General features: G+C 61.1%; 73 protein-coding genes and 2 pseudogenes. 19 read left to right on the top strand and 56 right to left on the bottom strand.

The features are described 5' to 3' along the window. Positions 1-279 precede the first annotated feature (279 nt). From nanR (AC5W54_RS16315) to AC5W54_RS16290, 6 genes are all read right to left on the bottom strand, one after another. Complete coding sequence (gene nanR / locus AC5W54_RS16315) at positions 280-1,002, bottom strand: transcriptional regulator NanR (RefSeq protein ID WP_495963147.1); 723 nt, start codon at positions 1,000-1,002, stop codon at positions 280-282. Between the two features lie 81 nt (positions 1,003-1,083). Continuing rightward, complete coding sequence (locus AC5W54_RS16310) at positions 1,084-2,175, bottom strand: Ldh family oxidoreductase (RefSeq protein WP_495963146.1); 1,092 nt, start codon at positions 2,173-2,175, stop codon at positions 1,084-1,086. 25 nt (positions 2,176-2,200) lie between these two features. Then, positions 2,201-3,580, bottom strand: coding sequence for a TRAP transporter large permease (locus AC5W54_RS16305; protein WP_495963145.1), 1,380 nt, complete (start codon positions 3,578-3,580; stop codon positions 2,201-2,203). A gap of 23 nt (positions 3,581-3,603) precedes the next feature. Then, positions 3,604-4,155, bottom strand: a complete 552-nt coding sequence (locus tag AC5W54_RS16300) for a TRAP transporter small permease (protein ID WP_495963144.1) — start codon at positions 4,153-4,155, stop codon at positions 3,604-3,606. A gap of 64 nt (positions 4,156-4,219) precedes the next feature. After that, a complete protein-coding gene (locus AC5W54_RS16295) occupies positions 4,220-5,221 on the bottom strand; it encodes a sialic acid TRAP transporter substrate-binding protein SiaP (protein ID WP_495963143.1) in 1,002 nt (333 codons plus the stop codon). Between the two features lie 259 nt (positions 5,222-5,480). Then, the gene (locus AC5W54_RS16290; protein ID WP_495963142.1) at positions 5,481-6,245 is read right to left on the bottom strand and encodes an SDR family NAD(P)-dependent oxidoreductase; all 765 of its coding nucleotides are present in this window, start codon (positions 6,243-6,245) and stop codon (positions 5,481-5,483) included. Positions 6,246-6,468: 223 nt separating this feature from the next. On the opposite strand from AC5W54_RS16290, the gene AC5W54_RS16285 reads away from it, so the two are divergent. Next, positions 6,469-7,776, top strand: coding sequence for an L-fuconate dehydratase (locus AC5W54_RS16285; RefSeq protein WP_495963141.1), 1,308 nt, complete (start codon positions 6,469-6,471; stop codon positions 7,774-7,776). Then, positions 7,773-9,200 carry an FAD-binding oxidoreductase gene (locus AC5W54_RS16280; RefSeq protein ID WP_495963140.1) on the top strand — a complete coding sequence of 476 codons (1,428 nt, stop codon included), beginning with the start codon at positions 7,773-7,775 and terminating at the stop codon, positions 9,198-9,200. The genes AC5W54_RS16285 and AC5W54_RS16280 overlap by 4 nt, the downstream gene beginning before the upstream one ends. A 60-nt stretch (positions 9,201-9,260) precedes the next feature. Here AC5W54_RS16280 and hpaI read toward each other — a convergent pair whose 3' ends face one another. From hpaI to AC5W54_RS16250, 6 genes are all read right to left on the bottom strand, one after another. Continuing rightward, on the bottom strand, positions 9,261-10,031 hold the full coding sequence (gene hpaI, locus AC5W54_RS16275; RefSeq protein WP_495963139.1) for a 4-hydroxy-2-oxoheptanedioate aldolase: 771 nt from the start codon (positions 10,029-10,031) through the stop codon (positions 9,261-9,263). A 42-nt stretch (positions 10,032-10,073) separates the two neighbouring features. Beyond that, positions 10,074-10,970: a DMT family transporter gene (locus AC5W54_RS16270; protein WP_495963151.1), complete on the bottom strand. Its 897-nt coding sequence runs from the start codon at positions 10,968-10,970 to the stop codon at positions 10,074-10,076. An 89-nt stretch (positions 10,971-11,059) separates the two neighbouring features. Next, entirely contained in the window at positions 11,060-11,821 is a 762-nt protein-coding gene (locus tag AC5W54_RS16265; RefSeq protein WP_495963138.1) for an SDR family NAD(P)-dependent oxidoreductase, read from the bottom strand. Between the two features lie 24 nt (positions 11,822-11,845). Then, positions 11,846-13,198 (bottom strand): TRAP transporter large permease, encoded by a 1,353-nt coding sequence (locus AC5W54_RS16260; protein WP_495963137.1) that lies wholly within the window; start codon positions 13,196-13,198, stop codon positions 11,846-11,848. Further along, entirely contained in the window at positions 13,191-13,682 is a 492-nt protein-coding gene (locus AC5W54_RS16255) for a TRAP transporter small permease (RefSeq protein WP_495963136.1), read from the bottom strand. Before AC5W54_RS16255 ends, AC5W54_RS16260 begins: the two co-directional genes overlap by 8 nt. 88 nt (positions 13,683-13,770) lie before the next feature. After that, complete coding sequence (locus AC5W54_RS16250) at positions 13,771-14,778, bottom strand: DctP family TRAP transporter solute-binding subunit (RefSeq protein WP_495963135.1); 1,008 nt, start codon at positions 14,776-14,778, stop codon at positions 13,771-13,773. A gap of 188 nt (positions 14,779-14,966) precedes the next feature. On the opposite strand from AC5W54_RS16250, the gene AC5W54_RS16245 reads away from it, so the two are divergent. From AC5W54_RS16245 to AC5W54_RS16230, 4 genes are all read left to right on the top strand, one after another. Continuing rightward, positions 14,967-15,797 carry an IclR family transcriptional regulator gene (locus tag AC5W54_RS16245; protein WP_495963134.1) on the top strand — a complete coding sequence of 277 codons (831 nt, stop codon included), beginning with the start codon at positions 14,967-14,969 and terminating at the stop codon, positions 15,795-15,797. A gap of 170 nt (positions 15,798-15,967) precedes the next feature. Then, complete coding sequence (locus AC5W54_RS16240) at positions 15,968-17,137, top strand: acetyl-CoA acetyltransferase (RefSeq protein ID WP_495963133.1); 1,170 nt, start codon at positions 15,968-15,970, stop codon at positions 17,135-17,137. Continuing rightward, positions 17,134-18,735, top strand: coding sequence for an acyl-CoA synthetase (locus AC5W54_RS16235; RefSeq protein ID WP_495963132.1), 1,602 nt, complete (start codon positions 17,134-17,136; stop codon positions 18,733-18,735). The genes AC5W54_RS16240 and AC5W54_RS16235 overlap by 4 nt, the downstream gene beginning before the upstream one ends. Beyond that, positions 18,732-19,592 (top strand): PPC domain-containing DNA-binding protein, encoded by an 861-nt coding sequence (locus tag AC5W54_RS16230; protein WP_495963131.1) that lies wholly within the window; start codon positions 18,732-18,734, stop codon positions 19,590-19,592. Before AC5W54_RS16235 ends, AC5W54_RS16230 begins: the two co-directional genes overlap by 4 nt. On the opposite strand, the gene AC5W54_RS16225 is transcribed toward AC5W54_RS16230, so the two are convergent. The 10 genes from AC5W54_RS16225 to ltnD form a co-directional block, all read right to left on the bottom strand. Beyond that, complete coding sequence (locus AC5W54_RS16225; RefSeq protein ID WP_495963130.1) at positions 19,589-20,470, bottom strand: NAD(P)-dependent oxidoreductase; 882 nt, start codon at positions 20,468-20,470, stop codon at positions 19,589-19,591. The genes AC5W54_RS16230 and AC5W54_RS16225 overlap by 4 nt on opposite strands. 114 nt (positions 20,471-20,584) lie before the next feature. After that, positions 20,585-22,051: an aldehyde dehydrogenase family protein gene (locus AC5W54_RS16220; protein ID WP_495963129.1), complete on the bottom strand. Its 1,467-nt coding sequence runs from the start codon at positions 22,049-22,051 to the stop codon at positions 20,585-20,587. 43 nt (positions 22,052-22,094) lie between these two features. Further along, positions 22,095-23,369, bottom strand: a complete 1,275-nt coding sequence (locus AC5W54_RS16215; RefSeq protein ID WP_495963128.1) for a TRAP transporter large permease — start codon at positions 23,367-23,369, stop codon at positions 22,095-22,097. Next, positions 23,366-24,040, bottom strand: coding sequence for a TRAP transporter small permease (locus AC5W54_RS16210; protein WP_495963127.1), 675 nt, complete (start codon positions 24,038-24,040; stop codon positions 23,366-23,368). The genes AC5W54_RS16215 and AC5W54_RS16210 overlap by 4 nt, the downstream gene beginning before the upstream one ends. A gap of 54 nt (positions 24,041-24,094) precedes the next feature. After that, positions 24,095-25,087 carry a TRAP transporter substrate-binding protein gene (locus AC5W54_RS16205; protein ID WP_495963126.1) on the bottom strand — a complete coding sequence of 331 codons (993 nt, stop codon included), beginning with the start codon at positions 25,085-25,087 and terminating at the stop codon, positions 24,095-24,097. A gap of 92 nt (positions 25,088-25,179) precedes the next feature. Continuing rightward, on the bottom strand, positions 25,180-26,142 hold the full coding sequence (gene denD / locus AC5W54_RS16200; protein ID WP_495963125.1) for a D-erythronate dehydrogenase: 963 nt from the start codon (positions 26,140-26,142) through the stop codon (positions 25,180-25,182). Between the two features lie 251 nt (positions 26,143-26,393). Beyond that, on the bottom strand, positions 26,394-27,203 hold the full coding sequence (gene otnI / locus AC5W54_RS16195; protein WP_495963124.1) for a 2-oxo-tetronate isomerase: 810 nt from the start codon (positions 27,201-27,203) through the stop codon (positions 26,394-26,396). A gap of 24 nt (positions 27,204-27,227) precedes the next feature. Further along, positions 27,228-27,875: a 3-oxo-tetronate 4-phosphate decarboxylase gene (otnC, locus tag AC5W54_RS16190; RefSeq protein ID WP_495963123.1), complete on the bottom strand. Its 648-nt coding sequence runs from the start codon at positions 27,873-27,875 to the stop codon at positions 27,228-27,230. Continuing rightward, entirely contained in the window at positions 27,872-29,191 is a 1,320-nt protein-coding gene (gene otnK, locus AC5W54_RS16185; protein WP_495963150.1) for a 3-oxo-tetronate kinase, read from the bottom strand. The genes otnC and otnK overlap by 4 nt, the downstream gene beginning before the upstream one ends. A 2-nt stretch (positions 29,192-29,193) precedes the next feature. Then, positions 29,194-30,129, bottom strand: coding sequence for an L-threonate dehydrogenase (gene ltnD, locus AC5W54_RS16180; protein WP_495963122.1), 936 nt, complete (start codon positions 30,127-30,129; stop codon positions 29,194-29,196). Positions 30,130-30,284: 155 nt separating this feature from the next. On the opposite strand from ltnD, the gene AC5W54_RS16175 reads away from it, so the two are divergent. Next, a complete protein-coding gene (locus AC5W54_RS16175) occupies positions 30,285-31,319 on the top strand; it encodes a LacI family DNA-binding transcriptional regulator (protein ID WP_495963121.1) in 1,035 nt (344 codons plus the stop codon). Positions 31,320-31,696: 377 nt separating this feature from the next. On the opposite strand, the gene AC5W54_RS16170 is transcribed toward AC5W54_RS16175, so the two are convergent. Together AC5W54_RS16170 and AC5W54_RS16165 are read right to left on the bottom strand one after the other, a co-directional pair. Further along, positions 31,697-33,139: a PQQ-dependent sugar dehydrogenase gene (locus AC5W54_RS16170; protein ID WP_495963120.1), complete on the bottom strand. Its 1,443-nt coding sequence runs from the start codon at positions 33,137-33,139 to the stop codon at positions 31,697-31,699. 464 nt (positions 33,140-33,603) lie between these two features. Continuing rightward, positions 33,604-34,776 (bottom strand): DegT/DnrJ/EryC1/StrS family aminotransferase, encoded by a 1,173-nt coding sequence (locus AC5W54_RS16165; protein ID WP_495963119.1) that lies wholly within the window; start codon positions 34,774-34,776, stop codon positions 33,604-33,606. 174 nt (positions 34,777-34,950) lie between these two features. On the opposite strand from AC5W54_RS16165, the pseudogene AC5W54_RS16160 reads away from it, so the two are divergent. After that, positions 34,951-35,052, top strand: a pseudogene (locus AC5W54_RS16160) (transposase); the annotation flags it as partial. A 623-nt stretch (positions 35,053-35,675) separates the two neighbouring features. On the opposite strand, the gene AC5W54_RS16155 reads toward AC5W54_RS16160, so the two are convergent. The 24 genes and pseudogenes from AC5W54_RS16155 to ilvD all read right to left on the bottom strand — a co-directional run bounded on the left by AC5W54_RS16155 (position 35,676) and on the right by ilvD (position 64,866). After that, positions 35,676-36,710 (bottom strand): sugar-transfer associated ATP-grasp domain-containing protein, encoded by a 1,035-nt coding sequence (locus tag AC5W54_RS16155; RefSeq protein WP_495963118.1) that lies wholly within the window; start codon positions 36,708-36,710, stop codon positions 35,676-35,678. A gap of 146 nt (positions 36,711-36,856) precedes the next feature. Next, positions 36,857-37,495, bottom strand: a complete 639-nt coding sequence (locus AC5W54_RS16150; RefSeq protein ID WP_495963117.1) for an acetyltransferase — start codon at positions 37,493-37,495, stop codon at positions 36,857-36,859. Next, on the bottom strand, positions 37,488-38,087 hold the full coding sequence (locus AC5W54_RS16145; protein WP_495963116.1) for a sugar transferase: 600 nt from the start codon (positions 38,085-38,087) through the stop codon (positions 37,488-37,490). The genes AC5W54_RS16150 and AC5W54_RS16145 overlap by 8 nt, the downstream gene beginning before the upstream one ends. Then, positions 38,084-38,527: a glycosyltransferase gene (locus AC5W54_RS16140; protein WP_495963115.1), complete on the bottom strand. Its 444-nt coding sequence runs from the start codon at positions 38,525-38,527 to the stop codon at positions 38,084-38,086. The genes AC5W54_RS16145 and AC5W54_RS16140 overlap by 4 nt, the downstream gene beginning before the upstream one ends. 199 nt (positions 38,528-38,726) lie before the next feature. Next, positions 38,727-39,893 (bottom strand): glycosyltransferase family 4 protein, encoded by a 1,167-nt coding sequence (locus AC5W54_RS16135; protein WP_495963114.1) that lies wholly within the window; start codon positions 39,891-39,893, stop codon positions 38,727-38,729. A 267-nt stretch (positions 39,894-40,160) separates the two neighbouring features. Next, a pseudogene (locus AC5W54_RS16130) lies at positions 40,161-40,535 on the bottom strand (transposase); the annotation flags it as partial. 155 nt (positions 40,536-40,690) lie between these two features. Continuing rightward, positions 40,691-41,809, bottom strand: a complete 1,119-nt coding sequence (locus AC5W54_RS16125; protein WP_495963149.1) for a glycosyltransferase — start codon at positions 41,807-41,809, stop codon at positions 40,691-40,693. Positions 41,810-41,832: 23 nt separating this feature from the next. Next, the gene (locus AC5W54_RS16120) at positions 41,833-42,825 is read right to left on the bottom strand and encodes a glycosyltransferase family 2 protein (RefSeq protein ID WP_495963113.1); all 993 of its coding nucleotides are present in this window, start codon (positions 42,823-42,825) and stop codon (positions 41,833-41,835) included. Positions 42,826-42,875: 50 nt separating this feature from the next. Next, positions 42,876-43,424, bottom strand: coding sequence for a dTDP-4-dehydrorhamnose 3,5-epimerase (rfbC, locus tag AC5W54_RS16115; RefSeq protein ID WP_495963112.1), 549 nt, complete (start codon positions 43,422-43,424; stop codon positions 42,876-42,878). Positions 43,425-43,468: 44 nt separating this feature from the next. After that, positions 43,469-44,779, bottom strand: a complete 1,311-nt coding sequence (locus tag AC5W54_RS16110) for an NAD(P)H-dependent oxidoreductase (protein ID WP_495963111.1) — start codon at positions 44,777-44,779, stop codon at positions 43,469-43,471. A 235-nt stretch (positions 44,780-45,014) separates the two neighbouring features. Continuing rightward, the gene (locus AC5W54_RS16105) at positions 45,015-45,956 is read right to left on the bottom strand and encodes a GNAT family N-acetyltransferase (protein ID WP_495963110.1); all 942 of its coding nucleotides are present in this window, start codon (positions 45,954-45,956) and stop codon (positions 45,015-45,017) included. Beyond that, positions 45,953-46,768 (bottom strand): methionyl-tRNA formyltransferase, encoded by an 816-nt coding sequence (locus AC5W54_RS16100; protein WP_495963109.1) that lies wholly within the window; start codon positions 46,766-46,768, stop codon positions 45,953-45,955. The genes AC5W54_RS16105 and AC5W54_RS16100 overlap by 4 nt, the downstream gene beginning before the upstream one ends. Positions 46,769-47,207: 439 nt before the next feature. Then, positions 47,208-47,984, bottom strand: coding sequence for a glucose-1-phosphate cytidylyltransferase (gene rfbF / locus AC5W54_RS16095; protein ID WP_495963108.1), 777 nt, complete (start codon positions 47,982-47,984; stop codon positions 47,208-47,210). 55 nt (positions 47,985-48,039) lie between these two features. Continuing rightward, on the bottom strand, positions 48,040-49,092 hold the full coding sequence (locus AC5W54_RS16090; protein WP_495963107.1) for an NAD-dependent epimerase/dehydratase family protein: 1,053 nt from the start codon (positions 49,090-49,092) through the stop codon (positions 48,040-48,042). A 105-nt stretch (positions 49,093-49,197) separates the two neighbouring features. Further along, entirely contained in the window at positions 49,198-51,252 is a 2,055-nt protein-coding gene (locus AC5W54_RS16085) for an acyltransferase family protein (protein ID WP_495963106.1), read from the bottom strand. 229 nt (positions 51,253-51,481) lie between these two features. Continuing rightward, positions 51,482-53,317: an ABC transporter ATP-binding protein gene (locus AC5W54_RS16080; RefSeq protein ID WP_495963105.1), complete on the bottom strand. Its 1,836-nt coding sequence runs from the start codon at positions 53,315-53,317 to the stop codon at positions 51,482-51,484. Positions 53,318-53,328: 11 nt separating this feature from the next. Continuing rightward, a complete protein-coding gene (locus tag AC5W54_RS16075; RefSeq protein ID WP_495963104.1) occupies positions 53,329-55,338 on the bottom strand; it encodes a polysaccharide biosynthesis protein in 2,010 nt (669 codons plus the stop codon). A 78-nt stretch (positions 55,339-55,416) separates the two neighbouring features. Beyond that, complete coding sequence (locus AC5W54_RS16070) at positions 55,417-56,565, bottom strand: O-antigen ligase family protein (protein ID WP_495963103.1); 1,149 nt, start codon at positions 56,563-56,565, stop codon at positions 55,417-55,419. Positions 56,566-56,652: 87 nt separating this feature from the next. After that, complete coding sequence (locus AC5W54_RS16065) at positions 56,653-58,857, bottom strand: polysaccharide biosynthesis tyrosine autokinase (RefSeq protein ID WP_495963102.1); 2,205 nt, start codon at positions 58,855-58,857, stop codon at positions 56,653-56,655. 99 nt (positions 58,858-58,956) lie between these two features. Beyond that, complete coding sequence (locus tag AC5W54_RS16060) at positions 58,957-60,051, bottom strand: polysaccharide export protein (protein WP_495963148.1); 1,095 nt, start codon at positions 60,049-60,051, stop codon at positions 58,957-58,959. Positions 60,052-60,593: 542 nt separating this feature from the next. After that, entirely contained in the window at positions 60,594-61,685 is a 1,092-nt protein-coding gene (locus tag AC5W54_RS16055; protein ID WP_495963101.1) for an NAD-dependent epimerase, read from the bottom strand. Between the two features lie 128 nt (positions 61,686-61,813). Continuing rightward, complete coding sequence (locus AC5W54_RS16050; protein WP_495963100.1) at positions 61,814-62,713, bottom strand: Rossmann-like and DUF2520 domain-containing protein; 900 nt, start codon at positions 62,711-62,713, stop codon at positions 61,814-61,816. A gap of 57 nt (positions 62,714-62,770) precedes the next feature. Then, positions 62,771-63,112 (bottom strand): EthD family reductase, encoded by a 342-nt coding sequence (locus AC5W54_RS16045; RefSeq protein WP_495963099.1) that lies wholly within the window; start codon positions 63,110-63,112, stop codon positions 62,771-62,773. Between the two features lie 5 nt (positions 63,113-63,117). Next, the gene (gene ilvD / locus AC5W54_RS16040) at positions 63,118-64,866 is read right to left on the bottom strand and encodes a dihydroxy-acid dehydratase (protein WP_495963098.1); all 1,749 of its coding nucleotides are present in this window, start codon (positions 64,864-64,866) and stop codon (positions 63,118-63,120) included. A gap of 252 nt (positions 64,867-65,118) precedes the next feature. Between ilvD and AC5W54_RS16035 the strand changes: the two genes are divergently transcribed. Both AC5W54_RS16035 and AC5W54_RS16030 read left to right on the top strand, forming a co-directional pair. After that, positions 65,119-65,997 (top strand): alpha/beta fold hydrolase, encoded by an 879-nt coding sequence (locus tag AC5W54_RS16035; protein WP_495963097.1) that lies wholly within the window; start codon positions 65,119-65,121, stop codon positions 65,995-65,997. 99 nt (positions 65,998-66,096) lie between these two features. Continuing rightward, positions 66,097-67,365 carry a ribulose-bisphosphate carboxylase large subunit family protein gene (locus AC5W54_RS16030; RefSeq protein WP_495963096.1) on the top strand — a complete coding sequence of 423 codons (1,269 nt, stop codon included), beginning with the start codon at positions 66,097-66,099 and terminating at the stop codon, positions 67,363-67,365. Positions 67,366-67,500: 135 nt separating this feature from the next. On the opposite strand, the gene AC5W54_RS16025 is transcribed toward AC5W54_RS16030, so the two are convergent. From AC5W54_RS16025 to AC5W54_RS16000, 6 genes are all read right to left on the bottom strand, one after another. Further along, positions 67,501-67,896 (bottom strand): hypothetical protein, encoded by a 396-nt coding sequence (locus AC5W54_RS16025; RefSeq protein ID WP_495963095.1) that lies wholly within the window; start codon positions 67,894-67,896, stop codon positions 67,501-67,503. 64 nt (positions 67,897-67,960) lie between these two features. Further along, positions 67,961-69,301: a four-carbon acid sugar kinase family protein gene (locus tag AC5W54_RS16020; protein ID WP_495963094.1), complete on the bottom strand. Its 1,341-nt coding sequence runs from the start codon at positions 69,299-69,301 to the stop codon at positions 67,961-67,963. Between the two features lie 124 nt (positions 69,302-69,425). Then, a complete protein-coding gene (locus AC5W54_RS16015) occupies positions 69,426-70,721 on the bottom strand; it encodes a TRAP transporter large permease (RefSeq protein ID WP_495963093.1) in 1,296 nt (431 codons plus the stop codon). A 6-nt stretch (positions 70,722-70,727) separates the two neighbouring features. Further along, positions 70,728-71,288 carry a TRAP transporter small permease subunit gene (locus AC5W54_RS16010; protein WP_495963092.1) on the bottom strand — a complete coding sequence of 187 codons (561 nt, stop codon included), beginning with the start codon at positions 71,286-71,288 and terminating at the stop codon, positions 70,728-70,730. Between the two features lie 111 nt (positions 71,289-71,399). Then, entirely contained in the window at positions 71,400-72,509 is a 1,110-nt protein-coding gene (gene dctP, locus AC5W54_RS16005) for a TRAP transporter substrate-binding protein DctP (protein ID WP_495963091.1), read from the bottom strand. Between the two features lie 135 nt (positions 72,510-72,644). After that, positions 72,645-73,496 (bottom strand): phosphogluconate dehydrogenase C-terminal domain-containing protein, encoded by an 852-nt coding sequence (locus tag AC5W54_RS16000; protein WP_495963090.1) that lies wholly within the window; start codon positions 73,494-73,496, stop codon positions 72,645-72,647. Between the two features lie 266 nt (positions 73,497-73,762). Between AC5W54_RS16000 and AC5W54_RS15995 the strand changes: the two genes are divergently transcribed. The 4 genes from AC5W54_RS15995 (at position 73,763) to AC5W54_RS15980 (ending at position 77,960) form a co-directional block, all read left to right on the top strand. Further along, positions 73,763-74,647: a beta-keto acid cleavage family enzyme gene (locus tag AC5W54_RS15995; protein WP_495963089.1), complete on the top strand. Its 885-nt coding sequence runs from the start codon at positions 73,763-73,765 to the stop codon at positions 74,645-74,647. Positions 74,648-74,666: 19 nt separating this feature from the next. Further along, entirely contained in the window at positions 74,667-75,662 is a 996-nt protein-coding gene (locus tag AC5W54_RS15990; protein ID WP_495963088.1) for an aldo/keto reductase, read from the top strand. A 223-nt stretch (positions 75,663-75,885) separates the two neighbouring features. Beyond that, positions 75,886-77,091, top strand: coding sequence for a CaiB/BaiF CoA transferase family protein (locus AC5W54_RS15985; protein WP_495963087.1), 1,206 nt, complete (start codon positions 75,886-75,888; stop codon positions 77,089-77,091). Positions 77,092-77,105: 14 nt separating this feature from the next. After that, the gene (locus tag AC5W54_RS15980) at positions 77,106-77,960 is read left to right on the top strand and encodes an HpcH/HpaI aldolase/citrate lyase family protein (RefSeq protein WP_495963086.1); all 855 of its coding nucleotides are present in this window, start codon (positions 77,106-77,108) and stop codon (positions 77,958-77,960) included. A 471-nt stretch (positions 77,961-78,431) separates the two neighbouring features. On the opposite strand, the gene nanR (AC5W54_RS15975) is transcribed toward AC5W54_RS15980, so the two are convergent. Continuing rightward, positions 78,432-79,133 (bottom strand): transcriptional regulator NanR, encoded by a 702-nt coding sequence (nanR, locus tag AC5W54_RS15975; protein ID WP_495963085.1) that lies wholly within the window; start codon positions 79,131-79,133, stop codon positions 78,432-78,434. A gap of 268 nt (positions 79,134-79,401) precedes the next feature. After that, positions 79,402-80,448, bottom strand: a complete 1,047-nt coding sequence (locus AC5W54_RS15970; RefSeq protein ID WP_495963084.1) for a LacI family DNA-binding transcriptional regulator — start codon at positions 80,446-80,448, stop codon at positions 79,402-79,404. Between the two features lie 139 nt (positions 80,449-80,587). Between AC5W54_RS15970 and AC5W54_RS15965 the strand changes: the two genes are divergently transcribed. The 5 genes from AC5W54_RS15965 (at position 80,588) to AC5W54_RS15945 (ending at position 84,669) form a co-directional block, all read left to right on the top strand. Further along, the gene (locus AC5W54_RS15965; protein ID WP_495963083.1) at positions 80,588-80,767 is read left to right on the top strand and encodes a hypothetical protein; all 180 of its coding nucleotides are present in this window, start codon (positions 80,588-80,590) and stop codon (positions 80,765-80,767) included. Between the two features lie 46 nt (positions 80,768-80,813). Further along, positions 80,814-81,788: a TRAP transporter substrate-binding protein gene (locus tag AC5W54_RS15960; RefSeq protein ID WP_495963082.1), complete on the top strand. Its 975-nt coding sequence runs from the start codon at positions 80,814-80,816 to the stop codon at positions 81,786-81,788. 77 nt (positions 81,789-81,865) lie between these two features. Beyond that, a complete protein-coding gene (locus AC5W54_RS15955; RefSeq protein ID WP_495963081.1) occupies positions 81,866-82,378 on the top strand; it encodes a TRAP transporter small permease in 513 nt (170 codons plus the stop codon). Positions 82,379-82,380: 2 nt separating this feature from the next. Then, the gene (locus AC5W54_RS15950; protein ID WP_495963080.1) at positions 82,381-83,673 is read left to right on the top strand and encodes a TRAP transporter large permease; all 1,293 of its coding nucleotides are present in this window, start codon (positions 82,381-82,383) and stop codon (positions 83,671-83,673) included. 42 nt (positions 83,674-83,715) lie between these two features. Further along, complete coding sequence (locus AC5W54_RS15945; protein WP_495963079.1) at positions 83,716-84,669, top strand: NAD-dependent epimerase/dehydratase family protein; 954 nt, start codon at positions 83,716-83,718, stop codon at positions 84,667-84,669. Positions 84,670-84,843 lie beyond the last annotated feature (174 nt).

The following is an 84,843-nucleotide window of genomic DNA, read 5'->3' as shown; positions in this document are numbered from 1 at the left end:
CCCGCCTCGCGGCGACGCAGTTACCTTCGGCTACGGGGTCATGGCTTACCCCGGTGCGGACTCTCACCGCACTGTGTGCACGCCTTCACGGGCGCACTGGGAGCCACGCTTTGCGGGGCGATGCGCCGCGAAGCGGCGCTGGGCGGTCGTCTGCGGCGTTGCCGGCCACCGCGGGGCGCCTGCGGCGCCAATCGCTCGGCGGAGCCAAGCTCCCACAAGCGGCGCTGGGCGGCCAACCGAAACGTCATCGGAATCCGAGGCTCCACACCTACCCGCGGCTCACTCGGCGTCGGTGAGGCGCTTCTTGAGCTGCATGTAGGTGCCGTAGTGGCGGTCGAGATGGCGGCGCATGGCGCCCTCGGCGGCGTCGGGGTCACGGGACTCGATGGCCTCGACGATCTCGGTGTGGGCCGCCAGGGCAGCCTTGTCCTCGTCCTTCTGCTGCAACACCTGGGCGCGGCGGTCGTCTAGCCACTCGGAGAGCGCGACATGGATGGCGTCGAAGATGGGGTTCTTGCCGATGCTCGCCAGCACCCCGTGGAAGTCGTTGTCGGAGCGCTTGAAGCGTGCCTCGTCGCCGATGGCGTCGCGGTTGTCCTGGAGGGCGGTGCGCAGGCGCGCCAGGTCGTCGTCGCTGGCATGGCGGGCGGCATAGCGCGCCAGCGAGATCTCGAACAGGGCACGGGCCTCCTGGAAGTACTGCTGCCCATCGGGCTTCGACAGGAGCTGCCGGGTCACCCCGGAGAGGCGCGCCATCACCGACTCGGCGGTGGGCCGAATCACCCGGGCCCGGGTCCCGCTGTTGATGGCGACGAGCCCCAGTTGCTGCAGGTGGAAGAGCGCTTCGCGTACCGCGGGCCGACCGACGCCGAACTGTTCCATCAACTCCCGCTCGGAGGGCAGCTGGTCGTTCTCGCGCAGCCGCCCCTCGAGGATCTCCGCCTCGAGCTGCTCGGACACCTGTTCGGAAAGCGTCTTGCGCTCCACCCGATATCTGGTCATGCACCCTTCTCCTGACTGGTCGAAACAGGCTCGTGTCCCCCTCATACCGCCATGTTACCGCATTTTCGCCTCCCGGCCGTGTCAGCCCAGCCAGCGCAGCGGTTCGAGATCGAACTCGGCCGACAGGTCGACATAGGCAGCCTGGTTGGCGCTGTCCAACGGAATACCCTCGACGTCGCGTCGCGCCAGGCAGCGCCACTCCCGGTCGCCGGGCGCCAGCACCTCGGCGCCGCCGCGCGCCGGCTGGGCGCGCAGGTCCGCCAGGTAATCGCCGAGACACGCCTCGAAGCTGTCCCGCTCGACGAAGGCCGCCGGATCGAGCGCCAGGCAGAAGTGGCCGACGCCCCGGGGCGTGGCCATGTCCGGCCCCCCCATGGGCAGCAGGCGGAAGCCGTTGAGCATGCCGGAAAGCGTCGAGCTCAGCACCTCGACCATGCCGCCAAGCCCCGCCCCCTTGAAGCCGAAGTCGCTGCCGCCCAGCGGCAGCAGGGCGGCGACCTCGGCCGGCGTCCGCGTCACCCGGCCGTCGGCATCGGCGGCGACCTGATCCGGCAGCTCGCGCCCGATGGCGCCGTATTGCTGCACCCGGTTCCACGGGATCGAGCTCGTCGCCATGTCCAGCAGGTAGGGCGACTGCCCGGCCACCGGCGCCGCGAAGGCGATGGGGTTGGTGCCGTGGAAGGGCTTTAGCCCCTCGTGCAGCAGCACGAAGGGGTCCGAATTGCACACCGCCAGCCCGATCAGGCCCCGCTCGGCGGCGGCCAGGGCGTAGCAACCCGCGGCGCCGAAGTGGGAGGAGTTGCCGACCGCCACCGCCCCCAGGCCCACCTCCCCGGCCATCTCGGCGGCGTGCGCCATGGCGGTGTAGCCGGCCAGATGGCCGAAGCCGTCGCCCGCGTCCAGGTAGCCGGTGGCCGGCAGGCGCCGGGTGAAGCGCAGCGTCGGCGCCCCCCGGATGCGCCCGCCCTGCAGCGCCCGGACATAGTGCGGCAGCAGCCGCAGGCCATGGCTGTCGGTACCCATCCGCGACGCCGTGACCAGCGCCCGGGTGACGGCGTCGGCCGACGCCTCGTCGGCGCCGGCCCGGTGCAGCACCTCGAGCATGAAGCGCTCGAGGTCGGCGACCGCCACGCGGACGTCCGGTGGGCGAGCGTCTCTCGGGGTCTCGTTCATCGAGTCGATATCCTCCTCGTCGGGTTCAGCGATAGACCAGGGTCGGCAGCCACATGGACAGCGCCGGAATGAAGGTCACGAGCAGCAGGGCAATGACCAGCGGGATCAGGAACGGGATGGTGCCGCGCATGCACTTCTCGAACGAGATGCCCGATACCCGCGAGAGCACATAGAGCACCATCCCCACCGGCGGCGTCAGCAGGCCGATCATCAGGTTGAGCACCATGATCACCCCGAAGTGCACCGGATCGACGCCGACGGCGACGGCCAGCGGCAGCAGCACCGGCACAAGGATGGTGATCGCGGCGATGGTCTCCATGAAGCAGCCGACGATGATCAGCACCAGGTTGACGAACAGCAGCACGGCGACCTGACTGTCCGAGAAGGGGCCCATCAGCGCCACCACATGCTGGGTGACCTGGTTGCTGGTCAGGATCCAGGCGAAGATCGAGGCCCCGGCCACGATGAACAGGATCACCGCCGTGGTCTCGATGGTCTCCATGCTGACCCGCAGCAGGCGCCGCCAGGTCAGGGTCCGGTACACGACCGTGCCCAGGAACAGGGCATAGATGACCGCGGCGATGGCGGCCTCGGTCGGCGTAAAGGCGCCGGTGATGATGCCGCCGACGATGATCACCGGGGTCAGCAGCGAGAGCAGCGCACGCTTGGTGGCCTTGCCCAGGAACCTGACCGAGAAGCGGGCATCGCGCGCATAGCCACGGCGTCGCGCCAGCAGGGTGATCATCAGCATCAGCACGGCGCCCATCAGCAACCCCGGGATCAGCCCGGCGGCGAACAGTTGCCCGACCGAGGCCGAGGCCATGACGCCATAGATCACCATCGGCAAGCTGGGGGGAATGATCGGCCCGATCGTGGATGACGCCGCGGTGATCCCTACCGCGAACTCCTGATCATAGCCGGCATCGCGCATGGCCTTGATCTCGATCGTGCCGAGGCCGCCGGCATCGGCCACCGCGGCCCCCGACATCCCCGAGAAGACGATGCTCGCCCCCACGTTGACGTGCCCCAGGCCGCCCCGCATCCACCCCATCAGCGCCTTGGCGAAGTCGAAGATCCGGGTCGTGATACCGCCATTGTTCATCAGGTTGCCGGCCAGGATGAAGAAGGGAATCGCCAGCAGGGGGAAGCTATCGACGCCGTTGATCATGCGGTGTGCGACCACCACATCCGGCACCTGACCACTCAGGTAGACATACATCAGGCACGAGCCCGCCAGGCTGATCGCAATCGGCACGCCGATCAGCAGCATGGTGAACAGGCTCGCGAAGAGGAAGGTGAGGTAGTGCCCCTGAACGGCCAGGAACAGGCAGAGCGCGACGGCGAGGCCGGCAATGACCGGCGGGACCAGGAGGCCTCGTCGCCCGGTGAGTGAGGTGACTGGCATGGGCGTTCTCCCGTGGCGTCTCGTTATGTGTCGTCTTCGTCGAAGATCAGCTCGCTGGTCCCCTCACGCCAATGACGGACGGCGACCTGGATGGCACGGATCAACATCATCAGGAAGCCGACGAACACCAGGTAGTAGAGATAGCTCTTGGGAATGTCGACCGAGACCATCATCGCATTGGTCCGGTCGGCCAATTGGAAGGTGATCCAGCATCCCCCCACGAGAAAGACGATCCTCACCGCGTCGACGATCGTCGACATGGCGAAGCCAATCCGGCCGGGCATGTAGCGATAGAAGAACTCCACGGCGATGTGCGAGTTTTTCCTCACGGCCATCGCACTCCCCAAAAAGCCCACCATGATCAGGAAATAGCGCGCCATCTCCTCGGTCCAGGCGATGGAGTCCCCCAGTACATAGCGGCTGAAGAACTGCAGGAACACGATGCCCAGCAGTATCCAGAACAGCACCAGGGTCACATAGTCTTCGACGGCATACGCCTTGAAATCGAACCGGTCCAGCTCTTCGGCTTCGATCGAGCCGAGCTCCTGCTCGGGGGGCAAACGGTCATCGGTCATGCCGAACTCCTTGTCACCGCGCCTCGCCCTTCACGACGAGGCGCGGCATGACACCAAGCCACGATTACTGACCGATCGCCTGCACCCGGTCATAGGTTTCCTGATCCCAGGTGGCCGCCTCACCATTGTGATGCGGCAACACGGCCTCGCGGAACGGCTCGGTATCCACCTCGTTGACCGTGGTGCCCTGTTCCTCGAACCAGTCCACGAGATCGGCTTCCTGCTGCAGGATGTCTTCGGTGATCCGCTCACCGGCTTCCATGTACACCTCACGGAAGATCTCGCGATCCTCCTCGGAGAGCTGATTCCATAGCGGCCCGCCGGCAATCGTGATCAACGAATCGGTGATATGCCCGGTGAGGTTGATGTAGTCCTGCACCTCGTGGAAGGCCTTGGCACGGATGGTCGGCAGCGGGTTCTCCTGGGCGTCCACCACCCCCTGCTGCAGGGCCAGGTAGACCTCGGCGAAGGCGATGGGTGTCGGATTGGCCCCCGTGGCTTCCGGGAACATCATGTACATCGGGGCGTTGGGCACCCGGATCTTGAGGCCCTGCATGTCCTCGGGAGTGTCGATCGGCCGGTTGGAGGTGGTGTGACGCCGGCCATAGTAGTTCATCGCCAGCGGCACGTTGCCCGTGGTGTCTTCATAGCCCTGGGCAATCTCCTGGAACAGCTCGCTGTCGGCATAGGCACGCCAATGGTCGAAGTCGCGGAACATGTAGGGCGCCCCGGCAATGCCGATGGGCCCATAGGAGCGGCCGGCGAACTGGTTGCCGGTATAGATCAGGTCCACGGTGCCCAGGCTCAGGCCTTCATTGATATCCGCCTCCTTGCCCAGCGAAGACGCCGGATGCACCTCGATCGTGTAACGCCCCTCGGTGCGTTCCTCGATCTCGTCGGCGGCCCACAGCGCCCACTCGTGATAGGGCTCGGAGGTTTCATAGACGTGGGCGAAGGTGAGGCTCTGTTGTGCCTGGGCGACGGCGGCGATACCGAACCCCGCCGCCAGCATCGCAGCCGTCATGCAGCGTACGAGTTGGCGTTGACGTTGGCTCTTCTGGCGCATAGCGGTTCTCCTCACAGCGTGCTGGATGTTGTTGTTGTGGGTCTGGGGGGATGGCGGGACGGCGTATCGTCTTGGCGTCCCTCGTGCTGGCGTCCCTCTTGTTGGCGTGTCCTGCTGTATACGTATCATACCAACACTGTGAAACCTAGCCGCTCTCGTGCCACCGCGCAACTCTCCCCACGCCCAGGCAGCAGACGATCGCGTGGCCGATGCCGGCCGGGTCGCCCATGGTGATGGCGATATCGAAGGGTCGTGGTACTCATGGCATCAGCTGCCCGCCGTTGACCTCGATCACCTGCCCGGTGACGTAGCCGCTCAGGGCATCGGTGGCCAGGAACAGATAGGCGCCGACGCACTCCTCCGCGCTGCCCAGCCGGCCCATGGGAATCGAGGCACGCGCCGCCGCCAGGTGATTCTCGTCGGAGTGGCGCTCGTGGAAGTCGGTGGCGATGGTACCGGGCGCCACGGCGTTGACGCGGACGTTCTCGCCGGCCAGCTCCTTGGCCATGCTGCGGGTCAGGTTGCTGACGAAGGCCTTGGCCGAGGCGTAGAGCCCCGCACCGTGACCGCCGCCGTTGCGCGCCGCGATCGACGTGGTATGGATGATGTTGCCACCGCCGGCGCGGCGGAAATACGGCAGCGCCGCGCGGCTCGCCGTCACCACCGAGCGGACGTTGAGGTCCATCACCCGGTCGTAGTGGGCATCGTCCATCTCATCCAGCGTCACCCGACCCAGCATGTCGCCGGCGTTGTTGATCAGCACGTCCAGCCCGCCCAGCTCGTCGGCCGCCTCGTCGACGACCCGGGCCACCTCGCGGGAGCGGCTGACATCGCCCTGGATCGTGACCCCCTCCCCTCCGGCCTCGCGAATCGCCGCCGCCACCGCTTCGGCAGGCGCCTCACTGGCGTGATAGTGCACCGCCACCCTGGCCCCCAGCGCGCCGAGCTGCCTGGCCACTGCCGCCCCGATACCCCGGCTGGCGCCGGTCACCAGCACCCGCTTGCCTTGCCATTCGTCGAACATGCCGCCCTCCCGATGCGTGTCATCCCATGCTGGCAGTGAGTCGCTGACGCGCCGGCCAGGCCGGCTATCGCCGGGTCGCGACCCATTGCTATAGTGTCTATGGCATACCTGTCATACATCACTACTATCCATAGCATGTTAGGCCAAGGCTGGCCAGGTGCCATCCGCCCGCCGGCGGGCCCTGGCCGGGTGGCACCGTCCACCACCATCACAGGAGACCTCCATGCCCACCATCACCCGCGTCGAGGTGCAGGACATCCGCTTCCCGACCTCGCGATCACTGGACGGCTCGGACGCCATGAATGCTGCGCCGGACTACTCCGCCGCCTACGTGATCCTGCATACCGACGAGGCCGACGGCCCCCACGGCCACGGCCTGACCTTCACCATCGGCCGCGGCAACGAGATCGTGGTCACCGCAGTGAAGTCCCTCGCGCCACTGGTCGAGGGGCGCGACCTCGCGGGCATCACCGACGACATGGGCGCCTTCTGGCGGGCCATCACCGGCGACAGCCAGCTGCGCTGGATCGGCCCCGACAAGGGAGCGATCCACCTGGCCACGGCAGCCATCGTCAATGCCCTCTGGGATCTCTGGGCCAAGCGCGAGGGCAAGCCGGTGTGGAAACTGCTGGTGGACATGACGCCCGAGCAGCTGATCCGGTGCCTCGACTTCCGCTTCGTCACCGATGCCCTGACACCGGAGGAGGCAATCGCCCTGCTCCGCAGGCGGGAGGCCGGCAAGGCCGAGCGCGAGGCCGAGATGAAGCGCGACGGCTTCCCCGGCTACACCACCTCCGCGGGCTGGCTCGGTTACCCCGACGACAAGGTGCGCCGGCTGGCCCGCGAGGCGCTGGCCGAGGGCTGGACCCACTTCAAGCAGAAGATCGGTGGCGATCTCGACGAGGACGCCCGGCGCGCCGCCCTGCTGCGCGGGGAGATCGGCTGGGACAGGGTCCTGATGATGGACGCCAACCAGGTCTGGGAGGTCGACGAGACGGTGGCCAAGATGCGCCGGCTGGCCGAGTTCGACCCGCTGTGGATCGAGGAACCCACCAGCCCCGATGACATCCTCGGCCATGCCGAGATCCGCCACCGCGTCGCGCCGATCGGGGTGGCCAGCGGCGAGCACTGCCACAACAAGGTGATGTTCAAGCAGTTCTTCCAGGCCGAGGCGCTGGACTACTGTCAGCTCGACGCGGCCCGCCTGGGTGGGCTCAACGAGGTGATCCTGGTGGTGCTGATGGCTGCCAAGTTCGGTGTCCCGGTCTGCCCCCATGCCGGCGGCGTGGGGCTGTGCGAGTATGTCCAGCATGTGTCGCTGTTCGACTATATCGCCGTGTCGGGCAGCCTGGAGGGACGCGTGCTGGAGTACGTGGACCACCTGCACGAGCACTTCGTCGATCCGGTGGTGATACGCCAGGGCCGCTACCAGGTGCCCACCGCACCCGGCTACAGTATCACCATGCACCCCGAGTCGCTGGCGCGACACCGCTATCCCGAGGGGGCCGCCTGGCAGGAGGATGACCAATGAGCGCTCGCCACGAGATCCTCGAGCACCTCGTCGAACGGCTCGGCCAGCACGCGTTGCTCGACGCCCCCGCAGAGATGGCCCGCTACGTCAGCGACTGGGCCGGTGACCGGCTGGGCATGCCGCTGGCCGTGGCGCGTCCCGCCTCCACCACGGAGGTCGCCGAGGTGGTGACGCTGTGCCGGCAGCACGGCGTGCGCATGGTGCCCCAGGGCGGCCATACCGGCCTGGTCGCCGGCGCCCTCCCCGACACCGACGGCGGCGAGCTGGTGATCAGCCTCGAGCGCATGAACCGCATCCGCGAGCTCGATCCGGTCAACTTCACCATGACCGTGGACGCCGGCTGCATCCTGGAAGCCGTCAAGCAGGCCGCCGCCGACCACGACTGCGACTTCCCCCTCTCGCTGGGCGCCCAGGGCAGCTGCCAGATCGGCGGCAACATCGCCACCAACGCCGGCGGCCTCAACGTGCTGCGGTACGGCATGATGCGCCAGCTGGTGCTGGGTCTCGAGGTGGTACTGCCCGACGGCCGCATCTGGGACGGCCTCGCTGCCCTGCACAAGGACAACCGCGGCTACGCCCTGGACCAGTTGCTGCTGGGCAGCGAGGGCACCCTGGGCATCGTCACTGGCGCAGTGCTCAGGCTCTGCCCCAGGCCCGACCAGTCGCGCACCGCCCTGCTCGGCCTGCCGTCGGTGGAGGCGGTGGTCGCGCTCTTCGGGCTCGCCCGGCGCGACTGCAGCGACCTGCTCACCGCCTTCGAACTGATTCCGCGACGCTGCATCGAGCTCGCCATGGAGGCCACTCCCTCGCTGCGCGACCCCATGGATGCCCCCTCCCCCTGGTACGTGCTGATGGAGGTGGCGGCCACCGGCCCCGTCGATCTCGGGGTCATGGTCGAGCAGCTGGTGGAGAGGGGCATGGAGCGCGACCTGATCCTCGACGGCGTGCTCGCCGGCAGCGAGGCCCAGGCACAGCAGCTGTGGCAGTTCCGCGAGAGCATGCTGGAGGGCCAGCGCCGGCGCGGCGAGCACCTGCGCACCGACATCTCGGTCCCGATCTCGGCGATCCCCGCCTTCGTCGCCCGGGCCAGCGACGCGGTGATGGCCGAATCTCCCGACTGCGAGATCATCGCCTACGGCCATGTGGGCGACGGCAACCTGCACTTCAACATCCTGCCACCCGCCACGCTGGCCGAGGCCGACAAGCGCGACCACCTGCACGCCCTGGAAGCGACCCTGTTCGCGGTGCTCGACGACTTCGGCGGCAGCCTGAGCGCCGAGCACGGCATCGGCCGTGCCAAGCGCGCCGCCTACCTGGCCCGGCTCTCGCCGGTGGAGCGCGAGCTCGCCGAAGGCATCAAGGCGCTGTTCGACCCCGAGGGCCTGATGAACCCGGGGCGCATCCTCCCGCCCCGCAACGCCTGAGCCGCTGGCCACCGGTCAACCCCCCCGTGGGGGCAGGCCCCCCCCGGGCGGGGGCCACGGTCAGCTCGTTCGAAACCGTTCGGCCAGCCCCTGCATGGCCTGCACCAGCAGCAGGGTATCGATGCCCACGCCGACGAAGGTGCAGCCCGCCTCGAGAAAGCGCCGCGCCTCGCCCTCGTCGGCGGTGACGATGCCGGCGGCCTTGCCCGCGGCACGAATGCGGGCGATGGCGTCGTCGATGGCGGTACGCACCTCGGCATGGCCGGGATCGCCCAGATGGCCCATGGCGGCCGAGAGGTCCGCCGGGCCGATGAAGATGCCATCGACTCCCTCGACGGCGGCGATCGCCTCAAGATTGCCGAGCCCGGCCAGGGTCTCCACCTGCACCAGCAGGCACATCTGCTCGTCGGCCCTGGCCAGGTAGTCGTCGACCTGGCCCCAGCACGCCGCACGCGCCAGCACATGGCCGACCCCGCGAATGCCCTGCGGCGGATAGCGCATCGCCGCCACCAGCCCGGCGGCCTCCTCGGCCGTCTCCACCATGGGCACCAGCAGCGTCTGCACGCCAATGTCGAGGTACTGCTTGATCAGCACCGGATCCCCCACCGGCGGCCGCACGATGGGCTGGCTCGCATAGGGTGCGATGGCCTGCAGCTGGCCCAGCAGGCTCGCCAGGTCATTGGGCGAATGCTCGCCATCCAGCAGCAGCCAGTCGAACCCCGCGGTGGCGGCCATCTCCGCCGCGCAGGGGGTGGCGAGCCCGAGCCACAGGCCGGTCTGGGGCTCGCCGGCCAGCAGCCGCCGGCGGAAGTGGTTCGTCGCTAGTTGCATCCCTTGCCTCTCCCTTCGGGTCACACAGGATCTGCCGGTACCTTACCGTCTGGAACGCTCCAGGGCGGTGCGCGAACGCCCCGCCACCGCCCCCTCCCGGGCCGCCACTTCGGGCGGGCGGAGACGCGTCTCCAGTCGCCGTTCGTAGAGCCCCTTGGCCACCAGGGTGCCCAGCACCAGGCCACCGCCGACGAAGGCCAGCGGCGACGGCCGCTCGGCCAACAGCCACCAGACCCAGAGCGTTCCCACCACCACCTCGAGCAGCAGCAGCAGGCCGACCTCGGCGGCCGGCAGGTAGAGCGGCCCGCGCTGGATGAGCGTCACCCCGGCCGGCACGATGAACAGGCAGAGCAGCACCACCAGCAGCAGGCGGTCGAGCGATGGCAGAGACAGGCCGGTCGTCGGGGCCACCACCGCCGCACCGCCCACCGCGACGATCAGCCCCGAGAAGGTCAGCATGGGGCTCATGTCGATGCCTGGCCGGGTGCGACACAGGGTGAAGTTGATCGCCAGGGTGACGGCCGCCATCAGCGCGAAGCCATTGCCCAGCGCAGAGCCGACCCCGGCGTCGTCGACCACGATCAGGGCGATGCCGACCATGCACGCCAGGATGGCCAGCCAGGTCCGGCGCGGCAGGCGCTCCTTGAGGAAGACCCGCGACAGAGCGGCGGCAATCAGGGGCGCACCGGCCAGGATCATCAGCACGTTCCCCCCCTTGGTGTACTGGTTGCCCAGCACGAAGCCGCAGGTGGTCAGGCTGAACAGCAGCGCCACGCCGATGCCGGTCCAGCCGCAGCGCCGGTAGGCGTGCCAGGTACGCTGGCCGTGCCGTGCCATGACGATCAACAGGAACCCCAGCGCCGACAGCAGGCCGCGCCACATCAGGATCTCGGCGTCGGGCAGTCCCACCACCTTGATCAGCAGGGCATCGGGCGACATGATCAGCGCCCCGCCGCCGGTCAGCAACAGCCCCTGCTGTCGATACGAGAGCGTACGCAATGGATTCCTCCAGAGCCGATGGGCGCCTGCTATCGCGCCCTCAGGGCCGGCAGGCCGACACCGGTCGACTGGAAGCCGCCATCCGCGGCGACCACCTGCCCGGTCACGTAACCCGCCTTGTCGGAACACAGGAAGACAATGACTTCCGCGATCTCGCGCTCGGCCCCGTAGCGGTTCAGCGGGATGGCGTCGTGGTAGGCGGCGCGGATCTCGGGAGTATGCACGGCCAGCGCCAGCTTGGTATCCACCGGGCCGGGCGCCACACAGTTGGCGCGGATGCCGTACTCGCCGAGCTCGGCGGCCTGCTGCTGGGTCAGGTGGATCACGGCGGCCTTGGAGGTACCATAGGCGACCCGCAGGGTGCTGGCCCGCAGGCCGGAAATGGAAGCGATGTTGACGATCGCCCCCCGGGCCGTCTTGAGCAACGGCAGCAGTGCCTGAGAGGTGAGGAAGACGCCGTCGAGGTTGGTGGCCATGACCTCTCGCCAAGTGGCAAAGTCGGTGTCCGCCAGCGGCCGGAAATCGGCCACCCCGGCGTTGTTGACCAGGGCATCGACCCGGCCATGGCGGCGGCTCAGCTCTGCCGCCAGGTCGGCGACCTGGTCGGGGTCGGAGACGTCGCACACCAGCGGCTCGGCGCCGGCCAGCTCGGCCGACGCCTTCTCCAGCTCGGGGGCGTCGCGGTCGACCATCACCACCTCGAAGCCCTGGTCGAGGAAGAGCTGGGTGGTCGCCAGGCCGATGCCGCGGGCTGCCCCCGTGACGACTGCAATACGCGATAAGGTTGTCATGGGATTCATCCTTTGTGTGTCGTGTCAGTTCATCGCATCCAGCAGCCACAGCGACAGGGCGGGGAAGGCCGCGATGATGGCCAGGCCCACCAGGCAGACCAGCATGAAGGGCAGGGTCCCCTTCGCCACCTTTTCGATGGAGAGCCGGGTCACGTTCGCCGCCACGTAGAGATTGATCCCCACCGGCGGAGTGATCAGCCCGATGGAGAGGTTCACCATGATCAGCACGCCGAACCAGACCGGGTCCCAGCCCATCTGGTGGACCACCGGCATGAAGATCGGCAGCGAGATGAACATGACCGTGACGGCGTCCATGAACATGCCGATCACCAGCAGGATCAGCATGATCACCAGCAGTATCACCCATTCGTTCCCGCTCATCCCCAGCAGCAGACCGGAGTAGGTCCCCACCAGGTCGTCCACGGTCACGACCCAGCCGAACAAGCTGGCATAGGCCACCACCAGCATCACCACGGACGAGGAGGCGGCGGCGTCGCTGAGCGCCCGGTAGAGCTTCGCCACGCTCAGGGTGCGGTAGGCCAACCCGCCGACGAAGAGCGCATAGACGGTGGCCACCAGCGCTGCCTCGGTCGGGGTGAAGACCCCGGAGTAAATCCCCCCGAGAATGACGACCGGCGTCATCAGGCCCCAGAAGGACTCGCGGAACGTCAGCCACAACCGCCGGCGGTAGGGAAGCTCCCGGTAGGGCATCAGGCCCATGGCCCGCAGGCTGGGAGAGTCCTCCAGACTCGCCGCCCCCACGGAGTGGCGGGACACCCGTCCCAGCGGCAGGGTCACCAGCATGATGATGCCCATCAGGATGCCGGGCAGGATGGCGGCCAGGAACAACCTGGAGATCGAGGTCTCGGCGATGACCCCATAGATCACCAGGCCGATCGAGGGCGGGATCACGATGGACAGCGCCGCCCCGGTACACACCAGGCCCGCCGCATAGGCGCGACGATAGCCGTCCTCCTCCATCCCCTTGATGATCATCGGGCCGATCGCCGCCACCGAGGCGGGGCCCGAGCCGCTGACCGCCCCCCAGAACAGGCAGACAACCGTGCCGACCACCCCCATGCCGCCCGGCAGGCCGCCGACCAGCACGCGGAAGAAGCGGATCATGCGCTCGGCGATGCCCAGCGACCCCATCAGGGTACCCGCCAGGATGAAGAAGGGGATCGCCAGCAGGGAGAACTTGGTGATGCCCGTGGCGATCAGGTCGCCGGCCATGTCCAGGCCGAACCCCATGTGCCACATGGCGTAGACGGACGAGAGCCCCAGCGAGAAGGCGACTGGCACGCGCAGCAGGAGCAGCAGGAAGAACACCAGGATCATCTGGGTGCCGGCGGTCAGCCCAGTCGCGAAGTCAAACATCGGGAATCCCCTGATCCGCTGTCCGGCCCCTCCTGGCTTCCTCTACCAGGCGCTCCAGGTAACGGACGATGATCAGCGCGAAGCCGAACGGCACGGCCACGTGGTAGTACCAGGCGGGCAGGCCAAGCCCGTAGGAGCGCATGCCGGAGTTCAACTGGTTCATCAGCACCTCCCAGGAGAAGTAGGCGGACAGGGCCAGCAGTGCGACGGAGAGCGCCGCGGAAATCACGAACACCACCTTGCGCAGGGGGCCGGGAAGCACCTCGTAAACGAGCGTGACCGCCAGGTGCTCGCCCCGGCGGGCAGCGATGGCGGCACCGAAGATGGTCAGCACCAGGAAACCGTTGGTCAACAGTTCCTCGGTGGCGGCCAGGGAGTAGTTGGTCCCGTAGCGGACCACTACATTGGCGAAGCCCAGCAGGGTCATGCCCAGGAACAGGACCGCACAGAGGATCTTTTCCGCTTCTCGCAGGAAGAATGTCATGGTGACGCCCACCCTTGGCGGTTACCGATGGAACGCAGCCCGCGGCAGGCCCGATGGCCTGCCGCGGTCCGGTACGCAGGAGCGGCAATCAGTTGGCGTTGGCCTCGATCGCCTCGATGAAGGCCGAGACGATCTCGGGCCCGACCTTCTCGGCCCACTCGTCGAAGGCGGGACGCGTTGCCTCGCGGAAGGCCGCAATCTCCTCCTCGGAGAGCTCCGTGATCTCCATGCCCTGCTCACGCAGGAAGTCGAGCCCCTCGGCGGTGCTCTCGCGGGTGATCTCCACCTGGTAGGCCAAGGCTTCCTCGGCGGCCTGGCGAATCGTCGCCTGAGTCTCGGCGTCGTAGCCGCTCCACTTCTTCCGGGAGATGCCCAGGAAGATGGGGTCATAGGAGTAGTGCCAGGCCGTCAGGTAGTCCTGCACCTCATAGATCTGCTGGGGGATGATCACCGCGCCGATGGGGTTCTCCTGGGCATCCACCACCCCCTGCTGCAGGGCCGTCATGGTCTCGGTCCACTGCATCTGCTGCGGGTTGGCGCCCAGGGAGTTCATCACGTCGACGTACATGGGGCCCGCCACGCGCACGTTCAGGCCCCGCATGTCCTCGGGGGTACGGATCGGGCGCTTGCTGTTGGTGAGCTCGCGGAAGCCGTTCTCACCCCAGGCCAGCACCACGATCCCCTTCTCCTCCAGGATCGCCTCCAGCAGCTCAACCGGCTTGCCCTGGGTCGTGGCGTCGACCTGGTCGTAAGTGGCATAGAGGTACGGCAGGGAGAAGACCGCCATCTCCGGTACCAGCGGAGTCACGTTGATGGCGGAGGTGACCAGCAGGTCCAGGGCGCCCCGCCCCACCATCTCGGCCTGGCGCATCTGGTCGCCGCCGGAAAGCTGGGCGTTGGGGAAGACACGCACGTCGATCTCGCCATCGGTGGCTTCCGACACCAGCTCGGCGAAGCGCTCCGCCCCCTGGTGCCAGGTGGTGGAATCGCCGGTGTTGTGGGACAGGCGCAGCGTCTCGGCGGAGGCGGCACCGGCCGCCATTGCCCCAGCCACGGTAACGGTCAGCGCAAGCTTGCGAAAATCGAGGCATTTCATTGTGTAGTACTCCTTCTGGCGCGCTCGTTCAATCGAGCCTGGTTCTTGTTGATCTACATCCGGCCCGCATCGCTCCACATAGTGGACCGTTTTTTATTCAGCCGACAAGGGGAACTTGCCAAACCCCCCTGTTAAAGTCAAAGTAAAGCGTAACGACTCATTATCAGCTCATGAAGCACCAGTGATTTATGGTCCATATTGTGGAACGCTCCAAGATCAGCGACAGCGCCAAGACATCTGGCGCCCAAAGCGTCGACCGGGCCCTGACCCTGCTGAGCCTCATCGGCCGCCACGCCGCGGAGGGGCTGTCGCTATCCGAGCTGACGGCGCTGAGCGGGCTCAACAAGCCGACCGTGAGGCGGCTGATGCTGGCCTTGATCAACAGTGGGATGGTTGATCAGTGCAACCCCACCCATCGCTACCAGTTGGGGCCCGAGGCCTACCTCCTCGGGCTGCGCGCCTCGGAACGCCCCGGGCTGGTCCAGACTGCCACCCGCAACGTCGCTCGCCTGGCCAAGGCCACCGAGGACGCCGCCTGCCTCTCCGTCCGGCGCGGGCTCTATTCGCTCTGCCTGCACCGGGAGGATGGCCCCTACCCGATCCGCACCCATGCCCTGATGCCGGGGGCCTATCACCCGCTCGGCGTGGGAGCCGGCTCGCTGGCCATGCTGGCGGCGCTGCCGGATGACGAGGTCGAGAACACCCTGGCGGCGAACCGCCAGACGCTGGCCGCGGAGTACCCCCTGCTGAGGCCCGAGCGGCTCCGCGAACTAATCGCCGAGACTCGTCGGCAGGGCCATGCCCTGAACCCGGGGCTGGTGTTCCGCGACTCCTGGGGGCTTGGCGTTGCCCTGCGCTGGCCCGATGGCAGCCTGGCCGGGGCGCTGTCGCTGGCGGCCATCGAGAGCCGCATGCAGGAACCGCGGCGCAGCCAGGAGCTACTGCCCCTGCTCGAGCGGGAGGCCCGGGAGATCGAGGCCCAGCTCGCCCGCGACTACGCGGCGCGCCATCCCGGCTAGCCAGTCGAGGGGCGCCGGGGGCAAGCCGGAGAGGAGGTCCTACGCCAGGGATGGCGTAGGTAGCGCCCGGAGAGGGGTTCACAGCGTCTCCTCGCAGGCTTGCCGCCGGAACAGCCCCGAGACGGGCACAAGAAACACACGGCAGGACAACCAGAGAAGGAGTGACGCACGTGACACAGGCACAGATCGTCGGCTGGGCGCACAGCCCCTTCGGCAAGCGCCCCGAACCCGACACCCAGGCCCTGATGCAGGGCGTGGTGGGCGACACCCTGCTCCACGCCGGCCTGGCCCCCGAGGACATCGACGGCATCTTCGTGGGCGTCTACAACAACGGCTTCTCGCGCCAGGACTTCCAGGCCGCCCTGGTGGCCATGGGCGACGAGCGCTTCGCCCACACCCCCGCCACCCGCTACGAGAACGCCTGCGCCACGGGCAGCGCCGCGCTGCACGGCGCACTGGACTTCATCGAGTCGGGACGCGGCCGCCTCGCCCTGGTGGTCGGCGCCGAGAAGATGAGCGCCACCCCCACCGCCGAGGTGGGCGACATCCTGCTCAGCGCCAGCTACCACCGCGAGGAGGCCGACATCCAGGGCGGCTTCGCCGGCCTGTTCGGCCGCATCGCCGAGCGCTACTTCCAGCGTTACGGCGACCGCTCCCGCGAGCTCGCCATGATCGCCGCCAAGAACCACGCCAACGGCGTCGCCAACCCCTGGGCACAGATACGCAAGGACCTGGGCGTCGACTTCTGCGCCAGCGTCTCCGAGCGCAACCCCAGCGTCGCCGGCCCGCTGCGGCGCACCGACTGCTCGCTGATCTCCGACGGCGCCGCCGCCCTGGTGGTCGCCGACGCCGAGACAGCGGCGCAGCTGAAACGTGCCATCGGCTTCCGCGCCCGCACCCAGGCCAACGACCTCATGGCACTGTCGCGCCGCGACGTGCTCGAGTTCCGCGGCGCCGCCCGTGCCTGGCGCCAGGCGCTCGAGGCCGCCGGCCTCGCCCTCGACGACCTCTCCCTGGTGGAGACCCACGACTGCTTCACCATCGCCGAGCTGCTCGAGTACGAGGCCATGGGACTGGCCGCCCCCGGCGAGGGCCATCGGGTGATTCGCGAGGGCATCACCCACAAGGACGGCCGGCTGCCGGTCAACCCCTCGGGCGGGCTCAAGTCCAAGGGCCATCCCATCGGCGCCACCGGGGTCTCCCTGCACGTCATGGCCGCCATGCAGCTCATGGAGGAGGCTGGCGACATGCAGATCCCCGAGGCCCGCCTCGCCGGCGTCTTCAACATGGGGGGCGCCGCCGTGACCAACTATGTGTCGATCCTGGAGCGAGTCAAATGAGCATGGACCTGGCCAACGGCATGACACCGGTCTCCACCCGGGTGATGAACCTCTCCCACCTGCTCACCGAGAGCGCCCGGCGTCACCCCGACGACATCGGCTTCGTGAGGGGCGACCGCAGCTGGCGCTGGGCCGAGATGGAGGCTCGTGCCGAGGCCTTCGCCCACGCCCTGGTGGAGGAGTTCGGCGTGCGCAAGGGCGACCGCCTGCTGGTGCAGTCGGCCAACTGCCACCAGATGTTCGAGGCGATGTTCGCCTGCTGGCGGGCCGGTGCCGTCTGGGTGCCCGCCAACTACCGCCAGTCGCCCGATGACATCGCCTGGCTGGCGGCGTCCTCCGGCGCCAAGGGGCTGCTGTGTGGCGCCGCCTTCGCCGAGCACGCCGCAGCCTGCCAGGCTCAGGTGGAATACACCGTGGCGATCGGCGAAAGCGATTTCGCCCCCGACTACGAGACCCTGGTCGCCCGCCATGCCGGCCGGCGCCTGCCGGCGGTGGCGGTGCAGCGCGACGATCCGGCCTGGTTCTTCTTCACCTCCGGCACCACCGGCCGGCCCAAGGCCGCGGTGCTGACCCACGGCCAGATGGCCTTCGTGGTCACCAACCACCTCTGCGACCTGATGCCCGGCACCGGCCCCGAGGACGCCTCCATCGTCGTCGCCCCCCTCTCCCACGGCGCCGGCATCCATCAGCTCGCCCAGGTGGCCCACGGCGTCAAGACGATCCTTCCGGCCGGCGAGAAGTTCGATCCCGCCGAGGTGTGGGCGCTGGTCGAGAAGTGGCGGGTCACCAACCTCTTCACCGTGCCGACCATCGTCAAGATGCTCGTCGAGCACGACAGCGTCGACGAGCACGACCACACCTCGCTGCGCTACGTCATCTACGCCGGCGCCCCCATGTACCGGGCCGACCAGGTGAAGGCACTGGAGACCCTGGGACCGGTACTGGTGCAGTACTTCGGCCTCGGCGAGGTCACCGGCAACATCACGGTGTTGCCGCCGGCCTTCCACCACGTCGACGATGCCCACATGAAGATCGGCAGCTGCGGCTTCGCGCGCACCGGCATGCAGGTGCAGATCCAGGACGCCGAGGGCAACGAGGTCGTCCCCGGCGAGACGGGCGAGATCGCGGTGATCGGCCCCGCCGTGTTCGCCGGCTACCACGACAACCCCGAGGCCAACCGCAAGAGCTTCCGCCACGGCTGGTTCCTGACCGGCGATCTGGGCCATATGGACGAGCAGGGCTTCGTCTACCTGACCGGCCGGGTGTCGGACATGTACATTTCCGGCGGCTCCAACATCTATCCCCGCGAGATCGAGGAGAAACTCCTGACCCACCCGGAGATCTCCGAGGTGGCGGTGCTCGGCGTGCCCGACCCTGTCTGGGGCGAGGTGGGCCTGGCCGTCTGCGTGCCCTACCCCGGCGCCGCGCTCGACACCGACGATCTGGCGGCCTGGCTCGATGGCAAGCTGGCCCGCTACAAGCTGCCCCGCCACTACGTGTTCTGGGACGAGATGCCCAAGTCGGCCTACGGCAAGATCACCAAGAAGCTCATCCGCGAGACCCTGGTGGAGCGCGGCGAGCTCGAGGAGGCGACATGACCCCGGACGACCCACACCCCCCCGGCCTGCGCCGGATCGAGCACCCCGGGGCGCCGGCCGACCGGCGCTACCAGGCGGTGTCATGCCGGGTGACGCCGCAGCGCCTCACCCTTGGCGGCGGCATGACCCTGCATGACGCGGCTGTCGCTACCCTGGCGGCGATCGGCGAACGGGCCGCCTACCTCACCCTGGAGAACGTGGCGATGGAGAAGCTGCGCTACGTCATCCCGGCGGATGATGAAAGCGGCGAGCACGCCGCCTGGTACAGCGACACCCACCGCCTCGCTGTGCCGGCGCGCATCCACCGGGCCGGCCTGCACGTGGGCCGGCGTGACGGCCAGCCCTTCCTGCACTGCCACGGCATCTGGGAAGGCGCCGACGGCACCCTGGCCATGGGCCACCTGCTGCCCACCGAATCGGTGCTGGCGGAAGACACCAAGGCGAGCTGCCTGGTGCTGGAAGACGCCCTCCTCGAGGTGACCCCCGACGAGGAGACCCGCTTTTCGCTGTTCGCCCCCCGCCGCAAGGGCGAGGCGGCGCCGGCACCCAACGCCCTGCTGTTCACCCTGCGGCCCAACCAGGACCTGAGCGAGGCAGTGGAGACCCTGGCGGCCCGCCACGGCATCGACAGGGCCCGCCTGTCCGGCCTGGGCAGCCTGGTCGGTACCGCCTTCGTGGACGGCAGCGGCCTGGACAGCCACGCCACCGAGGTGCTGATCCTCGACGGCCACCTCGAGGACGGGCGGGTCACCATCGAGCTCGCCGCGGTGGGCTTCGACGGCGACTATCGACGGGGCCCCCTGGCCCCCGGCCGCAACGCCGTCTGTGTGACCACCGAGCTACTGCTCCACCCCTAGGCCGGTGGCGCCCCTTCCAGCACACGGATGATCTCGGGCACCGCCAGCGCCTGGTCCTCGATGCCGGCGTAGAGGTCGCGCACGGCGCAGGCCACGCCGCGCGCCACGCCGAGCTCGTCGGTCATGGCATGATAGTAGCCAAGATCCTTGCTGGCATTGGCCACGCTGAAGCGGAAGCCGGAAGCGTCGCCGGCCGCGATGAAGGGGCGCAACCGCTCGAACACCACGCCGCCGCCGCCGCCCTGGCCGAGCACCTCCAGCAGGGCAGCGTCGTCGATGCCGGCACGCCGCGAGGCCGCCGTCGCCTCGGCCAGCACCGCCGAGAAGCCCAGCGACACATAGTTGTGCAGCAGCTTCAGGGTATGCCCCGCCCCCACCTCCCCGGCACGGGTGATGGTCTCGGCGAAGCTCTCGAGCAGAGGCCGCACCTCGGCGAACAGCGCCTCGGGCGCCCCCACGATCAGATTGAGCCGCCCCTCGGCGGCCTCCTTGGGGGTGCGGGTCATGGCCGCGTCCATGAAGCGGCCGCCGGCCTCCTCCACCCGCGCGGCGACCCTCGCCGTGGAGCTCGGCAGCGCCGTGGAGCAGTCGACCACCACGCCCCCCGGGGCCAGGCCCTCCACCACGCCGCCGGGGTCGAACAGCACCGCCTCGACCTGGGGCGAGCCGGTCACACAGAGGATGATCACCTCGGCGGCCTCGGCCACCTCGCGCCCCGAGGCCTTCGCCACCGCACCGGCGGCCAGCAGGTCGTCGACCGGCTGATTGCCCGGGTGTTCCAGAAAGGCGAGACGGTGGCCGGCACGCAGCAGGTTACCGGCGATGCCGTGGCCCATCAGGCCCACGCCCACCATGCCGACACGTCGGGATTGGCTCATTGTACGTCTCCTCTGTCAGGTCAAGGTGTTACGGGATGGTGCCACCGGTCTCGATGGCACCAAGATAACGGTATAACTTCCGGTACGGAAAGGTGTCGGAACTCCGCCGATGGATCAACCATGGCGGATCGCCACCGTCTTGATGCGACTGTAACTCCTAAGCCCCTCGAAGCCCTTCTCGCGACCATGGCCGGAACGCCCCACGCCACCGAAGGGCAGCTCGATGCCGCCGCCGGCACCGTAGTTGTTGACGAACACCTGGCCGCTGCGGATGCCCTTGGCCAGGCGCAGCTGGCGGCCACCATCGCGGGTCCAGATCCCGGCACACAGGCCGAAGTCGGTGGCATTGGCCAGCTCGAGGGCCTCGGCCTCGTCGGTGAAGACCTGCACCGCCAGCACCGGGCCGAACAGCTCCTCGCGCAGCACCTCGTGCCCGGCGGGGACCTCGGTGAGCAGACGCGGCACCACGAAATGCCCACCGGCGGGCGCCCCCGGGGCCAGCTCGCCTCGGGCCGCCACCCGAATGCCGTCGGCCTCGGCCGCCGCCAGCCGGGCCTCGAGCTTCGCCTTCTGGCGGGCGTTGATCAAGGGGCCGCAATCCGCATCGGCCTCGCCGGCATCGCAGCGCAGCGCCGCGAAGCCCTCCGCCAGGCGACCGGTGAAGGCCTCGGCCACATCGCGCTGCACCAGCAGGCGGCTACCCGCGGAGCAGGTCTGGCCGGCGTTCTGGACGATACCGCGCACCACCGCCTCGAGCGCCGCCTCCATGTCGGCGTCGGCGAAGACGAGCTGCGGCGACTTGCCGCCCAGCTCCAGGGTCACCGGCACATGGCGCTCTGCCGCCGCCCGGGCGACCCGGGCGCCGGTCTCGGGCGATCCGGTGAAGGAGAGATGGTGAATTCCCGGGTGCGCCGCCAGCGCCGCCCCCGCCTCACCGCCCAGCCCCGGCACCACGTTGAGCACGCCGGGCGGCAGGCCGTGCGCCACGGCCAGCTCGGCGAGGCGCAGCACGCTCAGGCAGGCGTCCTCGGCGGGCTTGAGCACCACCGTATTGCCCGCCGCCAGCGCCGCCGCCACGCAGCGGCCGAAGATCTGCGCGGGGTAGTTCCAGGGGATGATCTGGGCGCAGACCCCGAAGGGTTCGCGCAGGGTCATCACCGCGAAATCGTTGTCGAAGGGAATCGTCTCGCCGTGGAGCTTGTCCGCCGCGCCGCCATAGAAACGGAAGTAGCGGGCGCAGGCGGCGATGTCGCCACGCGCCTGGGTCATGGGCTTGCCGGTGTCCAGGCACTCCAGCGCCGCCAGGCGGTCGTGGTCGGCCTCGATGGCCGCGGCGAAGGCCAGCAGCCACTCGCTGCGCCGCCGCGCACTCCAGCTCGACCACTCCCCCAGCCGGCCGGAGAACGCCAGGCCGGCGGCCCCGACGGCGGCGTCGACCTCCTCGGGCCGGCAGCGGGCGATGCGGGTGATGGGCTCCCCGCGGGCCGGCGCCTCCACTTCCAGGGTGGCCTGGGTCGCGACCCAGTCGCCACCGATCAAGGCACCGGCGGGGGGAAAGTCGGGGAGTGTGTAATGGCTCATGATGCGCTTGTCCTCGTCTCTCGTGGGTCTCGCTCGGCGATCCTCAGTACAATAGATCGACCAGCCCCAGGGAGATCCACGGCAGGTAGGTGATCGCCATCAGGCAGGCCAGCACCACCAGCACGAAGCGCACCAGCCAGGGCAGCATCTGGTCGATCGAGATCTTGGCCACGGCGCAGGCGGCGAACAGGTTCACCCCCAGTGGCGGCGTGATCATGCCCAGCGCCAGGTTGACCACCATGATCAGCCCGAAATGCACCGGGTGGACGCCGAACTGCATGGCGATCGGCGCCAGGATCGGCGCCAGCACCAGGATGGCCGCCGAGGTCTCGATGAACATCCCCACCACCAGCAGCAGCGCGTTGACCGCCAGCAGAAAGGCCCAGGGGCTGTCGAAGACCTGGGTCACCCAGGCGGCGATCTGCGTCGGCAGGCCCGAGCGGCTGATCAGGAAACTGAACAGCGACGCCGCGGCGATGATCAGCATCACCGCCGCGGTGGAGATCACGCTCTGGCGCAGGATCGGCCCCAGCTCGGCGAGTCGCAGTTCGCGATAGAGCAGTCCCCCCACCGCCAGCGCATAGAACACCGCCACCGCCGAGGCCTCGGTGGGCGTGAAAACCCCACCGTAGATGCCGCCGATCACCACCACCGGCATCAGCATGGCGGCCCAGGCGCGGCGGAAGGCGACCGTGAAGTCGCTGCGCTCCTCGCGGTCCTGGAGCCCGTAGCCGCGCAGCTTGCAGAAGAGGTAGAGGAATACCAGCAGCGCCCCGCCGATCAGCAGGCCCGGGCCGATGCCGGCGATGAACAGCTGGCCGATGGAAGTATCGGTGCTCACCCCGTAGAGGATCAGCGGGATCGACGGCGGGATCAGCACCCCGAGCTCCGCCGAGGAGGCCTGGATCGAGGCCGCCAGCGGCTTGGGATAACCGTGCCGGACCATCGCCGGGATCAGGATGGCGCCGATGGCGAAGGTGGTGGCCACGCTGGAGCCCGACACCGCGGCGAACATCATGCAGGTCAGCACGCAGGTCATCGCCAGGCCGCCCTGGACGCCACCGACGATCGACTTGGCCAGGTCGACCAGCCGCGCCGAGATGCCGCCGGCGGCCATCAGGTTGCCGGCCAGGATGAAGAACGGGATCGCCATCAGCGGAAAGTGGTCGATGCCGACGAACATCTGCTGCGGCACCATCAGCAGCGGCAGGCGCGAGAAGAACTCGATGCCGATGATCGAGGCGAGCAGGATCGAGACGGCGATCGGCACGCCGAGGGCGAACAGGATGACCAGCGAGAGGCCGATGGCGAGGTTCATGAGCGATCGCCTCCCCGGGTGTCGTGGTGCCCATCGGCAGTCGATGCGGAAGCCGCCCTGGGGTCTGCCCCCCGGGATGTCGAGATCACCGTGGGGTCCACGGGTTGCCGACTCCTGTCGGGCACGGGGGCAGACCCCTGAGCGGGGACGGCCTCGGCCTCGGGCGCCACGTCGCTGTTCTCGGGCCCGAGTTTCTCGAGCCCCACCGTCTGCGCCAGCAGGCGCGCCACCACGGCCACCATGGCGAAGCCGCTGCCGGTGGGAATCGCCGCGTAGGCCCAGGCGATCGACAGCTCCAGGCCCGAGAGCATCTGGTTGCGCACCCGCAGCGTCATCAGGATGCCGTAATACATCAGCACCCCCAGCACCAGCAGGCAGCAAGCGCCGATGGCCAGTTCGAGCCCCAGCAGGGTGCGCCGTGGCAGCAGCTTGTAGATCACCTCCACGGCCATCATGAAGCCACCGCGAAAGGTGGCGGCCGTGCCCATGAACACGCACCAGATCATCGCCGTGCGCGACAGCACCTCGCTCCAGGTGGAGGGGGCGTTGAAGATGAAGCGGGTCAGCACCTGATAGAAGCCCAGCGAAACCGAGACGATCAGCATCGCGATCGCGACCGCCATCGCCAGCCGGGTCAGCAGGCTTTCCGCACGAAGAAGCCAGGACACCATCGAGATCACCTTGTCCGGGGAAGGCCTCCGGCGCTGGCCGGAGGCCGGGTGGGGTCAGCAGCTGCTGGCGCGGATACGGTCGAGCATCTCGCTGCCGTACTGATCGGTGTAGATCTGGTAGGCCGGCTCGACGGCCTGCTGAAAGGGCGCCGGGTCGACGTCGGTCTTGACGGTCATGCCCTTCTCGCGCAGCAGCTCGACGCCTTCGCGCTCCAGCCGCGACACCTCCTCGCGGGTCGCCGCGGCGGACGCCCGGGCCGCCTCGTGGAACCACTCGCGCTCCTCGTCGCTCAGGCCGTCGAGCAGCAGCGGCGACCCCAGGATGGCGGCCGGCGAATAGACGTGCCCGGTCAGCGACAGGTGATCCTGTACCTCCCAGAAGTTGGTCGCCACGATCACCGTGATCGGGTTCTCCTGGCCATCGACGGTGCCCTGCTGCAGCGCGGTGAACAACTCCGGGAACGCCATCGGCGTCGGGCTGGCGCCCATCTGGCGGAAGGCCTCCTGGTGGACCCGGTTCTCCATGGTGCGCACCTTCAGGCCCCGGGCCTCCTCGGGGCCATTGACCTCACGCAGACTGTTGGTCAGGTGGCGGAAGCCGTTCTCCGACCAGGCCAGGCCGACCAGCTCGTGGCCGTTCATCCGCTCGAGCAGCGCCTGGCCGATCTCGCCGTCGAGCACGCAGCGGGCCTGGTCGTAGTCCTCGAACAGGAACGGCAGGTCGAGCACATAGGTCTCGGGCACGAAGTTGCCGAGCGGGCCGGTGGAGGTGATCACCACGTCCACGGTCCCGATCTGCAGCCCCTCGATCATGGCGCGCTCGCCCCCCAGCGCACCCGAAGAGTGCTCGGTGACGGTGAAGGCACCGTCGGAGAGACGCTCCAGGGTCTCCTTGAACGCCTGGGCGCCGACCCCGTAGTGTGACGTCGGCGACAGCGTATGCCCCAGGCTCACCTCGGTGGCCGCCTGGGCCTGAAGGGTGAGCGCGGTGGCGGTGAGACCGCCGATGGCGGCGGTGAGCGCGCGGCGTGCGAAACGCTTGGTCATGATCATGCCCTCTTTCGTTGTTGTTGGGTCATGCCACCACACGGTGGCTGCAACCCCGTTCAAGCTCCTGCCGGGAGTGGCAGGGTGACGGCTCATGTGCGTTCGGCGAGGAACGCATCGATGATCTCTCCGAAGTCGGCGTCGCCGTGGAACCCCAGCCGCTCGGCCTTGGCCGTGTCGAAGCGCACCGGCCAGGCGGACACGATGGTGCGGATGCTCGCGTCCGGCACATGGCGCACCCGCGCCACCGCCTCGTCACCGGCGACCTCGCGCAGCACCCCGAGCATCTCGGCCACGCTGACCGTGATGCCGGGCAGCATGAAGGCCCGAAACGCCCCCAGCGCATCGCCCGGCACCTCGGCGCCATGCACCAGCGCCTCGACCACCCGGCCCGGCGACATCACGAACAGCTCCTGGTCGACCGGCACCGGGCAGATCGCCTCCTCGCCGTTAAGCGGCTCGCGCAGGATGCTCGAGGCGAAGCTCGACGCTGCGGCGTTGGGCCGCCCCGGGCGAATCACGATGGTCGGCAGGCGCAGCACGCGGCCGTCCACCAGGCCGCGGCGGCTGTAGTCGTTGATCAGCAGCTCGCACATCGCCTTCTGGGTGCCGTAGGAGTTCTGCGGCTGCAGGGCGGTCATGTCGTCGAGCACCACGGGCAGCTCGCCGCCGTAGGCCGCCACCGAGCTCGCCATCACCAGCCGTGTCCCGCCGAGCCCGTGGGCGCGACAGCCCTCGACCAGCGCCCGGGTGGCGTCGAAGTTGACGGCCATGCCGAGGTCGAGGTCCTCCTCGGCGGCCGAGCTGACCACCGCCGCCAGGTGATAGATGGCCTCCGGCCGCTCGGCGAGCACGCCGTCGAAGGCGCCCGGGGCGGTGATGTCCAGTGCCCGGGAGACGACCTCGATGGCGCCGGCGTCGGGTTCGGGTGGCGCGACTTGGTCGATCAGCGTCAGGCGCCGGATCGGCCGCCCGTCGAGTTCGCCGCGCGCCAGCAGCTGGCCGACGAGTCGCTGGCCGAGAAAACCGGCGGCGCCGGTGATGACGATATGCATGGTGGTCTCGCCTCCTGTTGTCCTTGTTGCCTTGGGGTCTGACCCCATTCCCGACCGAAGCCGGCGACACCGGCTAACTCGCCGATCTCGACATCCCCGGGGGTCTCCTTGGGGTCTGACCCCGATCCCGACCGAAGCCGTCGACACCGGCTCTCTCGCCGGCCTCGACAACCCGGGGGTCAGACCCCCGTGGGGGAACGACTCCACCCCGGCGGCGGCCGCCCTGGGTGACTCGACTCGCATCCCGGGGGTCAGATCCCCGTGGGGGAATGGCTCAGCCCGTACTCCTTTCCCCACCCCAGCCCCTCGCGGGTGCCGCCGGCCGGGCGGTACTCGCACCCCACCCAGCCGCCGTAGCCCAGCGACTCGAGCCGCTCGAACACCGCCGGGTAGTGCACCTCGCCGACATCCGGCTCGTGACGCCCCGGCACCCCGGCGATCTGCACATGGCCGATGCGGTCGAACTGCCGCTCCAGGTGGCGGATCAGGTCGCCCTCCATCACCTGGCAATGGTAGAGGTCGAACTGCAGCCGCAGGTTGTCGGCGCCCACCGCCTCCAGCGCCGCCAGGGCCTGAATCTGGCGGGAGAGGAAATAGCGCGGCATGTCGCGGGTGTTGATCGGTTCGATCAGCACCTCGCGCCCCGCCTTCGCCGCCTCGCCGGCGGCGAAGCGCAGGTTGTCCAGGTAGGTCGCCTGGTGCGCCGCCCGGGTCTCGGCATCGGCGTCCGCCGGCAGCAGTCCCGCCATGGCGTGGACCCGCGGGCAGTCGAGCGCCTCGGCATAGCGCAGCGCCTCCACCACCGAGTCGCGAAACTCCGCCTCACGGCCCGGCAGGCTGGCCAGCCCGCGCTCGCCCGCCGCCCAGTCCCCCGGGGGCAGGTTGAACAGCACCTGCTCGAGCCCGGCGTCGCGCAGGGCCGCGCCGATCGCCTCGGGCGAATGGGCATAGGGGAAGAGGTACTCGACGCCGCGGAAACCGGCATCGGCCGCGGCCGCGAAGCGGTCGAGGAAGTCGTGTTCGGTGAACAGCATGCTGAGATTGGCGGCCAGTCGGATCATGATCGTGTCCTGTTGGAGTCGGAGTCAGTCGCGCGGAAAGCGCGCCTCGAGCTCGGCGACCTGCTCGGGGGTCAGGGCCCGCGGATTCTGGCCGCGCAGCAGCAGGTAGAGCCGCGCGGTCTCCTCGAGCTCCTCGGTGGCATAGACCGCCGCCTCGAGCGACTTGCCGGCCACCACCGGGCCGTGGTTGGCCAGCAGCACGGCGCTGTGCCGGCCCGCCAGGCCGCGCACCGCATCGCCGAGGCTCGGGTCGCCGGGCATGTGATAGGGCACCAGCGGCAGCCGGCCCACCCGCATCACATAGTAGGCGGTCAACGGCGGGATGCAGTCGCAGGGGTCGACCTCGGGCAGGCAGGAGACGGCCACCGAATGGGTGGAGTGCAGGTGGACGATCGCCCCGGACTGTGGCCGCTCCCCGTACATCGCCATGTGCAGGAAGCTCTCCTTGGTCGGCTTGTCGCCGCCGAGCAGCCGCCCGTCGCAATCGAGGCGCGAGATCCGCGCCGGGTCGAGCCGCCCCAGGCAGGCGTTGGTCGGCGTCATCAGCCAGCCGCCGTCCTCCAGCCGCACGCTGATATTGCCGCTCGAGCCCAGGGTCAGCCCACGCTCGAACAGCGACTTGCCCAGGGTGGAAATCTGCTCGCGCAGGCCGTTCTCGTCGTGTGCGCTCATGGCGTCTCCTCCGTTGGCAGCACCGCGAAGGCCCGGGTGAAGAAGTCCTCGCCGCCGAAGTTGCCGGACTTGAGCGCCAGCGACAGCGGCGTCTCGCGCCCCGCCAGCGGCGCCTGGGTCCAGGGCACGCCGGGGTCGATCTGCTCGCCGATGCGCAGCTGGCGAATCCCCAGCGCCGAGACCACCGCCCCCGAGCTCTCGCCGCCGGCCACCACCAGCCGCCCCACCCCCTCGTCGACCAGGGTCGCGGCCAACCGCCCCAGGGCGTCCTCGACCAGTTGCCCAGCGCGCTCGACGCCCAGCGCCGCCTGGGCCGCCCTCACCCGCTCGGGGTCGGCGGAGGCGTAGACCAGCACCGGCCCGCCCCCCGCCAGGTGGCCACGGGCGAAGGCCAGCGCCGCCGCCAGGTGATCGTCACCCTCGGCCAGCGCAAGGGGATCCAGGGCGAACCCCGGATGACGCGCGAGGAAATGCGCCACCTGGCCGAGGGTGGCCCGGGAACAGCTGCCCGACAGCACCAGGGCGCCACCGGCGGCGGGCTCGAGCCGGCCGGGCTCGGTCACCTCGCCCAGCCAGCCATGACGCCGATACTGCCCGGGCAGCGCCTGCCCCAGCCCCGAGCCGCCGGTGACCAGCGGGAAGTCCACCACCGCCTCGGCCAGCACCTCGAGGTCGTGCTCGTCGAGGGTGTCGCAGACCACGTGCCGCACCCCCTGCCCCGCCAGGGCGTCGAGGTGCCGGCGCGTCGCCTCGCCGCCGCCGGCCAGCACCGCGTACGGCGCCAGCCCGACCGGGTGTGGCGTCTGGCGCGCCAGCACCCGCACCAGATCGGCATCGGTCATGGGGTTGAGCGGGTGGTCCTGCATGCCGCTGTCGTTGAGCAGCCGGTCGCCGACGAACAGGTGCCCCTGGTAGACGGTGCGGCCGTTGACCGGAAAGGCCGGCACCATCACCGTCTGGCTTGCCCCCAGCCGCTCCGTTTCTGTCGCCCGCAACCGCTCCAGCAGCGCATCGCTGACCGGGCCGATATTGCCGGCGTCGGTGGAATCGAAGGTCGAGCAGTACTTGAAGAAGATCTGGCGGGCGCCACGAGCCTGCAGCCAGTCGAGCGCCGCCAGCGAATCGGCCACCGCCTCGTCGGCCGGGCAGGAGCGGGACTTCAGCGCCACCACCACCGCATCGACATCGTCCAGCGCCAGCGGCTGCTCCGGCACGCCGATCGTCTGCACGCAGCGCATGCCGCCGCGCACCAGGTTGTTCGCCAGGTCGGTGGCGCCGGTGAAGTCATCGGCGATGGCGCCGAGCACGATGGCCATGGTCATGCCCCTCCGTCGTCGTTGGCCGCCCGCGGCAGGTCGATGCCGGAGAGCCGCTGGTAGACCTTGATCACCGCGGCGTCGTCCTCGCGCCCGAAGCCGGCGCCCCGAGCCGCGGTGAACTGCTGCAGGGCGCTGGCCGCCACCGGCGTCGGCATGGCCAGCTCGCGCCCCGTCTCGTGCACGATGTTGAGGTCCTTGACGAAGATGTCGACGGCGGAGAGCGGGGTATAGTCACCGGCGAGGATGTGCGGCACGCGGTTCTCGAACATCCAGGAGTTGCCGGCCGAGTGGGTGATCACCTCATAGACGGTCTCGGGGTCGAGCCCCATGCGGATCCCCAGCGCGATGGCCTCGGCGGCACTCGCGATATGCACGCCGGCGAGCAGCTGATTGACCAGCTTCATGCTCGAGCCGACGCCCGGCGCCTCGCCCAGGCGGTAGACGGTGCCGGCCATGGCGTCGAGCACCGGTGCCGCCCGCTCGAACGCCGCCTCGGCACCGGAGGCCATCACCGACAGCTCACCGGCCCGGGCCTTGGCCGCGCCGCCGCTGATCGGCGCATCGAGCATCAGCAGATCACTGGCGGCCAGGCGCTCACCCAGCCGCCGCGCGAAACTCGGCGCCACGGTGGCGCACTGCATCACCAGCCCGCCGGGAGGCATCCGCCCGGCCAGGCCCTGCTCGCCGAACAGCACCGCCTCGACCTGGTCGGCGCTCACCACCACCAGCAGGACCACCTCGCACCGCCCGGCCAATGCCTCGGGGGCCGCGACGCAACGGCCGCCACGCGCCTCGAAGGCCTGCCGGGCCTCGGCCGAGATGTCGCAGCCGACCACCTCCAGCCCCGCCTCCCGTAGTACGGTGGCCGTTCCCAGCCCCATGGCGCCCAGGCCGATCACCCCCACCCGGGGCTTGCCTGCCGTCGCATCGCTCATTCGCTCGCCTCCCGCTGGTTGCCGTCCGCCCGCGCTGCGCACCGGCTGGTAAACCTGACTGGTAGCGCTAACATGTTAGCGCTATCATCTGTCCTGGAACTGTTTGTAGATGATCCCCTCGCGGGCGGCAAGCATCAGACAGGGAGCTGCGACCAATGTCTAACCGGACACCGACGGAGCCACGACGGCGCCGCGGCTCGGCCCAGCCCACGCTCAAGGAGGTCGCCGAGGCGGCCGGCGTCTCGGCGATCACCGCCTCGCGTGCCCTCAACGCTCCGGAGCGGGTCAACGCGGCCACCCGCACCCGGGTGCTGCAGGCCGTGGAGCGGCTCGGCTATGTGCCCAACCTGGTGGCCGGCAGCCTCGCCTCCGCCCGCTCGCGGTTCATCGCGGTGATCGTGCCGTCGCTGGCCAACGCGGTCTTCATCGAGGTGATCCACGGGCTGCAGGAGACCTTCGAGGCCCAGGGCTACCAGATCCTGCTCGGCAACACCGACTACGACCTGCAGCGCGAGTACCAGCTGATTCGCACCTTCTTCGGCTGGTCGTGCTCGGCGCTGGTGACCGCCGGGCTGCGCCACAGCGACGCCTGCCGCACCATGCTCGAGGGCTGGGACCAGCCGATCATGGAGGTGATGGAACTGGGCGAGGCGCTCGATCTCAACGTCGGCCTCGACCACCGCGACGCCGGCCGCTGCATGGCCCGCCACCTGCACGCACGCGGCCACCGCGCCATCGCCTATGTCGGCGCCGGCATGGCCGCCGACTATCGCGCCGGGCTGCGCTACGAGGGCCACCGCGAGGTGCTCGCCAGCCATGACCTCGATGCCCCCTGCCTCGACATCGGCCGGCCCGGCGGACTCGACGCCGGCGCCCGGGGGCTGGATCTCGCCCTGGAACGCCACCCCGACCTCACCGCCATCCATTTCGCCAACGACGACCTCGCCGCCGGCGCCCTGCTCCACGCCCAGCGCCGGGGCCTGGGCGTGCCCGGCCAGATCGCCATCGCCGGCTTCAACGGCCTGCCGCTCGGGCGACACGTCACCCCGCGGCTGACCACCATCCTCTCCCCGCGCCACACCATCGGCCGCCTGGCCGCCGAGGAAGTGCTTCGGCGCCTGGCCGGCAAGGCGGTGCGACGGCGCCAGCACGACGTCGGCTTCACCCTGGTCGAGGGCGAGAGCACCTAGCCGTCGTCACCCCGGGCCATAAAACGCACGACGCCGCGGCAATGCCGCGGCGTCGTGTGCATCCGGGATCGTGAGGGCGCCGTCTCAGCTCGTCGGTAAACGAGCCACCCGCCCCATCTACCCAAGGCAGACTAACAGCGGTGACGCCTCTTTCCACCGCCAGGGAAGCAGGGCCTCGAGGTTGTCATCCTCACTGAGTGTCGGCAACGTCTCGAACACGAACTGCGAGTACGCGTAGGGCTCTATCTGTTAACGTAGTTATTCCCGCTCAACGCACACCCGGCTCTTTGAGAAGCAGGAACTCCCCAATACCCGAGTGTTCGTCCCGCTGGTCGAAAACCAGCAGGAAGTGTTGGAGAAAAGGAGCCAAGAGAAAATTAGTCGTTAGCCTCGGTCACTTCCTTCAGCAAGCCGACCAACTCAGTGGCCACAAAGGGATCATCAATCTTTACGCCTTGCATAGAGGTTCCTGGGGCCCAGGTCTGGGGGTCGGTCAGGAAGGCTTCAAGGTTATCAGCAGTCCATCTCCCGCGCTTGCCCTTTAATGCGGCCGAGTAGTCGCGATAATCACTCGAGGCAATGGACTGACCATATACGTTTCCTATACTTGGCGCATTGAGTTCGGCTCCAGCAATGTCCTGGGGCTCGAAGGAGTGACATTGCATGCACATGTCCAGGGCTTCTCGCACCTTACGAGACTGCACGGCATCATAGTCCTTCTTTTCGAAATAGTTGTCGACGATATCACTGAAGAAGGTATTATCCGAGACCGTCAGGAAAATCAGAAAATTGTCATCCGTCCACAGGACCAGGCGGCCATCACTGTGTTGATGCACATGCCGTAGTCGCTTACCAACCTCGATGGGCTCTACAAACTTGACGCGATTATCGCGTATGCGTATCCGATGTAGGCTCCGACCTTTCAAGCTCCCCATCAGCAAGTCACCATTCCAGCTATCATCGAATCCCTCGACGCGTGTCATGCCAGAGATCGCCACCGAAGGAAGCCAGGCAAAGGTGGGAGGGGCAAAGGTGTCGTGATGGCCGTATGAGATCGCCAGCGGCCACGGGGTACCGTCATAGGCAGTACCCAGAGTTTCCGATGGCCAACCATAGTCGTTACCCTCCACGATACGATTCAGCTCATCCCCGCCTCGCGGACCATGCTCGACAGCCCATAGCTGGCCCTCACGATCCAGAGTGATGCCCTGGATATTACGATGCCCCGATGAGATGTTGCGGGCAATCCCCGTTTCCAGATCGATGGCCACCATCTTGCCGTAATCCATGTCGGGCCGCTGGGCCACCGCCTCAGGTCCGTAAACGCCATCCCAGTGATAATCACCATTGGCGGTGTAGATCGTAGAAGGGGGCGAGAACACCATGCGTCCACCGGCTACCTGAGGCTCAATAGCCCGGCGCTGTCGCTTCAGGGGCAGGCATGGTTCTGAGCGGTACAGGATATCCCAGTCCTGGGGCCTTGCCTCGAGCTGATCGATATTTGAAACGCCTTCCTCAATGGCCAGTGTGGCAATGGTATTGCGATAGCAGACCGCCTCATCATCAAACTCAGTGTATGATACAGCCAGCCCTCTCCCCGCCGAGGTGTCGAAGAACAGGAGGTCATTGTAACGGTAGCGACCCAATCCAACAGCATGATCGTAATCCTCGTATTCCACCATCCTTGAAATCTTGGTGTATTTATCAAAGCCATTTCCCGGTGACTCAATGCGTGTTTCTCGCACATCATCGACCGAACTAGCGGCAAAAATCCTTCCCTTATGAGTAACTAACAGAACCACATCGCCGAATGAGGTCATCCCCCCTCCCGAACCATCACGGTCGACGGGGATGCGAACTCCATCTCCACGGATTCTCAAGAATATGGTCGGGAATTCGTTAGAATAATGGCTTACCAAGTGTGAATCCAGCTTAACTCTCACTGGCCGTACAAACTGGGCCAGCTCTCGGCTCCGCTCCTGCAGGAACTGATGGGTTGGCAGTCCATATGCAGTGATCACATGCCCGGTGAAGACTCCCCCTGCCAGCATGGTCCCCACCACAAGCGACAAGACGATGACGATTAGGCTCCTGCTCATCTCGTTACCCTCATACCCGCGGATTACATTATTAACAATAACCATACACATTGAAACACTTCACAGCCATCAGTCATTCTTCCTAAATGCTGGTCAGCCTACTCATCAGACCGCCATAGAACAGCGCCAGGGAAATGCTCAGGTGGCAAGCAGCAGTACCGGACGCTCGAAGCCACCGACGCATATCAGCGCCTGGAGAGCCAGCTCGTTGCCTCCTGAAGGGTCGCCTCCACGGCGTCGGCCACGCGATGCATCGTGTCGGACGACAGGGTGTGATCGACCAGGAACATCAGGCTGGTCTCGCCGAGCCGGCGCGCCACCGGCAGCCGCTCGGCGGGCCGGTAGCCGGTCCCGTCGAAGGCGCTCTCCCGGTAGATCTCGCTGCAGCCACCGTGGAGACAGATCGCCCCCCGGGCCTGGATCGCCGTCACGATGGCATCACGATCCCAGCCCGGCCCCAGCGCCTCGGGCTCGACAAAGGCGTAGAACTTGTAGCAGGCGGGCTCCGCCTCGGGCGGCGGCAGGGGTACCCGCAGCCCCGGCAGGCGGCCGAGCCGCTCGGCCAGCACGGTGGCGTTCGCGCGCCGCTGCACCAACCAGGCCGGCAGCTTGCGCAACTGCACCCGGCCGATGGCGGACTGCATCTCGGTGAGCCGCCAGTTGGTGCCGAAACTCTCGTGCAGCCAGCGGAAACCCGGCGGGTGCTCGGCATGCACCGCGTCCCAGCTCTTGCCATGGTCCTTGTAGCTCCAGGCCCGGCGCCAGTGTTCCTCATCGCGCAGCAGCAGCATGCCCCCCTCGCCGCCGGTAGAGAGGATCTTGTCGGTACAGAAGGAGAAGGCCGCGGCATCGCCGATGCTGCCCACCAGGCGACCGCGCCAGGTGGCGCCATGAGCCTGGGCACAGTCCTCGACCAACCACAGGCCATGTTCGTCGGCCAGCGCCCTCAGGCCAACCAGGTCGCAGGGCCAACCGGCCAGGTGCACCGCGATGATCGCCCGGGTGCGCGGGGTGAGCACCTCACGCACGCCCTCGGCGGTCAGGTTGCCGGAATCCGGGGCGACATCGGCGAACACCGGCCGCGCGCCCCGGGCCACCACGCAGGAGACCGAGGCCATGAAGCTGCGCGGCGTCACCACCACCTCGTCGCCGGGACCGACGCCCAGGGCGTGAAGCGCCAGCTCCAGGGCCACGGTGCCGTTGGCCAGGGCGATGGCATGGGGCACGTCATGGAAGGCGGCGAACTCCCGCTCGAAGGAGATCCCCTCCTCGCCGCTCCAGTAGTTGACCCACCCGGAACGCAGCACCCGGCTCACCGCCTCCAGTTCGTCCTCCTCGAAACGTGGCCAGCCTTCCATTCCCGCCTCCCGGCGCCTGGGGCGCCCTTCCAGTCGCGACGCCTCAGGCATCCGTCTTCTGGCGATACGGCGCCGGGAAAACCGTGCGCCACAAGTAGACCAGGTCCATGGTGAAGTGGTCCAATTGGAGCGAACACACCGATAAGCCTCATAATAGAGGCAATGGAGGTGTTCATGACCAAGAAGACTCGACGTCGGTTTTCCGATGAATTCAAGGCGGATGCGGTGAGCCTGGTGATCGATCAGGGGTATTCCGTATCCGAGGCCGCCCGGCGCTGGCGTTTCAGGGGCAGGCATGGTTCTGAGCGGTACAGGATATCCCAGTCCTGGGACCGTGCCACGAGCTGATCGATATCTGAAACGCCTTCCTCAATGACCAGTGTGGCAATGGCATTGCGATAGCAGACTGCGTGGCTATCAAACTCACTGTAGGAGACAGCCAACCCTCGCCCCGCCGGGCTAACGAAAAATAGGAGGTCATTGTAATGATAGCGGCCCAATTGAACAGCATGATCATAATCCTCGTATTCCACCATCACCGCAATACGATGACAATTAGGATCCTGCTCATCTCGTCACTCTCACACCAGATGTTTATATTATTAATAATAAACATACAAATAGAATCACTGCAGATTCATCAGCCATTCCTCCTAAATGCTGATCATCCTCCTCATCAGGACGCTACCCCTACCTGTCAGCGTAGTTGTCAACTAACCCAGCTTAGAGATGGCGATAGCAATGGGTCATGGCAACACGATACCTGATTGGTCAGGTGTTGCACTTGGTCATTGCGACCGCCCCCTTGGCTAGCATTTAAATACACCTCATGAGCTCATGAAATGATTACTTAACCCTTTGCTAGAAAAGGGCGAATTGCTAGCATCGGAGTGGCGACCTCAATGGGTATTTGCAACCATATTCATATATTTATCCAGCTCGGATCTCAATCCTTTTCTGACCGGGAGCTGCCACAACAATTTTCCCCAGTTGTGATTTCCTTCTACGAGATAGACCCCCGAATCCGTTACTGCAACATCCCAACCCACGATACTTGCCCTCGGCTCGACCAAGGCCGCACTCATCGCCAACTCAATCACCCTGTCCCAATGGGGTATTTCTATGCCGTCGAACCCGATCCCCGAGATGGGGTGTTTCTCGTAGTATTCGGCCACACCAGATCTTGTGCTGACTGCTGCTCCACTGACTTTACCTGTGACCGAATCAACTGCTGCTGCATAACCGCCTGAACCAAGATTATCGACATCCCCGCCATTACCAAATCTGACTCTAGAAAAAAGTACCTCGACGTCTCTACCATCGGTATAAGTAACGACTCGCACAGTATTCAGACAGGATGGATTTACAGCCCTCAGTGCCTCATGATTGACGAGAGTTCTCTCCACAATATATTTCTGACCATGCCTCAATTTCTTGCTTATCTTTTTATGAAGTTCATCGTCAGTTAGGCCACTTGCGTCAAGGATGAATCCTCCGGCACCGCACTGACCGTCTTCCGGTTTGAAAAACCAGCTACTGACGTCTTGGTCAATCAACCGTCTCACGATGGAGCCGTCAACATCCGGCCAAGAAAGAATGCCTACATGCTCCGCCATCAAATTATCGAATTTATTACGAAACTTTTCTTTTGATGAAAAGGTGGATATGACTTCTCTTGGCACAAATCTTCTTTGAGCCATCCACATCGCTGTCGTCCCTGCCCAGCCTGACCGCTCTTTCTTTCCCATCCCCGGGAAACGAAAATAGAAATATTCGGAAGGTGAAACCTTGTAATATAGAGTTGACATCATCAGATCGGCCAGCACGCTCACCCAGGAAGAGCCATTATTCCCTTTGACATCATGAGCCAACCTCCATATTTCACGCCAATCGGTCTTGAGCAAACAATATCCCCACCCAATTATAGCCTTCATCGCCGCACCTCAAGACACGAAATGACGAAGCACTCAAGTCAGTTACCTTGCTTTATGGAAAGCAGTACTAACCTTTGGCTGCCCGGGGTCACCTACGCTGCGACCCTGCCAGGTGAGGCCATGGCCTGGGTAAGATCAGTTGCCAATCAGCCCAAGCGCCGCATTGGCCGTGCCGGCACCCCCACCATGGTGGCACCATCCTCCACGTCGCGTACCACCGCGGCGCCCGCCCCTACCATCACGCCTTCGCCCAGACACACCCCCTGGCGAACGGCAGCGCCCACCCCCACCCAGGTGAAGCGCCCCACCGAGACGCCGCCAGCAAGGTTGGCGCCGGGTGCCACATGCACGCCGCACGCCAACCGGCAATCGTGCCCCACCGTGGCCGCGGTGTTGATGATGCCCCCCCTGGCCACCAGGGCGTAAGCGTTGATCACGGCACCGGCCACCACCACGCAGCCGGGCGCCACGGTGGCGAAGGGACTGACGATGGCCCGGGGGTGGATCAGGGTCGCCAGGTTCCCGCCATGCTCGAGCAGGCACACCAACCGCTCGTCGCGGACGCGGTTGTCGCCGATGGCGACCGCCACCTCGTCGAAGCAGGCCAGGTCACGCAACAACGCCTCGAAGGTTCCCGCTACCGGCCACTGCTCCACCATGTCACGATCCGGGAAGGCATCGTCATAGAAGCAGACCTCTTCCCAACCACTCTGCAAGGCGATGTCGGCCATCACCTTGCCGTGGCCACTCGCCCCCAGGATGGCCAGTCGTCCAGGATTACTCATGGGTGCCCCCCCGGAAACGCGGCATGGCGACGTCCCCAGCGTGGGCGATTCCCTCGCGCCGCAAGACCTTACGCAAGGTCAGCAGGAGGATGCGGAGGTCGACCCGCAACGAGCGGTGGTCCACGTACCACACGTCCAGCACGAACTTCTCCTCCCAGCTGATGGCATTGCGCCCATTGACCTGGGCCCAACCGGTCAGCCCCGGCTTGACCTCGTGGCGCCGGGCCTGGCAGGGGGTATAGAGCGACAGGTACTCCATCAGCAGTGGACGGGGGCCCACCAGGCTCATGTCTCCCTTGAGCACATTCCACAGCTCGGGTAATTCGTCCAGGCTGGAGGCCCGCAACCATCGGCCGAAGGAGGTCAGCCGTCGATGGTTGGGCAGGGGCTCCCCGTTCGCATCGCAGTCGTCGCGCATGCTGCGGAACTTCAACATCTCGAAGGGGCGCCCATGCAGACCGGGCCGGAGCTGGCGGAACAGCACCGGCGAGCCAAGTTGCCAGCGAACCAGCAGCGCCACCACCAGTAGCAATGGCGACAGCAGCAACAGGGCCACTCCCGCCACCAGGAGGTCTAGGCAACGTTTGCTCATGTTGGACATACCTTCTCCCGAGCCGGAACCTGTGCCGATTTGAGTCCGAGGAACGTCAGCAGTCGTTCGGTCACCTTGTCGGCGTCGAAGCGTTGCTCGGCAAGGAGCCGCGACATCCTGCCCATTTCGGCTGCTCTCGGCCTGTCGGCGATCAGCGTCCCTATGGCCTGAGCCAGGACCCCGGCATCGTGGGGCGGGATCAACAAGCCATTCACGCCAGGTACGACGGTATCGCGATAGCCAGTGCTGTCGTTGGTAATCACCGCACGCCCCACCGCCATGGCTTCCTGGGTACTCCATGGAACTCCCTCGCGATAGAAGGAAAGCAACACGAAGACGCTGGCCCGCCTTAGATGATCGGGCACGTTGCTGACCACACCGTGATAGTGGATGACCCCCAGAATCGATGAGCCTTGAGTACCGATCAATGCAATCTTCATGACGCCTCCTGATCCACGAGCATGGCGTGACGACTGGCAGCGTAGGCAGCAGCAGCCAGGAACATCCAGAACACCGGCTGATGGGTCAGGTGTTGCACTTGGTCATTGAGACCACCCATACTACCAATATCAGAATGAAAATTAATGCACTTCTTATGACACTCCATTTCACCTCACTCGCCAAACATCCACACAACATCTAAAGACCGATAATAGTCAAAACACTGTGATCTACACGCTCTGAATCATAGTATCGCTTAGCCAGTTCAAGACTCTCCTTTGCCATTTTCTGTATCTCGCCATCGTCCGACTGAAGCACATTCATCATTGCCTTCACCAACGAAGAAACACAACGGGGAGTCACAAGGTAGCCATTTACACCGTGTTTTACGGTCTCACGGCACCCAGGAGAGTCTGTCGTAATGATCGGCCGCCCTGTCGCCAATGCCTCCAGAACTGAACGTGGAGTTCCTTCTCTATAGTAGGAGGGAAGGACGTAGTATCTGCAAGCAGCCAAGGATTTTTGAACACTATCTAATTTTCCAAGGTATTCAATTACTCCTTCACTTTTCCAAGCATCCAACTCATCATATGTAATAGCACCTGGCCCCGACTGAAGAGCACCTGCCAGCTGAAATCTGGCATCATGAAAGCGTTTTTTTATTTGTCTAGCTGCTTGTACATACTCTCTTACTCCTTTGTCAGCAACCAATCTTGCCAACATAAGGAAAACGGGATCCGAAGGTAATTCATTGTACGGAAAGCTCCGAAGGTCTACTCCCGAACCATAAACACGAGCAGAAGCCCCGTTAACCAACCCCAACCTCTTAAAAAGAGATTGGTCATCTGGATTCTGAAATATAGTAACATCGGCATTGTGCAATGAGCGACGATAGAGATTTAACTGAGCGAAATGAGATAAAGTCCGTCGCCAACCACCACTTTCTGAAAACGCATAGCCAAGCCCGGTGATCATTGGAAAGAAACGGATACCCCCTACGGCCCGGACCGCCATGCCACCATATATAACTGGCTTCGCTGTATAAGCAATCAATACTTCTGGCCGATGTTGTCTCAGCAGAGCAACTATCTGACGCTCAAGTCTCCAGTCAGAGACTGGGTTTAGCCCCCCTCTTGAAAGAGAGAGAGGAACGAAAGAAATTCCTAATTTTTCTAATTTTCGGCGTACTTCATCTACCGCACTATCGGATGCAGCAGCAGTCAACACCTCATGTCCACGCTGACGTAGCCGTTTCAACAATGATCCACGAAAGTTGACCAGGGAGCGAGACGCTCCACCAATCATCATCACTTTCTTAGGCTGTACAGTTCTATCAATGTTATTTATCAATGCCGTATTAATCATCTAAAATCCTCTGCTTGCCGGATCCCTGAACCGTCCCGGGATTCCCGGAGGCTCCAAACCTTGAGAGGATGGAGCCCTCGCGCATGAACAGGCCCTGCTCGGCCAGACTGGCGTTGATCTCCTAGGCTATGTCTGAAAAGTCGACGAGCGATGGTCAGACAAGGCAAAAATCGGCGAAAAGACGGAGTTTACGGGGTGTAAATAAGGTCTTTGAGCTGATTTTTAACGCCGTATGGCCGAGCGCAGACACTTTTCGGACAAAGCCTAGAAGATGCGCTGGGTCAGCGCATGCTTCTCCAGCAGATGGCGGAAACGCAGCAGCGTGGTGGCGTCTGGCACGCTCTCGATGGCCAGATCGATTCCGATGAAGTCACGCATGGCCTGACTGTCGTAGATGGCGTCTTCAAGCGCCTCGTCGGCGAGCACATACCACTGCTGCAGGAAGTAGATCCGCAGCATGCGCTCCAGGCCGATCGGCGGGCGCCCCCGCATACCCGCCGCACTCGGGAAATACGATAGCGATAGTGCGTCTATCAGGCGTTGCCATGGCACCAGGGCATCCATTTGGGCCAGGAACCGCTCGCGGCAGGTGACCTTTTTCTTGTTCTGGTGCTCGGCTTGGGCGAACGAGATCTGCTTCATCGGGTGGCTCTGATCAGGCAGTGGCAGGAGGACTGAATTCTACCCCGCCGATAGCTGCCAGGCAGCTATCGGCGGTATTTATGCAGCGTTTCCCTAAAGCATCCTTCATTAACCACCTATTATAAATGGCTTCTAACCAGCGTGACAGGAAAAGGTCAACGGCAATTCCTAGGGTAAACCTCACCGTCAACCGCCGCCTCCATGGATCCCATGAATTCAAGATATTTCATCGCCACACTCGGCGTATAAAAGTCTTTCCATCGATCATTATAATTTTTTATATCATCTGCGAGAGCATAGTCGATCGACTCCGCCAGTTTCACGGTATCCCCGCATTCCACGACCCTTCCCCACTTGCCATGCTCCAGTATCTCTGCCGGGCCATGGGGGCAATCGAAACTCACAATCTTCACCTGCGCATACAACGCCTCTACCACGACATTGCCAAGGCCTTCCCAGCGTGAAGACAACACAAAGCAATCTGCCACCTTCAGCAACGACATCACGTTGGGCTGATAACCAAGAAATCTTATCCGTTGATCGACCCCCAGGTGAACGGAAAGCCTTTTCAGCGCTTCCATCTCCTCTCCATCACCTACGATAAGCAGAACGGCATCCGTCGTTACTTTGCTGAATGCCTTGATCAACAGGTCAAATCCCTTCTGCCGGTGCAATCGCCCGACGGCGATCACGATTTTCTCTTCCGGTCGGGCATACCGCCTTCTCTCCACCGGTTCCAAGGCCTTGCCCATGTCCTCATCGATCACCGGGTTGTAAAGAACCTGCACATCACCACAACCAGAAGGCAGAAACTTCTTCATCTGGGCAGCCAGTCCGATCGACACTCCGGCGAATCGCCTAGTCCTCATTGCCGACATACGAAGCTCGAGACGTGCCAAGGAAGCAACCAGCACCTGTTTCACCCCACCTGCATAATCTAGGGCAACATGCACAGTTCCGTAAAGTGGTGATGAATTTCTCGACATCAGCAGAGCAATGCTCGTCAGAAAAATATGAGGAGAGGTACTCGCGACCACAGCATCGAACTCCCCTTCCCTTCTGAAGAACCTCGTCAACGGCAAAGCACAGAAAAGTTTGTGATAGCGCAGCTTGTCGGGCCAGTTCCCCAGATATACCACACGGGCTTCACTCGAAAGACGCGCTATCACCTCCTTCGGAGGTACAGGACAGACAATGGTCACGTCATGTCCACACCGGAGCCACTCATTGGCAAGCGCCACTCGCCTCTCCTGTATACCACCTCCGGCATTCATGGAATGAACCGAGATGCATATTCTCATCTTTCTGCCCTCACCACATGGTACACTTGGCCAACGCCGGTGTCTTTCACCAAACTCACAGAAGTACTCAAGTTTTCGATGGAAGAGTCAACGTCTTCAATGCTCGGAAAGAATGTCATTCCCTCGACAATCCCGCGGACCACGATTCCCAACTTTCTGAACTGCCTCATTCTGGCGAGCTTGAAAAGAATTCTGGCATTGAACCTGACAAGAGCCAATATTCGTCTTGGTGAGCGATATCGCCGAGCGATGAAAATATTGTTACGGATCAAGTAACGGTGGAATCGTAATCGAACGGGATCACTTTCCGAGAGCACGCTCGGGCGCCCCCCCATCTGCCTGAGATGCAACACCTTACTGGCACCAACAACGAATCCTGGCGAGTCTCGGGTAATCCTCAAAGTAAACTCGGTATCTTCCCCCCAGATGAACATCGAGGCAATCGGCAACCCGTACTGCTCGAGAATATAACGAGGTACCAGGATCGAAACAAAAGTCGCCCTTTCGACAGGCATCATCCCATACTGCACCATCGCCGGCCACTCGCCGTAACCAATTGAATTCTTTCTCTTGCTGGACGTGGGAGTATTCGTAATCAGGCCACTTTCCGTATAGGCCGCAGAAAGGAGAAATGCCCGACCAATGCCCTTCTCGTCCAGCAATGCATTTGCCTCCAGCAATCGCTGCAGGGCATCCGGCTCCGGAATCACGTCATCATCCATCATCCAGACGTGGTCGGCCCCAGCCTGATAGGCAAGTCGAAATCCCGCGTTGAAACCACCTGCAGCACCAATGTTCCTGGACAGTGTATAGACCTTCAACCCCGAATAGTCAGCGTCCAGCAGCATCTCCTGGGTACCATCGTTACTCGCATTGTCGATGACGATTACACAGTCGCAGGCACGAGTCTGTGCATAAATGGCGTCAAGGCAGCGACTGAGAAGGTCCTGTCGATTATAGGTCAGTATTACGGCGACAACCTTGTCCATAGTACCCCCCGCTTATGGCTCAGGCGAACCAGGCATGGATTATTAAACGCTCAGAAGAGAGGCGTGCGACGTTCCAATAGCAAGGGCCAGCTCATGTCCTTTTCTGAAATCACAGCAATCGGGATTGGCCAACTGATGCCCAACTCTTTATCATCATACCTCAGGCCATCCTCGGCCTCAGGCGTATAAGGAGCCGTCACCAGATAACTTACCTCCACATTGTCGCAGAGTGTAAGAAAGGAATGGGCAAAGCCTGGCGGCACATAGAGTTGATTCTGGTTGGCAGCACTAAGTTCGAACGCCTGGTGTTTTAGATAAGTCGGAGAGTCTTCTCTCACATCCACGATGACATCGGATATTGCCCCTCTGACACAACGCACCAGCTTTGCTTCGGCATAAGGATTTCTTTGATAATGCAAGCCTCGAAGGGTTCCTTTTCTCGCCGAGAATGACGTATTCTGCTGAACGAAGTCACTGACCAACCCATGCTTTGAGAAATCATCTTTACACATCGTGCGTGCAAAGAAGCCTCGCTCATCCCCGTGCGGCTCCAGTGCGATCAGGCAAGCATCCTGAAGATGTGTTTTCTGAAATATCATGTCCCTTCCCCTTGAAATCAAGCCACGACAAGTTCTGCCTACCTTTATCTAGAGAACATCTTTTCTTGTTCCGCATAGAGTCGATCCACTAGACGCCCGGACGGAACAATGACATCATCGAAGGTAAGTGGGGTATCCTTTTTCACGACTCTCGCCATCGTACATCCCAGCGCCAAGCCGATAGGCAACAGGTTATCTTTCCGAATATCCTCGATGTTCTCGGCCACGCCATAGACCTCGAAGCCTCCGAAGTCATTGATCGTGTCTCCCGCATAGAGATCCTTCTTGGCCATCGCGATGACACCAACACGTGGCCCTTGAAGCGGTGCCAGCACCGGATCACTGAACAAGACGGCTCGTGCGACGGAAGTGGGGACTTCGAAATGACAGAGGTGATAGGGAGTGTAGAAGCAGTAGTAAGGCCCCTTACCCAGCTTGTATAGCTCTAGATAATGCTGTTTCCTGGGCTCGTCCATGTGGCCAATAACGAAGACGCCTGGCCCGGGACGTGCCCCGACCACATAATCCACCAGCCCGGGTTCATCCGGGTTCAGGTAGGGTTCGAATGACTTAGCCGCCTCCTCGATCGGCATGAGGGGGGCATTGGGGTCTCCCCCCGAAAAATCAGGGCCGATCATGCCCCGGCGTGCGATCCGCATGCCGGTGCCGTTGGCCACGATAGCCTGCTCGAAGGAAATCTTGGTGCCATCGGCAAAGGAGGCAACCATGGCGGGCTTCTGACCCCACCGCTGTGCAAAATCCCGCTGGGTGGCCGGATTCCGGTACGGGTCGTGCAGTCCCTTGATGTTTCCGCAGAGAACCGGGGTAATGCCCAACCCTGCCACAAAGCGATAGAGGTTCATCTGCACGCCAGGCTGGTCACCATCGGAGAAGGAATAGATGACACCTGCCGCATCGGCCTTCCGCTTCAAGATGGGCCCGATGGTGCCATCCAGCTCGGCATTCATCTGGATGACGTGCTTGCCACTTTCCAGTGCCGCCAGCACGGCGCCTGCCGCAAACTCCACGGAACCGGTCACCTCGATGATGGCGTCCAGCCCTTCGGCGCCGGCGAGAGCGATCGCATCCTCGGTCACGGCCGGCCGGCCGGCATCGATGGCCGCTTCCAGCTGCCCTCGGGTATCGCAACGGACCGGCTTGCCTCCGCATTGCTCGAAGATGGCACTGGCCGTGGCTACATTACGGTTGGCAATGGCGCACAGCTGCATTCCCGGTGTCGCGGTCATGATCTGGAACCCGAGTCCACTAGCTTGGAAACCGGCACCAATCATTCCCACCCTGATGGAATTGCCAGCGGCCTGGCGCTTGGCAAGAGCAGTATCGACAATGATCATAAGTGTTACGCGAGTCATCCCGAACTTGATTCGGGAAAGGAGAGTGTGTCGATGACAGCACCTGCCCTTGCCTCGCGCCCTCCTTAGCGTTGGTGTTTACGAATGAACCATCAGTGCGATGGGTGCATGCTAGTCCTCAGAACAGTGTAAGGAGACAATCACAAGTCGTTTACTAGCCTCTACTGTTAATGTCTAACCAGAAACTTGATTCGGTCATTGATAAAAATGCATTTAATCATTTTAACATTCTACTCTTTGACCTTATCCTGGAACGATATACTTCTTTAGCTAAGTTAAAAAAACTTCTCTCACGGATGGAATAATAACTAACCAGCTTCCCTCCCCACTCCTCTCTCATCTCGGCAACTGGCGGAGTATCATTTCCGACGTAGTCAAATATCTTGCATTCTTTGTCTGAGAAGAACTTGAAGGCAAAATCTCCCAGCAGGCTATTCACTCCATCCGCAAGCACATGCTCTTTTATCCCTGACAGCCAGGCCAAGGCTAGGCCTCCAGGCGTATATAATCGTATCCACGCTCCCACAGGATAACCTTGAGAATCTTTGCAAAGAAATACAGCAAAGCCTTCATCACCCAAATTATCACAAATCGATGCCAGCGCAGAATAACTTACGAAATCTTTTAAATCACCTTTCCCTGAAATCTCTTCGAAACATGACTCTATCGCACAAAAGTCTTTGCTGACTTCACATGTATAACCTAGTCTTGAGGCCTTTCTTGACTTATTCAATATATTTTTATCGAAATTTTTCGCATAGCAGCTCATGTCAATATGATACGTATATTTGGGGTTGGCTTGCATCCCCTGCCAAAGAAAGGGTCTGACATCTTGAACTACTGGAGAAAGATTGATCGCGCCTCTTACCCCATTATTTTTATAAATCTCAGCAAGTTTTTCGACAGCTACTCTCAGGCGGCGATTACACGCCCCTTCCCGTAAACTGGAAGAATAAAACTCAACTGGCAAATGTGGGTTATAAGGGGGATTAATCAACTCTCCTTTCTTGTTTCGGTATACTACCGTCCTGAGCTGCCATGCCGTTCCTTTTTTGGGACCCAGGTCCAACACTTCAGCGGTCCCACAACATTTCTGAAGATTGAATTCTATCCACCCTGGATGAAAAAGTGGATCGCCATCCCCCTTGACATAATTCATCCAATCCTCCAGAGCATTTTTAAATACGCCTTTAAGCTGAAATTAACACCCAAATATATCACCCCATCCTTACAGGCAACAATACTCACTCCTTGATCACACTTGTAAACTTTCCCCGGAATCATATAGGAACTATTACCTGTCTTATAGGAACCGATGTACCAGCGTTGTCCAGAGAGGATCCCCGATGGCGGATCTAATGCATCCAACCATGACTGAGTTCCTCGAAGAAAGTGCCAGACTCTCTCAACAGGCCATTTCTGCCATGGAATAATATCCTTGTACTCATCGCGACTGATGTTTCTCGCCCTGCCTGTAGGTGAAGCGATATTATTTTGAGGTATACGTTTTACACAGCTTTTCTCTATATCATCCAATGCAGAGAGAAGCATTTTCGAGCCTACTTTACCGATCAGTATCTCATTAACCTCCTTTTCTGTAGAACCAATACCAACCTGAACCTTCCTTCTTTCAATGATGTCACCGGTATCCTCTCCCTCGTCAATGAAGTGAAGCGAAATTCCAAAGTCAACCCTGCCATCATAGTATTGCCAAAATAAAGGATTAGGACCTCTATACTCCGGAAGATAGGATCGGTGCAGATTGATAACCCCATACCGAGGAATGCGTATAACATCGTCCTTCAGCAACATCGACATGCCCTGGACAACTATTATATCGGGCTCTCTTTCCGTAACCCACACCTCAAAATCTTTACTCCCGGGGAGAATTCGACAATAGGGTATCTCAGCTTTCCTGGAGACTTTTGACAAAACTTCTCTTCCGCAGAACAATCTGGCGAACTTCATCATAAGGCTCGCCCCTCTGCTTCTTCCCTTATAGCCACGAGGCACACACTCGGCTATACCGACCACTTCATGACGAGAAGCAAAGACGTGAGGAAGTATTTTAGAAACGCCCATCGTAATTATTAAAACACGCATTCAGGTTTACATCCCGATGAACAATACTTACCAACTCATTTGACAGAAGAGAACAGCCATTCCTGTTCGCAATTTAGGTTATCCACCAGACATCTCCCTGGCAGACACACATTGTCAAAGGTCAACGCATGGTCACGGCCATGATATCTTGTCGCTCTATCGGCGGTTAACAGATAGCGGCAAAGCACGATGGTGGCTTTGGGCACGGCGATGTAGAAGGTGAATCACATTAACATCGTCTATCGTGTAAAATTTCGGCGTAAAACCACCTGATGCTGCGTTTATGGCCGGTCTTCACAGAGGGTATCTACTCACTCCATAGCTTCCATGGCGCCCCCTGTGACCATGCAGCCTCGAGCACCATCTTGTCGCGCAACGAGTCCATGCTCTGCCAATAGCCCGTATGGTGGTAATAGCCGAGCTTTCCCATACCCACCATGCGTTCCATCGGCTCGTTCTCCCATGTTGTCTGGCTATCATCGATCAATTCGAACACCTCGGGCTCGCAAACGAAGAACCCACCGTTGATCAAACCACCATCCGTTGCCCCCTTCTCACGAAAGCCTTTCACATGATTCGTTCCCTGACTTACATTCAACGCGCCATAGCGTCCCGGTTGAGTAACGGCCGTCAACGTGCACCAGTTATTTGAGTTACGATGAGTATCGACGAGTTTCGTGATATCCACATCGCTGACTCCATCACCATAGGTGAGACAGAAAGGAGCATCAGACAAGATGTTCATGGCCTTCTTGAGTCGACCACCAGTCATCGAATCCAGACCAGTATCAAGAACCGTGACCCTCCAGTCCTCATTCACACTCTGCAACCAATCGACTTTTCCAGTATTCAGGTCAATCGTATAGTCAGTACGATTCCCTCTATAGTTGAGAAAGTAATCTCGAATATGGCCAACCTTGTAGCCACCAAGGATGACGAAATCCTTCAAGCCATGGTGCGCATACATCTTCATGATATGCCAAATGATGGGGCGCCCTCCGATCTCGACCATCGGTTTAGGGCAGATTGCCGTTTCTTCACTGAGACGAGTCCCGAAACCACCGGCGAAGATAGCTACTTTCATGGTAAACCTCCTGATAATTCAATCGGCAAAACCTTCGGCAACATCAATCGGCCTTCTAGTCCTGCTCGACTTTCCACTCCAACCGTTCGGTCAAACGGTCCTGTTCAATATGCCCTTGCAATACATGCAAGCGAATCAAGTTCGAGTTACGAAATTCCGGATCACTGAACCCCATGTCTTTCATTCCTTCTATCAGGCCTCCAATCGACTGGGTCAGTGTCATAACCGGCTGATGATCTGGGGCCAGATCGGAAAACAAGCCGAAATCCACTCGATAGGAGCGACTATCTGCAGGAGCATCCGTATTGATGCTCACGGTGGTTCCGGGAATCGCATCTGACACAGCCGAAGCGAGCTCGCTTACTTGGTAGTTCCTATCGTTAGAGCCAGTATTGACGCTCAATATGCGCCCTCCGTTCTCGGCATTACGCTGTACTGCCCAATCAACGGCTCTCGCCATATCGGTGACATCGATCAACGGGCGCCAGGGTGTCCCGTCGCTCAGCACCGTGATTTTTCCCTGGCTGAGGGCGCAAGCGACAAAGTCGTTGAGCACCAGATCCAACCGCAGACGGTCCGACATCCCGCATGCAGTGGCAAAGCGCAGGCTAGTGATGACCATGCCCCCCCCGACGTCTGCCAGCGCCTCCTCGGCGTGCACCTTTGATTTCGCGTAGTCAGTGATCGGCGCAACCGTATCGTCTTCTCGACGAGGCCCACCCAGTGCTACCCCATAGATACTGCAGCTCGAAGCGAATACGAAATTGCGCACACCGGCCCGGGACGCCGCATAAGCCATCTCTACGGTGGCCTGCTGGTTGATCTCGGCAGTCACCTCGGCAAAACGATGGCCCATGGGGTCATTGGAGACAGCGGCAAGCTGTACCACGGCCGTATACCCCTCAAGCATACCCGAGGGGATAGCGCGGATATCGCCAAAGAATTGCCTCTCCAGATACCGCTCGGGAAGACGCCGAGTCCCCGTCAGACAGTGGCCAAAGTACGCATTGTCATAACCATGGATGATGGCAGAAGGGTGCCGCAAAGCCAGCTCTCTGACGACCGCAGGCCCCACATAACCCATGTTCCCGACGATCAGTATTTTCATGGTCTTTATTCCTTATTTCTTTCATCTAATCCAGACTAATAAAACTTAACTTATTGCGTTACTTACAGCTCGACGGCACATGGATAGCCAAAACCAAATCCCATCTCAAGAATCACTTTCCTTCTTTTTAGCCAGTGAATAATTGGCTGTCACATCCAACCACCCGCTTTTGACAGCCTCACTTAACGCATAAGAGATGAGCATATTGGAACCGAAAGTGTTCAAGTGATTACTGTCGTAATAGAGAGGCTTTCCATCGATTTCGGCAATACAGCGTTCATACAACCGGGCATTACAGAAAATCAGTTCCGGCTTGATGCGCAAGAGATTCTCATGCGGTTCGATTAGTTCAAGCTGGCTGTAACTTGACTCTACCCTTTTAAGGAAAACGCCATAGCTTGTTGAAAGGGGCTCACTCCTCTCATAGCCATAGAGTACCTCCTTGGCCAAATAGTTGGGTACATCCCAACCTACCTCGGGAATCGGATAGACAAGAACAACCTTCTTTCCACTCTCGAGCAGCTGCCGGACGGTATCACGCATTGACGTGCCAACTTTATCCACCCGTTCCTTATCGCTATTGAAGTCATCCATCGGCAAGGCATACAAGTCAGAGCCAAGTTCGACCCCACCCTCTTCATTGTCAAACCTTTTTCCTTCAAACTGCAGTGGGTAACGCGCCACCATCATGATGATCTTTATGTCTTCTTCGGCAATCAGATACTCGATGACATCTTCATTATATCGGGTACAACCATCCTTACCATCGCTTCTTCGGTAACCCACGATAGGTAGGCAGTTGGTATGCACAAGCTGTTTGACACCATAGCCAAATGGCTCCAGTTGTCTTGCCATGGTTCCTACCAGAGGAGTCGCATGACTATCTCCCCAGATTGCAACCAGATCAGTGTATTGTTCGTTGAACTGACAGGAATCCTCGGGTTCTTTTTTCCCACCAGGAAAGACCTGACATTTACTGGCACGGGTATCCCAGTCACTCTTGAATGCCGCCAGCTCTACTACCCTCGGCTCCATTCTTGCTGGCATTCCTTGGGAAAGACTTCCAGACAAACCCAGGCTTATCAGCACAATTGAACCGCAAGCTGCACCGGAAAATATTCTTGAACGACTAATGAAGCTCTTGTTTCTGAACGGCTGTTCTACAAATCGCCAGGAGAAATATGATAGAATAAATGTGAGGGCAATAAAGGGAGCAAAATCAAGACCAGAAAGATCATTTAGACTTCTCTCCCTGGCAAATGCAAAAATGGGTTGATGCCAGAGATATACACTATAACTTATCAGCCCCACACCAACCATTGGTCTCCAGCTTAAAAGCCTTCCTACCAGCGTATCACCTTTGGCGAACATGATTACCATGCTTGCTCCAAGAACCGGGATGAGCGTCCATAAGCTTGGAAACGGAATTTCGTTATTAAAAGCGACAACTGAATAGATTATCAGCACCAAGCCCGCAGTCGACCCAGCTTGATTAACTAGTTTTTTACTACTCAACCCACGATCATAAAGAAATACCGCTATGATGGAACCGGCCATCAACTCCCATGCACGAGTAGGAAGAAGATAAAAATTTGCAGTCGGATAGTTTTCAGCGCCCCATTCGGCCAACGCCAAGCTGAAGGCAAATACAAACAGCATGGCTGAAATGAGATACTTTTTTTTGAGCCATCCAAAGAGCATGAGAAAAATCGGATAGAATAAGTAGAATTGTTCCTCGACCGCCAGGCTCCAGGTATGAAGCAGTGGCTTCAATTCGGCAGGCCCATCAAAGTAGTCCAATTGCTGCCAGAAATAAATATTGGATGAGAAAGTGTTGACAGCCACAACACTCTGACTGAACTCCTTAAAATCCTCGGGGAGCAGCCACAGCCAGGCGAAGGGAATACATGCAACAGTGATAAAAAAGAGAACAGGCAAGATCCTTCTCGCTCGCCTCTCGTAAAAATTAATAATGGAAAACGTTCCTCTCCGAATTTCGCCATATATTATTCCAGTTATCAAGTATCCACTCACAACGAAGAAAACATCTACGCCGACATATCCACCACTAAAACTCAAGAATCCAGCATGAAATAATATTACCGGAATCACGGCCACTGCCCTGAGTCCATCGACTTCAGGCCGATAGGTTATGCCCATGCTTACACTCCGCCTGCTTTGGTTTCATCACCGAAAATAATGTCTCTAGAATCATTTTTAATATCACGCAATTACGACATTTGAAACAAAAAAGGAGCATCCTATCATTAGAGCTATATAATTATCCAAGAGCTTCCGTTCGATACTATCCAGCCTTGACTTTACCGCTCTAGCAATATTCGCCATCATCATCAAGTCAATTTATTTTGGTGGCCATCAAAGCCTAATGCTAGGCATGATCGATCATGTTCTGGAAAACCAGACTGCTTTTGGCCAAGCTCTTGTAATTTCCGTAATCCACCACTTTCCCGCCCTCCATCAGGTAAATGCAATCGCACTTCTTTACTGTAGAAAGCCGGTGGGCGATCATGATTATCGTCTTTCTTCCCGAAAACGCATGGATGGCATCCATGACCCGCTTCTCGGTCAATCCATCAAGAGCACTGGTCGCCTCATCGAGCACCAGTACATTGGCATCGTGATAGATGGCGCGTGCGATGCCGATCCGCTGCCGTTGTCCTCCAGAAAGCTGGATACCACGCTCTCCGACAAGTGTGTCCACCCCCTCAGGCAGTTGCTCGACCAGATCACCGAGTTGCGCCACATGAAGCGCCTCCAGCACTCGAGGCCGGTCGATATGCCCGTGCTCGATGCCAAAGGCAACATTCTCGAGAATGCTGGCAGAGGTGAGAAAGATGTGTTGCGGGACATAGCTGATGCTCATCTGCCAGTTGCGTACATTCGCCTCGCTAATCGGCTCGCCATCGACCAGCACAGCCCCTTGACGCGGAGTGATCAACCCCATCAGCAAATCGACAGCCGTGCTTTTCCCGCTTCCGGAGGTTCCTACCAATCCGACCACCCGATCGGCCGGAATGGACAGTGTCAACCCGCGGAGGGCCGCATCGTGTTTATCTGGGTACTGGAAGACTACATCCTGCATGACGATCGATTGCTGCGGTATCAGAGGGGTAACGTCTTGCTTGTCACCCTGCTCGATTCGGCTATCGATGTCGCGGCTTGCCAGGAGATCTTCTCGAACGGCCTGGTAAGCAGCCAAATTACTGCGAATATGCGAAATGGATGAGTAGATACGCTGTAACGCGGGCAGCATCTTGAAGCCGGCCAGGGCATAGATCGACAATGCGGGGAGGATTCCCCCCAGATCCCCTTCATGAAGGTTCAGCAAGTACAGCACCAGCACGATGACCGAGCCGAATGCCACCAGTTCGATGGCATAGCGAGGGGCGTCCCCTAGGCCCTGGGTGACCCCCAGCCCGCGCGCCCATTTGCGACTGGCCTTGTCGAAGCGTTTGGTGAAATTTGGCTGACGGTGAAGCAGCAACAGGTCCTTGATGCCCCCGAAGCCTTCCGACATCAACTTCAAGCGATCGCCTTGGGCGCGAGAAATGCGCAGCCCGTTGGTGATCAGTATTTGCCTTACCGTCTTGTAGAGTAAAAAATAGGAAGTAATGAAAAGCAGCATCCCACTGAAGGCCACTACCGGATTATAAATAAAGATAGCCAAGGTCATCATGATGACCATTACCACGCGTGCATTGAGTTGCATGCATGGGTTGATGATCCTCTGGGTGATACGTTGCACCTCCTGTGCAGACTTGTTGATCAGTTGGCTGCTGTTCTCGCCAGCATGGAACAACCAAGGCTGATACAGGTAGTAACGGTAGAGCCGGCTCGAGAGATCGGCCCCTACACCCGCGCTATAAAGGGCCAGGCGCCAGGTCGTGTAGATCGAGAACAGCGCCGCCAGTATCAATACCAGCAACACCCCTCCTCCCAGCAAGGTCAGGAATGCCTCTTTGCTCTCCAGGCCACTGTATTGGTAGGCCTGCGCCAGCCACCCCTCACCTTCCAGCTTCCCCATGTCCCCCACGACAGCCATGAAGGGCCCGATCGATATCACGCCGGCTATCTCGGCGAAGGCCATGATGACAATCAGTAACTGAAGTTTCAATAATCTCTTGCGTTGCTGCCGTGTCAATTGTGAATAGAGCTCTTTCAGATCCGCGAACATGGCATCACCGGTGGTTTGGTAGGTAAGCAAGCCCCTCCTCTTTACGAAGACTTGGGGGGTGAGAGCTCAAACTCCATCGAAGCAGGTGAGGGAGACAGATCCAGCTTCGACATGGTGGTTTCATAACTTGCCACCGGCTGAGTGGTCACTCGAACGCGCTGAGCCAGCCATATCAGGTCCACCATATTACCGTCAGGAGCATACAAGAGCGGCGCCTCTCTCAAGAGCTGCTGGATTCTCGGGTAGCAGGACTTCTTGAGGGCCGTATACAGCTCACCGAGAAAGGCTTCGAGTTGGTCTCGCTCCCAGAAGGTTTCGCGAGACGTCCTGATACGTGGATGGCGAGTCGCATGGATCTCACCACCGATGAGTAACTCCTCGTAGAGCTTTTCGCCAGGACGCAAGCCGGTGTAGATGATCTCGATGTCCCCATCGGGATGATCATCATCCCTCACTTCCAGCCCCGAAAGTCGGATCATGCTCGCGGCCAGATCGGCGATACGTACCGGTTCCCCCATGTCGAGAACGAACACCTCACCGCCACTGCTCATGGCACCAGCCTGGATGACAAGTTGTGCTGCCTCGGGAATCGTCATGAAGTAGCGTGTGATGTCGGGATGGGTGACCTCGACGGGCCCCCCTTGCTTAATCTGGCTCTGGAACCGCGGCACCACCGACCCACTCGATCCCAATACATTCCCGAAACGCACCATGCAGAAACGTGTTTTTCCCTCTTCCGAGGTCCGGGCGGCAAACGCTTGGCAAATCAGCTCGGTCAACCGTTTTGTGGCGCCCATCACATTCGTCGGGCGCACCGCCTTGTCGGTGGACACCATGACGAAGGTCTCCACCTCAGTTTCCGCCGCCGCCTGTACCAGGCCAAGTGTGCCGAACACGTTGTTACGGATGCCTTCCACCAGGTTGGTTTCCACCATCGGCACATGCTTGTAGGCAGCCGCATGATAGAGCGTCTGTACGCCAAAGCTGAGCATGATCTCCCGCATCTGTTCGCTTCGCTGGATGGAGGCCAGCAGCGCTTGGATACTCAACTGACTTCCGTGCTGTTCCGTCCAACTCGTCAGCTCCTGTTCGATGGCGTAAAGAGCGAACTCACAGTTGTCGACCAGCAACAATGACTCGGGGCCTTGCACCAGAATCTGGCGGCAGAGTTCAGAACCGATGGAGCCACCGGCGCCGGTGACCATCACCACCTTGCCACGAATGTCGGCTGACATGAGCTCGGGAAAGGGAGGTACTGGCTCCCGACCAAGCAGGTCTTCCACCGCCACATTGCAGGTATCGCTGACACGGGCACGCCCCGAGACGAGATCATCCGCCCCGGGAATCGTCTGTACCGGGATCGATAATCGAGAGAGCTGCTCGAGGATCTCGCGCCTTCGGCAGCGCGGCGCACTGGGGATGGCGAGAAGCACGAGCTCGAGCTGCAGGCGCCCGATGAGTATGTCAAGCTCAGCGGGACTGTACACCGGTAGCCCCTCGACAAGGGATCCCTGCAAGCCACGCCAGTCATCGACAAAGGCCCTGGGCCGATACAGCCCACCATGCATAAGGGAATGCGCTAACTCACACCCTGCCGCCCCCGCACCATAAATGACAACCGACTGTCGCTGTGGACGTCGGCTCAATTGATAGAGCTCGCGCAGTGCCAGCCGTAACCCTCCCACCCATGTCAAGGCGAGCAAAGCAAATACCAGCAATATCGAAGGGCCGAGAGGCTGCCCGAATAGCAGTCCCATGCCATACAGAGTCAGGGTCAACAACACGACACCACCCACCATGGTCAGAATCATCCGCTGATTCATATACCGCAGCACGATGCGATAGACCCCCATGAACGCGAAGATAAGGGGTGTCATTAATGACACCAACGCAAGCAGCAGGACGGCTTCGGGCCACATCAAGGCCTCCCCGCTTCCGACAAGGCGCACGGCCATCAGAAGACTGATGATCACCAGCAGCACATCCGCAAGTCTAAGCAGTGTCCGCTTGTAACAGCGTGGCAGCATCACCAGGACATTGATCCAACTCATGAGCACTTCTCCGCAATCACTGGTCACGGTTGCCTGCTGCACACAGCACATGCAACCAACAGGACGGCTGTATTGTCATCACTCTTGCTGGTTGAGCGTAAAGAATGGCTCCGGAAGCGAAGTCATTACTTGTCGATAGCAGTACCAGCAGAGTACCAGCATCAACCAGAACAGGGTCGACCGAAGCCCGTTATGGGTCACCGAATAAAACAGGGGGCCCGCCATACCTGCCCATACATATAGTGGAGCTCGCTGCAGTGCTGTGAATATGACCAACAGGAATAGCACGAAGCCAGGGACACCATAGGCAAACAGCATATTGACGTACGAAGAGTGGATCTCATTGCGGTGGTAGGGCTTGAAGCGTTGCCGCTCCCCTTCTCCGGCCCCCAGGATGGCGTACTCGGGGAAGTTCATCAGCCGGTCGAACTTGCGTTCCTCGTAGAGCCCCTCCACCTTGGCGGATGCCCGATCCAGGCGCGACTGCACGTTCTTGTGCATCTTGCCATCGGAACCAAGGTTGACCACCACCACCACGGCAAGCAGCAGTGGCACTACCAGGGTCAGGCGGGCGAAATGCTTCAGGTTGCTTGCATTGGCCAGAGCCCATCCCACGATCACCAGCGCCAAGCCTCCCAGCGCGGCGAGCGACGATGCTGCCAGTATGCCCACCACCCCGGCGGCCAGCCCCCCCAGGGCAATGGGGCGCAGCTTCGGATGGAAATCGTCGAGCAGCATCAATATCACGATGCCACAGAGCGAGAAGTACGCGAGCTGATTGGGATTGTTGAAGCTACCGGTCGTACGAACACCTCCCCCCATGGCCAGTTGCGCCAGAACCTGGCTGGCCGCCACCATCAGTGCAATGGAGATACCAGTGCGGACCAGGATCTTGGCTCGCTCGCCATACACCCTGAGGAAGCGCAACAATGCCATCCCGACCAGGAAGTTGAACAGGAAGAACGCTGCATGCATGAAGAAGGGGGTGCTCTCCATCACCAAAGACCACCCCAGGCAGACAAGGATGATCCACAACACCATCAACGCCCACCTCAGGGCAAAGACATTGCTGGTCAGACTCTTTTCATCACGCAATGCCAGCAGCAACATGAGGATGCTGAAGCCGAGCAAGAAAAAATCGGCAGGCTGGGGCTGCCCGCTGGGAAAAATATAGAGACTAGAGAGCGAAAGCCCTAGAAGCAACAGGAGTGCACCAACCAGATTCATGAGCTATCTCGTCCCGCAATCGAGCATGAGAGCAGCACCATCTCCATGGAACCGATAGCCTTCACCGAAGGCTCCCTACGATATCTTTCAACGATAGGCATAGAGATAGGTGCCGTAATAGCCACGGGACGCACTCGACTTTTCGATACCATTCAGAATGGCCCCCTTCAGGCGAACTCCGGCATTCTCCAGTCGCCGCTTGGCAACTCGAATTTCCTTGACCGGGTTATGGCCGAAGCGTACTACCATCAGACTGGTACCCACCATCTTGCCCACTACTGCCGCATCGGTTACCGCGAGTATGGGGGGAGTATCCAGAATGACCAGATCATAGAGTTCGCTCACCGCCTCGAGTAACTCGCGGAAGCCTTGTTGCATCAGCAGCTCCGACGGATTCGGAGGAACCATGCCTCGGGAGATGTAATCGAGCCCCTCGACGGACGTCTTGCGAATCCCTTGTTCCAACTCGATGCGAGAGATCAGCAGGTCGGAGAGCCCCTCGCCACTTGACTCGCTGAAGGCATGGTGTAGATGGCCACGACGCATATCGGCATCGATCAACAGCACCTTCTGCCCTGACTGGGCGCATACTGCAGCCAGATTGGCACTGACAAAACTTTTCCCTACCTCAGGGCTGGCTCCGGCAATCATCAGTCGATTGTTACCGGACTCGAGCATCGCAAAATGCAGGCTGGTACGCAGTGAACGCAGCGCCTCTATGGAGAGTTCGCCGGGGTCACACTCCGCCAGAAGTCCGCGGAAGATGGTCTGGGTCTTGTCGCTCTTGCGGGCCCTGATACGCCTTGCCAGCTTGGTCTGCTCGCTGGATTCAGGGATCATGGCATAGACTGGCAGCCCCAGATCCTCGAGTTGATCGGCATTCTCGACGGCGCGGCTCAATACGAGCTTCATGATCACGGCCAGTATTGCAAGCAGCACTCCCATCAAGCCACTGAGCAGAGTCGTCAATGGAATACGGGGAGAAATCGTCGCCTGTTGAAGCACCGCCGGGTCGAGAATCCTCACGTTACCCACGGTGCCGGCTTTCACCAGCCTCATCTCCTGACGCTTGTTGAGCAGTTGAACGTATACCTGCTGATTTACCTCCGTGTCTCGCGTAAAGCGCAGCACTTCCTGTTGGGTTTCGGGAAGCTTCTCGATCTGATTTTCCAGCCTCACTTTCGCACTTTCCAGTTGACTCTTCTGGCGCAGCAGTGATTGATAATTAGGGTGGCTAGGGCGAAATTTTTCGGCCAGTTCCGCTTCCGACAAGGACAGCTCGGTCAACTTGTTTTCGACTGATACTAATCCGTTAAGCAAGTTTCTCGTCTCGAAGTTGAGATCGACAGAATCTCTCTGCGATCGATACTCATTGAGACGATTTTCCGCTTCAGTGAGATTGACATTGATCTGTGGAATTTGTTCATTGAGAAATTCGATCTGCTTCTCTGCTTCTTCGGATTGCCGCTGTACATTTTGAGTAAGGAATACACCAGTGAGCGTATCCAGTATCAAGTCTATCTGTTTCGGATCCTGCCCGCTGAGTGTCAGTTGGAAGACACCGGAGTCAACACCCCGCGGGATGATCGTCAAACGACGCTGCAGTTGGCTTATGGCATTCAAGCGGGAGATTCGGCGAACCTGGAACTCGGCTCCAGGATGCGCTTCTAGTCGACTGACAAACAGACGATAGCCAGAGGCTTCATCATTCACCGTCTCGCCCATGTGTCCATCGAGCACAAGCTGGCCTTCGAATAGCAGCTGGTAGGTTCCGTTTTCTCCAACCCGCAGAATATGATACTTACCCTGACTCTCAGCGGGGACCTCGAAACGCGCTATCTGAAGAGTCTCCGTCGCCCAGGTGTAGGGGCTGCCTAGCTCTTCCTCTCCCCCCCCTGACGAGGTCCAGCGCTGAAGAACCGATGGCATCAGGCGATCGAACCACTCGTGAGTCATGCCATGATGTACCAGGAAGTTACCCACCAATGGCAGACGACGCGGTTCAACCTGAATGGCCAGGTCCAGGCGATCCACTGTTTCCCCCATCACCATGCGTGACTGAAGTATCTCCAGGTCGGCCGAGGTCGGATTATTAATCTGATTTCCTACCGATAGTGTATCCAGCATATTCATCGTGGATCCGCGGCTCTCGATCTGTACCAATGAATCCGCCTGGTAGACTCTTGGTTGTGAACTCGAATAGAAATAGCCTCCCACCAGGAATAACAGCGCGGTCAGTAGGATGAACCACTTGTGATCGGCAAGCACCAACAAGAGTTTGGTGAGGCTCACATCATCACTTTCCACGGGCCCGCGCGGTGGAGGCGGTTGATTTGGAAAAATGGTCATTGTAATGAGCCTCTCAACTCACAGTGACGAAACAATATTATATTAGAGATCGCCGAGGTTATCGGCAGATCTCGCTACGTCACCCGGCAGGGTTACGGACGGGATCAACAGAGAGATCACGTTGTTCCAGCGTGCCAGCGGTGCTGAGGTGACATAGACGACGTCCTGGGGCTGGAGCGGGAATCGTGTACCCAGCATCAGGCGCGTCGCATCGCTGATATCGAGTTGGTAGACCGTGGCCAGTTTTTCGCTTTCCGGAGGATTTCCCCGCACGATGAAGATACCGGAAGGCTGGGCTCGACTCTCGTTGACGCCACCGGCGCGTGCCAAAGCATCAGTCAAGCTGAGTCGCTCATTGCCCAGCGGAATGGCACCCGGCTTCAAGACCTGCCCCAGCACCACCACGTTCTGATTCTCGGTGGTCGGTACGTGCAGAAGGTCGCCATCGCGCAGGAGGCGATTCTGGGTCATGTCTCCCTGACGCAGCATGGCATAGAGGGAGATTCTCTCCTCTCGGCCCTCGCGGGTGAGAATAATATTGTGCCAATTGGCCTTGTCCGTGGCACCGCCCGCCTGGCTTACGGCATCCAGTACCGTCATGGGTACGATGGTCAACGGATAGGTACCGGGAGACTTCACCGCCCCGCTGACATGAACTTTCTGGGAGTGGAAAGCCCCCATACCGATTTCCACTTGAGGGTCGGTGATCACATTCGACAGCCGACGAGTCAATAGACCACGCACCTCTTCAAGTGTCATGCCAGCGACTCGCACCCTGCCAACATAGGGATAGAAGATCGTGCCATCGGGACGCACCCTGTTGCCGGTCTCCGAAGCGGGTCGATCGCTTCCGGCAGGAATGGTCAATTCCGGATGGTCATAGACAATCACGCTGAGAATATCTCCCGGGCCGATGCGATATTCGTAATCCCGCAGTTGGCTGCGCAGTGGCTCCGGTGTCGGTCGTGCGAGCGACGCCTCTTCCATACGCATTCCCATCACCATCTCCGGCGTTATCTCCATGATATCGACCTGAGAGTCCAGGGATTCCTCGAGCTTTTTTTCATTGATATGCCCACCCGGTGCCATCGCACAACCGGCGGTGACCGACATCACCAATACCAGCGAGAGCAACATCACCAGGCGCAACGGCCTTGCGACACTGTCGACATGGCCATCAGTCCCAGTATCGGCTCTGTAGGCCTGAGTATCTGTTAGCGGCACCATCTCGTTTCTCCCACAGATTGTTCCCTTGACACGCTACCGCCCCGGATTTCACTGGCAGCTATCCGAGGCCCTTATCATCTTTCTCTGTACGACTCCATCGACCAATAGCGACGACTTCTCGTGAGGTGCAGAGCTCCCCCCCCTTTGCCTCCACGAGAAGATCAACATTTTTCAGGTCATAGGGATCTGGTCGATACATTCAGCTTACATAGTTACAGAAAATACACATTCCTATTTTGCTGGCCGTACCACGCTGAGATATAGAGTTAAAGAACAATGTTTTTTAATGGCCATTACCTGAATCTCCAAGCTGAGGAATCTCATCTCCTTGGCTGATACATGACCAAACGACAGCGCCGCGGCCTTGGCCTCGGCGCTGTCGTTTGATCATCGGATTCGGTAATCAACGGACGCTAATGGAAGAGCGGCATGCCCCAGGCAGGGAGAAATGCTCATTTCCCCAGCGCCTGGAACAGCATCCCGTTGGCCGGCACGAGGGGCTCTCCCCCGAGCGACGCCTCGACAGGAACGTCATAGAAGGCCCGGTACCACTCCACGAAGCGCCCCACCCCCACCTCGATGGAGGTCGAGGGGCGGTACCCCACCGCCTGCTGCAGGGCCGAGACATCGGCGTGGGTATCCAGGGCGTCGCCGGGCTGACGGGGCAGCATGCGCTTCTCGGCCTGGCGGCCCAGGCACTGCTCGAGCACTTCGATATAGCGGATCAGCGGCACCGGGGTCTGGTTGCCGATGTTGTAGAGCCGCCACGGCGCCGAGCTGCTGGCCGCCGGGGTGTCGCCCTCCGCCGCCCTCGCCTGCCATGCCGGGTCGCTCATCGGCGATTGATCATGCACCCGCAGCACGCCCTCGACGATATCGTCGATATAGGTGAAGTCACGCCGATGGTGGCCGTGGTTGAACACCTCGATGGGCTCGCCGGCGAGGATCTTGCGGGTAAAGGTGAACAGCGCCATGTCCGGTCGCCCCCAGGGCCCGTAGACAGTGAAGAAGCGCAGCCCGGTGGTCGGCAGCTCGTAGAGGTGGCTGTAGGCATGCGCCATCAGCTCGTTGGCCTTCTTGGTTGCCGCATAGAGGCTCAACGGATGGTCGACCCGGTCCTCCACCGCGAAGGGGGTGCGCACGTTACCGCCATATACCGAACTCGACGAGGCGTAGGTCAGGTGCGCCACCCCATGGGTACGACACCCCTCCAGCACATGCAGAAACCCCACCAGGTTGCTGTCGACATAGGCGTGGGGATTCTCCAGCGAATACCGCACACCGGCCTGGGCCGCCAGGTGGATGACCCGCTTCGGCCGCCAGGCAGCAAACAGCGCCTCCATGCCCGCGCGATCGGCCAGGTCCAGCCGCTCGAAATGGAAGCCCGGCTGGTCGGTCAGCACCGCCAGCCGCGCCTCCTTCAAGGCCGGGTCGTAGTAGTCGTTGAGATTATCGAGGCCCACCACCGTCTCGCCACGCCGGCAGAGCGCGCGCGACACATGGAAGCCGATGAAGCCGGCGGCACCGGTCACGAGAGTGATCATCGCATACACTCCATTTGCAATGGAATGTATTCGAAGGTAACGCTCGTGGCACCGGGACGTGGCACCAAAAGCCCTCAAGCCGGTAGGTGATTTGCATCATGCCCCGCGTGCAGAAAAGGCATCGAGTATCACGTCTTACGGCAAGCGCCTTCGAGCAGGCGCTCTAACCGCGCCGCGGTCTCGCTGTCGATGCCGCCTCGCTTCTCAGCCATGGGGATGGTGCGTCGACAGAGTTCACTGTATAGGCCGAGAATCTCCTCATCCAGCTCCCGCAGCCCAGCCACATGTTTTGCGACCGACTCGACATCCCCTCGAGAGACTGGGCCGGGCATTCCAGCAACCACACCCGAGCGCTCGATGGACATTAGCGTACCCTGGATCATGGGGATAAGCGCCTTCACCGCATCCTCCTCCTCACCTCCCCAAGACTGCCAGATCTTCGTGGCCTCACTCAGCAGCACATTGATGAACTGTGATCCATAGCCAGCCGCCGCATGATAACGGCCTCGGGCACCAACCGGGAGCCTGTTGACGCGACATTCGAGACACTCGGCAAGCGAAACAAGCAGCGCGTTCAGCGGTTCTTCCGCTTCTATCGTTATGGTGCACCCCGGCAGAGACGTTACCGCCGCCTCTGGATCACCGAAGGTCTGCATCGGGTGGAACCCTCCGATCATCGCTCCCTGTGTTGCCGCACTGCCCAGTGCCATGACTTCCGTCGCCCCGCTACAATGGACGACCGCCATGCCCGGTCGCCATCGCCCCTGCTCGACCGTGGACTCGATCGCCCCATCCGGCGTCGTGATAAAGACGAGATCACAGGTATCCGCCACCTCCTGGGCACAACGCACTGCCCGGCAGCCCGGAATCGGTTCTGCAAGCGTCTCGGCCGCTATGAATGAGCGGGACGCCACGGCGGTCACCCGACACCCTCGCCGTGCGAAGCTCCAGGCCAAAGCGGACCCGAGTCGCCCTGCGCCAATGAACCCAATACGACACGCTTCGAGTCGCGATGAAGTGTCACTCATTGTGCCCCTCACGCCCGTTGTCTGCGGGCATATGCTTCACAGCCTGAAATCGCATCATCACATCGTAACCTCTGGCCATAGCATTCGATGCTCTTCCGTAACCAGAGGATCAATACTCTCGACGAAGTTCGGAAGATCGGCCAATAGAGTCCGTCCCTCCGGACTTTCGAGAGCTGCTTGAAGGGCCTGCTCAGAGTCAAACCAAAGTTCCGAAAAGCCGTCATAGCCAAACCCGGGAAATCGTTCACGGTCGATCAAATTTACGGAATAGTTCCGTAGGCCGGGCAATCGCATGCACAGGTCCGCGTGAACGCTCAACCAGTGCTCGACGAATTGCTCATGGGTGAGGCTTTCCTTCCTGCGAACGAGACCAATGCGCTTGGTGTAGGTCTTCTGCATATTCTTCATTCCTGTTTACAAAGAGATGATAAGGAACTCGGTCCATCCATTTCCGTCACGGGCCCTGTCACGGCCCCCTGTGACGCATCGGCCACGAGTTGAATGTACTTTGCGAACACTCCAGTCCTGTAGAGTGGCTCCGAGGCCTTCCAGTTGGCGAGACGCTCACGCATTTCGCCGGGCTCCACATCGACATCGAGACGCCGGCTGTTCACGTCGATGGTCACGACATCGCCATCGACAATGGCGGCGAGCGGTCCCCCCTGTGCCGCCTCGGGCACGACATGACCGATCACGAAGCCATGGGTCGCGCCGGAGAAGCGTCCATCCGTGACCAGAGCGACGGTCTCACCCAGACCGGAGCCCTGCAGAGCTGCCGTGACGTGGAGCATCTCGGGCATGCCGGGTGCTCCCTTCGGCCCGGCATTACGGATGATGATCACATCATTGGGCTCGATCGCCCCGGCCTTTATGTCGAGGAAGGCACTCTCACCGTTCTCGAAGACACGTGCCGGCCCCTGGTGGAATCCCTTTTCCTGGCCCGACAGCTTGATCACACACCCACCAGGCGCCAGGTTGCCACGCAGGATCGCAATCCCACCCTCCTGCTTGAGTGGCCGAGCGAGCGGCTTGATGACATCCTGCTCCGCGGGCTCCACGGCTTCCTCGACCTGCTGGCCAATGGTAAGGCCGCTGACGGTCCGCTCCTCGGCATGCAGCAGTCCGGCCTCCTGCAGTCGCTTGCCGACCACCGCCATGCCCCCGGCCCGGTACATGTCCGGGGCGGTATAGGTCCCCCACGGCTTGAGATCTGCAACGACAGGGGTTCTGCGTGAGATCGCGTCGAAATCGTCCACCGTCAAGGGAACACCGAAATCCCGCGCCGTGGCCAACAGGTGCAGGACGGCGTTGGTCGACCCTCCAGTGGCCATCACCCCCGTAATGGCATTCTCGAAGCTCCGGCGCGTAACCAGAGAGCGTGGCGTCGTCCCCTGGCGAACCAGCTCCATGACCAGCTTTCCGCACTCCACGGCCACCGTCTCCTTGCGAGGGTCCATCGCAGGGATACCATTCCAGTTGACTGGCGACAGGCCCAACATCTCGTAGGCCCCCGCCATGGTGTTGGCAGTGAACTGTCCACCGCAGGCGCCGGCACCCGGACAGGCATGGTCCTCGACATCCTTGAGTTCCTCATGAGAAATCCTGCCGGCGTTGTAGGCGCCGACAGCTTCGAAGACGTCCTGAATGGTCAGGCGACGGTCACGAAACACTCCCGTCTTGCCGGTGCAATGGCCAGACAGGATCGAGCCGCTATAGAGTGTCAGGCCAGGAAGATTCAATCGTCCCAGCACCATGGCCATCGCCGGGATAGTCTTGTCACAGCCCGAAATGGTGACGAGGCCATCGAACATGTGTCCCCGTGCCACCAGCTCCACGGAATCCGCAATCACCTCGCGGCTGACGAGCGAGGCTCTCATGCCATCAGTACCCGTGGTGATGGCATCGTTGATCGCGATGGTATTTACCTCGATCGGCGTGCCGCCTGCGGCGCGTATGCCCGCCATCACCTTCTCGGCAAGCGCCCGGTGGTTCCCGTTGCAGGGCATGGTGCCGATCCAGCAGTGCGCAACACCGATCTGAGGCCGTGCCAAGTCCTCATCAGTGAACCCCGCTCCCTTCATCATCGCCCGTGCCGGCGCCCTGTCGGGTCCCTCGAGCAGCACACGGCTCTTGTGTCGCATGTCGAACGTCATGGTCACTCTCCGCCTGGTATCGCCACTCCCGTGACATCTAGCGGCGATCACGACCCATCACGCAGTCGCATCATCGAGTTCCACCTGGGGCAGTGAACGCCTGGTGGCATCGCCGCGGAAACATCGCTATAGTTAGTTCTGCAACAGGTATGATGAGCTGATGTATAATCATTATCTATCATGGCGAAGCTAACGCGTCAACACCCGTGAGGGCGATTCGTTGGCCGAGCGGCTGACAGGCAGGAGGAACGAATGTTCGATGGTTTTCACCTGAGCATGATTGATACCGGCGAGGCGACCATCAGGGTCCGCCATGGTGGCAGCGGCCCCCCCTTGCTGCTCTTGCACGGCAACCCCCAGACGCAGGCCATGTGGCACCGGATTGCACCACGGCTCGCCGAGGAGTTCAGTGTTGTCGTCACCGACCTCCGCGGCTACGGCGAGAGTTCGAAGCCCCCTTCCGATGCCGAGCACGCACCCTACTCCAAGCGCGCCATGGCTCGCGACCAGGTCGAGGTCATGCGTCAGCTCGGCTTCGAGTCATTCTTCGTCGCCGGGCACGATCGCGGCGGGCGATGCGGGTACCGCATGGCACTCGATTACCCGGAGCGCGTACTCAAGCTCGCCGTGCTGGACATCGTGCCGACTTCCGAGGCGTTCTGGCGTGCGGACATGCAATTCGGCCTCGGTTACTACCACTGGTTCTTCCTGGCACAACCCCATGACCTCCCGGAGCGGCTCATCGGTGGCGCCCCCGAGTATTACTGGCGGTGGCACACGGCGGGCGGTACCGGCTCGCCCGATCCCTTCGCGCCGGAAGCGGTAGAGGAATATTTACGCTGCTTCTGCGATCCACACACCCTGCATGCCATCTGCGAGGACTATCGCGCCGGCGCCTCCATCGATATCGAGCACGACGCCGAGGACCGCAGGCAGGGCCATCGCCTGAGCTGTCCTTTGCTGGTCCTCTGGGGCGCCAAAGGTGCTCTCGAAGGCTGGTACGACGTACTCGCTGTGTGGCGCGACTGGGCTACCGATGTGCAGGGTCGAGCACTGGATTGCGGTCACTACCTGCCGGAGGAATGCCCCGACGAGACCCTGGCTGAGCTGCGCACCTTCTTTAAGGCGTGACAGGCTAGAACCTCGCCCCGATGCGGTACACGACATCGGGTGACACACGCGCCTGACCACGTACCTCAGGCAATGCCAACATCATCGAGGAAGTATTCCGTGAGCGACCGAATTTACGCCGATTACTGGATAGAAACCGCCTTTCCCCTGGAAGACGCCGCAGCGGCCATGGCAGGCGAGCAGTCCTCGGGGACCTTCCTTCCCGTACCCGGTGAAAGCGAGGCGCTGAAGACCAGCACCGCGGCAGTCGTGGAGCAAGTGACCGAACTGGATAGCGTGACGCAACCGGCGCTGCCTGGCGCAGGTGTGCCCAAGGGCGACCCCACCCCCAGGTGGCGCAGGGCTGCCGTCAAGCTCTCCTGGCCGCTGGCCAACATGGGGCCGTCGCTACCCAACCTGCTGGCCACTGTTGCCGGCAACCTCTTCGAACTGCGGCAGTTCTCGGGCCTTCGCCTCCTCGACGTGTCGATGCCGGACGCCTTCGCCAGAGCCTATCCCGGTCCGGCCTTTGGTATCGAGGGCACGCGCGGGCTGACCAAGGTCCATGCCCGCCCCTTGATCGGCACCATCATCAAGCCCTCGGTCGGACTGTCACCCGCCCAGACTGCTGACACCGTCCGCGAACTCGTGGAGGCCGGGATCGACTTCATCAAGGACGACGAACTCCAGGCAGATGGCCCGCACTGCCCGTTTGCCGAACGCGCCCATGCCGTGATGCAGGTGATCAACGCTCACGCCGAAAGAACCGGCAAGAAAGTCATGTACGCGTTCAACGTCACCGGAGAAATCGATGAGATGCGCGCTCGGCACGACCTGGTCAGGGACCTGGGCGGCACCTGCATCATGGTGAGCCTGCATAGCATCGGGCTGGCCGGTCTGTGCGCCCTGCGTCGTACCTCGGAGCTGCCCATCCATGGCCATCGCAATGGCTGGGGGCTCTATTCGCGCTCTCCCGCCATCGGGGTGAGCTATATTGCCTGGCAAAAGTTCTGGCGACTGGCAGGTGCAGACCACATGCACGTGAATGGACTCGCCAATAAATTCTGCGAGCCCGATGACAGCGTGATCGCCTCGGCCAAAGAGTGCCTCACCCCGATGTTCGACATGGACGACAGGACCTGTGTCGTGATGCCGGTATTCTCGTCCGGTCAATCGGCACGCCAGGCCCCGGCAACCTACCAGGCACTCGGCAGTACCGACCTCATCTATACGTGCGGCGGGGGCATTCTCGCGCATCCCGATGGCATCGGTGCCGGCGTCAGGAGTGTCCGCGAAGGGTGGGAAGCCGCCGTGGCGGGTGAGTCACTCGAGCAGTATGCCAACACCCATCCGGCGCTTTCCCGGGCGCTGGAGACCTTCGGGCGCTGATCTGTTCGACATCATATCCTGGGTGTCAGCGAGGCCGTTGGGGCGGCCTCGACAAAGGTGACTGCGCTACGCCGCACAACCGGCAAGGATTCCGCCCGTGGGAATCTCACGGACGGAGTCACACAGGGACCGGTCTTAGCGCGAAATCAACTCGGTCAGGGCGGCCCGCAGCTTGAAGCCAGGCTCGAGACCCAGGGCACGAGCGGCCGCGTTGACATGGGAAATCTCGCCGTTCACCCACATGTCGTTGGCATCGCCAATACGACCGCTGGTGTGTGCAATGGTCCCCGCAGCCACGCCTTTCTCCTGGAGCATGTCGAGCGAGACGATACCGGCATTATCCTTACCAACTCCGGCATCATTGAAGAATACGACCTTCAGCGGAACTTCGAGCGCAAATTCTCCCGAACTCGCCCCGCCGTGTGACGCCGAGACAACGATGGCGCCTGCATCTTCGGGTGCCACCTTCGTGATCGAATCCATCAGGATAACGCGACCACCCTTACCCTCTTGAACCTGTGTCTTGAGCATATTTCACCTCATTACGTGCTGAACGGCTGGCATGCGATGCCAACAGAATGTGTGCGGCCTCGGTTTACCTGTACTCACTCTCGCTACCGGCTTTAGCTCTCAGAAAGAAATCATCTCCAGCCACCTGCCCACCCTTGAGTACGACTTCGAGACCGTTTAGTGACGGATCCGTCGAGATCAAGCGGCAGATGTGTCCGCTACGTTGCCCGTCGAACACGGCGATCTCCAGAGCATCGGCCTCGATCTGGCGCATGGAATAACTTGAAGTATCTCCGCCGGCGAACACGATGCGCTGCAGGCCCAGCTCAACCCGGACCGCCCGGGCAACGCGCGCGAAGACCGCCCCGATAGCACGAGCGAGCCCATCACCACTGAGACTCCCGGTGATCTCCTCGGCCCGCCGAGTGGTAGCGACGGCAACGTCCCGGCCTTCGGAGAGAGCCGATCGCACCTCGACGAGAATTTCCTCTGCCGCCAGCTCGGGATCGGCAACCGCCGCTTCGGGTACCAGTTGTATGATCGTGGCACCGGCCGCCTCCATGGCATTGAGCTGCCCCTGCGTCTGGGGCGCACAGCTTCCGGAGAGCACGAGCAACCGGTCGACCCCCTGAAAGCTCTCCTGCACGCTATCGGCGGCACGATCCTCGGGTGCCTCGGTCCAGAGACGGCCCAACCCATCGGCTAACCCCTGCGCCGCAATGGCCACCGTCGGATGGGTTTCCGACAGGTTTTCGACCAGGCGAGCAACATGCAGCACTTGAGCATCATCCACGGCATCCAAAATGGCAAAGCCGCCTCGATCGAGCTCATCCTGCAAGCGTTGTCGCCCTCCGTCCCCAGCCAGATAATCCGTCAGCATGACAGCACCTGCCTGCAGATCGGTCTGCTCGGCCAGATGACGACGCAAGTCGGACTCATGCATCGGTGTGGAGGGGTGGTTCGCCATGGCGGGGTTCCGATCCAGTCGGCAGATATCGCCGTTGACCCGAGTGAAATGAGTGGCAAAGGCCGTGTAACGACCGAAAGCGGGCGTCGCGGGGAAGACCGGCAGGGTACAGTCAGGCCACTGCCGTCGCGCAAGCGCCATGACCCGCCCCAGGCTACCTACCGTAGGCGAAGAATCGAATGTCGAGCAGATCTTGTATTGTAGCACAAGGGGATCGAGACGTTTCATGAGTGAAAACGCAGGTTCCACTTCCGCCGTCATGTCGTCGGGCGAAAGTGCCCGGGCGGTCCCGGCGATACCCACGACATCGAGCTCGTTGGCCACGCTATCGACGACATCCATCAGACCATCCACAGAGAAGTAGAGCCGGCAACGCAAACCATGCCTACGAAACTGTGCCAGATTTTCCGCAGAACCCGTAAAATCGTCCCCATAGAATGCCGCGAGCAGTCGAGTCATAACTCCAGTCTCCGTTTTTCCGCCGCGCCGCCAGCCTACCTGCCAACACGGGGCCAACTCAGGTATTAAATATTTTACATCCTCGAGGAAGAAAAGGATTAGACCTCGAGAAATCTGGTTTAAACTATGTTAATATTAATGTCAGCTGCGGAAAGTAAAGCACAAGGCCGAGCACCAACAATTGAATCGTAATAAAAGGCAAGAAGCTCCGAAAAATCTCTACGATCGTAATATCCGGCGGGGCTACGCTTTTCAAGTAAAATGCCGCTGGCCCGAAGGGAGGGGACAAATAAGATGTCTGCATCGTCAAGCAAAACAGGATACCGAACCAGATAGGATCATACCCCAATTGCGTTACCACTGGAACCAGCACTGGCATGGCCAGCAGCAATATCCCTATCCAGTCAATGAACATCCCAAGAACCAGAAAGAGAAGCAGCATCACCATGATAGTGACAATCGGAGAAACACCGAGATCAATGATAGAATGCGCAATAAATGACGGCCCACCTGCCAGGTTGTAAATCCCGGTCAACATTGTGGCACCGAAACTCACCCATACGATGACCCCCAACGAGAGAAAAGTCTGTTCAAGAGCCCCTTTCAACCGAACCCATTTCAGCTCACGCCGCAATGCCATGATCATGAGGATACCCAGCACCCCCATCGACGCTGCCTCGGTAATGGAGGTGACACCACCGTAGATCGAGCCCAGAATAATCGTAATAAGAATAACTGGTGCAACCAGCCCCTTTGAAGCCCTGATTTTATCATGAAAGCTGAGCCGGTGTTGAGTGTTGTCGGGTGCCAACTCCGGCCGAAAATGGCAACTGAGCGTTATGTAGAGAATATAGCAGGACGCCAAAATCAGGCCCGGAATGATGGCAGCAATGAAAAGTTTGCTGATCGATGTCCCGGCCACCAGACCATAAATGATGAGAACGATCGATGGCGGCAGCATGGTGCCCAGCGAACCGGCAGCGCAGGTCGTGCCCACGGCCAACCGCTTGTCATAGCCGAGCCTTAGCATCTGCGGTAGTGCTACTAGGCCCAGCAGTACAATCTCTCCGCCTATGATACCGCTCATCGCGGCCATCACCGTGCCCATCACCGCAGTGACAATGAGTACACCGCCACGAAAACCACCCAGCCACGCCTCAATGGCATCATATATCTCTCGCGCTATTCCGCTTTTTTCAACCAAGGCAGCCATAAACAAGAACAACGGAACAGATAACAGCAAATACTCAATACTGAACCCGTACATTCTCTGCATCATCAGGTTCAGCCCGGGTGCTCCAAACATATAGTACCCGAGCACCACCCCGACGATACCGGCAGAAAATACCAGCGGAACACCTACTGCCAGAAGAACGAGGATACTGAGAACAATAATAACGGAAAGAGTGCCTATATCCATAGAGAGTCAATCCACCTTGGTGATCTTTTCATCGGCCCGTCTCGACGGCCCATTTCTGATATCAGACACGGTATTAGCTATCGCCTGAACCGCAATCAGAGCAACCGTCAAAATTATCAAGGGCTTTATCGTTGCGGGAACTGGAGCTCCCCATGTCGTACCAGTAGTTTCCCAGCGCATGAGTGATGCCCAGGCAAAGGGTCCAGCCCCGACTATAATGCTGTATGCAAATACGAGAATAACAGCCAGCTTTACGAGATCGAGCACAAACTTCACTCTTGGCGGCATTATATCGTGCAGTAGTGTAATGGCGATATGCGCACGCTTTTGCATGGCATACAGCCCCGCAAGGACATAACTGATGGCACCCAGCCAAACGGAAATCTCTTTCGTCCATATCATGGTTGTCGAAAAAACATAACGCATGATGATTTCATAGCCAGTGATAGCAACGATCACGAGCACAAGGAACATCGCCACACGAGAGACGGCTATCGAAAATCGATCGATTGGATTGAGGGTAACTCCGTCATCATTATTTCCCTCATTTTCAACACTACCGTTCATGACGGTGCTCCTATGGTATACGAAACTCAATGTCACCACGCCAACATGACACGAATACATCACAAATCGTTTGCCTGACCATGCGGGTCAGGCAAACGACCTTCGGATTGGTCAGGCAATCAACCCAAGTTTCTTCATGAACGCCATATGACTATCGTAGACTTTCCGCGATGCGTTGGACCTATCCGCCCACGCCTCCCAAGCCGGGCGCGCCAAATCACGCAGCTTTATGACATCTTCCTGGGACCACTGATAGAACGTCACGCCCTCATTCGCTGTCAAGTCAGCAACGGCGATTTCATCAAGCGTTCGATCCTCGACGACACGCTCGTGAGCGGCCCGCCGAAGTGCAAGCTCAACGATACGCTTCAAATCTGCCGGCAACTCTTCCCAGCGCCTTCTGTTAACGGCGAGCTGAACGAACGGCATGGCATGCCAGCCAGGATAAGTGGCATGCTTCGCTACCTCATACAGTCCAATGCTCTGGTTGACTCGGAGTTCGGTTGCATCGGCAGCCGTCACTATCCCAGTGTCCAGTGCAGTGAATACCTCACCGAAGTCCATCACCACCGGCTCCATATCCCACGCCGTCATGACATCACTCTGCAGGCCAGGCGGACAGCGCAGCTTGATCCCTTTGAGTGAAGCGGGATCGGGGATGGGAACGGTTGAAACCAGGGACTCGGGCAAGGTCCCCCAGAAACCCACCAGGTGCATGTCATGAGCATGATATATCTCGTCTGCCAGCTCGCGACCCCCTCCGTAATCCAGCCAGTATTGCACGTGCTCCGGCTGATCATATCCTCCATTCACGTCACCGAACCATTGAAAGGCCGGGTCTATACCGGCCGCGTAACCGGCCCATGACATGTCGGCATCAATAATCCCGTCTCTCGCCGAACTTAACGTTTCTTGAATATTTACGACCGATGAGCTTGTGAAGCCTTGAATCTTTAGACGCCCACCAGACATGGCCTCCACATTGCTGATGAAACGCTCGAAGGCTTGCCCCGCTGGTGAACCCGCGGGGTAGTGCGTCTGCATTCTCCACGAAAATGTCTGGTCGGCTCGTGCCACCATCGGTGCACCGATGCCAGTGGCGGTGGCCGCAACCCCTCCGGCGGCTGCCAGGCCACCAAGTAGTACCTGGCGCCGTTTCACGTTGCGATCCATAACCATGGTTTTGTTGTCGTTGCATGACATAATGTCACCTCTTATCATGGATAATGTCTATCTTGATTATTCTAATATTACATCATGGTTTCATCACATACCCGTCATGTGAAGAACGTCATCCATAAAACACTTTCCATTATATTACCTCCAGATCTTTTCGTAACAGACGACATCATTTAGCTACACTGTCGTTGGTGGATTGCATATTTCATGCACGGTCTTCCTGACTTCGTCAGGTGAAAAAACCTCGCCTAGCCATCCATCACGGAATATCTTTGATTTAGCTTGGGATATGGCATAAAGCGCACCATCAGAGAACCGTCCTTCTGGGAATATTTCGAAGGCAATGGCCAACTCAACGTTGAGATGACCAAGGATAAAGTCCGTTGCAGCCTGCTCTGGAACTCCCCTCCGAACGGCCTCATCTCTGGCATCTCGAAGTGCCAGGCACAGTGTTGCTCCGACGGTTTCGGATAGTGCCGGCTCCAGGTAGGCCAAGTTCTCCAAGGTACATCGATGGGAGCGCATGACAGGCTTGAAGATGGTTCTTGCAATATCCTCACAAAGGGCATAGTGCTCCTCAGGTCCCTGCATCAGCGCACACACGATGTGCTGTTTTGCCTTTATACCACCGAAGAAATCATTCCGAGCCTCTTCCTCTGTCTCATCGTTGAATATCGGTGGATGGCACGGATGCGTGATGAAGTAAGTAATATCGGAACGCTGTGGAAGCTCGCCTGCATAAGGGGCGGCTGCATCGAGCATGATGACGGCCGTATTGGGTCGCAGGTGGTCAACGAAAGTGTGAGCGATCTTGCCGATGAGGCTATCCGGGACAGCCATGATGACTACATCGGAATTGGCGAGCGCCTCGGCCTGCTCAACGCAATGGAGGCCCATGGTTTCGGCCAGGCGTTGACGCCCCTCTTCCGATATCTCGACATGATCGACGCTGTAGCTCGTCCCCCGAAGGTTCCGGGCAAGTCGCATCCCCATCTTTCCGCCGGCGCCGAGTAGCGCAATCTTGGTCATCGTGAGTCCTACTCCTTGTGTTGTGCCCTGATTCGGTGCGCTCTGAGCCGAGCCAGACGGCCTTCGCCCCTTGAGCGTCATGTTGCAGTGGCGTTGCCATACGTTCTGGTGTAGAGGTATAATGAGTGCACGTGTGATGAGATTGGCACATCATCTCTCGCACGTCAAGGGGCGCTTGGCAGGCGGAGCCGACCAAGGGCACGACAAGGTGGGCACTACCAGGCTCAACTGATGGATAACCACCGAAAGCGAAGAGGAGAACAAAGATGAACAACACAGCCGTCTGGTTGGAGATCGCGCTCAACGGGCCTTGGTCACGGGAACGGCAGCCCAAGATCCCGATCACGGCCGACGAGATCGTGGAAGACGCCATCGCCTGTGCCGATGCGGGCGCCTCGATTGTGCATTTTCACGCCTATGACCCTGTAAGTGGCCGGCAACGGGACGATTACGAGATTTACGCGCCTATCATCGAACGCATCCGCTCGCTGAGGGATGTGATCTGTTACCCAACGTTACCCTTCGCAGGCAGCGTTGATGCTCCATCCATGCTATCTCCCGCCCAGCGCTTCGAGGCCGTGGAGAAGCTGGCACGGGCGGGACTCATTGAGTGGGCGACCGTGGATCCTGGCTCCACGAACATCACACACTATGCTGACATTCCTGATGGCAAGTTGGGGTTCGTATACACCAACCCGGAATCCCATGTGCGATACGGCCTGGAGCTGGCCGAGAAATACGGGATCGTCCCCTCGTACGCCATTTACGAACCCGGCTTCGCGCGACTCGGGGCGGCCTTGCACTCGGCCTATCCCGGCTCACCGACACCAGTCTACCGCTTGATGTTCTCGGATCAGATCACCTTCGGTTTTCCGCCGACTGACTGGGCCATGGACGCCTACCTCAGGCTCCTGGAACAGGTGGCGCCCCAAGCCCACTGGATGATTGCGGGGCTGGCTGTCGATATTGAGCCTCTGATCGAGGCTGCCGTGGCACGGCGTGGTCATATCAGGGTTGGACTGGAAGACGCTCCGTTCGGTTGCTCGTACGGAAACACCACCCTGACTGATAGAGCCGTCAGACACATCGAACATGCCGGTAGCCACGTCGCCAGCACCGCAGAAATTCGGGCTGCACTCCAGGGAAACTGAGCAACTTGGGAGCTTCAATATGCAATACGTCAACCTGGGCCGCACCGGTCTTAAAGTATCTCGCTTATGCCTTGGTTGCATGAGCTACGGGCAGGCGCCGGCCTCGGACTATCGCCATGGTAGCTGGACGCTGGATGAAGAGGCGAGCCGGCTGTTCATCAAGCGAGCTCTCGAGGGCGGCATCAATTTCTTCGATACTGCCGACAGCTACGCGTTTGGTAACAGCGAGGAGGTGCTGGGACGAGCCATTCGCGATTTTGCTCGTCGCGACGAGGTGGTGATCGCCACCAAGGTCTACTTCCCGACGGGGGAGGCTCCCAACAGCGGTGGACTATCGCGCAAGCACATCATGGCCTCCATCGATGCCAGCCTGAAACGCCTGGGCACCGACCACGTAGACCTCTATCAGCTTCACCGCTGGGATTATCAGACACCCATAGAGGAAACACTGGAGGCCCTGAACGACGTCGTCCGCGCCGGCAAGGCCCTCTACACCGGAGCCTCCTCGATGCATACCTGGCAGTTCGCCAAGGCCCTTTACACTGCCGAGCACCACGGCTGGACAAGCTTTGTTTCCATGCAACCGCAATACAACCTGATCTACCGCGAGGAAGAGCGTGAAATGCTGCCCTTCTGTCAGGACAGGGGAATCGGTGTCATTCCCTGGTCACCGCTGGCACGTGGTTTTCTCGCAGGCAACCGCCACCGCGAGGGCGGCGGAGCAACGGCTCGCGCCAAGGGGGACCCCATATCGCAACAGATGTATTACCAACCCGAGGATTTCGCAGTGGCCGATCGCCTCGCCGAAGTGGCTCGGGAACTGGGCAAACCCACGATGCAGGTGGCCTTGGCCTGGGTGCTGGCCAAGAGCGCGGTCACCTCACCCATCATCGGTGCCACCCAGACTCACCACCTCGAAGAAGCATTTCAGACCCTTGAGCTGGAACTTTCCGAGGAGGTAATCCAGCGACTCGAAGACCCCTACCAACCTCATCGCGTATTGGACCACCAGTAGTAAATAAGATTGTCAACACCCACGACCAGATGCCCACAAGTTCTGTCCCGTTAAATGACCGGCTCCAGATCACAGAGCAGCTACCGACAACATTCGGGTAGCAGCCAGAGCAGGGAAAAGCCGTGGGAAAGATCGCCCGATCACTCCATGCCAGAGAGCTTGGTGTGCGTTAGAGGCACCATATCGCTCTACTGCATGAATCACTAATCACCAGGAGTCTCTAATGATTGATAAAGCATCTTCTCAGCGACCCTTGGATGGCATCACAATAATTAGTCTTGAGCATGCCATCGCTGCTCCATTCTGTACTCGGCAATTGGCTGACCTAGGTGCCAGAGTCATCAAGATAGAGCGCCCTTACGTGGGTGATTTCGCGCGTGGCTATGATGAGAGAGTCAATGGATTGTCTTCGCACTTCGTTTGGACAAACCGTTCAAAGGAGAGTCTAACGCTGAATCTCAAGACCCCCGAGGCCTGCGATATTCTTGACAAGCTTTTGTTGGAAGCCGATGTATTGGTGCAAAACTTGGCACCAGGAGCTGCCGAACGAATTGGTCTCTCATTTGAGGCCCTCCACAAACATTTTCCTAAACTCATCGTCTGTAACATCTCGGGGTATGGTGAAGGGGGACCGTACTGGAAGAAGAAGGCTTATGACCTGCTGATACAGAGCGAAAGTGGGTTCCTTTCGGTAACCGGGTCTCCCGAAGAAGGGGGAATGGCTAAGGCCGGAGCATCAATTGCCGATATTTCTGCGGGCATGTATGCTTACAGCAGCATCCTTTCAGCCTTACTCTTTCGTGAGCGTACAGGCGAGGGCAGCAATATCGATATTTCGATGTTCGAAAGCCTTGTGGAGTGGATGGGTTACCCTATGTACTACTCCTATCAAGGGGCTGAGCAGCCACCTCGTGCTGGTGCATCGCATGCCACCATCTATCCTTACGGGCCTTTCACAACAGGAGACGGCCGCTCCGTGATGTTGGGCCTGCAGAACGAACGTGAATGGAAGGTTTTCTGCGAACGAATACTCATGCAACCTGAACTGATCCAAGATGCACGGTTCTCGACGAATTCCAATCGCTCGGCCAATCGCAATGCTCTTGGTGACCTGATCCACCAAGCATTCTCCAATCTCACCGCCGATGAAGTGATCCTGCGCCTGGATGAGGCACAAATTGCCAACGCTCATGTCAACGATATGCATAGTGTGTGGAAACACCCTCAGCTCGAGGCCCGCGGTCGCTGGGCAAGGGTTAAGAGTCCGGTTGGCGAAATTCCCGCCCTGCTCCCACCAGGAAACAATAACTCCTATACACCCCAGATGAAAGCTGTGCCGTCGCTCGGCCAGCACAATGCGTCAATCCTCGCCGGGTTAGGTTACAGCGACCACGACATTCAACGGTTGCAGGACATCGGTGCCATTTGATCATGGAGCTTATCATGACACCCTCCCTTACAAGATCCCTGTTATTTGTGCCAGCATCGCGCCCGGACCGTATACCCAAAGCTCTGAAAAGCAAGGCTGATACAGTGATCATCGATCTCGAGGATGCCGTTGCAGAGGAAGAAAAGGACTCAGCGCGTGAATGCCTGAACGTTTTCTTGGCACAGAACCCGGAAGCCAGAGTGATCGTCAGAGTCAATGCTCATGGCTCTTCACATTTCAAAGAGGACTTGTCACTTTGCATGAAACATAATGGTATTTCAGCCATTATGGTTCCCAAGGCAGAAAGTTGCCAAGCACTGGAACTTTTAGCAAGATGCAAAAAACCTGTTTGGCCCCTGATTGAAACTGCTCGCGGCCTGACCTCTTTATCAACCATAGTATACGTTTCTGGTGTGGAACGCCTGGTCTTTGGAGCGCTTGACATGTGTGCAGATCTAGGCCTTGTTACCGGAACTCCCGGAGCGCAGCTGATCCTTGATCATTGTCGCTATCAGCTACTCATCCAGAGTCGCGTGTCTGGCCTTAAACCACCAATAGACAGTGTTCATCCAAGTATTGAGGATACAGACGCAGTAAGATTAGCAGCCACTCATGCTCGTGAAATGGGATTTGCTGGCATGCTGTGTATACACCCAAAGCAACTGGCACCGATTCATCATGCTTTCATGCCCGATGAAACTGAGCTTTGCTGGGCTAGACGAGTCATGGATAGCTCCAGAAAAGAGAAAGGTGTTTTTTATCTTGATGGCGAGATGATTGATGCCCCAGTTATTGCACGGGCTCGACACATTCTTTCTCTGGCAGCTGATATATCTTGCTTTTCCCAAACTACAACAGGAGAAAACTAGAAACCCTGGAAGACATCGTTGCAACCACCAGTATTATCGACAACCATTACACATACTTCGCCGATTACATTTTTCGCCATTACAACTCGTAAAAGAACATTCTCGACAACTTCTCGTGATGCAACATGGCCGGGGCGGATAGACCGGGCGGGCGATCGCTCGGCCCGCCTCCCCACAGATCTGGACATGCGCGACTGACGCATCCGGCTCCTCAATCATCAGGTTCGCTGAAAAACAATCACTAGTAGTTGACGTCGTATAAGGAGCTTGATTATTGCGTGTCAATGACGACCAACCTGGTCGATGCGTTGGATATGGTATCAGGAATTTTCAGAGTGCTAGGATACATGACCTTCGGATGTATCCCAATCCACAGTCCCAAACTCGCCCGCAGCCAAGCAGATGCGGATGACCGTCAATCTTTACGGTATCTTAATGGGTAAGACTGCATCATGGTGACTCGAAATTTTCTTACTCTATGTTATAGCGCTGGTTGGCTCGCGTTAAGTGTTGGATTATTTTCTCTTCGGCTCCATCGGGGTCATGAGCCGCAATACGCTCTACGATTTCTTCATGCTCTGCGAGCACCATTTCTTCAGCACCTGGGTTCCACACCAAATCAGCGTGAAAACTCTCAAGCCACTCCAACATCGCCTGAGATACGGCTGAGTAAATACGATTGTGAGATATCGCCGCTATGGCACGATGTAATGCCATATCCGTCTCGTGGAATTTTTCCGGACTGTCTATGCTGGCACGGTGCTGTTCCAGCGTGTCTCTCAGCACAGCAATCTCTTCATCCGATGCCTGTTCAGCCGCAATACGCACCATACCGACTTCAAAGAATACTCGTGCCTCCTTGAGATCTTCGAGCAGGGGCTTCGAACTCGACAGCATATACATGGCAGCATCCGAGATTTGCCCCAGAACGGTAGCTGCCGACATCGGTGTCACAAGTGCCCCTTCACCATGTACGATCTTGATGAATCCCATGCGCTCCAAGGCCTGCAACGCCTCCCGGACAGCGGGCCGCCCGACGGCGAACTGCTCCATCAGCTCGCGCTCAGAGGGCAGGGTAGTGCCAACGGGAAAGTCGCCGTTGCGCAGCCTCGCAAGCAACCTGTCCAGCACCTCGTGTGACAGCTTTCGTCTTCGTATTGGTTCTTTATCCATCGTTCCTAGGGGCCTCGTGATCACCGGGATCGAACAGCGAGGAAAGGAGATTCAGTGAATCCTGTCACTCATGATGTCATCATACATCTTGATGACCTCCCGTATCAACCTGTATTCATGCCTATGGTCATTGAGGACAACCACTTGGGTATCGTGACATCCTCGCTGATTGGCTAACGGCGTCGTGGAACACCCTGGCACGGCGTCACCCCCACCAAACCATCAGCACACGGTAAGGGGTTTACCAGAGCCCCCTGCAGCTGCAGGCTCAGGTACTCTCGCGCACGGTCAACTCGAAACCGATGTCGATCCGCGGCGAGGGCGGCACCCGGCCTTCCAGACGCGCCAGCAGCAGCCTGGCCGCCTCGACCCCCATCTCGAAGCGCGGCACCGCCACCGTGGTCAGGCGCGGGGTCAGGTGTTCGCCGAGCGACAGCCCCAGATACCCGCCGATGGCGATCTCCTCCGGGACCCGAATGCCACGCCGGTTGGCTTCCAGGATCGCCCCGGCGGCCAGGTTGTCGTTGGCGAAATGGAGCGCCTCGAGATCGGGGCGCGCCGCCAGCGCCTCGCGGAAGACACGCCGCCCCGCCTCGTACGACGAGGGCTCCTCGCGATGGAACAGCACCTCGCTCTCCACCCCCGCCGCCGCCAGCGCCCGGCAATGCCCCTCGTAGCGCTGCCGGGCCCGGTAGTCGCGGGTCATCCCGGCGCCCAGGAAGGCGATCCGGCGATAGCCGCGCGCCAGCAGGTGCCGGGCCATGCAGGCGCCGGCCTCGGTGTTCTCCACGCCCACGTTCATGTCGATGCAGGCGTCGCCCAGCTCCATGATCTCGACCACCGGGCGCTGCCAGGCCTTGAGTCGCTTCACGGCGCTGTCGCGGTGTTGCAGGCCGGTCATGATCACCCCCGAGGGCGAATAGCCCAGCACCGAATCGATCAGCGCCGCCTCGCGGTCCAGGTCGTAGTCGGTCGAGCCCAGCAGCACCTGGTAGCCGGCCGCCTCCAGGGTCCGCTGGATACCGTGTATCACCTCGATGAACGTCAGGATCGACAGCGACGGCACCACCACCGGGATCATCCGCGTGCCCGCCGACGCCAGCCCTCCGGCGATCAGGTTCGGTACATAGCCCAGGGCGTTCACCGCGCGCTCGATGCGCTCGCGCAGCCTGGGCGACACCTTCTCGGGGGTATTCAAGGCCCGCGACACCGTGATCGGCGCCACTTCGGCCTGCCTCGCCACGTCCTCGATGGTCACCCGATCGTCGCCGCGATGACGGCGTCGCTCCCGGATGCCCGACTTCTCTGTCGTCATGCCCTGCTCCTCATCCGCTCCTCGCCGTGTCGCCGTCAGTCTACACGCCCTGGACATTATGGTAGCGCTACCAAACAACTCGTGCTAGCTTTCCTCAAACAACAACGTCGACCGGGTTCACCCCGGCAGGAGCACGCACATGGCCACCACCCGGCCCCCGCTGGGCATGTCCCGGTTCAGTGCCCGCTATCGCATCGAGACGCCACTCGCCCCCGACCAGACCGCCACGGCCAGTGGCGTGACGCTGGAAGAACACGCCAGACAGGAACCCGACCTCGCCGTCGCGCTGCGGGCCTTTCGAAGCCCGTTTTCAGGATGAAACACCGACACGCCACCCAATCTCGAACCGCACAGGGGTATTCAACATGAAGACAATAACCGCAAGCGGCATCGTCCTCGCCGGTCTCGCCTCCCTCGCCACCGCGGCAAATGCCTCGGCCGAGGAACTGGCCATCGCCATCCACGTCGAGCCCTCGCACGCCATGTTCAAGGTCGGCGAGCGTCTCAAGGAGAGTATCGAGGAACAGACCAACGGCGCCTTTTCCGTCACCCTGCTGGGCACCGAGGTCGGCGGGGAGCGCGACCACCTCGAAGGGGCCAGTTACGGCGAATATGCCATCGCCCTGGGGGGCTCGATGCCCATGACCCTCTATGCCGAGGAGTTCGCCGCTGCTGATCTGCCGTTCGTCTACGGCTCCAGCGGGGAGGCCAGGGAGGTCTACGAAGGGGAAACCGGCGAGTTGATCAACGAGCGGTTGGTTACCAATGGCAACATGCGCCTGGTCGGGCTTTCCGCGCGCAACCCGCGCAACCTGACCTCCAACTTCGCGGTCGAGGCACCGGCGGACGTCGAGGGCGTACGCATGCGTGTTCCCGAGATCGCGCCCTGGCTCCAGATCTGGGAAGAGATCGGCGCCCTGCCCAGCCCCATCGCCTGGCCCGAGGTCTACACCTCGCTGCAGACCGGGGTGATCGAGATGCAGGAAAACCCGGTCGACCTGATCCATGCCGGCAAGATCTACGAGGTCCAGAGCCACGTCAACCGCACCGAGCACGTCTACTCCTTCTTCCACTGGCTGATGAACGAAGACTTCTACCAGGGCCTTTCCGACGACGACCGCGAGATCATCCTCGGCGCCATCGAGGAGGCCACCACCTGGGGTAACAAGATGGTCGCCGATGGTCAGGCCGACCTCTACGCGCAGCTCCAGGAGCTCGGCATGACGGTCGTCGAGCCGGACGTGGACGCCTTCCGCAGCGCCGCCGAGCCCGCCATCCGCGAGATCGCCGAAAGCTACCACCCCGCGGTACGCGACTACGTCCTGTCATTGGTCGAATGAACGGCAGGGCGATCCGCCGGGCCACCGGCGGATCGCCCCCTCCTCACCACTGCTAACCACATCCCTCGGAGGCGCCCGTGAACACCGCGGAACGCATTACTCGTGCCCTCGACCTGTTCTGGCGATTGCTGACCGGTATCGTCATGACCGCCTTCGCCCTGATGCTGGTCATCATGGCCGTACAGGTCATCTCGCGCTACGCCCTGGGCATCGCGGTGTCCTGGACCGACGAGGCCTCACGCTACCTGTTCCTGGCCGAGATCTTCCTGGGCTCCGTGCTCGCGCTGCGCTATCAGGAGCATATCCGCATCACCATCGTCACCGACATCCTGAGTCCGTCGCTGCGCAACATCGCCGCCAGCGTAGCGGACGTGATCTGCGTGCTGGTGCTGCTGATGCTGGTGGTCGGCGCCTGGAACATGATGGACCGCACGGCCGGCATCATGGCCAGCACCTTCCGCCTGAGCTTTTCCTACATCTACCTCATCCAGTTGATTTCCGCGCTGCTGATGATCGGGTTGCTGCTCGGTGACCTCTACCGGCGAATCGCTGGCGGCCCCCCAACCACCGAAAACGGCAGGAGTGATTGACCATGGAAGTCTTCGTCATCATGTTCGTCGGCCTGATCGTCCTGCTGATGATCGGCGTTCCCGTGGCCTTCGCCATGATCGCCTCCTCGGCGCTGGTGCTGGGCTACACCCGGGGCTTCGATGCCATTCCCATGGAAATGATCTCCCAGCGCACCCTCTATGGGGTCAACAGTTTTACCCTGCTGGCCATTCCCGCCTTCTTGCTCATCGGACGGCTGATGAACAGCGCCGGCATCTCGGATCGCGTCTTCGATGTCGCGCGCACCATGGTCGGCCACTTCAAGGGGGGACTGGGGCACGTCAACGTCGTCGCCAGCATGCTGTTCGCCGGGATGTCGGGCTCGGCGGTCGCCGACGCCGGCGGGCTGGGGGCGCTCGAGATCAAGGCCATGGAAGACGACGGCTACCCGACCGGCTTCAGTGCCGCGGTCACTGCCAGCTCGGCGACCATCGGCCCGATCATTCCGCCCAGCATCCCCGCGGTCATCTACGGGGCGCTGGCCAATGCCTCGATCGCCGCGATCTTCCTGGCCTCGATCATCCCCGGGCTGTTCATGGGGCTGGGCCTGATGGTGATGGTCGCCATCATCTCCCATCGCCGCGGCTTCCCCACCCGAGCCAGGGCGCGCCTGAGCGACTTCACCCGCGCCATCACCCGCGGCCTGCTGCCGATGCTCACCCCCCTGATCATCATCGTCGGTATCCTGTCGGGCGTGTTCACCCCCACCGAGGCCTCGGTGGTCGCCCTGCTCTACTGCATGATCATCTCGTTCCTGGTCTATCGCTCGATCAGCTTCCGCGAGTTCCTCGACATCCTGCGCGCCACCGCCATCGACACCGCGGCCCTGCTGTTCATCATCGCCGGCAGTGCCCTCTACAGCTGGGTGCTGGCCCGCTACCAGGTCACCTCCCTGGTGGCCGACTTCCTGCTGGCCACGGTGACCGACCCGCTCGCCCTGCTGCTGCTGCTGGCCTTGTTCATCCTGCTGATCGGGCTGTTCATCGACTCGGTGCCGGCGCTGTTCCTGCTCACCCCGTTGCTGGTGCCCGTGGTCATCCAGTACGGCATCGACCCCGTGCACTTCGGGGTAGTGATGATCTTCACCCTGATGATCGGCCTGATCACGCCCCCGGTCGGCACCGTGCTGTTCACCATCCAGAAGATCACCGGCATGTCCTTCGCGGGCCTGGTACGGGAAACCATGCCGTTCTACATCCCGCTGGTCGTGGTACTGCTGATCATCATCTGTTTTCCGGCAATCGTCATGTTCCTGCCCGACCTGGTACTCAACTAGGACAGTCAACGCCTGTCCGAGACAACCGAGGAGATTCACATCATGTCCGTTCTGATCACGGGGGGGCTCGGCCACGTCGGCTCCTGGGTGGCCTACCAACTGGCCAAGCAAGGCAAGCAGGTCATCCTCTGCGACATGGCCGCTAACCATTTCGACCGGCTGGGGCTCGACTACCTGGAGGAGGTGCGCGACCGGCTGGTACTGGAAAGCGTCGACGTGCTCGACTATCACAGCATGTTCGAGCTCCTGCTGCGTCATCGCGACGACCTCGAAGGGGTGATCCACGGGGTCTCGGTCATCGCCGGCCCGCACTTCCAGCAACGCCCCTTCAAGCACATCTCGATCAACGCCACCGGCACCCTGAATGTGCTCGAGATCTGCCGGATCCTGGGCATCGACAAGGTCGTCAACATGAGCTCTGGCGCCGTCTACGGCGATGCCCCCGGCCCCCAGAGCGAAGCGACCCCCTACAAGGCAACCGACCTCTACGGTGCCACCAAGATCTCTGGTGAACTCTACGGCCTGCAGTACAGCGACACCTACAGCATGGACGTGCGCAACGCGCGGCTGTTCTTCGTCTACGGTCCCGGCAAGCGCCCCTCGCACATGCACCTGGTCTACCAGGCACTGTTCGGTCCGCTGGAAGGGCTCGACGACATCCAGGCCCCCAACGGCGCCGAGCAGGCCCTGGACTGGACCCATGTCCACGACACGGCGGCCGGGATCGTCAAGCTGTTCGAGAAGGAGAGCGTCACCCACCGCAACTTCAACATCTCCAGCGGCGTGACCGTCGACCATCTGCAGCTCGTCGACCACGTCGCCGACATCATCGGCCACCGCGCCAACGTCCAGCTCGGCCCGGGCCCGTTCGTGGTCAGGGGGGCACCGCTGGATATCTCGCTGGCCCAGCGGGAACTCGGCTTCACCCCCCGCTTCACGGATATCCGCGACGGCCTCCAGGACTACTGGCAATGGCTGAAAGCCGCCCCCCGATGACCGGAGGGGGGCACACCGACGCCTGCCAAGCCCGGCAAGCCCCGGGGGTCAGACCCGAATGGCACTTACTTAAGCTTTTTCGGATGTCCGTAGCGTTGGATTTCCTCACGCGCTTGGTGGCGATGCGTTTTCAATAACCGGTGGGGCCGGGGGCGCCGTTTGATGGCCCTTGGC

This window comes from Halomonas sp. LMYGS-3 (assembly GCF_059509875.1).
Note: the sequence above shows the minus strand (reverse complement) of the source record. Positions and strands in the feature narration are given on the sequence as shown.

What these genes read in the sequence shown, in the direction of transcription:
- nanR (WP_495963147.1), bottom strand. Translation starts at nt 1,002, where the DNA reads ATGACCAGATATCGGGTGGAGCGCAAGACGCTTTCCGAACAGGTGTCC.
- AC5W54_RS16310 (WP_495963146.1), bottom strand. Translation starts at nt 2,175, where the DNA reads ATGAACGAGACCCCGAGAGACGCTCGCCCACCGGACGTCCGCGTGGCG.
- AC5W54_RS16305 (WP_495963145.1), bottom strand. Translation starts at nt 3,580, where the DNA reads ATGCCAGTCACCTCACTCACCGGGCGACGAGGCCTCCTGGTCCCGCCG.
- AC5W54_RS16300 (WP_495963144.1), bottom strand. Translation starts at nt 4,155, where the DNA reads ATGACCGATGACCGTTTGCCCCCCGAGCAGGAGCTCGGCTCGATCGAA.
- AC5W54_RS16295 (WP_495963143.1), bottom strand. Translation starts at nt 5,221, where the DNA reads ATGCGCCAGAAGAGCCAACGTCAACGCCAACTCGTACGCTGCATGACG.
- AC5W54_RS16290 (WP_495963142.1), bottom strand. Translation starts at nt 6,245, where the DNA reads ATGTTCGACGAATGGCAAGGCAAGCGGGTGCTGGTGACCGGCGCCAGC.
- AC5W54_RS16285 (WP_495963141.1), top strand. Translation starts at nt 6,469, where the DNA reads ATGCCCACCATCACCCGCGTCGAGGTGCAGGACATCCGCTTCCCGACC.
- AC5W54_RS16280 (WP_495963140.1), top strand. Translation starts at nt 7,773, where the DNA reads ATGAGCGCTCGCCACGAGATCCTCGAGCACCTCGTCGAACGGCTCGGC.
- hpaI (WP_495963139.1), bottom strand. Translation starts at nt 10,031, where the DNA reads ATGCAACTAGCGACGAACCACTTCCGCCGGCGGCTGCTGGCCGGCGAG.
- AC5W54_RS16270 (WP_495963151.1), bottom strand. Translation starts at nt 10,970, where the DNA reads ATGTCGCCCGATGCCCTGCTGATCAAGGTGGTGGGACTGCCCGACGCC.
- AC5W54_RS16265 (WP_495963138.1), bottom strand. Translation starts at nt 11,821, where the DNA reads ATGACAACCTTATCGCGTATTGCAGTCGTCACGGGGGCAGCCCGCGGC.
- AC5W54_RS16260 (WP_495963137.1), bottom strand. Translation starts at nt 13,198, where the DNA reads ATGTTTGACTTCGCGACTGGGCTGACCGCCGGCACCCAGATGATCCTG.
- AC5W54_RS16255 (WP_495963136.1), bottom strand. Translation starts at nt 13,682, where the DNA reads ATGACATTCTTCCTGCGAGAAGCGGAAAAGATCCTCTGTGCGGTCCTG.
- AC5W54_RS16250 (WP_495963135.1), bottom strand. Translation starts at nt 14,778, where the DNA reads ATGAAATGCCTCGATTTTCGCAAGCTTGCGCTGACCGTTACCGTGGCT.
- AC5W54_RS16245 (WP_495963134.1), top strand. Translation starts at nt 14,967, where the DNA reads ATGGTCCATATTGTGGAACGCTCCAAGATCAGCGACAGCGCCAAGACA.
- AC5W54_RS16235 (WP_495963132.1), top strand. Translation starts at nt 17,134, where the DNA reads ATGAGCATGGACCTGGCCAACGGCATGACACCGGTCTCCACCCGGGTG.
- AC5W54_RS16230 (WP_495963131.1), top strand. Translation starts at nt 18,732, where the DNA reads ATGACCCCGGACGACCCACACCCCCCCGGCCTGCGCCGGATCGAGCAC.
- AC5W54_RS16225 (WP_495963130.1), bottom strand. Translation starts at nt 20,470, where the DNA reads ATGAGCCAATCCCGACGTGTCGGCATGGTGGGCGTGGGCCTGATGGGC.
- AC5W54_RS16220 (WP_495963129.1), bottom strand. Translation starts at nt 22,051, where the DNA reads ATGAGCCATTACACACTCCCCGACTTTCCCCCCGCCGGTGCCTTGATC.
- AC5W54_RS16215 (WP_495963128.1), bottom strand. Translation starts at nt 23,369, where the DNA reads ATGAACCTCGCCATCGGCCTCTCGCTGGTCATCCTGTTCGCCCTCGGC.
- AC5W54_RS16210 (WP_495963127.1), bottom strand. Translation starts at nt 24,040, where the DNA reads ATGGTGTCCTGGCTTCTTCGTGCGGAAAGCCTGCTGACCCGGCTGGCG.
- AC5W54_RS16205 (WP_495963126.1), bottom strand. Translation starts at nt 25,087, where the DNA reads ATGACCAAGCGTTTCGCACGCCGCGCGCTCACCGCCGCCATCGGCGGT.
- denD (WP_495963125.1), bottom strand. Translation starts at nt 26,142, where the DNA reads ATGCATATCGTCATCACCGGCGCCGCCGGTTTTCTCGGCCAGCGACTC.
- otnI (WP_495963124.1), bottom strand. Translation starts at nt 27,203, where the DNA reads ATGATCCGACTGGCCGCCAATCTCAGCATGCTGTTCACCGAACACGAC.
- otnC (WP_495963123.1), bottom strand. Translation starts at nt 27,875, where the DNA reads ATGAGCGCACACGACGAGAACGGCCTGCGCGAGCAGATTTCCACCCTG.
- otnK (WP_495963150.1), bottom strand. Translation starts at nt 29,191, where the DNA reads ATGGCCATCGTGCTCGGCGCCATCGCCGATGACTTCACCGGCGCCACC.
- ltnD (WP_495963122.1), bottom strand. Translation starts at nt 30,129, where the DNA reads ATGAGCGATGCGACGGCAGGCAAGCCCCGGGTGGGGGTGATCGGCCTG.
- AC5W54_RS16175 (WP_495963121.1), top strand. Translation starts at nt 30,285, where the DNA reads ATGTCTAACCGGACACCGACGGAGCCACGACGGCGCCGCGGCTCGGCC.
- AC5W54_RS16170 (WP_495963120.1), bottom strand. Translation starts at nt 33,139, where the DNA reads ATGACCTCATTCGGCGATGTGGTTCTGTTAGTTACTCATAAGGGAAGG.
- AC5W54_RS16165 (WP_495963119.1), bottom strand. Translation starts at nt 34,776, where the DNA reads ATGGAAGGCTGGCCACGTTTCGAGGAGGACGAACTGGAGGCGGTGAGC.
- AC5W54_RS16155 (WP_495963118.1), bottom strand. Translation starts at nt 36,710, where the DNA reads ATGAAGGCTATAATTGGGTGGGGATATTGTTTGCTCAAGACCGATTGG.
- AC5W54_RS16150 (WP_495963117.1), bottom strand. Translation starts at nt 37,495, where the DNA reads ATGAGTAATCCTGGACGACTGGCCATCCTGGGGGCGAGTGGCCACGGC.
- AC5W54_RS16145 (WP_495963116.1), bottom strand. Translation starts at nt 38,087, where the DNA reads ATGAGCAAACGTTGCCTAGACCTCCTGGTGGCGGGAGTGGCCCTGTTG.
- AC5W54_RS16140 (WP_495963115.1), bottom strand. Translation starts at nt 38,527, where the DNA reads ATGAAGATTGCATTGATCGGTACTCAAGGCTCATCGATTCTGGGGGTC.
- AC5W54_RS16135 (WP_495963114.1), bottom strand. Translation starts at nt 39,893, where the DNA reads ATGATTAATACGGCATTGATAAATAACATTGATAGAACTGTACAGCCT.
- AC5W54_RS16125 (WP_495963149.1), bottom strand. Translation starts at nt 41,809, where the DNA reads ATGAATGCCGGAGGTGGTATACAGGAGAGGCGAGTGGCGCTTGCCAAT.
- AC5W54_RS16120 (WP_495963113.1), bottom strand. Translation starts at nt 42,825, where the DNA reads ATGGACAAGGTTGTCGCCGTAATACTGACCTATAATCGACAGGACCTT.
- rfbC (WP_495963112.1), bottom strand. Translation starts at nt 43,424, where the DNA reads ATGATATTTCAGAAAACACATCTTCAGGATGCTTGCCTGATCGCACTG.
- AC5W54_RS16110 (WP_495963111.1), bottom strand. Translation starts at nt 44,779, where the DNA reads ATGATCATTGTCGATACTGCTCTTGCCAAGCGCCAGGCCGCTGGCAAT.
- AC5W54_RS16105 (WP_495963110.1), bottom strand. Translation starts at nt 45,956, where the DNA reads ATGAATTATGTCAAGGGGGATGGCGATCCACTTTTTCATCCAGGGTGG.
- AC5W54_RS16100 (WP_495963109.1), bottom strand. Translation starts at nt 46,768, where the DNA reads ATGATGAAGTTCGCCAGATTGTTCTGCGGAAGAGAAGTTTTGTCAAAA.
- rfbF (WP_495963108.1), bottom strand. Translation starts at nt 47,984, where the DNA reads ATGAAAGTAGCTATCTTCGCCGGTGGTTTCGGGACTCGTCTCAGTGAA.
- AC5W54_RS16090 (WP_495963107.1), bottom strand. Translation starts at nt 49,092, where the DNA reads ATGAAAATACTGATCGTCGGGAACATGGGTTATGTGGGGCCTGCGGTC.
- AC5W54_RS16085 (WP_495963106.1), bottom strand. Translation starts at nt 51,252, where the DNA reads ATGGGCATAACCTATCGGCCTGAAGTCGATGGACTCAGGGCAGTGGCC.
- AC5W54_RS16075 (WP_495963104.1), bottom strand. Translation starts at nt 55,338, where the DNA reads ATGAGTTGGATCAATGTCCTGGTGATGCTGCCACGCTGTTACAAGCGG.
- AC5W54_RS16070 (WP_495963103.1), bottom strand. Translation starts at nt 56,565, where the DNA reads ATGAATCTGGTTGGTGCACTCCTGTTGCTTCTAGGGCTTTCGCTCTCT.
- AC5W54_RS16060 (WP_495963148.1), bottom strand. Translation starts at nt 60,051, where the DNA reads ATGTTGCTCTCGCTGGTATTGGTGATGTCGGTCACCGCCGGTTGTGCG.
- AC5W54_RS16055 (WP_495963101.1), bottom strand. Translation starts at nt 61,685, where the DNA reads ATGATCACTCTCGTGACCGGTGCCGCCGGCTTCATCGGCTTCCATGTG.
- AC5W54_RS16050 (WP_495963100.1), bottom strand. Translation starts at nt 62,713, where the DNA reads ATGAGTGACACTTCATCGCGACTCGAAGCGTGTCGTATTGGGTTCATT.
- AC5W54_RS16045 (WP_495963099.1), bottom strand. Translation starts at nt 63,112, where the DNA reads ATGCAGAAGACCTACACCAAGCGCATTGGTCTCGTTCGCAGGAAGGAA.
- ilvD (WP_495963098.1), bottom strand. Translation starts at nt 64,866, where the DNA reads ATGACGTTCGACATGCGACACAAGAGCCGTGTGCTGCTCGAGGGACCC.
- AC5W54_RS16035 (WP_495963097.1), top strand. Translation starts at nt 65,119, where the DNA reads ATGTTCGATGGTTTTCACCTGAGCATGATTGATACCGGCGAGGCGACC.
- AC5W54_RS16025 (WP_495963095.1), bottom strand. Translation starts at nt 67,896, where the DNA reads ATGCTCAAGACACAGGTTCAAGAGGGTAAGGGTGGTCGCGTTATCCTG.
- AC5W54_RS16020 (WP_495963094.1), bottom strand. Translation starts at nt 69,301, where the DNA reads ATGACTCGACTGCTCGCGGCATTCTATGGGGACGATTTTACGGGTTCT.
- AC5W54_RS16015 (WP_495963093.1), bottom strand. Translation starts at nt 70,721, where the DNA reads ATGGATATAGGCACTCTTTCCGTTATTATTGTTCTCAGTATCCTCGTT.
- AC5W54_RS16010 (WP_495963092.1), bottom strand. Translation starts at nt 71,288, where the DNA reads ATGAACGGTAGTGTTGAAAATGAGGGAAATAATGATGACGGAGTTACC.
- dctP (WP_495963091.1), bottom strand. Translation starts at nt 72,509, where the DNA reads ATGATAAGAGGTGACATTATGTCATGCAACGACAACAAAACCATGGTT.
- AC5W54_RS16000 (WP_495963090.1), bottom strand. Translation starts at nt 73,496, where the DNA reads ATGACCAAGATTGCGCTACTCGGCGCCGGCGGAAAGATGGGGATGCGA.
- AC5W54_RS15995 (WP_495963089.1), top strand. Translation starts at nt 73,763, where the DNA reads ATGAACAACACAGCCGTCTGGTTGGAGATCGCGCTCAACGGGCCTTGG.
- AC5W54_RS15990 (WP_495963088.1), top strand. Translation starts at nt 74,667, where the DNA reads ATGCAATACGTCAACCTGGGCCGCACCGGTCTTAAAGTATCTCGCTTA.
- AC5W54_RS15985 (WP_495963087.1), top strand. Translation starts at nt 75,886, where the DNA reads ATGATTGATAAAGCATCTTCTCAGCGACCCTTGGATGGCATCACAATA.
- AC5W54_RS15980 (WP_495963086.1), top strand. Translation starts at nt 77,106, where the DNA reads ATGACACCCTCCCTTACAAGATCCCTGTTATTTGTGCCAGCATCGCGC.
- nanR (WP_495963085.1), bottom strand. Translation starts at nt 79,133, where the DNA reads ATGGATAAAGAACCAATACGAAGACGAAAGCTGTCACACGAGGTGCTG.
- AC5W54_RS15970 (WP_495963084.1), bottom strand. Translation starts at nt 80,448, where the DNA reads ATGACGACAGAGAAGTCGGGCATCCGGGAGCGACGCCGTCATCGCGGC.
- AC5W54_RS15965 (WP_495963083.1), top strand. Translation starts at nt 80,588, where the DNA reads ATGGCCACCACCCGGCCCCCGCTGGGCATGTCCCGGTTCAGTGCCCGC.
- AC5W54_RS15960 (WP_495963082.1), top strand. Translation starts at nt 80,814, where the DNA reads ATGAAGACAATAACCGCAAGCGGCATCGTCCTCGCCGGTCTCGCCTCC.
- AC5W54_RS15950 (WP_495963080.1), top strand. Translation starts at nt 82,381, where the DNA reads ATGGAAGTCTTCGTCATCATGTTCGTCGGCCTGATCGTCCTGCTGATG.
- AC5W54_RS15945 (WP_495963079.1), top strand. Translation starts at nt 83,716, where the DNA reads ATGTCCGTTCTGATCACGGGGGGGCTCGGCCACGTCGGCTCCTGGGTG.